Annotated in this window: 92 protein-coding genes and 5 pseudogenes (2 of these 97 running past the window's edge); 31 read left to right on the forward strand and 66 right to left on the reverse strand. The window is 58.1% G+C overall.

Going from position 1 to position 115,343, the window contains the following annotated elements; all coding sequences use genetic code 11:
- The 5 genes from ACIPHM_RS00685 to ACIPHM_RS00705 all read right to left on the reverse strand — a co-directional run.
- On the reverse strand, positions 1 to 899 hold the 5' portion of the coding sequence (locus ACIPHM_RS00685; protein WP_400323317.1) for an efflux RND transporter permease subunit. 2,242 nt of this gene lie to the left of the window's left edge; only the first 899 of its 3,141 coding nucleotides appear in the window; the start codon lies at positions 897 to 899; its stop codon lies beyond the left edge, outside the window.
- A 43-nt stretch (positions 900 to 942) separates the two neighbouring features.
- The gene (locus tag ACIPHM_RS00690; protein WP_400323320.1) at positions 943 to 2,226 is read right to left on the reverse strand and encodes an efflux RND transporter periplasmic adaptor subunit; all 1,284 of its coding nucleotides are present in this window, start codon (positions 2,224 to 2,226) and stop codon (positions 943 to 945) included.
- A gap of 342 nt (positions 2,227 to 2,568) precedes the next feature.
- Complete coding sequence (locus tag ACIPHM_RS00695; RefSeq protein WP_400323323.1) at positions 2,569 to 3,573, reverse strand: sterol desaturase family protein; 1,005 nt, start codon at positions 3,571 to 3,573, stop codon at positions 2,569 to 2,571.
- A gap of 12 nt (positions 3,574 to 3,585) precedes the next feature.
- Positions 3,586 to 4,623 carry a beta-propeller fold lactonase family protein gene (locus ACIPHM_RS00700; RefSeq protein ID WP_400323326.1) on the reverse strand — a complete coding sequence of 346 codons (1,038 nt, stop codon included), beginning with the start codon at positions 4,621 to 4,623 and terminating at the stop codon, positions 3,586 to 3,588.
- 131 nt (positions 4,624 to 4,754) lie between these two features.
- Positions 4,755 to 5,324, reverse strand: a complete 570-nt coding sequence (locus tag ACIPHM_RS00705; protein ID WP_400323329.1) for a PadR family transcriptional regulator — start codon at positions 5,322 to 5,324, stop codon at positions 4,755 to 4,757.
- 162 nt (positions 5,325 to 5,486) lie between these two features.
- Between ACIPHM_RS00705 and ACIPHM_RS00710 the strand changes: the two genes are divergently transcribed.
- Both ACIPHM_RS00710 and ACIPHM_RS00715 read left to right on the forward strand, forming a co-directional pair.
- Positions 5,487 to 7,508, forward strand: coding sequence for an NADPH-dependent 2,4-dienoyl-CoA reductase (locus ACIPHM_RS00710; RefSeq protein WP_400323332.1), 2,022 nt, complete (start codon positions 5,487 to 5,489; stop codon positions 7,506 to 7,508).
- 306 nt (positions 7,509 to 7,814) lie between these two features.
- Positions 7,815 to 9,473: a diguanylate cyclase domain-containing protein gene (locus tag ACIPHM_RS00715; RefSeq protein ID WP_400323335.1), complete on the forward strand. Its 1,659-nt coding sequence runs from the start codon at positions 7,815 to 7,817 to the stop codon at positions 9,471 to 9,473.
- Positions 9,474 to 9,556: 83 nt separating this feature from the next.
- Here the strand turns inward: ACIPHM_RS00715 and ACIPHM_RS00720 are convergent, their stop codons facing one another.
- The gene (locus ACIPHM_RS00720) at positions 9,557 to 10,945 is read right to left on the reverse strand and encodes a CoA transferase (protein ID WP_400324282.1); all 1,389 of its coding nucleotides are present in this window, start codon (positions 10,943 to 10,945) and stop codon (positions 9,557 to 9,559) included.
- A gap of 309 nt (positions 10,946 to 11,254) precedes the next feature.
- On the opposite strand from ACIPHM_RS00720, the gene ACIPHM_RS00725 reads away from it, so the two are divergent.
- The 4 genes from ACIPHM_RS00725 to ACIPHM_RS00740 all read left to right on the forward strand — a co-directional run bounded on the left by ACIPHM_RS00725 (position 11,255) and on the right by ACIPHM_RS00740 (position 17,425).
- Positions 11,255 to 11,560 (forward strand): hypothetical protein, encoded by a 306-nt coding sequence (locus tag ACIPHM_RS00725; RefSeq protein ID WP_400323338.1) that lies wholly within the window; start codon positions 11,255 to 11,257, stop codon positions 11,558 to 11,560.
- 967 nt (positions 11,561 to 12,527) lie between these two features.
- A complete protein-coding gene (locus ACIPHM_RS00730; protein ID WP_400323341.1) occupies positions 12,528 to 13,799 on the forward strand; it encodes an HlyD family secretion protein in 1,272 nt (423 codons plus the stop codon).
- 15 nt (positions 13,800 to 13,814) lie between these two features.
- Positions 13,815 to 15,983, forward strand: a complete 2,169-nt coding sequence (locus tag ACIPHM_RS00735) for a peptidase domain-containing ABC transporter (RefSeq protein ID WP_400323344.1) — start codon at positions 13,815 to 13,817, stop codon at positions 15,981 to 15,983.
- On the forward strand, positions 15,980 to 17,425 hold the full coding sequence (locus ACIPHM_RS00740; RefSeq protein WP_400323347.1) for a TolC family protein: 1,446 nt from the start codon (positions 15,980 to 15,982) through the stop codon (positions 17,423 to 17,425). The genes ACIPHM_RS00735 and ACIPHM_RS00740 overlap by 4 nt, the downstream gene beginning before the upstream one ends.
- A 53-nt stretch (positions 17,426 to 17,478) precedes the next feature.
- Here ACIPHM_RS00740 and ACIPHM_RS00745 read toward each other — a convergent pair whose 3' ends face one another.
- The 3 genes from ACIPHM_RS00745 to ACIPHM_RS00755 form a co-directional block, all read right to left on the reverse strand.
- Complete coding sequence (locus ACIPHM_RS00745; RefSeq protein ID WP_400323350.1) at positions 17,479 to 19,038, reverse strand: PepSY-associated TM helix domain-containing protein; 1,560 nt, start codon at positions 19,036 to 19,038, stop codon at positions 17,479 to 17,481.
- A 140-nt stretch (positions 19,039 to 19,178) separates the two neighbouring features.
- Complete coding sequence (locus ACIPHM_RS00750; RefSeq protein WP_400323353.1) at positions 19,179 to 19,613, reverse strand: DUF2946 domain-containing protein; 435 nt, start codon at positions 19,611 to 19,613, stop codon at positions 19,179 to 19,181.
- 169 nt (positions 19,614 to 19,782) lie between these two features.
- The gene (locus tag ACIPHM_RS00755; protein WP_400323356.1) at positions 19,783 to 20,256 is read right to left on the reverse strand and encodes a LuxR C-terminal-related transcriptional regulator; all 474 of its coding nucleotides are present in this window, start codon (positions 20,254 to 20,256) and stop codon (positions 19,783 to 19,785) included.
- On the opposite strand from ACIPHM_RS00755, the pseudogene ACIPHM_RS00760 reads away from it, so the two are divergent.
- Both ACIPHM_RS00760 and ACIPHM_RS00765 read left to right on the forward strand, forming a co-directional pair.
- Positions 20,252 to 20,491, forward strand: a pseudogene (locus ACIPHM_RS00760) (alpha/beta fold hydrolase); the annotation flags it as partial. The gene ACIPHM_RS00755 and the pseudogene ACIPHM_RS00760 sit on opposite strands and share 5 nt — an antisense overlap.
- A 176-nt stretch (positions 20,492 to 20,667) precedes the next feature.
- A pseudogene (locus ACIPHM_RS00765) lies at positions 20,668 to 21,106 on the forward strand (alpha/beta hydrolase); the annotation flags it as partial.
- A gap of 96 nt (positions 21,107 to 21,202) precedes the next feature.
- Here the strand turns inward: ACIPHM_RS00765 and ACIPHM_RS00770 are convergent.
- From ACIPHM_RS00770 to ACIPHM_RS00780, 3 genes are read right to left on the reverse strand one after another with little or no spacing between them, the layout of a single operon-like run.
- A complete protein-coding gene (locus tag ACIPHM_RS00770; RefSeq protein WP_400323359.1) occupies positions 21,203 to 22,183 on the reverse strand; it encodes an ABC transporter substrate-binding protein in 981 nt (326 codons plus the stop codon).
- Positions 22,183 to 22,512: a 4Fe-4S binding protein gene (locus tag ACIPHM_RS00775; RefSeq protein ID WP_400323362.1), complete on the reverse strand. Its 330-nt coding sequence runs from the start codon at positions 22,510 to 22,512 to the stop codon at positions 22,183 to 22,185. The genes ACIPHM_RS00770 and ACIPHM_RS00775 overlap by 1 nt, the downstream gene beginning before the upstream one ends.
- Positions 22,509 to 24,242, reverse strand: a complete 1,734-nt coding sequence (locus tag ACIPHM_RS00780; RefSeq protein ID WP_400323365.1) for an FAD-binding protein — start codon at positions 24,240 to 24,242, stop codon at positions 22,509 to 22,511. The genes ACIPHM_RS00775 and ACIPHM_RS00780 overlap by 4 nt, the downstream gene beginning before the upstream one ends.
- 149 nt (positions 24,243 to 24,391) lie before the next feature.
- Between ACIPHM_RS00780 and ACIPHM_RS00785 the strand changes: the two genes are divergently transcribed.
- The 3 genes from ACIPHM_RS00785 to ACIPHM_RS00795 all read left to right on the forward strand — a co-directional run bounded on the left by ACIPHM_RS00785 (position 24,392) and on the right by ACIPHM_RS00795 (position 30,697).
- On the forward strand, positions 24,392 to 25,210 hold the full coding sequence (locus tag ACIPHM_RS00785) for a Crp/Fnr family transcriptional regulator (RefSeq protein WP_400323368.1): 819 nt from the start codon (positions 24,392 to 24,394) through the stop codon (positions 25,208 to 25,210).
- Positions 25,211 to 25,511: 301 nt separating this feature from the next.
- Complete coding sequence (locus ACIPHM_RS00790; RefSeq protein ID WP_400323371.1) at positions 25,512 to 27,188, forward strand: amidohydrolase family protein; 1,677 nt, start codon at positions 25,512 to 25,514, stop codon at positions 27,186 to 27,188.
- Between the two features lie 95 nt (positions 27,189 to 27,283).
- Complete coding sequence (locus ACIPHM_RS00795) at positions 27,284 to 30,697, forward strand: hypothetical protein (RefSeq protein ID WP_400323373.1); 3,414 nt, start codon at positions 27,284 to 27,286, stop codon at positions 30,695 to 30,697.
- Between the two features lie 64 nt (positions 30,698 to 30,761).
- On the opposite strand, the gene ACIPHM_RS00800 is transcribed toward ACIPHM_RS00795, so the two are convergent.
- The 9 genes and pseudogenes from ACIPHM_RS00800 to ACIPHM_RS00840 all read right to left on the reverse strand — a co-directional run bounded on the left by ACIPHM_RS00800 (position 30,762) and on the right by ACIPHM_RS00840 (position 38,116).
- Positions 30,762 to 31,706, reverse strand: coding sequence for a transporter (locus ACIPHM_RS00800; protein ID WP_400323376.1), 945 nt, complete (start codon positions 31,704 to 31,706; stop codon positions 30,762 to 30,764).
- A gap of 725 nt (positions 31,707 to 32,431) precedes the next feature.
- Positions 32,432 to 32,710, reverse strand: a complete 279-nt coding sequence (locus ACIPHM_RS00805; protein WP_400323379.1) for a hypothetical protein — start codon at positions 32,708 to 32,710, stop codon at positions 32,432 to 32,434.
- 57 nt (positions 32,711 to 32,767) lie between these two features.
- Positions 32,768 to 33,979: a class I SAM-dependent methyltransferase gene (locus ACIPHM_RS00810; protein WP_400324284.1), complete on the reverse strand. Its 1,212-nt coding sequence runs from the start codon at positions 33,977 to 33,979 to the stop codon at positions 32,768 to 32,770.
- Positions 33,976 to 34,770: a DUF1365 domain-containing protein gene (locus ACIPHM_RS00815; protein ID WP_400324286.1), complete on the reverse strand. Its 795-nt coding sequence runs from the start codon at positions 34,768 to 34,770 to the stop codon at positions 33,976 to 33,978. Before ACIPHM_RS00815 ends, ACIPHM_RS00810 begins: the two co-directional genes overlap by 4 nt.
- A pseudogene (locus tag ACIPHM_RS00820) lies at positions 34,712 to 35,080 on the reverse strand (FAD-dependent oxidoreductase); the annotation flags it as partial. The pseudogene ACIPHM_RS00820 and the gene ACIPHM_RS00815, both read right to left, overlap by 59 nt.
- Positions 35,081 to 35,285: 205 nt before the next feature.
- Positions 35,286 to 35,462, reverse strand: a pseudogene (locus ACIPHM_RS00825) (hypothetical protein); the annotation flags it as partial.
- 235 nt (positions 35,463 to 35,697) lie between these two features.
- The gene (locus ACIPHM_RS00830) at positions 35,698 to 36,432 is read right to left on the reverse strand and encodes an anti-sigma factor domain-containing protein (protein WP_400323382.1); all 735 of its coding nucleotides are present in this window, start codon (positions 36,430 to 36,432) and stop codon (positions 35,698 to 35,700) included.
- Positions 36,429 to 37,055 (reverse strand): sigma-70 family RNA polymerase sigma factor, encoded by a 627-nt coding sequence (locus tag ACIPHM_RS00835; protein ID WP_400323385.1) that lies wholly within the window; start codon positions 37,053 to 37,055, stop codon positions 36,429 to 36,431. Before ACIPHM_RS00835 ends, ACIPHM_RS00830 begins: the two co-directional genes overlap by 4 nt.
- Before the next feature lie 218 nt (positions 37,056 to 37,273).
- Positions 37,274 to 38,116, reverse strand: coding sequence for a class I SAM-dependent methyltransferase (locus ACIPHM_RS00840; RefSeq protein ID WP_400323388.1), 843 nt, complete (start codon positions 38,114 to 38,116; stop codon positions 37,274 to 37,276).
- 213 nt (positions 38,117 to 38,329) lie between these two features.
- Here ACIPHM_RS00840 and ACIPHM_RS00845 point away from each other — a divergent pair, with 213 nt between their 5' ends.
- From ACIPHM_RS00845 to ACIPHM_RS00895, 11 genes are all read left to right on the forward strand, one after another.
- Positions 38,330 to 39,118 carry a hypothetical protein gene (locus tag ACIPHM_RS00845; protein WP_400323391.1) on the forward strand — a complete coding sequence of 263 codons (789 nt, stop codon included), beginning with the start codon at positions 38,330 to 38,332 and terminating at the stop codon, positions 39,116 to 39,118.
- 412 nt (positions 39,119 to 39,530) lie between these two features.
- A complete protein-coding gene (locus ACIPHM_RS00850) occupies positions 39,531 to 40,343 on the forward strand; it encodes a YopT-type cysteine protease domain-containing protein (protein ID WP_400323394.1) in 813 nt (270 codons plus the stop codon).
- 251 nt (positions 40,344 to 40,594) lie between these two features.
- A complete protein-coding gene (locus tag ACIPHM_RS00855; RefSeq protein WP_400323397.1) occupies positions 40,595 to 41,905 on the forward strand; it encodes an MFS transporter in 1,311 nt (436 codons plus the stop codon).
- A gap of 194 nt (positions 41,906 to 42,099) precedes the next feature.
- Entirely contained in the window at positions 42,100 to 42,480 is a 381-nt protein-coding gene (locus ACIPHM_RS00860; protein ID WP_400323400.1) for a DUF2946 domain-containing protein, read from the forward strand.
- 86 nt (positions 42,481 to 42,566) lie between these two features.
- A complete protein-coding gene (locus ACIPHM_RS00865; protein ID WP_400323406.1) occupies positions 42,567 to 43,622 on the forward strand; it encodes a transporter in 1,056 nt (351 codons plus the stop codon).
- On the forward strand, positions 43,612 to 44,184 hold the full coding sequence (locus ACIPHM_RS00870) for a TlpA family protein disulfide reductase (RefSeq protein ID WP_400323410.1): 573 nt from the start codon (positions 43,612 to 43,614) through the stop codon (positions 44,182 to 44,184). The genes ACIPHM_RS00865 and ACIPHM_RS00870 overlap by 11 nt, the downstream gene beginning before the upstream one ends.
- Before the next feature lie 495 nt (positions 44,185 to 44,679).
- Positions 44,680 to 44,952 carry a hypothetical protein gene (locus tag ACIPHM_RS00875; protein WP_400323413.1) on the forward strand — a complete coding sequence of 91 codons (273 nt, stop codon included), beginning with the start codon at positions 44,680 to 44,682 and terminating at the stop codon, positions 44,950 to 44,952.
- Positions 44,953 to 45,026: 74 nt separating this feature from the next.
- Positions 45,027 to 47,426, forward strand: coding sequence for a TerB N-terminal domain-containing protein (locus tag ACIPHM_RS00880; RefSeq protein ID WP_400323416.1), 2,400 nt, complete (start codon positions 45,027 to 45,029; stop codon positions 47,424 to 47,426).
- Positions 47,423 to 48,721 carry an ATP-binding protein gene (locus tag ACIPHM_RS00885; RefSeq protein ID WP_400323419.1) on the forward strand — a complete coding sequence of 433 codons (1,299 nt, stop codon included), beginning with the start codon at positions 47,423 to 47,425 and terminating at the stop codon, positions 48,719 to 48,721. The genes ACIPHM_RS00880 and ACIPHM_RS00885 overlap by 4 nt, the downstream gene beginning before the upstream one ends.
- On the forward strand, positions 48,693 to 50,930 hold the full coding sequence (locus tag ACIPHM_RS00890; RefSeq protein ID WP_400324288.1) for a DEAD/DEAH box helicase: 2,238 nt from the start codon (positions 48,693 to 48,695) through the stop codon (positions 50,928 to 50,930). Before ACIPHM_RS00885 ends, ACIPHM_RS00890 begins: the two co-directional genes overlap by 29 nt.
- Positions 50,931 to 51,567: 637 nt before the next feature.
- A complete protein-coding gene (locus ACIPHM_RS00895) occupies positions 51,568 to 52,119 on the forward strand; it encodes a hypothetical protein (RefSeq protein ID WP_400323422.1) in 552 nt (183 codons plus the stop codon).
- Between the two features lie 12 nt (positions 52,120 to 52,131).
- Here ACIPHM_RS00895 and ACIPHM_RS00900 read toward each other — a convergent pair whose 3' ends face one another.
- The 7 genes from ACIPHM_RS00900 to ACIPHM_RS00930 all read right to left on the reverse strand — a co-directional run bounded on the left by ACIPHM_RS00900 (position 52,132) and on the right by ACIPHM_RS00930 (position 63,359).
- Positions 52,132 to 53,574 (reverse strand): ISNCY family transposase, encoded by a 1,443-nt coding sequence (locus tag ACIPHM_RS00900; protein ID WP_400323425.1) that lies wholly within the window; start codon positions 53,572 to 53,574, stop codon positions 52,132 to 52,134.
- A gap of 458 nt (positions 53,575 to 54,032) precedes the next feature.
- Positions 54,033 to 55,574: a hypothetical protein gene (locus tag ACIPHM_RS00905; RefSeq protein ID WP_400323428.1), complete on the reverse strand. Its 1,542-nt coding sequence runs from the start codon at positions 55,572 to 55,574 to the stop codon at positions 54,033 to 54,035.
- A gap of 1,151 nt (positions 55,575 to 56,725) precedes the next feature.
- Positions 56,726 to 57,742: an ATP-binding protein gene (locus ACIPHM_RS00910; RefSeq protein WP_400323430.1), complete on the reverse strand. Its 1,017-nt coding sequence runs from the start codon at positions 57,740 to 57,742 to the stop codon at positions 56,726 to 56,728.
- 10 nt (positions 57,743 to 57,752) lie between these two features.
- Positions 57,753 to 59,570: a hypothetical protein gene (locus tag ACIPHM_RS00915; RefSeq protein ID WP_400323433.1), complete on the reverse strand. Its 1,818-nt coding sequence runs from the start codon at positions 59,568 to 59,570 to the stop codon at positions 57,753 to 57,755.
- 110 nt (positions 59,571 to 59,680) lie between these two features.
- Positions 59,681 to 60,379 carry a hypothetical protein gene (locus tag ACIPHM_RS00920; RefSeq protein ID WP_400323436.1) on the reverse strand — a complete coding sequence of 233 codons (699 nt, stop codon included), beginning with the start codon at positions 60,377 to 60,379 and terminating at the stop codon, positions 59,681 to 59,683.
- A gap of 338 nt (positions 60,380 to 60,717) precedes the next feature.
- A complete protein-coding gene (locus ACIPHM_RS00925; protein ID WP_400323439.1) occupies positions 60,718 to 62,697 on the reverse strand; it encodes a tyrosine-type recombinase/integrase in 1,980 nt (659 codons plus the stop codon).
- Between the two features lie 329 nt (positions 62,698 to 63,026).
- Positions 63,027 to 63,359 (reverse strand): helix-turn-helix domain-containing protein, encoded by a 333-nt coding sequence (locus ACIPHM_RS00930; protein WP_400323442.1) that lies wholly within the window; start codon positions 63,357 to 63,359, stop codon positions 63,027 to 63,029.
- 210 nt (positions 63,360 to 63,569) lie between these two features.
- On the opposite strand from ACIPHM_RS00930, the gene ACIPHM_RS00935 reads away from it, so the two are divergent.
- The 3 genes from ACIPHM_RS00935 (at position 63,570) to ACIPHM_RS00945 (ending at position 65,015) form a co-directional block, all read left to right on the forward strand.
- Entirely contained in the window at positions 63,570 to 63,932 is a 363-nt protein-coding gene (locus ACIPHM_RS00935; protein ID WP_400323445.1) for a helix-turn-helix transcriptional regulator, read from the forward strand.
- Positions 63,932 to 64,423: an ImmA/IrrE family metallo-endopeptidase gene (locus ACIPHM_RS00940; RefSeq protein ID WP_400323447.1), complete on the forward strand. Its 492-nt coding sequence runs from the start codon at positions 63,932 to 63,934 to the stop codon at positions 64,421 to 64,423. The genes ACIPHM_RS00935 and ACIPHM_RS00940 overlap by 1 nt, the downstream gene beginning before the upstream one ends.
- A gap of 388 nt (positions 64,424 to 64,811) precedes the next feature.
- Positions 64,812 to 65,015, forward strand: a complete 204-nt coding sequence (locus tag ACIPHM_RS00945) for a DUF2188 domain-containing protein (RefSeq protein ID WP_400323450.1) — start codon at positions 64,812 to 64,814, stop codon at positions 65,013 to 65,015.
- Between the two features lie 98 nt (positions 65,016 to 65,113).
- Here ACIPHM_RS00945 and ACIPHM_RS00950 read toward each other — a convergent pair whose 3' ends face one another.
- From ACIPHM_RS00950 to ACIPHM_RS01060, 23 genes are all read right to left on the reverse strand, one after another.
- Complete coding sequence (locus ACIPHM_RS00950) at positions 65,114 to 65,605, reverse strand: hypothetical protein (protein WP_400323453.1); 492 nt, start codon at positions 65,603 to 65,605, stop codon at positions 65,114 to 65,116.
- Positions 65,606 to 65,766: 161 nt separating this feature from the next.
- Entirely contained in the window at positions 65,767 to 65,967 is a 201-nt protein-coding gene (locus ACIPHM_RS00955) for an SAVED domain-containing protein (protein ID WP_400323456.1), read from the reverse strand.
- Between the two features lie 29 nt (positions 65,968 to 65,996).
- Complete coding sequence (locus ACIPHM_RS00960) at positions 65,997 to 66,674, reverse strand: hypothetical protein (protein WP_400323459.1); 678 nt, start codon at positions 66,672 to 66,674, stop codon at positions 65,997 to 65,999.
- 38 nt (positions 66,675 to 66,712) lie between these two features.
- Positions 66,713 to 67,351 (reverse strand): serine protease, encoded by a 639-nt coding sequence (locus ACIPHM_RS00965; protein WP_400323462.1) that lies wholly within the window; start codon positions 67,349 to 67,351, stop codon positions 66,713 to 66,715.
- Positions 67,352 to 67,894: 543 nt separating this feature from the next.
- Positions 67,895 to 68,173, reverse strand: coding sequence for a hypothetical protein (locus ACIPHM_RS00970; protein ID WP_400323465.1), 279 nt, complete (start codon positions 68,171 to 68,173; stop codon positions 67,895 to 67,897).
- Positions 68,174 to 68,193: 20 nt separating this feature from the next.
- Positions 68,194 to 69,126 (reverse strand): HNH endonuclease, encoded by a 933-nt coding sequence (locus tag ACIPHM_RS00975; protein ID WP_400323469.1) that lies wholly within the window; start codon positions 69,124 to 69,126, stop codon positions 68,194 to 68,196.
- Positions 69,127 to 69,606: 480 nt separating this feature from the next.
- A complete protein-coding gene (locus ACIPHM_RS00980; protein WP_400323472.1) occupies positions 69,607 to 70,263 on the reverse strand; it encodes a hypothetical protein in 657 nt (218 codons plus the stop codon).
- A 50-nt stretch (positions 70,264 to 70,313) separates the two neighbouring features.
- Positions 70,314 to 70,823 carry a hypothetical protein gene (locus tag ACIPHM_RS00985; RefSeq protein ID WP_400323475.1) on the reverse strand — a complete coding sequence of 170 codons (510 nt, stop codon included), beginning with the start codon at positions 70,821 to 70,823 and terminating at the stop codon, positions 70,314 to 70,316.
- A gap of 475 nt (positions 70,824 to 71,298) precedes the next feature.
- Complete coding sequence (locus ACIPHM_RS00990) at positions 71,299 to 71,742, reverse strand: hypothetical protein (RefSeq protein WP_289665584.1); 444 nt, start codon at positions 71,740 to 71,742, stop codon at positions 71,299 to 71,301.
- 18 nt (positions 71,743 to 71,760) lie between these two features.
- Positions 71,761 to 72,009: a hypothetical protein gene (locus ACIPHM_RS00995; RefSeq protein ID WP_400323477.1), complete on the reverse strand. Its 249-nt coding sequence runs from the start codon at positions 72,007 to 72,009 to the stop codon at positions 71,761 to 71,763.
- A 21-nt stretch (positions 72,010 to 72,030) separates the two neighbouring features.
- The gene (locus ACIPHM_RS01000; RefSeq protein WP_400323480.1) at positions 72,031 to 72,225 is read right to left on the reverse strand and encodes a hypothetical protein; all 195 of its coding nucleotides are present in this window, start codon (positions 72,223 to 72,225) and stop codon (positions 72,031 to 72,033) included.
- A gap of 282 nt (positions 72,226 to 72,507) precedes the next feature.
- Entirely contained in the window at positions 72,508 to 72,792 is a 285-nt protein-coding gene (locus tag ACIPHM_RS01005) for a hypothetical protein (RefSeq protein WP_400323483.1), read from the reverse strand.
- A gap of 9 nt (positions 72,793 to 72,801) precedes the next feature.
- Entirely contained in the window at positions 72,802 to 73,017 is a 216-nt protein-coding gene (locus tag ACIPHM_RS01010) for a hypothetical protein (protein WP_400323485.1), read from the reverse strand.
- An 11-nt stretch (positions 73,018 to 73,028) separates the two neighbouring features.
- Positions 73,029 to 73,304: a hypothetical protein gene (locus tag ACIPHM_RS01015; RefSeq protein ID WP_400323488.1), complete on the reverse strand. Its 276-nt coding sequence runs from the start codon at positions 73,302 to 73,304 to the stop codon at positions 73,029 to 73,031.
- A 12-nt stretch (positions 73,305 to 73,316) separates the two neighbouring features.
- Complete coding sequence (locus ACIPHM_RS01020; RefSeq protein WP_400323490.1) at positions 73,317 to 74,240, reverse strand: hypothetical protein; 924 nt, start codon at positions 74,238 to 74,240, stop codon at positions 73,317 to 73,319.
- 19 nt (positions 74,241 to 74,259) lie between these two features.
- Entirely contained in the window at positions 74,260 to 74,478 is a 219-nt protein-coding gene (locus ACIPHM_RS01025; protein ID WP_400323493.1) for a hypothetical protein, read from the reverse strand.
- Between the two features lie 26 nt (positions 74,479 to 74,504).
- Entirely contained in the window at positions 74,505 to 75,098 is a 594-nt protein-coding gene (locus ACIPHM_RS01030; protein ID WP_400323496.1) for a hypothetical protein, read from the reverse strand.
- Positions 75,099 to 75,125: 27 nt separating this feature from the next.
- Positions 75,126 to 75,317 (reverse strand): hypothetical protein, encoded by a 192-nt coding sequence (locus ACIPHM_RS01035; protein WP_400323499.1) that lies wholly within the window; start codon positions 75,315 to 75,317, stop codon positions 75,126 to 75,128.
- Between the two features lie 66 nt (positions 75,318 to 75,383).
- Positions 75,384 to 76,136 carry a hypothetical protein gene (locus ACIPHM_RS01040; protein WP_400323502.1) on the reverse strand — a complete coding sequence of 251 codons (753 nt, stop codon included), beginning with the start codon at positions 76,134 to 76,136 and terminating at the stop codon, positions 75,384 to 75,386.
- A gap of 9 nt (positions 76,137 to 76,145) precedes the next feature.
- Complete coding sequence (locus ACIPHM_RS01045; protein ID WP_400323504.1) at positions 76,146 to 76,541, reverse strand: hypothetical protein; 396 nt, start codon at positions 76,539 to 76,541, stop codon at positions 76,146 to 76,148.
- Positions 76,542 to 76,729: 188 nt separating this feature from the next.
- Entirely contained in the window at positions 76,730 to 77,098 is a 369-nt protein-coding gene (locus ACIPHM_RS01050) for a hypothetical protein (RefSeq protein ID WP_400323507.1), read from the reverse strand.
- Between the two features lie 70 nt (positions 77,099 to 77,168).
- Complete coding sequence (locus ACIPHM_RS01055; RefSeq protein ID WP_400323510.1) at positions 77,169 to 77,393, reverse strand: transcriptional regulator; 225 nt, start codon at positions 77,391 to 77,393, stop codon at positions 77,169 to 77,171.
- Complete coding sequence (locus ACIPHM_RS01060; RefSeq protein ID WP_400323513.1) at positions 77,393 to 78,052, reverse strand: tyrosine-type recombinase/integrase; 660 nt, start codon at positions 78,050 to 78,052, stop codon at positions 77,393 to 77,395. Before ACIPHM_RS01060 ends, ACIPHM_RS01055 begins: the two co-directional genes overlap by 1 nt.
- A gap of 686 nt (positions 78,053 to 78,738) precedes the next feature.
- On the opposite strand from ACIPHM_RS01060, the gene ACIPHM_RS01065 reads away from it, so the two are divergent.
- Positions 78,739 to 79,260, forward strand: coding sequence for a hypothetical protein (locus tag ACIPHM_RS01065; RefSeq protein ID WP_400323516.1), 522 nt, complete (start codon positions 78,739 to 78,741; stop codon positions 79,258 to 79,260).
- Between the two features lie 200 nt (positions 79,261 to 79,460).
- On the opposite strand, the gene ACIPHM_RS01070 is transcribed toward ACIPHM_RS01065, so the two are convergent.
- The 5 genes from ACIPHM_RS01070 to ACIPHM_RS01090 form a co-directional block, all read right to left on the reverse strand.
- On the reverse strand, positions 79,461 to 79,967 hold the full coding sequence (locus ACIPHM_RS01070; protein WP_400323519.1) for a hypothetical protein: 507 nt from the start codon (positions 79,965 to 79,967) through the stop codon (positions 79,461 to 79,463).
- 258 nt (positions 79,968 to 80,225) lie between these two features.
- Positions 80,226 to 86,084 carry an ATP-binding protein gene (locus tag ACIPHM_RS01075; RefSeq protein WP_400323521.1) on the reverse strand — a complete coding sequence of 1,953 codons (5,859 nt, stop codon included), beginning with the start codon at positions 86,082 to 86,084 and terminating at the stop codon, positions 80,226 to 80,228.
- A 264-nt stretch (positions 86,085 to 86,348) separates the two neighbouring features.
- Complete coding sequence (locus ACIPHM_RS01080) at positions 86,349 to 88,148, reverse strand: hypothetical protein (RefSeq protein ID WP_400323523.1); 1,800 nt, start codon at positions 88,146 to 88,148, stop codon at positions 86,349 to 86,351.
- Between the two features lie 53 nt (positions 88,149 to 88,201).
- Positions 88,202 to 88,717 carry an ABC-three component system middle component 2 gene (locus ACIPHM_RS01085; RefSeq protein ID WP_400323525.1) on the reverse strand — a complete coding sequence of 172 codons (516 nt, stop codon included), beginning with the start codon at positions 88,715 to 88,717 and terminating at the stop codon, positions 88,202 to 88,204.
- Entirely contained in the window at positions 88,714 to 89,841 is a 1,128-nt protein-coding gene (locus tag ACIPHM_RS01090) for an ABC-three component system protein (RefSeq protein ID WP_400323528.1), read from the reverse strand. The genes ACIPHM_RS01085 and ACIPHM_RS01090 overlap by 4 nt, the downstream gene beginning before the upstream one ends.
- 1,008 nt (positions 89,842 to 90,849) lie before the next feature.
- On the opposite strand from ACIPHM_RS01090, the gene ACIPHM_RS01095 reads away from it, so the two are divergent.
- Together ACIPHM_RS01095 and ACIPHM_RS01100 are read left to right on the forward strand one after the other, a co-directional pair.
- Positions 90,850 to 92,019: a PIN domain-containing protein gene (locus ACIPHM_RS01095; protein ID WP_400323530.1), complete on the forward strand. Its 1,170-nt coding sequence runs from the start codon at positions 90,850 to 90,852 to the stop codon at positions 92,017 to 92,019.
- Between the two features lie 673 nt (positions 92,020 to 92,692).
- Complete coding sequence (locus ACIPHM_RS01100; protein WP_400323532.1) at positions 92,693 to 94,870, forward strand: hypothetical protein; 2,178 nt, start codon at positions 92,693 to 92,695, stop codon at positions 94,868 to 94,870.
- A 969-nt stretch (positions 94,871 to 95,839) separates the two neighbouring features.
- Here ACIPHM_RS01100 and ACIPHM_RS01105 read toward each other — a convergent pair.
- From ACIPHM_RS01105 to ACIPHM_RS01125, 5 genes are all read right to left on the reverse strand, one after another.
- Positions 95,840 to 96,550: a pentapeptide repeat-containing protein gene (locus ACIPHM_RS01105; protein ID WP_400323535.1), complete on the reverse strand. Its 711-nt coding sequence runs from the start codon at positions 96,548 to 96,550 to the stop codon at positions 95,840 to 95,842.
- Between the two features lie 557 nt (positions 96,551 to 97,107).
- On the reverse strand, positions 97,108 to 97,884 hold the full coding sequence (locus tag ACIPHM_RS01110; RefSeq protein WP_400323537.1) for a thioesterase II family protein: 777 nt from the start codon (positions 97,882 to 97,884) through the stop codon (positions 97,108 to 97,110).
- Positions 97,881 to 99,125: an ACP S-malonyltransferase gene (locus tag ACIPHM_RS01115; RefSeq protein WP_400323540.1), complete on the reverse strand. Its 1,245-nt coding sequence runs from the start codon at positions 99,123 to 99,125 to the stop codon at positions 97,881 to 97,883. Before ACIPHM_RS01115 ends, ACIPHM_RS01110 begins: the two co-directional genes overlap by 4 nt.
- Positions 99,126 to 99,174: 49 nt before the next feature.
- Positions 99,175 to 101,220, reverse strand: a complete 2,046-nt coding sequence (locus ACIPHM_RS01120) for a beta-ketoacyl synthase N-terminal-like domain-containing protein (RefSeq protein ID WP_400323542.1) — start codon at positions 101,218 to 101,220, stop codon at positions 99,175 to 99,177.
- On the reverse strand, positions 101,213 to 108,040 hold the full coding sequence (locus ACIPHM_RS01125; RefSeq protein ID WP_400323544.1) for an amino acid adenylation domain-containing protein: 6,828 nt from the start codon (positions 108,038 to 108,040) through the stop codon (positions 101,213 to 101,215). The genes ACIPHM_RS01120 and ACIPHM_RS01125 overlap by 8 nt, the downstream gene beginning before the upstream one ends.
- 174 nt (positions 108,041 to 108,214) lie before the next feature.
- Here ACIPHM_RS01125 and ACIPHM_RS01130 point away from each other — a divergent pair.
- Positions 108,215 to 108,343, forward strand: a pseudogene (locus ACIPHM_RS01130) (transposase); the annotation flags it as partial.
- A gap of 18 nt (positions 108,344 to 108,361) precedes the next feature.
- Here the strand turns inward: ACIPHM_RS01130 and ACIPHM_RS01135 are convergent.
- From ACIPHM_RS01135 to ACIPHM_RS01155, 5 genes are all read right to left on the reverse strand, one after another.
- Complete coding sequence (locus ACIPHM_RS01135; protein WP_400323546.1) at positions 108,362 to 109,075, reverse strand: ABC transporter ATP-binding protein; 714 nt, start codon at positions 109,073 to 109,075, stop codon at positions 108,362 to 108,364.
- Entirely contained in the window at positions 109,072 to 109,821 is a 750-nt protein-coding gene (locus ACIPHM_RS01140; protein ID WP_400323548.1) for an ABC transporter ATP-binding protein, read from the reverse strand. The genes ACIPHM_RS01135 and ACIPHM_RS01140 overlap by 4 nt, the downstream gene beginning before the upstream one ends.
- Positions 109,818 to 110,711 carry a branched-chain amino acid ABC transporter permease gene (locus ACIPHM_RS01145; RefSeq protein ID WP_400324290.1) on the reverse strand — a complete coding sequence of 298 codons (894 nt, stop codon included), beginning with the start codon at positions 110,709 to 110,711 and terminating at the stop codon, positions 109,818 to 109,820. The genes ACIPHM_RS01140 and ACIPHM_RS01145 overlap by 4 nt, the downstream gene beginning before the upstream one ends.
- 53 nt (positions 110,712 to 110,764) lie before the next feature.
- Positions 110,765 to 111,634: a branched-chain amino acid ABC transporter permease gene (locus tag ACIPHM_RS01150; RefSeq protein WP_400323550.1), complete on the reverse strand. Its 870-nt coding sequence runs from the start codon at positions 111,632 to 111,634 to the stop codon at positions 110,765 to 110,767.
- Between the two features lie 88 nt (positions 111,635 to 111,722).
- Complete coding sequence (locus ACIPHM_RS01155) at positions 111,723 to 112,979, reverse strand: ABC transporter substrate-binding protein (RefSeq protein WP_400323553.1); 1,257 nt, start codon at positions 112,977 to 112,979, stop codon at positions 111,723 to 111,725.
- A gap of 415 nt (positions 112,980 to 113,394) precedes the next feature.
- Between ACIPHM_RS01155 and ACIPHM_RS01160 the strand changes: the two genes are divergently transcribed.
- The gene (locus ACIPHM_RS01160; protein WP_400323556.1) at positions 113,395 to 114,594 is read left to right on the forward strand and encodes an acyl-CoA dehydrogenase family protein; all 1,200 of its coding nucleotides are present in this window, start codon (positions 113,395 to 113,397) and stop codon (positions 114,592 to 114,594) included.
- Between the two features lie 104 nt (positions 114,595 to 114,698).
- Positions 114,699 to 115,343, forward strand: partial view of an ABC transporter substrate-binding protein gene (locus ACIPHM_RS01165; RefSeq protein ID WP_400323559.1) — the 5' portion only. It continues 357 nt past the right edge of the window; the window shows 645 of its 1,002 coding nt (coding positions 1-645); it begins with the start codon at positions 114,699 to 114,701; its stop codon lies off the right edge, out of view.

Raw genomic sequence — 115,343 nt, forward strand, 5'->3', positions numbered from 1 at the left:
ATCTGATCGACCGTGGCGATGACGTTTGCACCGGGCTGGCGTTGCACGTTCAGCACGATGGCCGGCGTCTTGTTCAACCACGCGCCGCGCTCGACATCCTGCGCGGCCTTCGTCACGTGGGCGACGTCGCGCAGATACACCGGATTGCCGTTCTGATAGGCGATCACGGTGTCCAGATAGTCTTGGGGATCGGTGATCTGGTCGTTGGCGTCGAGGGTGTAATCGAGTTCGGGCCCGTCGAAGTTGCCCTTCGGCTGGCTCACGTTCACGTTGGCGAGCAGCGTGCGCAGGTCGTCCAGATTCAGGCCGTAGGCCGCGAGCTTCTGCGGATCGGCCTCGACACGCACCGCCGGCACATTGCCGCCCGCAAGCGTCACCACGCCAACCCCCGCCACCTGCGAGATCTTGGCGGCGAGCCGGTTGTTGGCGGCGTCCTGCAACTGGGTGAGGGAGAGCGACGACGACGTGACCGCCAGCGTCATGATCGGCTGGTCGGCGGGATTGACCTTGGCGTACGTCGGCGGGGCGGGCAGCCCGCTCGGCAGCAAGCTGTTCGCCGCGTTGATCGCCTGTTGCACGTTTTGCTGGGCGACGTCGAGATTGAGCGCCAGATCGAATTGCAGCGTGACGATGGACGAGCCTTCCGCGCTGTACGAGATCATCTGCTGCAAGCCCGGAATCTGCCCGAGTTGCACTTCCAGCGGCGCGGTGACGGTGGTCGCCATCACCGACGGGCTCGCACCCGGATAGAACGTCTGTACCTGAATGGTCGGGTAGTCGACGCTCGGCAACGACGACACCGGCAGCACACGCACGGCCACGAGGCCGACGAGCACGAGCGCAATCATCAGCAGCCAGGTCGCCACCGGACGCAGGATGAAGATTCGCGAGAAATTCATGAGCGCTCGCCCGTCGACAGGGTTTCAGACCGCAGGGGGCGCGTCATTGGGCGGCGGCTCCGGAAGCGCCAGAGGCACCGGACGCCGTCGGTGCGCTCGCCGCGCGATGTCCGCCGTGCCGCCCACTGTGCGTTTCGCCCGTGCCTGCGGCAGTGGCACTGCTCGCCGCACTGGGCAGGGCGATATGCGCGCCGTCGCTCAGACGATCCATGCCGTCGGTCACGACCGTTTCGCCGACCTTGAGGCCCGCCGTGATGACGGTGTGTTTGCCGTCGCTCGGACCGATCGTGACTTTGCGCAGCGAGGCCGTGTTCTGCGGCGTGGCGACGTAGACGAAGTCGCCGGGCGCGCCGCTCTGCACCGCGGGTGTGGGCACCACGATCGCGTGTTGGAGCGTGTCGACGAGCAGCTTCACGTTCACGAATTCCTGCGGGAAAAGCACTTCGTCGTCGTTGGCGAAGCGCGCGCGCAGGGTCACCGTGCCGGTGGCCGTCGCCATCTGATTGCTCACGGCGTAGAGCGTGCCGGTGGCCAGTTGCTGCTTGTTATCGCTGGAGTAGGCCGTGACCACCAGCGGGTCGCCGGTGCGATATCGCTTCATGACATCGGGCAGTGCGTTCTGCGCGACGGTGAATTCGACGGTCGTGGGCTTGATGCTGGTAATGACCGCAATGCCGGTGCTACTCGTCGCGGTGACGTAGTTGCCGGGGTCCACGAGGCGCAGGCCGACGCGTCCCGCGACGGGGGCGGTGATGCGGCAGTACGTGAGGTCGAGTTCGAACTGCTTGATATTGGCCAGATCGGCCTGCACCGCCGCCTGGTCCTGTGCGACGGTGAATTGCTGGTCGGCGAACGTCTGCTCGGCAATCGACTTCTGCTCATGGAGTTGGGTATAGCGCGCGAGATCGGCCTTGGCCTGCGCCAGCGCGGCGCGATCCTTGGCGAGCTGGGCCTCGGCCTGCTCCTTGCTGATCTCGTACTGACGCGGATCGATCTGGGCGAGGAACTGCCCCTGTTTGACGTCTTGCCCCTCCTGATAGCCGACCTGCGTGAGGTAGCCGCTCAATTGCGGCAGCACCGTCACGGTGGCTTCGGGGGTAACGGTGCCGAGCGACGTGATCGTGACCGGCATGTCGCCGTATGCGACCTGTGCGACGGACACGATTTGTGCTTGCGCGCCGCGCCGGGCGGCGGGGCGATGCATCAGATGCCATGCGACCCATGCGACCAGCACGAGGACCACGAGCCCGATCCAAAGTAACGTGCGACGCCGCTTGGGCGGTTTGGGTTGCTGGGGTGCCGCCGTAGTGTTCGACGTGTTTTCCATCTCTGTCTCTCCCCCCGGCAAAGGTGCCGGGAAGTCCCCCGGAACGGCCCGGGAGGCTACGTTTAGCAGTCTAGCGATGGGGATGCCGGTTTTGGCGGGGCGAACCGGAGCCTGAGGTTACGGCGTGTTACCTGCGGCCGGTAGGCGCAAGCATGTCGCTTAGGACAGCATATCCCCGTCAATGCCTGTTGGGGCAAGGGAATGAGCGAGACGGATGGGGGACTTGCGGGGGCTTGGCGGGCAGGGGAACGGTGGTCGTTCCCCTGTTACATCGTGTTACTGCGGGGCCTGACGGTAAGGGACGGCAAGCCTTTGCATGCCGGGAAAACCCGGCATGGCGGCTCAGACTGCCTGGCGGCTGTCCGTGCGGCTCGGGACGAGACGCTTGGCAATACGACCGAAAGCGCGGACCTGTTGTGCGATCACGCCGATTCCGTAGCGGCGCGAACGGCCTGCCGGTGCCGGAAGCTGGTCGCGAATGCCGGTGGGCTCGACGGTACGTTCCCACGAGGCGGTGCGGAACAGCATGTCCCACCACGGGAAAAGCACGCCAAAGTTGCAGCCGTAGCGCGTGCCTTCGTGTCCGTAGCCGATCGCGTGATGGCGGCGGTGGAATGTCGGGCTCACGATCAGGCGCTCCAGTACCGGGCCGAACGGCAGACGGGCGTTGACGTGCTGAACGCTCTGCAGGAAGTTGCCCACGGCCACCAGCACCACATATTGCGCGGGTTGCACCCCGATGAAGAGCGCGATGGCTGCGAAGAACCCGGCCTGCAAGATGTCGTCGAGGAAGTGATTTCGGTCGTCGGACCACAGCGACATCTGCTGCTGGCTGTGATGCACCGCGTGCAGTTCCCACCACACGCCGAAGCGATGCTGCCAGCGGTGATACCAGTAGCCGGCGAAGTCGAGCACCGTCAGATAGAGCAGGAACGACACGATCGGCTGATCCGTCACGCCGGGGTACAAACCGTCGAGATCGATGCTGGGGAGGCCGTGAATGACCATCTGGCTCTGCAACTCGTTGAAGACCGGTTGCAACACCACGAAGAACAGCAGATTCAGAATGCCGAGCTTGGCGATCCAGGTATAAATCACGTCCGCACGCACCTGCTTGCGATCCTGCCATTGCTCGATCGGGCGCAGCGCCTCGAGCGGACGCAGCAGAACGTACGTCAGACCGATCTGCAACACACCGATGAGCACCCAGTACAGGGCATCGTAGATGTCGTCGTCATAGCCCATCAGGTTGAAGTGGAACAGCAGCGGCTGTACCACGTCCACATAGACGAGGGTCTGCGCGGCGGAAATGCCGCTATCGACGAAGTTGATGGCTTCCTGAATCATCTGGCGGCCTTGTCAGTCCGGATTCGGCGAGAGTACGGGGGCACGATCGGCAAAATAGATGCCGTGCGGCGACCGGTTCACGGCAATGGTATCGACCAGTTTGCGCGTCGTCAGGTCAATCACGCCAACGTGGCGTGCAAACCGGAAGGTTACCCAAAGATAACGTTTATCGGCGGACAATTCCATGTCGTCCGGTCCCGGCATCAGGCCTGTGATGTCGGCCACTTTGGTGAGCGACTCGTAATCGAGAATGCTGATGGTGCTTGCCACCCGGTTACTCACGGCGATGTGACGGCCGTCGGAGAGCGAGCGGAAGTTGTGGGCGCCACGGCCGGTCTGAATGCGCTTGATGACCTTCTGGGTGCGCCAGTCGACCACGGCGACATCGTCTTCACCGGTCATGCCGACGAGCAGATACTTGTCGCCCGGCGTCATCCACAGGCCTGCCGGGGTCTTGCCGACCGGCATGCGCCATTTCACGGTCTGCGTCGGGAGGTCGATCGCGACCAGCTCATCCGAGTCCTGCAACGTGACGAACACCGTCTTGCTGTCGGACGAGAAGGTCATGTGGCTCGGGGTCTTGGCCAGCGGAATGCGCTTGGCGACCGTCACGTTTTCGCCGTCATAGCGATAAACGTCGACGCGGTCCAGGCGGAGTGCCGCCGTCACGAACCATTTACGGTCGGGCGAGAAGCCGAGCTGGTACGGATCGTCGATATCGGCCACCTGGCGTTGGAACTTGCCGGTCGCCGGATCCAGGAACATCAGGCTGTTCGAGACCGAATTGGCCACGATCAGCGAGCGCTTGTCGGGCGTGATCATCAGGTGATGCGGCTCTTTGCCCGTGGGCATCGTGCCAACGACCTTATGTGACGCCTGATCGATGAGGGAGAGCTGCGCCGCGCCCGAATCGAGCACGATAACCGTGCCGGCATGCGCAGGCGAGAAGGTCAGCGGGAGAGCGCTGGCAACCAGCAGGGAGAGTTTCGCGACGGCGCGCGCACGGCTGGCCAGTCGGGAGAGCTTGAAGGGCTTGGAAGAAAACACCATGAATGCCTAAGGTGGGGCGAAAAACGGTGACGTTGGCCGGTAAGCGTAACGTCGATTCTCACGTTAAACGCGCCAGACACCTCGTCCGTTGACAAGAAAATGGGACGAATCGTAACCGCTGCCGTATGGCATCAGGCAGCCTGATCGCCGCCAGTCGCGACACCGTCCCATTGCGCCAGCAGGGTCAGGGCTTCGCGGGTCCATTCGAGCCAGCCTTCTTCGTAACGCACCCCCAGCCGAAGGATGTGGCGTTGCAGCGCGGCTTCGCGAGAGGGCGTTTCGCCTGCCGGAAAGTCGCGCGTTTCAATGGCCTGGTAAGCCGCGAGCCTCTGCGCGTGGAGCGCGGCGCGGCGTTGCAGTTCGGGGCGAAGACCGAGCGGTCCGATGGCGGCGTCGGCCCGCAGCCGGACCATAAGATCGTCGCGCAGTTCGGACGGCTCGGTCGGCGTGGCGGCCCAGGCGAGCAGTTCGTCGCGCCCCGCGTCCAGCACCCGATAGACGCGCTTGCGCGTGCGTCCGCCGTCGGGGGCGGCCATCGAGTCGATCCATCCGGTCGTCTCCATGCGCGCCAGTTCGCGGTAGATCTGTTGATGGGTGGCGTGCCAGAAGAATCCGATCGATTTGTCGAAACGGCGGGCAAGGTCGTATCCCGAGGAGGATTTCTCCAGGAGCGAGGTCATCAGAGCGTGGGCGAGTGGCATGCCCGCTAGTCTAGGCACTCTAAAGGCACTATGCAACTCGTTGCATAGTCGCGCGGGCACGAATAAAATCGTCGTCAAACTATGCAACCGGTTGCATAGCCGGAAAAACCTGAACGCCCCCAAAACCCACGGCCTCCCCGCCGGACGATGAGAGAGACAACGATGAGCGGCTATCCCCACCTGATGCAGCCCCTGGATCTGGGCTTTACGACCTTGCGCAACCGCGTGTTGATGGGCTCGATGCACGTCGGACTGGAAGAAGCGCGCAACGGCTTTGCCCGCATGGCCGAGTTTTACGCGGAGCGCGCCCGGGGCGGTGTGGCATTGATGGTGACGGGTGGGATCGCGCCGAACGACGCCGGACGCCCGTACGCTGGCGGCGCGAAGCTCAGCACCGGGGAGGAAGCGGACAAGCATCGCGTGGTGACGCAGGCCGTGCACGCCGCCGGCGGCAAGATCGCCATGCAGATCCTGCACTTCGGGCGCTATGCCTACCATCCGGATCTGGTCGCGCCCAGCGCATTGCAGGCGCCCATCACGCCCGCCAAACCGCGCGAACTGACGAGCGACGAGGTCGAGGCAACCATCGACGACTTCGTGAACTGTGCGGCCCTCGCGCAACACGCTGGTTACGACGGCGTCGAAATCATGGGCTCCGAGGGGTACCTGATCAACGAATTCATCGCCGCACGCACCAACCATCGCACCGATGCCTGGGGCGGCAGTTATGCAAACCGCATGCGCTTTGCGGTGGAAATCGTGCGCCGCGTGCGCGAACGGGTAGGGCGCGAGTTCATCATCATCTACCGTCTGTCGATGCTCGATCTGGTCGACGGCGGTTCCACCTTCGACGAAGTGGCGCAACTCGCCCGCGCGATCGAAGCCGCCGGGGCGACGCTGATCAACACCGGCATCGGCTGGCACGAAGCCCGCATTCCGACGATTGCCACGAGCGTGCCGCGCGCCGCCTTCGCGTGGGTCACGGGCAAGCTCAAGGGGCATGTGGGCATTCCGCTCATCACGACGAACCGCATCAACATGCCCGATGTTGCCGAGCGGATTCTCGCGCAAGGCGAGGCCGACATGGTGTCGATGGCGCGCCCGCTGCTGGCCGATCCCGAATTCGTGAACAAGGCGGCGGCCGATCGCGCCGAGGCCATCAACACCTGTATCGGGTGCAATCAGGCGTGTCTCGATCACACGTTCAGCGGCAAGATCACGTCGTGTCTGGTCAACCCGCGCGCTTGTCATGAGACGGAACTGCGTATCGAGCCGGCGGGACGCAAGCGCCGTGTCGCGGTCGTCGGTGCAGGCCCCGCAGGGCTGGCCGCGGCCACGGTCGCCGCGCGGCGGGGGCACGATGTCACGCTCATCGAAGCGGACGTCGAGATCGGCGGCCAGTTCAATATGGCCAAACGGATTCCGGGCAAAGAAGAGTTCTTCGAGACGTTGCGCTACTTCCGTCACGAACTCGAAGCGAGCGGTGTCGACGTGCGTTTGAACACGCGCGCCACGGTGGACTCCCTCGTGGGTGGCGGCTACGACGACGTGGTGCTCGCGACCGGCGTCGTGCCGCGCACCCCGGCCATCGAAGGCATCGATCACCCGAAGGTGCTCAGCTATATCGATGTGCTACGCGGCGGTGCCACGGTCGGCAAGTCCGTTGCGGTGATCGGCGCGGGCGGCATCGGCTTCGATGTGGCCGAGTTCCTCACGCAGTCCGGCGAGAGCGCCACGCTGGTGCCCGAGAAGTTCTACGCGGAGTGGGGCATCGATCCGTCGTATGCCCACCCGGGCGGTCTGTGTCCCGCGGCGGCCCAGACGTCCCCGCGCAAAATCTACCTGATGCAACGCAAGACATCGAAGGTCGGCGACGGCTTGGGCAAGACCACGGGATGGATTCATCGCACGTCGCTCAAACATCGCGGCGTCGAGATGATTCCCGGTGTGACCTATCGGCGTATCGACGACGAAGGGCTGCATGTCACCATCGACGACACGCCTCACGTGCTATCCGTTGATAACGTTGTTTTGTGCGCCGGACAGGAGCCGTTGCGGGCGTTAGCGGAAGGATTGCGAGCGGCTGGCGCGAGGGTGCATATCATCGGCGGGGCCGATGTGGCGGCCGAACTCGACGCAAAGCGCGCCATCAAGCAAGGCACGGAGACGGCGATCGATCTGTAAGAAAGTTTTGGGATCCACGCGAGCCGCGGTTGTCGTTGTGCGACAATGGCGCCTCGCGATCGTCGGGGTTCGATAGGACGTGTCGCAATGCCAAAGCGTGTGTGCCAAGTGCCAGGCATGCCGCGGATTGCCGTCGTTACGGGGTCACCCGTCGCGGCCTCAATGGGAATCCGTACCGTGTGGCCGACGGTGTCATCGTCAATGATGCGCAAGTTATTTCCGGCTCTCTCACTCTCTGGTCGCCTCCGGCTACAGAATCTTGCCGTTGTCTGCATTGTCGCCGCGCTTAGCGGCGGCCTGCTGACGTTGGCTTGGGGAACGTACCGGCGGGCTAGCGAGGCTGAGTTCGCGCTCGACGCGTTGCGCGCCACGCTGATCGCGATGGAGAAGGCGTCTGCCGAGCGCGGCCCTGCCAATGCGGTGCTCGGCGCTGACCTCCCACTCCCGGTCGATTCCGTCGCCGCGTTGCACAACGCCCGCGAAACGACCAATGCGCGTCTTCAGGAACTGCTCGCGGCGCTCTCGCCAGACCGATGCGATCAATGCGGTTTTAGTCTGCGCGCCGTCGAACGGGCGCGACTCGATCTCGCGGCGGCGAGTGCGAACGTCGATTTGCTGGTGCAGAGCCCACGCGAAATGCGCAGTGACGCGGCGGTGCGCGAGGCCGTCGAGCGCATGGTCCGCGTCATTGCCGACTTCACGCCCGTGGTGACGTCACGCATCGATATCGTGTCTCGCGGTGCCCCCGGCGCGCTCCCTTACCTCATCCTCGCCCGCTTTGCTGCCGATCTGCGCGAGTACGCCGGGCAACTCGGCTCGAACTTCACGGCAGCCCTTGCCACCCGGCAGAGGCTCACCGAAGCCGACCAACGCACCATCGAGCGCACGCTCGGGCGTATCGACCAACTGCACGACATGATGACGTCGCGGGTGATCGAGCCGCATGAGCTTGGCCCCGATACGCTTAACGCACTGAATTCCCAGTACTTTGCCGCCGGGCTGCATTACGTGGCGACAGTGCGCACGCTGGCCTCCCAGCCTCGGGCGACATCGCTGACGACGGCGGAGTTCGCCAGTCACTATGTGCCGACGATGCGCGCCATCACCGATTTCCGCGACCGCATGCTGACGCTGGCGCAACACGAAGTGGATTCGCAACGCTCGCGCGCGCTCCACCTCATGATCTTCACGGCAGTGGCCGAGTGCATTCTGGTGCTGGTGCTCTTTGTGGTGCTGCGCAATTTCCGGCGCACCGTCGTGCAACCGTTCGAGGCCGCTACGCGTTTCGTCAACGCGCTGGCGCAGGGCAATCTCGACGCCACGGTGCCGGGCGAGGGCTTGCCGATGCGTCGGCCGCAAGTGAGCGCCGTGTTCGATGCCTTGCGCGTGTTGCGGCAGAACACCGTCGAGTTGGTGCAACTGCGGCGCGAGCGCGCGCGGCTGTTGGGCGAGCTGGAGATGACGGCAGACACGGACCCGCTCACGCATTTGATGAACTGGCACACTTTCGAGCGTCAGGCGCAGGCCTTGTGTGCGATGGCGACGCCCGGGCAGGTCGCGCTGATCAAGTTCGATATCGATAATTTCACGCAGATCAACGCCAACTGGGGTCACAGTGTGGGCGACGACGTTCTTCGTCGCGTGGGCGCAGTGTGCCTGAACACGTGCCAGCCGGGCGACCTCGTTGCCCGACTGGGGGCGGATGGTTTTGTGATGCTCGCGCGCGTGCTCGACGCCTCGCGCGCACGACAGTTCGCGGAACTGCTGCGCGGACGCATCGAAGCCACGGCGCTGACGCTGACGAATGGTGAGGTGCTGCCGCTCTCCGCGAGCTTCGGCATCGCGTTGTCCGATCCCGCGATGTTCGAGGCGAACCGTGTCCCCACCAATATCTCGGTGCTGTTGAGTCAGGCGGAGCGTCAGTTGAATGTGGCTCGGCAGGCGCGGCGTCGCGCCATGGAATAGGGCGCCACAGTTCCGCGCGCCCCAAGACGATCCACGGAAGATTCGCCGCGGATCGTGTCCCGATGACGGCTGCCTGAGCCCGATCAAGCCCACATCGGCGTTGCCGTGCCCAGCGCCATCGCAGGCAGCGCCCAGTCGACGGGCGTCCCCGTCATCGACATCGGTGTGGCGACACGGCGCACCGGGCCCCACGACGTATCCTCGATTCGCGACGAAAGATCGTCAGGCGTCTCCTCCGCCAAGGGCGAGGGCGGGTTTTCCGGCGTGCGATGCGTCACGAGCAAGCGCGCGGTGCGAGCTAGCGAGGCGCGCACGGTGGCCCCGACCCCCTGCGTCTGACGAAGCGCCAGCGCATGGACTGCCGCGGCTGCCATCAGGTACCCCGTTGCGTAATCGATGCCTTGCCCGGGGAGCGGCACCGGGCGTTGCGCCCCCGCGGCGCGCATCCCCGCGTCGGCGATACCGGCGCTCATCTGCACCAGACTGTCGAAGCCGCGTCGTGTGTGCCACGGCCCTTGCCAGCCATAGGCGTCGAGCGAAACGTCGATCAACGAGGGATTGAGTTCGCGACGACGCGCCGCGCCCAGGCCGAGATGCTCAAGTGCGTCGGGACGATAGCCATGGACGACGATGTCCGCGTCGCGCAGCAACCCTTCGAGCGTAGCCCGTCCTTGCGGCTGTTTCAGATCGAGCCGCGCGCAGCGCTTGCCAAGCACTACCTCCGGCACCGTGCCCGGCTCGTCCCAGTTTGGCGGATCGATGCGCAGCACCTGCGCGCCGAATCCCGCGAGAAAGCGTGTCGCCGTAGGCCCCGCGAGAATACGGGTCAAGTCCAGCACACGAATGCCGCTGAGCGGACGCTCCCGTAACGGCGTCCACGTGCCGGTGTTGCGACGCGTGTCTGGCGCAGATCCCGCATCGAACGTCTCCCAATGCAGCAGCGGTTCCGTTGCCACGGCGCCCCCCTGCGGATGGGCATCCCACTGCGCAAGGGAGCGCATCGCGGCCGCACATCCGCCTTGGGCGACGACGGCCGTCTCCAGAGCATCGGCCTGCCATGTGGCGACAACGCGCGCGACGGCTTCGCGCTGCGCCTCGACCCCGAGCACGGCCAGCGCAGCGGCACGGTGATGCGGTGCGTTCGTATGCAGACGAATCCAGCCGTCGGCCGTCGGGTAGTCGCCCGCAATCGGATCCCACAGCGGCGGCGACGACCATCCTTGTGGGCGTAGTGACGTCTGAAACCAGAACGACGCCAACCGTCGGTCGACATTCACTTGCGGACACGCGGCGTTTGCCCCTAAACCGTAATCGCCGGCGGCACCGGTCGTCAGCCCGGCAACGGCGAGCGTTGCGGTGGCAATGGCGGACGTCGCGAAATCGGTATAGGGAAAGACGCAAGGCAACGCGCCACTGCCGCTGATCGTGAGATTGGGATTGGCTGGCGCCTGTGCGTCAACGGCCTGGCGCATCTCACGCAAATAGGGGGCGACGAAGCCGGTGTCCTCATCGAGCGTTACCTCGGGCTGGGAAATGCCTGAAACAGCGAAATGCATGGAAAGTCCTCGAACGATTCGATACGTGGTGCCGCAATGTGCCGCGACGCAAGGCTGCCGACGCATTGAAGCTTAATCCGATAGGCCTTGTTGTCAATGTTGATGGACTGCCCGGTCTGGATCGCCCGCCTCGTGCTACGAACGATTTTTCATTTCACGTAACATGCATTTGGGTACTCGAAAGCGACATTCATCAATCTGTAAAATTTTTAGGAGTTCTACATAGTGAGAGATCTTGCCGAGAATGAGATTGCCGTGGTTTCAGGTGCAGGACTCACGGGAACTGTGATGGGTGGACTCGCGGGGCGCGTGGCGGGGCAGGCATATGGCGCAAAACTTGGCGTATCCATCGGCGCAGCTCTCGGATCGGCATTCCCCGGCATTGGAACGCTTACGGGAGCGATAGCAGGTGGCGCTGCCGGTTATATCTACGGGGGACTTGCCGGTACGCTGGCCGGCTCCTATCTATTGAACGGCGTTCAGGATCAGGGGATATCGTTTCTTATCCCGGAGGCGTTCCTGAACGTGTGAGATGGCAGTGCGGTGATCGCTATGCATCGTGGGCAAAGATTGCCGGCGATTTGGGTTGTGGGCAGCATGAAATCAGCAGCTGATGTCGAAACCGTTAAATTGACAATTTATCGGGGGTAAATGCGATGAGAGATATCGCCAGCCATGAACTTCATGAGATTTCAGGCGCAACGAATAACGGCATAGTGATATGCAAATGGGACGCCCGTTGGAGAATATGGGTTTGTGAACCAGCGGCTCCTGAATTTGAATGTCCTGGTTACGTATGTACCGAACCATCCTTGAATTCATTCATCGATAGTGATCTGCAATAGCGAAATCTCCGCGCGTTACATTGTGCTTCGCCTACGGTATCTGACATACCTCAGACTTTCATCGAGCGGTATCGTGGCAAGGGAAATGACTCAAACAGTGAATTGTTTCGGCAATCCGGGAACGACTCGGGCATCTGCATCGCAATGCGCTGCAGCGACAAGGTTGCCAATGCATTGAAGCTCAATTTCATGGATTTTTTGGAAATATTTTGATGAATTTCCGGGGGTGAATTCTCCGGTTCGTATGACTGACGATTTTGCATTATGTGTAGTATCAATTTGCCCCCCGGTCTGTAAGACGTTCATCGTGTTTATTACTTAGGGGTTGAATGCCATGAGAGAGATGGATCAGCAGGAAATTTCTGCGGTTGCGGGGGCAAATCAATGTGGCGCTGTCGTGTGCAAACGTACGAGGCAAGAGACGGAGACCAGGTGGGTTTGTACGCCGAAGTACCCTCAATGTCCGAATTCTGAATGCCAGGATACTTTCCGAAACATATTTCATGACAGCGATAAAGTGAACTGAAATCGCTGGGGTTGCCGGGGCAGGAAATACTGCCCCGTAGCCACCAGACTCTCTGTGCATATGGCGTCGCAGGCATTCGGCGATTGCCGAATCGTATTCGGCTGCTTGGGCGGCCGCTCCGGATTTCATGCGTCTCAATTCCCCTTTGTTTCGAGCCGAAGCCGAACAGGCACATCGCACGTCGACGCTTGGCAAAATCGTTCTTCTGCGTCCGGTGTCGTTTACGGTCCTGACGGTTGCGGCGGCTTGTATGGCAACTGCCGTCGCGTTGCTGTTTGTGTTTGGCAGCTACACGCGCCGGACCACCGTCGAAGGCGTGGTGGTACCCGACGCAGGCCTTGTCAAGGTCTACGCTCAACAACCCGGCATCGTGCTGCGCAAAGTCGTGACCGAGGGACACCGCGTGGCGCGCGGGGCGGTGCTCTATATCGTGTCTACCGAGCTGCACAGTTCAGCGCAGGGTCGCACTCAGGCTGCGCTCATCGAGCAGGCCCGCCAGCGCAGAATTTCGCTTCTTCAGGAGATCGACAAGACTCGCGCGTTGCAGCGGGACGAACGCGACACGCTGCAGGCGAAACTCGCCAGTCTGCGCGCCGAGTCGGCGCGTCTTGACGATCAGCTTGCCAGTCAAAGCGAGCGCGCATCGATTGCCGCCGACGGGGTTGCGCGCTACCGTCGCTTGCTCGCGCAGGACTACATTTCCACCGATCAGCTTCAGCAGCGACAGGCAGATCTGCTCGACCAGCAGTCGAGGCTGCTCGGCCTGCGTCGCGAGCGCGCCAATGTGAATCAGTCACTCAAGGAGACCGTGAATACGCTCGCCGGTCTCGCGCTCAGACATCAGAACCAGTTATCCCAGGCAACACGAAGCGTGATCGATGTCGATCAGACAATGATCGAGAGCGAGGCCCGTCGCGAGCTTGTCGTGACCGCCCCCGAAGCCGGTCTTGTGACTGCCGCAATTGCCGAGCCGGGGCAGATGGTCGATACCGCACACCCCGCCGCAAGCATCGTTCCAGACGGCGCGCGTTGGCACGTTCACTTGTTCTTGCCAAGTGAGGCCGTCGGTTTCGTGCGCGTCGGCGACCGGGTGCGGGTTCGCTATCAGGCCTTTCCGTACCAGAAATTCGGCCAGTACCACGCGCGAGTGACCTCGATTGCGCGCACGGCCCTGTCTGCCGTCGAACTGTCGACCGGCGGCATGCTCTCCAACGACCCGCGCGGCGGCCACGCTTTTTACCGGGTGAGCGCAACCCTCGATTCGCAAAACGTCACCGCTTACGGCAAGCCGCAGCCGCTCCAGGCTGGCATGGCGCTTCAAGCCGATATTCTTCGCGAGCGCCGGCGCCTGTATGAGTGGGTGCTTGAGCCGCTATATAGCCTGACGGGCAAACTCTAATCCTTCTGCTCCCGCATGCCCTTTCTCGATCGCCTCTCGTTCGGCGTGGCTCGCAAGCTCCCCATACTCCTGCAGACTGAAGCCACGGAATGCGGGCTCGCATGCCTCGCGATGATCACGGGCTATCACGGCCACCACGTGGATCTCGCGGCGCTGCGCGGTCGTTTTCCCGTTTCGCTCAAAGGGGCCGACCTCGCCCGCGTCATCGAGATCGCCCAACAACTCGATCTCGGCACCCGTGCGCTGACGCTCGATCTCGATCAACTCGGTCAATTGCGCGTGCCGTGCATTCTGCACTGGAATTTCAACCATTTCGTGGTGTTGAAGGAGGTCGGCAGCAAAGGTGCGTTGATCTACGATCCCGCGCAGGGGATCCGCAAAGTGCCACTCGACGAGCTGTCGCGTTCGTTTACCGGCGTCGCACTGGAACTGTGGCCGACGAACCGTTTCGCGCCGCGCGACGAGGCGCCGCCGGTCAGGCTGCGCCAGTTGCTGGGCCCCGTGTCGGGGGTGTCACGCTCACTCGGTCAAGTGCTGATCCTTGCGCTGGCGCTTGAGGTGTTCGCTCTGGTGCAACCGTTCTTCATGCAGTGGGTGATCGACGAGGCGATCGTCAGTGCCGACCGGGATCTGCTCACGGTGCTCGCACTCGGCTTTGGCTTGTTGCTGTTGATGCAGCAGGCGACAAGCGCCATCCGCACGTGGGTGCTGATGTATTTCGGGACGACGCTCAACGTGCAGTGGCGCGCCAATGTCTTCACCCATCTGCTTAGTCTTCCCGTGGGGTACTTCGAGCGGCGCCATCTTGGCGACGTTGTGTCGCGTTTCGGCTCGATTGACGGAATCCAGCAGACGCTCACCACATCGTTCCTGAGCGCGGTGATCGACGGCTTGATGACCATCGTCACGCTCGCCATGATGTTCGTCTACAGCCGCATGCTCGGTTGCGTGGCGCTCGCGACGATGGCGCTGTACGCGCTGCTGCGCTGGCTGTGGTATCGCCCGCTTCGGCACGCGACGCAGGAGCAGATCGTGCGTGCGGCCAAGCAGCAAAGCCATTTCCTCGAAACCGTACGCGGTGTCAAGGCAATCAAGCTGTTCAACCGGCAGAACCAGCGCCGTGCGAGCTGGTTGTCGCTGCTCGTCGAGGAGATCAATGCCGGCTTGCACATGCAAAAGCTGCATCTGCTCTATCAGCAAGTCAATGGACTGCTGTTCGGCGCCGCGGGCATTCTAGTTATCTGGCTCGGCGCGCGGATGGTGATGGACGGACAGTTCACGGTCGGCGTACTCATGGCGTTTACTGCCTACAAGGGGCAATTCGACAGCCGGGTGGGCAGCCTCATCGACAAATGCTTCGAGATCAGAATGTTGCAGTTGCAAGGTGAGCGGCTGGCCGACATCGTATTCACGCCACCGGAATCCGACACGAGCCTGCGCCACGTGCCGGGCGAGGCCGAAGCGCTGACGGCGAGCATCGAGTTCGACGCGATCGGCTTTCGCTATGCAGACGGTGAGCCCTGGGTGCTCGACGGCGTGTCGCTCTCGATAGCGGAGGGCGAATCGGTCGCGCTGGTGGGGCCGTCAGGCTGCGGCAAGACGACGCTCGTCAACGTGTTGCTCGGCGCACTCGAACCCACTGCGGGCATCGTGCGGATCGGCGGCATCGACGCCGGCAGGCTGGGCCTGGACAGGCTTCGAACGCTCGTCGGCACCGTGTTGCAGGACGACGTGCTGTTCGCCGGCTCGATTGCCGACAACGTCAGCTTCTTCGATCCGGATGCCGATCACCGGTGGATTGCCGAATGCGCGAGGCTTGCCGCGGTGCATGAGGACATTGTGGCGATGCCGATGGGCTACAACACGCTGGTCGGCGACATGGGAACGGTGCTGTCCGGTGGCCAGAAACAGCGGGTACTGCTGGCCCGTGCGCTATACAAGCGGCCAAGGATACTGGTGCTCGACGAGGCGACAAGCCATCTCGACCTCGCGCGCGAAAGGCAGGTCAATGCGGCGGTCGGCGCGCTGTGCATGACGCGCGTGATTGTCGCGCATCGGCCGGAGACGATCGCGTCGGCTGACCGTGTGGTGTTGCTCGACGGTGGACGAATCGCCTTCGACCGCACGCGTGCCGCGTCGGAAACGGTGGTGCCCGACGGGCAGAGAGGGCCGAGCGGTCAATGAAACGTCAGGTTCTTTTTGCACTGTCAGCTGTCGCATTGGTGGCGGTTCCCGAGGCTCAGGCACAGCGCCTCGACGTGTTCCTCACGCGTGACGATGTGTCGGAGACCCCGGCCGCGCGGCTTCTCGGTGGCGTTCCGTGCCCCCGGCTGTCCGATGCGCGCCCTCTTGAGCTCGACGACGCGATCCTGCTGGCCGTCTGCACCCATCCGCAGGCGCGTCGGGCCTGGGCTGAAGCGCGGGCACAAGCCGCCGCGCTCGGCCTGGCGACGGCTGCGTACTTGCCGACGTTGAATGCAACCGTCGGGACGCAACGCAATACGTTGTCCACCACCTACGACCACAGCACATTCGGCGCGGGCTCGATCCGCCGGTCGCAGAACACGTCGAGCAGGTATGGCGCGTTGGACTTCAGTTGGGTGCTGTTCGACTTCGGCAAGCGCGACGCCGCACGGCGTCAGGCCCGCGCGCTGCTCGCGGCGGCCAACGCGACTCAGGACGGCACGCTTCAGACGGTGTTCTTCAATACGGCACAGGCGTTCTACACGCTTCGCGACGCGCAAGCGTCGCTCGACGCCGCGCAGCGCACGGAAGCCATCGCCCGTGAGAGCCTTGCCGAAACCGGCGCCAGACACGAAGCAGGCGCAGGAACGCTTGCCGATCAGCTACAGGCCCGCACCAGCTACCGGCGCGCGGTGCTTGATCGCGTCAGCGCAGAGGGGAACGCACGCGCGGCAACGGGCGCACTTGCCGTCGCCATCGGGCGAGACGTGAATGTCCCCCTGCAAATCGTGCCCCGGGAATTCGACGCCGAGGTGGCTGATGAGATCGGTGACGGCATCGACCAGTTGATCGACGAAGCGAAGCGGCGGCAGCCGAATCTCATCGCCGCGAGGGCGAAGCTCGATGCCGCGCATGCCAGCGTCGACGCGGCCCGCGTGCAGGATCGGCCGACCCTCTCGCTCGTCGGCAGTCTTAGGCAGAACGATCCGTCGTACAAGCAGCAACCGCAGTCCGTGCCGATGACGCGCAGCCGGGGCAGCATGATCGGCGTGCAGTTGACGATTCCCCTGTTCGAGGGGTTTGGATCCGGCTACCGGGTCGCGCAGGCGAGGGCGCAGGTGGACGCGCAAGCGGCCGCGCTGCACGACACCGAGTTGCAGGTATCGCTGGACGTGTGGCGCAGCTATCACGCCGTGCAAACCGACTCGGCCAACCTCGCCAACTCCCGCGACCTTCTCGACGACGCGCAACGAGCGCTAGACATGGCAAGGGGGCGCTACAAGGAAGGGGTTGGTACTTTTGCCGAACTACTCAATGCCCAGACGTCGCTCGCGGACGCGCGCAAACAGCGTGTGCTGGCGGTATCCAAATGGCAGATCGCACGCCTGAAGCTCGCGGCCAGCCTCGGCAATCTGAGGTTGTGGAACGCCAACCCGGAATGAGTTTTCGTTCGCTGGTGCGATCTCACGATCTCGCCATCTGGCTACCTGCCTCGCTAGCGTTGCCTGAACACCGCACGATCGCCCGCCCAGACCAGCGCCATCGTCGCGCCCATCAATGGGAAGACGCAGCCGAGCGCGATCATGCCGACCGTCCAGCCGCGCATGGGCGGGCGCGATTGCGCGCGCGACGGTGCGCCGAGCGAACGTGCCGGGCGGCGCATCCACCACATCACGGCACCGGTCACGGCCATCGCGAACAGTCCCATCGAAATCAACGCGCATAACCACTGGTTGGCCAAGCCGAAATAGCGGCCCATGTGCAGCGCGGTCCCATAGGAGACGGCCTGCGCGACGGCACCGTAGGCGTTGTAATCGATGTCGCGTAGCACCTTGCCGCTGTACTGATCGAGGTGAATGGTGCGCTCCGCTTTCGGATCGGCCGGGAAGTAAGAGACGGTATAGACGCCGTCCGGCTTTGACGGCACCACCAGGCTGTAACCGCTCTGAACGCCGAGCCGCGACGCGATGGTCATCACGTCGTCGATCGGCAGTGCGCCTTGGGCGCGCAAGCTGGCGGGCGTGAGACCGCTGCCGCCGGCGCTTTCGTGTCCGGCATGCCCCGCGTGTTCGCCACCGTCTCCCTGTGACGCCTGGCTCATGCCTTGCATCGACGCCATGTTCGCCATGCCGGGCATGGCCGCCATGGTGTCGGCGCCGGCATTCGCGGTGGTGTTCGTGGTGGTGGCCGGTGGCATCGATTCGGGAACGGTCGTATTGCCGACGGCCCATGGAATTTGCGCAATGGGCAAATCGTCCATCTTCATCGGCTTGACGGGGATTTGCGAGCGCACCGGCGCTTCGCCCCAGACCCCGGGCGGCGACCCCATGCCGACCTTGGACGTCAGCACCTTGAACTGCGCGCCCCATGAACCGGACCACGGCAACCCGGACAGCACGAACGCCAGTCCGCCCGCCGCCAGCCACAGACCCGCGACCCCATGCAAATTGCGCAGCAACGCACGCCCCCGCAACTGCAACCGCGGACGCAGCGTGTTCGCCCAAGTCGCGCCCGCGCGCGGCCACCAGAGCGCGAGGCCGGTGGCGAGCATGACCAGCGTCCAGCAACCGGCCAGTTCCATTAGCAATTCGCCCGGCTTGCCCAGCATGAGCGAGCGATGCAGCGCCCGGGCTTGCGCCATCAGCCGATGCTCGACACTCAGCGTGCCCAGCACCGCCCCGGTATACGGATTCAGATAGACACTCTCACGCTCGCCACCGGGCAGCCGGAAGATGAATTCCGCGCTGCGCTCGGGGTTCCGGTTCACTTCGACGGTGCTGATTTGCGAGCCGTCGGGCAGCGCCTTCGCGGCGCGTTCCATCAACGTCTGTTCGCTGAGTCGCGGGGCGGTGGAGGCCGCCACGATCAGGCGGTCGTGATACAGCCACGACTCGATCTGGGGCTGGAAGACATAGATCGTGCCGGTAATGGCCAGCACCATGAGCCACGGCATGACGAACAGGCCTGCGTAGAAATGCCAGCGCCAGAGGGTTCGGTATTGCCCGGCGGCGGTCGCCGGTTGCGCTTCACGCGCCTGGGAATAGGGGATCTGCATGTTGCAACGATTCCGTCTCGTTCGCCACTGCACGGCAATGGCACGCGCATGCCGCTGGCGTGAACGTCAGTCGGACATGAGGCGCGAATGATGAACGACGCCGTCACCGAACGTGGCGAGGCATCGGACTACGTGCGAGATCAGGAAACGGCAGGCGGCGCGCGCGCAGGCGGCGTGTAGGCGAGTGGATGACTGACGGGAGCGGTGTGTGCGACCGGGCCGGCGCGGGCAATCCACGCGAACGATACGGCACCCGTGAGCGCCGGCATCACCAGCGGCGGATGATTGGCGAGCAGCGAACAATAGCCGCAAACATCGCCCTGACGCTCATGCGCCGTGTGGGACATGGATGCGCCATGCATGGCATCGCTGTCGTGCGCATGGGCCGATGCCACCATCGCCACCGGCAGGGTGCGCGGTGCGCCATCGACCGAGCAGAACGCCACGTCCAACAGACGCGCCTGCTCCGTCCGGTGCGCAGCGAGCACCTGACTGACGACCGGCATGCACACGGCAAGCCACATGGCGGCGAGGCCGAGCCATGCAGTCAGGCGTTTGCGGGAGGTCAGGGACATGCGAAGCAGCGGATTGTGTGCGAAGAAGCCGGAATGCTATCACGCGGGACATGCCCGAATGTGGCCGAATACGGATATCGATATGCGGCGTTGCATATCGGGTGCTGCGCGCCGCTGCCGTTTTGCGAGGGCACTGCGGCATTTTGCCGCCATCGGCAAGTCCCCGACGTCAGAGCATGCCTGCCGTCAGTGCCTTGAGCGTGGCGGCGGCGCGCGTCGAGCACTCCAGTTTTCGGAAGATGCTTTCGACGTGCGTGCGCACCGTACTCGGACTGAGCGCTAGTGCCCGCGCGGCCTCCTTGTTACTGAGTCCGGCGCTGATCTGACGCAGCACATCGAGCTCGCGCGGCGACAGGAGCGAACTGCCGTCGGACGCCGCCGTGCGCGGGCGCACCGTCTGTCCCTGGGCCGTCGCGACGATAGCGCTCACGATCTCCGGATCGAATTTCCCGGCGCTGGCGTCGCGCACGAGTATGCCGGGAGCGTCGTCGAACGAATGCGCCGGCCGCCACGGACGCTCGGCCAGCAACGCCTCGAACGCCACGACAGCGGCAAGAATGCGATGCGGCACACTCAACGCCGGACCGGCGACGCCACGGAAATACCCGCTGCCATCGAGCCGCTCATACGCATAAGACGCCATCGACAATCAGCCGGGCAAGGTCGTGCTCGTCGGCCACTCGTGGGGTGGCGCGGTCATTACCGAAGCGGGCAAGGACGACAAGGTCGCTAGCCTCGTGTATGTCTCGGCTTTCGCGCCGGACGCCGGCCAATCGGTCGATACGCTCTCGAAAGACCTGCCCAAGGCCCCCGGCACCGATCATATCGTGGCCGACGCCAGCGGCTGGTTGAGCCTTCCGCCCGCCGACGTCGCCAAGGTCATTCTGGACGCGGTGGCCAGCGTCAGGTAAGACCGCATCAGGACGGCAGAGCCGCTGGCCGGCCGCCCGTCCGTCACCAGGGAAACAACGATAGCGGGGCGATAGCCGGGATTTTTGAATCCGTTTGTGTCGCCTATCCGGACCGATACATTCGGACATCAACGACGACGCAGTGGTGGTATCAGTTCTACTTCGCGACGGGGCGTGGTGCGAAGGGCTACGCCGCGAACACCGACGCGTTCAACAAGCTGATCTGGCAACTGGCCTCGCCGAAATGGCCGTTCGACGATGCGACTTACGCGCGTTCGGCCGCGGCTTTCCATAACCCGGATCACGTCGACATCGTGATTCACAACTACCGCTGGCGTCTGGGCTTGGCGCAAGGCGAGTCGCGCTTCGATGCACTGGAGAAGCGTCTGGCAACCGGGCCGACGATTGCCGTGCCGACGATCACGATGGAGGGCGACGCGAACGGCGCGCCGCATCCGGCCCCGGCAGCGTATCACCGGGAAGTACCAGCATCGCGACATCGGCGGCGGCGTCGGGCACAACCTGCCGCAGGAAGCCCCGAAAGCGTTTGCCGATGCGATTCTGGAAGTCGTCACGCTTTAAGCCGGTCATTAGCTCGTCAAGGCAGCGCCCGCCCGCGCAGAGCGGGCTGCCTTCATCAACCGATACCCGCCCGACCCGCCTGACTCGCCTGATCCCTCAGATCTGCCACTGTTGCAACGCGAAGTCGTTGCGAATCAGGCGGCTGCCGAGCAGAAAGCGTTTCACGCCGTCGAGGAGTTGAATGCCCGGCGGCGGAAGCACTTCGGCGGGATAGTTGGCGATGGGATGCGAGATCTTGATGGTCTCGATCGGAATCCCGCTCGTGCGCTGATGGAAGTCGAAGTAGGCGAGCGGGTCGCGGTCGATGTCCGCCAGGGCGGCGCGCCTCGCCCGGTTCCATGCGCCGGGCAGATCCGGCGCCTGTCCCAGTATGTTTGTCGACGCCACGATGACCGACGATCCCAGCAGTTCGGGATGTTGCGTGGCTTTATCGATGACGGGATAGCCCAGGGCAGCGAGCGTCGGCCCGAGGTCCGATGGCGCGGCGTAGGCGCCGATGGACCCGTGTTCGAGCGCGGCACCTGCGTCGCGCCCGAGCATGTGCACGACGCGCACGCGTCCCGTGAGCCCCGCACCGTCGAGTACACCGAGCAGATAGCGATGGATGTACGAGCCGAGCGGCACGCCTACCGTCTTGCCGTCGAGCGCCTTCACGCTGCGTACGCCACCGCGCGGTGTCAGCAACCAACCGGCCAGACCAATCTCTTCGAAACCGATCAGCCGCCCCTTGAGCCCTTGCGAGCGCGCCACCACGGCGGGAGTGTCGCCGTAGATGCCGACGTCGAGCGTTCCGGAGAAGAAGGCCTCGTTCAGATCGGGGCCGTTCGAGAACATGTCGAAGCGCACGTCCTTGAAGCCGAGAGGGGCCAACTCGCGCAGCAGATAGCCGCGCTCAAGGGCATAGCCAGTGGGCGCTGCCGGGGCGCGCGCCGGGCCGATCACGCCGAAGCGCAATGTCTTGCCGTTGCCGGTTGCGGCGCGCACGCCGCTGCCTGCGAGCAGCAGTCCGCTAGCCGCTGCGCCCTTGAGCAATGCGCGGCGGGTGCGGGAAACGTCGAATCGTGTGTCTTTCGTCATCAATGAGCCTTCGTTAACAAAACATAACTGGCGTCGAGCGCCGCAGTGGAGTGCCGGCCGGGGCCCCAGCCGAGGGCGTCGCGATAACTGCCCCAGGTCGCATCGCGCAGCACTTGCGCATCTTCGGCATTCGCGGGACGGTCCGCCTGCGGGGCCACGAAGAGCGCGTCCTCGGGGCAATAGAGCTCGCACATGAAGCAGGTCTGGCAATCGTCCTGCCGTGCTATGCGGGGAATGCCTCCCGCGACCGCTTCGAATACATTGGTCGGGCATGCGCGCACGCAGATGTTGCAACCCGTGCAGCGCGCTTCGTTGACGATCTCGATCATGCGAGGGCTCCGGTCAAGGCGGGACGTCCGGCAGGCGACGCGCTGTCGTGGGGCTGACCCGGCGGGCGAGCCGGGCTGATCGACGGTGTCGAATGCGTCGAATGAACGGAACCGAGCTCCCGAACGCTCACCGGATGCTTGCGAACCCAGACATCGTCGAGCCCGCCGCTGAGCAGCCGGTGATGTTGGGCGTCGTCGGTGGTGGTGAACTCAACGCGACGGTGCATGCCGCGTGTCTCGGTGCGGTGCTGCGCGCTGCGGTACATCCAGCGTGCCGTGGCAAGCATGGCGGCCGCCTCACGGGCGCGCACGGCGTCTTGCGCATGACGTGCCGGGGCACGCGTGCGCAGGTGTAGCCATAGGGCGTCGAGCCGTCCGAGCGAATCCGCCAGCAAGTCGGCGCTGCGCCACCAGTTGCGCTCGAACGGGAAGACCTCGTCCTGAACCGCACGAACGACCTGTGCGCTGTCGATGCCTTCGTGCGCTGCCGTGTCCTGCAATGCCACGCCCCCCGTGTGGTAAAGCGACGCGCTCGCGGCACGACGATTGCCTCGGGCAAAAGTCGCCGCGCCGGCACCCGCCCAGAATCCCGACGACATGGCCCACGCGGCGTTGTGGCTGCCACCGCCTGTGAAACCGCCGCAGATCAACTCGCGCGTGGCGGCGTCTCCTGCGGCATAGAGGCCGGCGACGGACGTCGTGCAATCGCGCCCGGTGACGTTCAACCCGCCGGTGCCGCGCACCGTGCCTTCCAGGCGCAGGGTGACGGGGAAATGCTGCGTAAAGGGGTCGATTCCGAGCCGGTCGAACGGCAGGAAGAAGTTCGGCTGCGCTGTACGCATCCACGCGCGCACCTGCTCGTCGGCTTGATCGAGGCAGCCGAACACCTTGCGGGTGGCCAGCTCGCGAGCGATCACACCGCGTCCGCGCGCCGAACCGGCGCCCTCGATCTTCTGGCCGTCTTCGTCATAGAAGGTCGCCCATTTGTAGAACATCGACTTGGTGACGGAGGCGAACGCGGGGCCTAGGCCGTAGGCGTTCGAGAACTCCATGCCCGACAGTTCGGCACCCGCTTCGGCCGCCATCAACTGGCCGTCCCCTGTGAGGACATTGCAGCCGAGTGCGCGGCTCAGAAAGGCGCAGCCTCCGGTGGCGATCACCACGGCGCCTGCACGCACCAGCCAGGTCTCTCCCGTCTGACGGTTGACGCCCGTGGCGCCTGCCACCGCACCGTCGTCGTCAACGAGCAGCTCCAGCGCGGGGCTGTGGTCGAGAATGCGCGCGCCGCTTTCCTTCACGCGTTTGCGCATGAGCCGCATGTAATCCGGCCCTTGCACGGAAGTGCGTTGCGACTGTCCGAGCTCGTCCACCGGGAAGGGGTAGCCCCAGTCGGCCAACTGCTGGACGTTGTCCCACGTTTGGGCGAGCACCCGGTCCATCCACTCGTGCTCGGCCAGGCGACCTCCCATCTCGAAGCGGCTCGCCTTGGCACGCTCGCGCGCCTCGCCGTCGTCCGGCACATACCAGACAGCGGTGCCCGAGGGCGCCGTCGCACCGGACGTGCCGCAATATCCCTTGTCGGCCAGCACCACTTTCGCGCCGTTGGCGGCCGCACTGATGGCGGCCCACGTGCCGGCGGGGCCGCCGCCGATCACGAGAACATCCACCTCGTGACGCTTGCTGACGAAGGCGTCGGTCACTTTGCGCTGTCGCGCGTCTGCCTGAGTCATTTCCTTACGCTCCTGAGTCGAATTTCGATATGCCGATTCATCATTAGGGACGACGCCAAAACGCGGTACGGTGGCCGATCCCCCCGGCGATACGACGCGCTTGTCATCGGCACGTTGTCCCGCCCATCCCCTACAAAATATCTGGCGTCATGCAGCAACCTTCCGCACTTCCTGCCGGCTATGGCAATGCCGGCCAAGACATTGCCGTGCAGGCGGCGTCCCATTTGCCGTTGCGCTCCAACGGGCGCGATCTCACGGCCCGGCAGCGCGAAATTGTCTGGACCGCGTTTCGCAACAACGCAGGCCTGCGTACGTGGTCCGACGACGTGCTTGGTGCCCTGATCGAAGCGGGCCATTTGCAGACGTACCCCGACGGCACGCTGATCTACGCGGCCGGCGATCCGTGCACCGACATCCACGTCATCCTCTCGGGCGTTCTCGAGTGGCAGTGGACGACCCCGGAGGGCGGGCGCGCCGTCGAAGACTTCATTCCCCCCGGCGAGGTCGCGAATTTCATTGCCGTGCTCACGGGCGAGACCTCGGTTCACCATCAGCGCGCCCGGGGGCTCACCCGTCTGTTTCATATTCCTGCTCAGGCGCTGCAACGCCAGTTCGAGCGCGATCCGACGCTCAGCGCGTCGCTGCTGCGTCTGATCGCCGGGCGCGCACGCGGTCTGCACGACCGGCTCGGCCGTCACAGCCTCATGCCGTTCCGGGCCCGGCTCGCCTATCAGTTGCTGGCGCTCGCCCAGCGCTACGGCGTGCCCGATGGCGATGGCATCACCCTGAGCCTGAGACTCTCGCAGGAAGACCTGGCAGCCTTGCTGATGGCGTCGCGGCAGTATCTGAACCGGGAATTCCGCTGGTTCCTCGACCGGCACCTCGTGCGCGTGCGCTACGGGCGCATCACGCTGCTCGACAGCGAAACGTTGCGGGACATCAGCGAGGGCAGGCAGGTGCAGCCCTGACTGACTCGAGAGGATCATTGTGGAAGTGAGGTGGCTGCGCGATCTGTCACCAACCGGACAATGTTTCGCGAGATTTCTTCTACCTAAATTCTTCGGCGCAAAGCGCGGGCTCCGCGATGCGGCACGCATTCGGTGCGAGGGTGTCGCTCGAATCGGTGCATGTCGCATCGATTGCGCCCCAATTTCGTTCATCTTCGCGTAGCGCGCAAACGCTTCGGATTGCGGTGCTGTCCCGACTTGAGAATCGATACATTGGTTGCACGCACGTGAAAACCACAAGACTCTGAAGACGAGACATTCCATGAAGAAAAGTGCTATCGGCCCTCGCGACACCCATCTGACGACCCACGGCCAAGACCCGGCATCAACGTCGGCAGCCCCGCAAAACACCCCGTCCGGAACGCCCGCCGGGCGAGCGAAGGACGGTAGGTTCGCGGGACTGAAAAAGCGCCCGACGGGGGGATCGTCGACGGCATCGAAAGACGCCGGCCCGCGCCAGAGGGTGCTCAACCAGAAGACATTTGCCGACAAGAGCGTCCGTCCGGACAAGCTCGTTGCGACCGAGCTGGCGCATTCCGGCATCACGCTGGCCGACGGAACGCCTGTGCGTGGCAATCACTTCGGTACGCCGAAGTTCGTCATGCCGAACGCGATGGGCAACGAGCCCCATACCGACAGTCACATGCACCCGACCAACTACGTCCAGCAGGGCCTCACGCCCAAGCAGGTGCTCAGGATGATGGATGAGATCGGGATCCGGGCGTCGACCATGATGCCGATTCCGACGTCGCTGCAAATTCTGGAAAACAACCGGCAAGCCATCAACCCGGCGGCCTTCGCACGCGAGACGCAGGCGGGCGCTGTGGTGGGGCATGACCACGGCCACGAGGCGTTGCACGACTGTGGGCTGGAGTCCTACTACGTGCCCAAGGACATTCAGGAGCGGGAGATGAAGCGCAACGGCGGCATGCCGCTGTCCATCGAAGATTTCAAGAAGAATCCGGGGCTGATCGACGAAATCGTCCAGCGTGGCGAACTCTATCTCGACACCGCAGTGAACAGCCATCTGGCAAGTCAGCTCAACAAGGCCAATCTGAGCCAGGCCGAGCGCAGCCGTCTGGACCCGATGATCACGGGTTTGAACCTCGGCGATCTGCGCAGCGGCGTGAAACTCCTGGTGGAGCTTTTTCACAACAAGGGCACCTTCACCGGTATCGGCGAAATCACGGTTCACAAGGAACTCGTCGAAAACATGTACGCTGGGCAACGCGGTCAGTCGAACACCCAGAATCGCGGCAACGGCCTCAACGGCCTGAAGAACACGCTTGAGATGGCGGGCGTGGTGGGCATGCCGGTTGTCCTGCACTGCGACATCGACAATCTTCGCGCCCAGATCGAAGACGCCCGTCACGGCGACAACGCACCGGCGCGCGATCCGGCCAACTTCGCGGGCCTGCGCGAGATGTTCACGGATCCGCGCATCAAGGACACCACGATCATCTGGGCACACGGCGGCGGGCTTGGCCGATTCGTGCAGCAAGGCAAGGGTCACCTCGACCGTCTGACGCAACTGCTCAAGGACTGCCCGAACCTGTATCTCGATATCTCGTGGAGCGAAGTCGCCAAGCAGGTCAACAATCCGGCGACGAAGCAGGCCTGGGTCGAATTCCTCGAGAAGAACAGCACCCGCATCTGCTTCGGATCGGACACGCTCGCCCCGGTCAGCACAGCGAAGTGGAACGAGACCAAAAAGATGTACACGGAGGTGATGAGCCAGTTGTCGCCCCAGGCGAAGGAGAACATCCTGAATCACACCTACGAGAACGTCATTTCGGGCGCGCGAGACAAGGTTCGCGACTTCGAAAACAACGTCCTCACGCCCGCGTTCTACGAGAAGCACCTCATCAATCCGAACGCAGAGCAACCCCTCAGTGCCGCCACGGTGCGCGCCGAAATGGAGGCCGCACGCGCCGCCTGAGCGTACCGCTTCGCCGCCTCACCGTTGCAGCATTCCCCGAAATCTCCGCGACGCCCGCATAGCGTCGCGGAGCGCGATTCCATACGGAGGCAATCGTGAGTCTTGAACTGAGGAAGTTGGGCGCTCGCCTGATGGACACGCCCACCGAGCCTGACGTCGACCCAGCGCGTTCCCAGTCGGGGCCCGTCGCGCAACGACATTCCCGCGAGAGCGTTCCATCGCTCTCGGGCCTGAGCGGTCGCCGGCAAGCGGCGCAGGCGGCCGCGTCAGCCCCGCAAAAGGGCAAGAGCAGCATGCGTGCTCAATTGAGCCGCATCAAGGCGCAGTTGCAAACGGCGTCTTACAAACATGGTTTCGGTATTTCGCAAACGACCGTGTCGCTGACGCCATTCCATACGATCACGTCGTCGGCGAAACCCAAGAAACAGAGCGTGGTGCGCAACGAAGGGCAAGACGCGCCCACGGTGCCCGAAACGCTTACCGCATCAGGCGTCTCGGCAGCATCGGAACGTGCCACGGCCAAGCCGAGCAGTGCGCTGACGAAGCTGGATACCCCAGCAGAATTGAGGCGTGTGCTGGACAAGCATTTCAAGGGGACGCCTGCAGAGAAGCAGCGCTTGAGCGCGACACTTTCCGGTCTTCGTGAAACCGCGGATCTCAGTCACGCGCAGACGGCATTGCTTGCCAAGTCGCTCGCACTGGCGTTCCCCTCGGCGGATAAGGCCATCGACGCCGTGCGCGGACTGCGCGATCTGCGCATCATCGACGACATCCTCCACCCGTCGCCCGATCACAAGCAGGCGACGCCCCAGAGCAAGATGGGCTGGCAGTTCGCGGCACAGCTCGAATCCATGGAGGGCGGCATCGGCCTGGCGCTTCTGGATAAGGTCACGTCTCGCCCCAATGCCGGTGGTGACAGGCAACGCCTGCCCATGACCGAGGCACAGACCGGCATGGTCCGCGCCTATTTGCGTGCCGCGTCGGAGGTAGCGCGTGTCACGGGCGGCGACCGTGTCGACCCGGCAGCCATCTACGGGCAGGGGGCCATTGCCACGGCCATCGACGCAGCGCGTGGCGCCGGCGATGCACACGCGTGGCCGGGCCGCGCAGGCGCCGCAACGCCGCCGGGCGTCTCGCTCACGTTGGCAGAAAAGGCGCTGCTGGCATTGCACGACGAACTCGATCCCGCCGTCACGCGGCGCCACGGCTGCGCGTTCGCCGTACAGATGTTGCGCGGCGACATGGTGACCGATGCACGCCGCAACGCGGATGGCAGCCCCAGCGAGTTCCAGCGGGTCGAGTCCCGCGCCGCCAAGAGTTGCGGCAAGCACGTCGATCGCGCATTGCGCAGCGACACGAGCAATGTCCTGAAGTCCTTGCTGAGACGATTCGGGTTGCATCAGGGAAAGAGTCCGTACCACGCATACAACGCAGTCATCGCGCCGGACGGCCGTGACGTCGGCTTTGGCCTCTCGCACACGGGCGGCATCCATGAAGGCCGCGCCGTCAAGGACATGATCGACGTGCTCGAACGAGCAATGAAACAAGGCGGCGGGCCAGGAGGGCTGCCATTGCTGGACGCCCATGGCAAGGCGTCCACGTCATCGCCGGACGATGCAATGCTGCGCAGCCTCGTCCGGCTCGCCGTGTTGCAGTCCGTGCAAGCGAATACGGTCCTCCTGCCGCGATACGCACGGGGTGACGAGCCGACCGCGCAGATGCGCGCCGCTGCGCGTGAAGGCGTTCTGGGGATGATTCGTCACCCGGCTAGCGGGAGTGCCGGGCGCACCGACTCGCTGACACGTCGGATCGACGAGTTGCTCGACGAGGAGGGCGGCCGCCTCACCCCTGCGGCCTTGCTGCGCTGGGCGGCCGATGCCGGTGGCCCGGCAGACGAAGCCGCGCTGAAGCACCTCACGGGCAAGACACCCGCCGGCGCTCAGCCCGATTGGGCGCTATTTGCCCAGGGCTTCGCCCGCGCGGCACTGGACCAAGCCCCCGCCGTGGAAACGCCGTCCATCAAAGGCGCCACGCGGGAGGCGGCCAGCAAGGTGCTGGCCGACATGGTGCGAGGCGAAGAACTCGGCTCGGGTTTTTCGATGACCCATGGTGGCTTCACGCAAGGCACGACGCGCGGCATCTCCGAGATCATCTCCGGCATTCTGAGCGCGGGCACCAGTTCGCTGCGCCTCGATCTGGGCGGCGGTCGCAAGCGGTATGTCACGTTCGAGTCCGGGGTCGGCACCGACCGCAGCTATCTACGCATGGGCGTGGCCACGGTCAAGCAGGCGCAAGGCGGGGCGGGCGCCTCGATCGGCCCTCGTCTGGCCGTCTCGGAAGAGTACAAAGTCTCGGCGTCCGCCGGGGCGGATCTTCAGCAGGCTTATGAGGACCTGCATTATGAAGGCGCTGTGTTCGGCTTCCCGCGACATCTGTCCGGCGGTGTCGGCGGCGACCGCGACCTCGCCGCGAAGAAGGCGCAGCTCGTGGCGTTGTTGCTCGACGTTGCGGGCGGCGGTCATGGCGACGGGGCATTGCAGCGGCCCGGCAACAAGGAAGATCAGGGGTCGCTGGTCAAGTCGGCGTATCAGGCGTTCGGCGACCAGATCTCGGTGGGACGTTTCGAGATCACCGGACCCAGCCACATCACGACCGGCAGCGTGAACGGTGGCGTCGGCGTGACGGCCGGACACTTCAGCGTGGGCCCCAATGTGCGGATCTCCGGTCAGATGAAGATCAGCGCAACCGACTATCAGGATCTCTCCGGCACGCTGAAGACGATCAAGACCGCCGATGCCCACACGTTCAAAGCCAGTGTCGACGGTACGCTCGCCACCTTCAGCGGACTCGTGACCGACCAGTTGGCGAGCACCGCCGCAGGCGCCGCGTCGCACGCCGTCGGCGACCATATCTCGACATTCACTCAACTGGTTGCGGGTCGCGTCGGTGCAGGGTCGGCAGACGTATTCAAGTGCGGCGAAACGCGCTCGACCAGCCGGATTCTGGTGGACGGCAAACAACTGCCGACAAGTTGCGCCATCACGACCTACGACGACCCGGCGTCCTTCGTGGGGGCGTTATCCAGCGACTTCGATCGCTTCGCGCAAGACAAATCGAAGAAATTCTTCGGTGCGCGCCACGGGAGCGCGCCAGAGGTGTCCGTGGACATCGAAAAGCGCGTGCTTGGCGAATTCACGGGTCAGTTGCTGGCGCAGCATGACCTCACCGCAGCGCCGCAGCTTTATTGGGAATGGGGCAATCACGTCGATACGGTCAATCTGCTGGCGGCCGACGCGGGCCTCTCGCGCAAGCTCAACGACATGCCGCGTGCGGCCGAGGCCGAGACGGACATGAGACGTATTCACCATGATCCCGCGTATCGGGAGGGGCGTTTCGTGATCAGCGCCAACATCCAGTCAGCGAGCGCCACGAAGGGGCTCAACGGTCTGGTGGGCATGACGCACAACATGGAGAGTCGCGTCACCGAACAGTCGCTGCGCTTTAGTTGACACGTCGCCGGGCCGCGCCACGCACGGGCGACACCCGTGTTTGCAGCGGTCCGGTGGCATTCGCTCAGAAGATCAACGTCGCCGTTGCCATGAACGTTTTCGTGCTCTTCAGACGATTCGTGGCGGCGACGGTCGGCACCCAGCGCGCGGAGAACGATAACGGATGTTTGCCGTCCAGCTTGGTGTCGTAGGTCACGATCGGGCCCATCGCAAAGTCATGGCCGCGAAATCCGTTGAGACGATCCGCGCTCGGGCCGCTGTCGTTGCCGAGTTGTTGCGTCGTGCCTATCACCAGACCGATGCCCAGGCCGTTCGAAAACTTCTTCAGACCCATGACGTCCAGCGTGAAGAGCGGGGCGTTCTGGTAGTCGGTGGCGGTATTGCGCGTGTAGAACTGCACTCCGGCAATGACGTCGAACTCGAGGTCGTAGGACGGCACGAACTTCGTGTAAGCGACCTGCGGGATGAACGTCCAGTTGTTCAGACTGGGGTTGGCCAGTGAATTCGGGTCGTAACGCCCGGTCGGCGCCCAGATCGCCACCGAGAACGACATGTGATCGGTCTTCGAGAAGTGATAACCCGCGATGATCGGCGTGAAGGTAATGTCGAACAGATTCGATGCGTTCTGCGACGTCGTGGCCGAGCGCTCGCCCACGCCGAGTGTCGCGCTCGCCTTGGTCCACAAATAGGGCAGCGTGAAGCTAGACGCGAAATTCCACGCGCCGGTGCCCGTGTCCCACGTTTTCATCAGCGTGGCGAGCGTGAACGACAGTTCCCCCTCCAGCCCCAATGACGTCTTGCCCGCAATCGGCGCCTGACGACTGCCGCCCATGTTGCCGTCGAAATAAATTTCCGCCACGTTGACGGCCCAGATCGGCTCCGGGGAGACGACGCCCGCGTTCGGCTGCACGCCCGTGCCGCTGAGCGGTCGCCCTAGCGCGCCTTCCGTCGCGTTGGCTAAGGGCGTAACGACGGCGAGCGCCAGCAGCGTAGCACTCAGTGTTTGCACCGCACGCGCTCGCCGGCGCACGGTAGATCGGGGATTCGTGAATGACGAAACAGACGTGGGGCACAGATGCGACATGTTGGTGGCCTCGGACATCATTGGCGGGGATTGCGTGAACTGCCGGGATTGCCGGGACTGCCGTTATTGCTATTACGCTCGCCGGCAAACCAGCGGAAATACGGGTTGGCGCCGTCGAGCTGCATGGCTGTGCCAAGTTGACGAGCCCACGTGTTGCGATCGCCGTCGAGCGCGAAGGCTTGACGTCCGACCCACGGGGCGTATTCGATGTCGACTTCCCTGAGCGCTTGTGCTACGCCCGGCTGCGCGAAACGCTGACGAATCGATGCCGCATCGAGCTCTTGATATCGCGCACGCCGGTCTCGAAATTGGATTCAAGGCTATTATCTAATCCAAACAAACTCAATTGAAATTTTTGACGTCTATATAAATTATTCTTTGACTTGATTCGTTTGTTTGCTTAATGTGCTTATGGCATTTGAATTGGCAAAGGAGTGCCGAGTTATTTTTAAGATAATTTAAATTACCGGCATTATGAGGCGGTCGTCGGGCAAAGGGCGGTGGTCCGGCAGATTCTGATCGCCTTGCTTGCAGACGGTCATGTGCTCCTGGGGAGCCGGCCGCGCGCAGTAAGCCTCCAAGGATGACGACGATGCGCTCGTCGCGTTCTCGCAAATCTTCTCTCAGCAAAAGCACGATACAGCCGCGTTCTATATGGGCAACTCGCCGGGGGCGGGATCAAAGCCTATGGCATCGCGCTCAAGCTGCACCCCGGATGGGCCAAAGCGTCCGCCAATATGGCGTTGACGCAGGACTTGATAAAAGCGCAGGAGCAATCCGACGACACGCAGCAGCAGCCGGCTTCGGGCGAAGAGAAGCGTCGCCGGATGGCGTTCGGGATGGCGGCTTCGATGGCTAGGCGCAGCGATTGTCGTTGCCGCCGGGATATTCGCCTGCAATGTGCGCGCCGACGAGCCGCCGAAGACCATAATTATCGTATCGAACGCAATAACCCCCTGGAAAATCAGGGGCTTCTGCCAGCCGCTTCAGCGATCGCGTTTCACAACGAAGTGCTTCACACCGATGCGTTGCTCGGCAAAGGCCGCCTGGCAGTATTGGAGATAGAGCTGCCATGTGCGGATGAATGTGTCGTCGAAGCCTTGCGCGCGCACCGCATCGAGCTGCGCTTCGAAGGCCGCGTTCCAGTGTTGCAGGGTTCTGGCGTAGTCGAGCCCGAAACTCAGCGTCTCGGTCACGCTCAGGCCGCAATCGCGGGCCGTACTCACGAATCGTTCTGCACTCGGCAGCATGCCGCCGGGAAAGATGAACTCGCGGATGAAGTCGCTCGAGACGCGATACGCGGCAAAGGCGTTGTCGTCGATGGTGATCGACTGAATGAGTGCGCGACCGCCGGGCAGTAGACGGGTCTTGAGCGTGTCGAAGAAGGTCGGCCAGTACGCTTCGCCCACCGCTTCGAACATCTCGATGGAGACGATGGCGGTGAATTGCCCCTGCACGTCGCGGTAATCGGTGAGCGAAATCTGGGCGAGGTGCCCCAATCCTGCCGCGTCGATGCGCGCTTTGGCGAGTGTGTATTGCGCTCGCGAGATGGTGACGCCATGCACCGCGATTCCAAGCCGCGCCGCGTGCAGGGCAAATCCGCCCCAGCCGCAGCCGATCTCGAGCACACGGTCGCCGGGGCCTAGCGCCAGCGTATCGACGATCCGCTGGTACTTGGCGTGTTGGGCCGCGGCGAGCGAACGATTCTCGTCGCCCTCGAACATGCGGCTCGAGTAAGTCCACGTCGAGTCGAGCCAGAGGCCATAGAAGTCGTTGCCGAGATCGTAATGCGCGTGAATATTGCGACGGCTGCCCGCGTGCGTATTGCCGCGCAGACGATGCCGCAGGCGATACCAGACGTTGGCAAGCCGCGAGCCCCTCACTGTCTCGGAGATCGACGAGAGATTGCGAATCGCGAGCCGCAGCAGCGTGACCATATCGGGTGAGCTGACCCATCCCGCGCGGTACGCCTCTGCGAAGCCGACGTCGCCTGCGCGCAGAATACGGCGGCACGCGCGCCAGTCATGTACCAGCAACGTGGCGCCCGGTTGGCTGTGGGGGCTGCCTAAAACGTGGCGGGTGCCATCGGGACAGATGAGCGTCAGATGCCCGGTCCGGATGCGGCGCAACAGTGCGAGGAACCATCGGGCCGAGATCGGCGCGACGGGGTAGGGCGAGAGCAAACGAAGCGGAATCATGACCGTATCTCCCGATCGGACGGCGCGGTATTTCCCGGTGGCGTTGCGGAGAGCGCAGGGGGTGTCCGGCCGTGAAAGGGCACGCGCTTGAGCCAAAGCAGGAGCGCTTGCCAATGAATTCTTACGACAATATTGATCGCGTTCAGAGGGTGCGCGAGCGCCGTTCCCAAGACGCCCCGCGCAGTGAACGGCTCGGCACGCATGGCAAGCGCCGTGCGCAGGCGTAATTCGTCCCCCACGTAGTAATCGATGGCGACCGACCATGACCGTCCCTCGCGCCGCACATGGAATTCGTACCGACCCTCGACGTCGCAGAACGGCGAGACGTGAAAGACCTTGCGGCAGACGAGCCGGGTGCCGGTGTGAATGGCAGCATGGGCAGTGGCGCTGAGCAAATAGCCGTGATGTTGGCCGAAGGTGTTGCGCACGTCGGCGTAAAGTGCGCGCAGATTCCCCTCGCGGTCGTGGCAATACCAGAAGCTCACGGGGTTGAAGGCGTAGCCCGCCATGCGCGGAACCGTCTGCAACCAGATCACGCCGTCGGCCGGAATGCCCGCGTCCGCGAGGCGCGCTCGCATCCATGGCACCAGCGCGCTGCCGTCGTGCGGGCCGTAGTCGCTCGACTTCAGGCTGAGCACGCGCCATCGGTCCCAGGCGAACCAAGAGCGGCACACCGCCCCGGAACGTTCCAGATCGCAGGCGAGTTGGAACATCGGATAGGAGAACGCATGCCTGACCGGGTGCAACCGTGCGTGGGTCACGTGGCCGCGCAGCAACCAGACGGCGGGCAGCGGGGAGGCGTTCCGATACCGAGAACGACATGTGGCTTGCGAGGGCTCGCACGCCGAGTTCGTCGAAAAGCGCGATCAGGTTGGGATACGTGCGGTCGTTGAACACGAGAAAGCCGGTGTCGACCGGGGCGCTGACGCCGTCTAGCGTCACGTCGACGGTGTTCGTGTGCCCGCCAACGTAGCCGCCGGCTTCGAACAGCGTCACGCGATGCTTGCGGGCAAGAAAATAGGCGCTGGCGAGCCCGGCAATGCCTGCGCCGACGACGGCGACACGTTGGCCGGGCGGCTGCGTGACAGTCGGTGGGTTCATCGATATCTCCCGTCAGAAGGGGGATTTGCCGGACATGCCGGGCGCCAGATGCTTTTCGAATAAGTAATGGCCAACACCCCATTCGCGCCCTCGCGCGTAATCGAAGAGCTCGGCGACGGCCATGTAGAACATGCGCCACCGTTGATCCGGCTTGGCAGACCTCGCCCTGATGGCGGGGATCGGCGGTAAAACGTCGCAATTGACGGTCGGCGGAGGCCTCCCCGGCCACGGCGGCGAGCCAGATCAGCGAGGCGACGACGATGGTGGCCACAGACGGTGTCTTCGGGTTGAACGCAGGCACGAAGAACGCCGTCGCCAACAGCATCGCGATCACGCCCGGTCGACCATGCCCGCGTTCTGCGTGCGCCATTGGTAGAGCCATGCGGCAATCAGCGCGAGGCTCATTCCGGCAAATGCGATGACGAAGGCGGTGGCGACGGCAACTGGCATGCGGGCTCCGACAGCGAATTCGGGGTGCGATATTGCGCTGTACGGATGCCACGCGCCGGCGGATGCACGACCCGCAGAAATATTTCAGGGCAGCGGACGGAAAAAGGGCTGTCCCGAATGCGGACAGCCCTGTCAGATAAGGCGGAGAGCCATGGCGAGTAATGCCGTCAGGCGGGACGAATGGTCCCTGTGGCGACCACCGGACCGGTCGGCTGACCGGTCGGCGAGCCACCCGGCGGTTCGATCGACACGGCGAGCACGGCGTTGCTGCCGACCTTCGCGAGGATCTCGGGCGAGAGCGCCATCGACGCGGGTTGGTCGGCGGCAAAAACGCCGAGCGGAATCGGCTTGGCATTGTGCGGAATCAGCCAAAGCTCCGTGGTCCGGCCGGGCTCGATGGTGGGTTTGTCGGCCGGCACGACGACCATGTTGGCGCGGTGCATGTCGAGCGTTGCTGTCCAGTGGGCAACGCCGTCCTGCCGCGCGATCGTCGCCACCATGTACGCGCTGGTGGCGACCGGCGCAGGCCCGCGTGGTTGCGTGAGCGTGCCGACGTTGACGGCCAGCAGAGCGAGCGTCGCCACGCTCGCACCGATCGCCAGCCAGCGCCAGAGTCCCAGGTTGTCCCACAGGGAGGTCATGGCAGCGGGCTTCGGCTGGGCGGCGGTTACTGTCAGACCAAGGTCGTGCTGAATGCGCTGCCAGACGCGTGGCGGCGGTTCGACCGGCGCGACATCTTCCGTCAGTGGTGCAACACGCTGCTGCCACTGGTCGAGGCTTTCCCGGACGAGTGGGTCGACGCTAGCGGACTGCTCCAGCTCGCGTCGTTCCGTGGCGTCCAGTACGCCGAGTGCATATTCGGCGCAGCGCAGGTCGTCGTCTTGGTTGGCGGGCGTATTCATTGATCGAGGCACACCTTCAGTTGCATCAGGCTGCGCCGGATCCAGCTTTTCATTGTCCCGAGCGGCACGCTCAGGCGGGTGGCAAGTTCGCTATACGAGGCGCCGCTAAAGAACGCTTCCCGCACGACGCCGCGCTGCTGTGGTTCCAATCGCTGCATGCAATCTTCGAGGCGCTGGCGCGCTTCGGTGGCTTCTGCCAGGGCTGCGGGCGTCGGATCTTCGGAGGGGATGGCAAGGGCGTCCAGCTCATCCAGCGCGGCCTCGCGGTGTTCGCGCAGACGGTCGATGGTGCGGTTTCGTACCAGTGCGATGAGCCACGTCATGGCGTTGCCTCGGGCGGGGTCGAAAGCCTCTGCACGTCGCCAGATGTTGACGAAGACGTCTTGAAGCAGGTCTTCAGCCTCGGCACGCTCGCGCACCATGCGCAGGATCACGCCGAACAGCCGTGAGGACGTCGCCCGGTAGAGCTCGGCAAACGCCTCGCGATCTTCTTGCCCGACTGCGACGAGGGTGCGGTTTAACGTGTCGTGCCATGTGGCGTCGGCACGGCTTTCGCCCGAGCGGGAGAGGCTCGACGGACTCGATGGACGTACTCGGTTGGCGCTTTCGGGCGTGTCGCTCATACGGACGAGGCCGTGGCATGGGCCATAGCGTTGACGTTGCGAGCAATATAGCACCTTCGATGTGACGTGGCGCATCGTGTCCGGCGGAAGCAGACTGGCGCTAGGCATAGCGGTGCCTCGAAGAAAGTCCATGCCGACGAATACGGGCGACATAGGCGTTCGGATGCATCGGATTTGCCGGGGCGCATCCGTTCCGGCGCCCCGGATATCGGAACGCTTCAGGCCTGTGCGACGGGGGCGGTGAAGAAGCGTTCGCGCATCTCTTCCAGCCCCAGCGATTCCAGCACGCTCTGTAGGCGCTCTGCGGGACGGCGGCGCGGCAGATTCTTGTACTGCGCGACGATCAGCTCGTTCTTCATCGAGTGCTCCCAGCCCACAAGTTCAGTCACGTTGACCTGATAGCCATGGGCTTCGAGTTGCAGGCAGCGGAGTACGTTGGTGACCTGACTGCCGAATTCGCGCGTGTGCAGCGGATGACGCCAGATTTCCGTGAGCGCATTGCCCGCCAGTTGCTGGCCCTTGTGCTTGCGCAACACGGCAGCCACTTCGGCCTGACAGCATGGCACCAGCACGATGTGGCGCGCCTGTTTGGCCAATGCGAAGCGGATGGCGTCGTCGGTCGCGGTATTGCATGCGTGCAGCGCAGTGACAACGTCGACCGTCTCGGGCAGCGCCGACGACGTGATCGAATCGGCCACCGAAAGATTCAGGAACGACATCCCCGGAAAGCCGAGGCGTTGTGCCAAGGCTTGCGAGGTCTTGACGAGGGCTTCGCGGGTTTCGATGCCGAAGATGTGTGAATCGTCCGCCAGCGCTTTGAAGAACAGATCGTAGAGAATGAAGCCCAGATAAGACTTGCCTGCGCCGTGATCGACGAGCGTCACACGGCCGTTTTCGGTCTTGACTTCCTGAAGCAACGGCTCGATGAACTGAAACAGGTGATAGACCTGCTTGAGCTTGCGCCGGCTGTCCTGATTCATCTTGCCGTCGCGCGTCAGGATATGGAGTTCCTTGAGCAGTTCGACGGACTGGCCGGGGCGGATTTCGTGGGTGTTCGACATGGGGAAACCGAGTAAGCAACGGGAGGGAGTGCCTCCCGGAAACCGCTAGTTTACCGAAAAGAGCGGCGGCTAGCGCTGACGACCGGAATTCGTCGTGACTGACGTCAAATGAGATGGGTTCGTTTTTCCGCATCTCCGGTTCGCGTCGCGTCGCGTGGTCGAGTGGGTTGTGCTGTAGAACCGATCTGCACGCAATCCTGAAGGACCATTCCGATGCAACCTACGCGCATTCACTCAGGCCGCTCATCGCAGACGAGCGACACCTCGGCCCATGACGCCAGCCGACAAGGGCAGGGCGGTGCGACACCCGCCACGGGCAACAATCACGACGCGGCCGCAATGTCGATGCCGCTTCAGCAATTGAACGCAATGCGTCCGGCTCGACGCACCTTGCCGGCCCCACCGCAAGGTTCGACGGCGGCGAGCGCATCTCATTCGGGGACGAATCCGGCGCGAGCGGGCCGACGTCCGTTACCCGCGAATCCGGGCATGATGCCGGGGCAGTATGGTGCTTCGGTCGCGGGTCCGGTGGCCCATGCGCCGCGCGCGATGTCGAACACCGCGCATGTGGCCCCTCGTGCGTTACCTGCCCTGCCTGCTGCGGCGCCGATCCAGAGTCGCCCGGTCGCGCAAGCTTCCATGACGACGGCCGGCCCGCGCAGCCATCGTGCGTTACCACCGACACCCGCGATCTCCGCACAAAGCGCGCCGGTCGACCCGACCATCCCAAGAACGGTCGGCGGACGTCGCGAACTCGCCCAGGGGCTTCTGTCTCATGGTGCGGATGTTCGAGGCGCGGCGCTGGCCTCGGGGATAACGGAACCGCGGGAACTGGCGTACTTGAGCGCCTGGCACAGCGTGTACACGGGCACCGCCACAGCCTCTCAGGCCGCGCGGACAATCCAGAATCCGTCACGGGAGATGATCGACCAGTTGGCGTCACTGGAAGCCGACGCTGCCGGCGGGTCGAACTACCATTCGTTGCCGCCGTATCCGGGGTGATCGTCAAAACACCAATGGCCGCGCCCCGGAACGGATCGCGCGGGGCGGTGATCTGAGTTCGACGAATTCCCTCGGGACTTCGTCGATCGCTACCCCGCTTCGCTTGTGGGCCGCGCAGACTTTGTCGGCACCCTAGAGTCTGCTGTAACGACAGTCTCGATTGCCGATGCTGATCGGTTTGGCAAACTTCTTACGGCAACCTGCGATGCCCACCAACGTCCCTCGACAGACCCCGACCTCCCAGACTTACACGGGAGACCCCAATTACCGGCAGCATCCTTCCGGTACGCCCCATGCGACGACGCCGGCCACGTCCGGAAATTCGTCCGCATTCCCGAGTGCGTCGGGTCCGCTTCCGCCCACGAGGCGTTCGCAACGTAGCAGCGACACGTCGCCGGCGCCGCGCCGCAGCTTGTCCAGTCAGCCATCGCTGCACGGCGTCCACTATCCTCCGCAGTCACAAGGTAGGCAGACGAGGGAGACCACCTCGTCGAGCGCATGGCTCAGCCGTCTGTGCTGCCTGTCCGACCCGGCACAGGACACCGACCGGCTGGCGCAAGCGCAGCGGCCAGACTTGTCGAATATCCTGCGCATCGACAGGGCGCTGGCGCAACAACGCACCCGCGACGCGCTGCTGCCGTTCCTCGGCAACCGCTACAACATGAATCAGGTGGCGGACGCCATCGGGCAGCAGATCGGCGATGGGGTGTGCTACGGCCTGAGTATGGAGTGGCTCGCCCACCGCCGTTCGGGCGGTGCCGGGCAGCAACCCGACAGTCTGGCGGCATTGCGATCGCCCGCCGCCCTGACGCGGGCGCAGGCGGTGCAAAACCGTTATGTCGGCTACCAGCAGAGCATTCAGGCGGTATCGCACGATCCTTCGGTGAGAACCGACATGGCCATGATGGAGATGTTCCGCCAACATCGGGTCCAGGCCGGCCGGGAGGCGGGGCCGTTCAGTGGGGCGTCTGTGGGGACATTGACCCGAAAGCCGGGCGACTACGTGATTGCACTGGCGGGTTACGGGACGGGACATGCCATCACGCTTCATCGTCCGACGCGGCACGAGCCAGACCAGCGACTCACGGTTTTCGACTCGAACATGGGCGAGTTCAAGGTGTCACGCCGGAACGAGAAATACTTCTTCGACGCGATGCGCGCGCGTTACGACGTGATCGGCTCGAGATTCACGAGCGCCACGGCGTATTCGATTTCGATGGAATAAAGCCGTTGGCTTCGACGTTTTCGAAGGCATAGATAGCACACATTATCTTGCCGCCCGGGTTTCTGCTTCCATTGGGCCGCGGCCACGAGCCGCTGCACCGAAGCCAGGGCTATTCAGGGGCCGGACCCAGGCCTATCGAGCGCTCGCGTACCGCTGTGACGCGAGCGCTCGACAAATCCAGACACATTCCTGGCGTTCTTACGTCGACTTGGCCGGTGCCTTCGCGCGCGGCCGAACCTCTTTTCCGACACATGTCTTCTATCTCACGTTCCGTCAGTACGGCATCGAACGGCGCCGGTGCGCTCAGCCGGGGTCGACTCCTGTTCGCGAGCTTCATCGGCACCGCGATCGAGTTTTACGATTTTTACGTTTATGCCACCGCCGCCGCGCTTGTGATCGGTCCGGTGTTCTTCCCGCACGGCTCGTCAACCGCGCAGGCACTGTCGGCGTTCGTCACCTTCGGGATCGCGTTCATCGCGCGTCCGATTGGTGCTTTCCTGTTCGGCCATTTCGGCGACCGCTTCGGACGCAAGTCGACGTTGGTCGCATCGCTGCTGGTGATGGGCGTTTCGACCACCGCAATCGGCTTTGTCCCCGGTTATGACGCGATCGGCACGCTCGCGCCTGTGCTGCTGTGCGTGTTGCGATTCGGCCAGGGTATCGGGCTGGGAGGAGAGTGGGGCGGTGCGGCGCTGTTGGTTACGGAACACGCGCCTGCCGGCAAACGCGGCTGGTTCGGCATGTTCCCGCAGCTCGGCCCGTCGATCGGATTTCTGATGTCGAACGGTCTGTTTTTCGCGCTCGCGATCGGCCTGACCGACGAGCAGTTCCGGAGTTGGGGCTGGCGCGTGCCGTTCCTGATCAGCGCTGTGCTCGTGGCGGTGGGGCTTTACGTGCGTTTGACGATCACCGAGACGCCGGCGTTTCAGGCGGCAATCGAGCGCAATGAGCGCGTGCGTGTGCCGGTGGCCGTGCTAATTACCCAGCACTGGGCGCCGACGCTGCTCGGTGCGTTGTCGATGGTCGTGTGCTACACGCTGTTCTACATCTCGACGGTGTTTTCGCTTTCCTACGGCGTTGGCACGTTGCATATTGCACGGCCGAGCTTCCTCGGGTTGCTCTGCATGGCGATTGTGTTCATGGCGATCGCCACGCCGATATCGGCCTGGGCGTCTGATCGCTACGGCCGCAAACCGGTGTTGATCGTCGGCGGATTGCTGGCGTTGCTGTCGGGTTTCACGATGGAGCCGCTGTTGGGTAGCGGTTCGATGCCGTTTGTCGCGCTTTACCTGAGCATCGAGCTTTTCCTGATGGGCGTGACGTTCGCCCCGATGGGTGCGCTGCTGCCGGAACTATTCCCGACGAATGTGCGCTACACGGGCGCCAGCGTCGCATACAACCTCGGCGGCATCCTCGGCGCCTCGATCGCGCCGTACATCGCGCAACTGCTGGCCGAGCGTGGTGGCCTGTCATGGGTCGGCGCGTATGTGTCGGTCGCTGCGGTGGTTAGCCTGATCGGCGTTTTGCTAATGAAAGAGACACGTCATGCGAAGTTGATGTAAGCGGCTGCCGAAGCCGCCGTGTGAGGGCTGCGCGGCGGCTGGATTGCTGGTTTTCGCGGGTATCTTTTACTCGCAAAATGGGTATTTCTTTCGCGTATCGCGTTGTAGCGTCGAGTAATAAATCGCGTTGGTAACAGCGCGCGGAAGCCCTATATGGGCGTCGTCGCCGGTGCTAGACTTCCCGCGCTAACCCATTGACCATAACAAAGCGTAATCAAAAGCGACTCGCAGTTTGGCTTGGCCTCGTTGCCATGTGGCTGGTTGTCGTCGCGCCTTTGGTCAGTAGCTCGCTGATGACGCAGAGGTGGGACACCCCGCACGGCACGCTGTGCTCAGCGGCATCCCAATTTGAAAGCCATGATACCGCCGAGCATCGGCAGCATGTGGCCCACGGCGACGCATGCTGCTATTGTCATTTCCTTGAGCACCACGCGGTGGTGCTTGGCATGCCGCTTCCCGGAATCTACCTCGCGTGCATCGTGGTCGTTCTTGCCGTTACCACGTTTGCCCTGCGATTCATACCTATCGGTGCGTTCCCGTCGGGGCGCCCCCGAGCCCCTCCCTTCGCATTCTGAGCGTGACAACAGGAAATCCCGTGGCACACCACGTCACGGGGGCCCCGTCATGGGGGCGTCCATTCAGAACACACACGAGGAAAATCATGTCTAGCGCATCGAAGCGTTTAGCGGGGGCTGCAGTTGTCTGCACGGCCGGTCTGCTCGTATCTAATTTGGCGCAAGCGTGCGCCACCTGCGGCTGCTCGTTGAGCACAGACGCCGCCATGGGGTATTCGGCGTTGCCGGGATGGCGCATCAGCTTCGACTACAGTTTCATCAACCAAAGTCAGTTGCGCAGCGGGACAGGCGCCGTATCGCCGTCGCAAGCCGCCGCAGTCAACGACGCGGGGGGGAGTCAGGAAGTCGAAAAGCAGACAATCAATCGGTACTACAACCTGGGCCTGAGCTATAGTCCGAACAGCAGTTGGAATTTCAGCGCTATCGTGCCGTTCATCGACCGTAGCCACACGACCTACGGAAACGCCGGTGCAGGGCAGCTCACCCCCGATAATGTCAGCGGTGCCACGAGTAGCGGACTGGGCGATGTCAAACTGATTGCCAACTTTCAAGGCTTTTTGCCGACGCACAACCTCGGTGTGCAGCTCGGCGTGAAACTCCCCACTGGCGCCTACGGCGGCCAGAATGTCGTGACCGGCGCGACTGTCGGTCATCCTGTGTTCTTCTCAACGGGGCCGAATGTCGCGGGTGGCCAAGCGCTCGACACGAGCCTGCAACCCGGCACAGGCAGTACGGATATCATCCTCGGGGCTTACTATTACCAGCCCGTGAGCCAGGATTTCGATGCGTTCGTGAACATGCAGTTTCAATCCGCAGTGATGGAAAAGCTCAATCAGGTCAACGCGGATTATCGCCCCGGCAACCTCACCACGGTGAGTGCGGGGCTTCGTTACGAAGCCAATCCTACGATCGTGCCGCAGCTTCAGATCAACTTCACGCGCAAGAGCGCGGATCAGGGCGCCTTGGCCGATACCACCGATACCGGGGGGACTGTGGTCTATCTGAGTCCCGGTGTCACCATTGCGGTGACACATAGCTTGCATGTCTACGGCTTTGTTCAGAAGGCGCTCTACAGCAAGCTGGACGGCTATCAACTGTTCCCCCGCTGGACCGGGAACGTTGGGGTTTCTTATGCCTTTTAAGCGATTTAGCCCGAACTCCAGTCCCTCGTTGTCGCGGCGTCGCTGGTTGCAGGCGGCCGGCGGCATTGTTGTGGGCACGGGGTTATCCGGATGGGGAACGCCGGGACACGCAAACAGCCTGACAGTGGGGGCGCCAGCTCCACCGCTGGTGCTGCAAACGCTGGACGGTCGTGAGATCGCCACGCAAGCGCTGCGTGGCCAGGTCGTCGTTCTCACGTTCTGGGCGACATGGTGCGATCCGTGCCATGAAGAATTGCCGCTGTTGTCTGCTTACGCAGAGCGGCACGCCCGCGACGGGCTTCAGATGCTGGGCTTCAGCCTGGATACGCCGGAAAACCTGCCTATGGTGCGAAAAATTGCTGCGAGCCTGAGCTTTCCGGTGGGTTTCCTGGGCAGCGCATACGCCGGTGGCTATGGGCGTATCTGGCGTCTTCCGGTGAACTTTGCGATTGATCGTGCGGGCCGCTTGGCGCACAACGGTTGGGACGATCCGGCACCGCCGGCATGGACCACAGAACGTCTGGAGAGGTTCGTCACGCCGCTATTGCGGGCTTCGCGATAGCGGCGTGCGGGGGACAGTCGCAGAATGATTTCACCTTCGATCCGCCGCCTGCAGCACTGCTAATGCGCCGTCAGAACGAAAATGCCGCGGTGACCGTCACCGTTCCGGCGTTGATGGGGTAAGAGGTGCCGACCAAGCTGTAAGAACACGCTAGGGTTGCTAACCTAATATCATAAAAATCAACGACTTACGTGGTATTAAGCGACGCTGCCCTCCATTTCGCCCCCGTGAATTGGGTGGCTGCCCAACTTAATTTCGCTAACTTGCGAATTTCGCCAGCAGCCGTGAGAGTCTTCGCGCGCTGTCGGCATATCAAATGCCGACTACGGTAGCCAAATTTGGACAACGTACAGGGGGCAGAGATACGTTGTACTCAGTCACCGCTGGGAGGTGCATTCGGTCTAGGGAGTGGCCGTACAGCGTCGCGCTAGAGCCAATGTCAGAGCCCGTTGGTGTCGCAACGTACAAATAGATGTCGACAGGAACGGCCACTTCATGCACATCTATTTGCACGGACAGTATCTGCGCCTTCAGCGCGGCAAAGAACTGACAACCGGCCTCGTTGAGATTGGGCAAGCTCAGAAAGCTTATCTCGCTATCCCCCTTATCTGGCATCAACCCATGTGCCGCGTCATTGGGTTTGGTACCGCAATGGTGTCAAGCTTCGGTAACTTGCTCGTTAAAATTTTCCTAACGACGATTCGCCAAATCTCGCAATTCGTTCGTAATTCGGAGGTTCGCAGTCCTGCTCAACCGGTGATTGGGTAAAATGATGCAAAAGTCACCGCACCCGTAAGTTAATTCAGGCGCGGAAGTTAAAAAATGCTCGAGAGGCTAAGTCGATGAGCCAGAAGAAGCGAATATCGGGGATATGGCACGCGTTGCTCGCGGTGGGGATTGTGTTCGTTTTCGTAGCAGCACCGAATGGCGGGTGGAAAGCGTTCCTTTTAGTTGCGCTACTTTGGGTTACGATTTCTGCGCTCAGGGCCGAAAAATCAAATAAATTCCACACTTCGGCCCAATCTGAAGTCCGGCCGAGAAACGACGCCTACCAACGGTCGACGGAAATGCCAACGAAAAGCCTTCATACCTCAGATGAGGAAAATTTCGTTACGGTGCGACTCGCTGAACGTGGGTCGGAGACCCAATTCCAAATTGCGCCTCCCCCAGTGGGCCTGGCGCAAAAAGTTCGATGGGTACCAAAAGGTGAAAGTGTGGTCGTGGGCGGGACAGCAATCGATGGCGGGTTGTTCTATCTCGGGACCGTTCCTGGGGGTGACAAATACTACGGACTCGATGCGTGTGTGGTGAACTCGAACCTCAAGGTCGCTACCGCCGGAGATTCTGCCTCGACCGACGGTGTCGATTATTGGCAAGGATATGGTGGGATGTCACCCGCGCAACGTCGAAACGTTATTGATTGGCTCGCGTCTAGTAGGTCGGATACTAATGCGCACCGAAGTTGCGTGAATTTCTACATCAGTGGGCTTGAGCGACGGGTTCTGGTAGACGGCTTCGAAGGGCGGGTCGACAAGAGCGAATTGAGTGCCATTGGCGATGAATTGCGGCGACTAAAGGCAACGTTTCCCAATCAGGTTGCGATGGGAGCCCTCGACATGTTGTTGGACGCAGTGTTCATACAATCTGTGCATCCCGGCCGGACTTATGAACATCCCCCGGAACCCTCGGAGAATTACTTCGAAGTGCCATTGGCCATCCGGGTTGCGTTTGGTCAGGCGGCAGTGGACAAAACGCCTGTGCCTGTCGCATGGGCATTGGCGTGGGTGTTGGCTGATGGCGCTGTTGTAAAGCGCACGCCCGCTCACCGTTGTGAGCGTGAATTTAAGCTCCTGTTCCGCAGGAGATACGCGGAGCAGTTCCGTGAGGGCATAAAGCTTACCGAGAACAAAACCAAACTTCAGGTGCGCAGCCGGACGCTCTTGCCGGCGCTTTATAACGTGACGTATCCGGACTACATCACGTCACTCCCTGACCAGGCTGCTCTGACCGGGCCGCGAAAGAAGCTTCAGCAACTTACTTTCGAGTGCACCGACATGCTTGACGCTTACAGTCGTTTTCTCGGCCGTAACCCTGACTCGGCTGGTTCGTTAGAGGGCATGCTTCTTTTGCCTAGAGACCTTTGGTCCGAGTCCGCGAATCAAGAGATTGACAGGCTAAAAGCGGCCGTGATTAGTGGGGCATTCGTCGCGACGTTCGACGCGCTTTTTAAGCAGTTCAATGCAACGTCAGGCGTCACTCGTGACAAGCTCGCCGAACTCGCGTCTGTGCTGGACAAGGTGGGGATAGGCATGGAGCCGGATGTGCGTATTTCCGGCCGTACACCGAAGTCCACAGACTTCGTCGCACTGTACTCGTGTCCCGTCTCTGGCAAAGGTGACCTCGTTGACGGAGCATTTCTTACGCAGGCCCTGATGGTCGACATGGCGGCGTCCGTCGCGATGGCAGACGGTAGCGTCTCAGACCAAGAGTTGCAGCTAATCTATCGCCAGATTGATTCTTGGCCACAAACATACCTTGGCCAGCGTGAACGGCTCAAGGCGCGGGTTCAGGTGCAGATTGCGCAACCGCCAACGCAGGCGAGCCTGAAGAAGCGCTTGGAACCGTTGCCACCCGAGGCCAGAAGTGCTGTGGCCCACGTTGTGGTGGGAACGGCCAATGCGGATGGCGTAGTCACCCCTGCGGAAGTAAAGCTTCTGGAAAAGCTTTATCAACTGCTCGGGCTGGACCCCAAGCGATTGTACAGCGACCTGCATGGGGCGACAGTTGGAAGTTCGTTTGACTTACCGAATCTCGCCACAAGCTCGGAACAGCGTTTGGCCGGATATCGTACTGTAGAGTTCGCGTTAGACACCGCTCGGATTGAAGCACTTCAAAAAGAAACTGCCAAAGTGTCTGAGATGCTGGCGAAAGTATTTGCTGAGGACGAATCCATAGTGGAAAAGCCGACTGAGGGCGAGGCTGCCTATGAGGCGGGTGCGGTCAGCGGAACGGGTCTTCTCGGGCTTGACGAATCGCACTCCACACTTCTTCGGCTTCTTCTCTCAAGGTCAAGTTGGACTCGTGCGGAGCTTAGTGATGCTACGTCGGGCTTGGATTTGATGCTTGATGGTGCTATAGAGCAGGTCAATGAAGCTTCTTTGGACTACTGGGATGAGCCGCTCATCGACGGTGACGACCCTTTCGAAATTAATCAAGAACTCGCTCAACGGTTAGTTACATGAATCCCATCCGCCCTAAGGACCGCGACGCGGTGCTGCAATCTCTTCGCGCAGGCGTCGTGCCCAGAAATGGTCAACATTTAATTCAGGTCGGCCGACAAAAGGAACTCGATGCGCTACTCCAGGATATTGAGCGTGTCGCTGACGGCGGGGCGAGTTTCCGCGTTGTCATTGGTGAGTATGGCGCCGGCAAGACGTTTTTTCTGAATCTCGTCCGAGCGATTGCTCTGGAAAAAAAGCTCGTCACTGTCCAGGCTGACTTGAATCCGGACCGGCGCCTTCATGCCTCCGGTGGGCAGGCGCGGTCTCTGTACAGCGAACTGGTGAAGAACATCTCGACGCGTACGAAACCAGACGGCGGAGCCATGGCGGGAATCGTTGAGAAGTTTATTGGGCAAGTCAGAACGGAGGCAAAAGCGGCTAACCGGTCAGCCGAAGACGTGATTCGCCAGAAACTCGACGTTTTAACAGAGATGGTCAATGGGTACGATTTCGCCGACGTCATTGCGGCGTATTGCAGAGGTTTTGACCAAGGGGATGAAGAGCTGAAAGGTAACGCGATTCGTTGGCTCCGGGGAGAGTTCACGACAAAGACCGATGCCCGCGCTGCCTTGGGCGTGAGAACCATCATCGATGACGCTTCCGTATACGACCAGTTGAAACTATTGGGGCGTTTTGTGCGGCTCGCTGGCTACAGCGGGCTGTTCGTTTGCCTGGATGAGCTAGTCAACCTTTACAAGCTTGCAAATGTGCAGGCTCGGAACTCCAACTATGAGCAGATTCTCCGAATCTTGAATGACTCCCTTCAGGGGTCAGCGGAGGGACTCGGGTTCGTGCTCGGAGGTACGCCTGAGTTCCTGCTCGACACGAAGCGTGGCTTGTACAGCTATACGGCACTTCAGTCGCGGCTGGCCGAGAATACCTTTGCCACCGGCGGACTCGTAGACTACACAGGCCCAGTAATTCGCTTGGCAAGCCTGACGCCCGAAGACTTCTATGTGCTGTTGGACAAGCTTCGGCAAGTGCATGCATTTGGCGACGAGGCTAACGCACGCATACCTAAGGATGGTATTGCGTCATTTATGGCCCACTGCGCTACGCGTCTCGGCGACCAGTACTTTCGGACACCCCGAACCACCATCACAGCGTTTATTAACCTCCTTTCCGTTTTGGAACAAAATCGCGACGCTGATTGGCGCCAGCTTGTTGGCGCCGTCGAGGTAGAGAGCGACACCGGGGGGCTGGATGACGTTGCTGTAGAGGCGGATGATGACCTTGCAAGCTTCCGCATCAACTGACTCTGCGAGCTTTAGTCTGCTCCATGAGCAAATTAAGCGATGGATTTGGATTCAGCAATGGACAGAGTTGCGAGACGCTCAGGAGCGTGCTATTCCGGCGCTTCTGGGGGGCAACCGAGACGTCATCATTGCTGCGGCAACCGCTGCCGGAAAGACCGAAGCAGCTTTTTTTCCCATTCTTTCGAATTTGCTAAGTGATGGAGCATGCGCCGGTTCGGTTCTTTACGTGAGCCCTTTAAAAGCGCTCATCAATGACCAATGGTCTCGCTTGGACCGAATGTGTGAGGAGCTTGAAATTCCTGTGGCCGGTTGGCACGGAGATGTTTCGGCCAGCCGAAAGCAGAAATTTTTCAAGAATCCGACTGGCGTTTTGCTCATCACTCCGGAATCGCTTGAAGCGATGTTCGTCAACCGGGGGGCAAGGGTTCCGGACACGTTTTCGTTGCTCCGTTACATCGTAGTCGATGAACTACACGCGTTCATTGGTTCGGAGCGAGGCAAGCAACTCCAATCGCTGATGCACCGTGTGGAAAAGGCTTGCGGACGAAAGTTGGCCCGAGTTGGGCTATCTGCGACATTGGGTGACATGCGTCTTGCGGCCGATTTTCTGCGCCCTGGCTCGGGCGATGACGTAGACGTTATTGAGTCGAATGGAGGTGCGCCTGATTTGAAAGCCCAACTAAAGGGCTTTGTGTTCAAACCGGCTCGAGTTGAGCTGGATCCTGATTTGGAGAATCCAGCTTTTGAGGATTCGGTGCCGGGAAGCGTCTTAGACGTCGCGAATCACATTTATACGACCCTCAGGTCGTCAAACAATCTCATCTTTCCCAACAGCCGGCAGCAGGTGGAAATGTATTCGGACCTTCTGCGGCGTGCTTGTGAACGGGACGGTAACCCAAACGAATTCTGGCCGCATCACGGAAGCTTGTCTAAGGAGCTTCGAGAGGATGCGGAGCGGGCTCTGAAGGACGGGGCCCGGCCAGCAAGCGCCGTCTGTACGACAACGCTCGAGCTCGGCATCGACATCGGCTCGGTCCGAAGCATCGCTCAAATTGGGCCACCACCATCGGTCGCGAGTCTCCGTCAACGCCTTGGTCGCTCGGGACGACGGAAGGGTGAATCGTCGGTATTTCGTGGGTACTGCATCGAGTCCGAACTCACACAAAAATCGGATTTCTCTGACCGAATCAGAGAAGGATTGGTCCAGTCGATGGCGATGGTCTATCTGCTGATACGACGCTGGTTTGAGCCTCCCCGTGCCAACGGCATGCATGCATCAACGTTGGTGCAGCAGATACTCTCGATGATTGCCGAGCGGGGCGGCTGCTCCGCCGCATATCTGTGGGGTGAGCTCGTCACCAGCGGGACTTTTGGTGCGGTCAGTAAAGACACTTTCCTATCGGTACTCTGGCAACTCGGGAAGCTTGACCTCATCATCCAGTCGCCGGATGGAACCTTGCTGCACGGAAAAAAAGGAGAGCAACTCGTCAGCCACTATGAATTCTATGCATCGTTCGCTACCGATGATGAGATGCGCCTAGTTGCGAACGGGCGTCAGTTGGGTAGTGTTCCCATCGGGCACGCTCTATCGGTGGGGCAAGGCATCATTTTTGGCGGTCGACGGTGGCGAGTTCAAGAGGTGGACCAAGCGACAAAGACGGTTTACGTGCTTCCCGATAAAGGTGGTGCGCCGCCAACGTTCGATGGGAACGGGGCGATGGTCCATGACGAGGTGCGACAAGAGATGCGCCGCATACTCGCTGGGAGCGAAGAGGTCCCACTTTTGGATAGGCAGGGTAGGGCTCTCCTCGCTGAGGCCCGACGTTACTACGCGGATGCGGCGTTGGCTTCTGAGGTGTTTGTACCAGAAGGTTCAAAACTGCACCTTGCTACTTGGCACGGGGATTGGCTGAACGACGCCCTTGTGCAACTACTTCGCACGAGAAGGGTCGACGCCTTTAATAATGGTCCGGTTGTCTCAGTCATGAACTGCGACCTCGACAGGTTGAAGGACGCATTGGAGGAAATTGGAAGCCTCAACGCAGATGCCGCAGTCGAGTCACTAGTTGGCATCGAAAATCTAGAGCACGAGAAGTGGGACTGGGCATTGCCAGACGACGTGAAGCTGAAGTCATTTGCGTCGACTCGGCTTGATATCGACGGGGCGCTTCGGTTTGCGTCCAAAATTGTTACCAACCAGTCGACCTAGGAAAGCCAACGCAGCCATATAAGTCCTTTAGGATGTGTTTAGTGCTCCCGTGGCCACTCTCGGCTTCTTGCGGCCCGGGCACTCGACGCGCTCACCGCTCTGCGAACGCCCTCGCTGCGATAACGACGGTCCTTACCACGCCAGAGCGCAGAGCGTCCAACGGCGTGGCATTTACTAGAGATGCCTTCGGGGTGACAAAGAATTGGAGCTTGCTCCATGCAGGTATTTGCCCGAGTTCCCGCGTTACGCGCATCAGCGTTTGCACGCTGCCGGACCCGCTGTAGAAGGCAGGGCAGATTTGTGCGCCGCTCGGTCTCGGTACGCGATTTGTCGCCCATATGGGAACTGGCTAGTGGACGCATCGAGCCTGGGGTTGGGGCGGTCGAGGCGGCTGCTTTGGTTCTGGACGCCGTGTTTGATGTGTCGCGTGCTTCTGTTGGGCTTGATGACGATGCAGCTCGTAGAGTTAGCGTTGAATTTGCCGAACTTCAAAGTGACTCGATTGAGGCTCGCGTCCTTGCACCACGGACAGATGCAGGCGCCCAATGTTCGGAGCAGCGGTTTTCGTCTTCGGTTTCTCACTAACTCCGACCATTGGAAGGTTGGTGAATTTCGTTGGTCGGTTAGGGAGGCAAGCGTGTTCTTACACAAGCGGGATACACCAGGTTATTTGGTGCGGATTGTCAAGGCTATGCTCAGATGTCCGCTTCCCGGCTATGTTGAAATGTCCGTTTTGGTAGACTTCGCAAGAAACAGTATTGCCAAAAAAGGACGAAAAATGAGAAAAGCCGTCAGGGGATTTGCGACCGCACTACTTGTTGTCATGACTGTAGCCGCTTCCGGGTGCGCGACAGTCGACTACCAAGCCTACGAGGGACGAAATAATCGCTATCACGGCGATGGCGGCACCAAGGTCAGCGTCGACGGCGTAGACTTTTGGGCTAATGGGGCACCCCCACGACCCTTCACTGTTCTGGGCATTGCGACGAGTGAAATTGGGAGTGGGGTCGGAGACGAAGCAATGATCCGATCTGCGGTTGCAGGGCAAGTAAAAGCACAAGGCGGTAACGCGGCAATTGAAATATCAAACTCCGAGAAGTTTGCTGGAATGCTGCAACTCAGCTCAACTCTTTACGCCACCGCGAACACGAAGCGCATGCGGTTCGCTGTGGTGAGGTATGTGGACTAACCGGCCAGAAATCTAGCCACGAGACGAACTGCGCAGAACACTGAGATCCTGCTGCGCTGCCTCATCGAGCGGCCACGACCGTTTCTGCAATCGCAGCAGTGCCTCCAGCATGTCGTCCTGCCCGAGCGAGCGCTGTGACTTCTTGCCGGGCGGTCGGCCGCGTTTGCGAGGAGCCTCGTCTGCAACCGTTGACGGCAGAGACTGGGACCGCCGGTTGTCTCGCTTCTCCTGAACGTACTGCGCGAGCTGGAGTACGTGCCCAAGACGCTTGTTGTCCACAATCGCTCCCTGATCGACCTCCGACAAGCGATCGTAGATGGTGTAGGGAAGGGCAGCACCATTCGCCCGGGGCTCGATCCTGCCATCAGGGTACTGGTAGACGTCGATGTACTGGCTGGCCAGCTTGCGGGTCTCTGCCGTTTCGGTCAGGAGATACAGCTTCTTGTCGTATTGGAGCGTGAGACTCTTCGATACGCAACGCGGCTCGCGCCAGGTAAAAATCAGATCCAGGTTCTCATCGGCACGAAGTTGACGGTGAACATTGTGTTCATTGCGTGGCGGTTTGCCGAACCGGGCGTTGTAGTCCGCGACGAAGGTCGGCATAAAGGCATTGGCCGCGTCCATCGTGCTGATGCCAAGCAAGCGCAACTCCTTGACCAACCGATCCTGCAAGGTCAAGTGCGTCCGTTCGACGCGCCCTTTGGCTTGGCTGCTGTTCGCGCAGATTCCTTCAATGTTGAGCTCGAACAGCGCTCGCGCGAATTGGGTGTGCCCATCGCCGCCTGCGGCCGCCTTGCTGTTCACACGGAAGACCGCTGCCTTGTCGCTATAGAACGCCACCGGCTTCCCGTGACGCTCAAGATACGCGCGGGTCGCCTCAAAGTAGCTGAACGTGGATTCGGACGGCACGAAGCGCATCTCCATGATTCGACTGGTGGCGTCGTCGACGTAGACCAATGCTGTACACGCCGGCGCCCGATCCTCAAACCAGCGATGATCGCTGCCATCGATTTGAATCAGTTCCCCGAGGCAGGCACGACGGTTCCGGGGCTGGTAGACCTTCGGTGGTCGTTGAGCACGTGGCGTCCACAGTCCGCCAGCGATCATCAGCTTCCGCACGGTCTCTTTGGCGAAGGACAATCCATGAATCTCATGAAGCTTCTCACAGGCCAACGTCGGCCCGAAGTCCGAATACAGCTCACGGATAATCGTCAATGCCAGGGCCTCGCGCGAGGCCGGGAGCCGATTGTTGCTCGGGCGACCGTACCGACGGGAAACCAGTCCAGCCGGCCCGTGTTGCCGATATCGCTCAAGTAGCCGGCGAATCTGCCGGTCTGTCACGTTTAGACGCTGCGCGGCAGCTACCGATTTGAGACGCCCCTCGACGACAGCCTGAATGGTCTTGAGGCGATCCAGCTCCTGCATGCTCACTGTAATGACTCCGGTTCGCGCCATCGATTCGTTGCCTCGCGTTCATGATCGGGGCATCTGAATACCACACGAACGGCTCGAACACGGACATTTGAACTTGGCTAGAACCGGACATTACAACTTAGCCACTACACGGATATTTCGCATAATGTACATTATGTTAAATAATAAGCGAGTTGATGCAATCGATCCCGAAATGCCGTGTGCCCGAACGGTCAACAAGAGCAGCAGTCGGCGGACGCAATTTAGGGTAATGCCCCCGGTTTTTTCGGACACAAATGTGCAACTTCATTGAATTTGCACATTTGTAGCGGTTTTCTGTCGCAGAAATGATCACTCGCAGAATCGTAGTGAAATTGTGTCCATCGCGGTTTGACGGGCGTCTATAGCTTTCCCGTGGCGTGGATGATTGGCAGTATCTGTTCTAGCCTCCTCCGCCGGCTGGGGTTACGTGCCATCCTCTCTCACTTGTTCGGATTACCCTAACGCTGGCGCCACAGGTGTGAAATTCTGTCTAGATTCGCAGACAGATTTTTAGGCGACAGTTTGCCCCGAGGGCCCAGATATGCAAGCGTCGACGATGGAATGTTGTAGGCTCTCCCAAAGAGCCTCCAGTTGTCTCCCCCGGCATCTTCCACCTGTTGTAAAAATGTGTTCGCTAATCGTCGGGCCCCGGCATTCAATAGTAGTTCTGCTGTGTGAGCGTCAGAGGCAATGGTGGCCAGTGACGCTGCGTCGCGAAACACGTGTCGTGCAATCTGTTGAATTCCGGCGAGCCCCATACCGAGAAGAGGCTCTGATGTGGGTTCACGCGTGGGATCGGCAGTCGTCCACAAGTCATCCGATGCAGTTTTAACTCCCGTGCGATCGATCCATTGCCTCAGTAGCTCGCCTAACGGCGGCACCACGTACACGATTTGACATCCGGGCTTTCTGTGCTGAGCTTTAAGGACGGTCTCATGTTGCCGAATAGCGATGTCCTTGCCCGACAATGCATGAACTTCAGGAAGGCTGAGCGTACCGTAGTAGCACAGTGAAATCATTAGCTGGCGGCGCAATCCTTCACGCGTGTCGTCGTTTTCAATCGCACGCCAGAGATAGCTCATTGCCGAGCTGCTTATTGGCTCGCTGTGAATTTTGCGATTCGTGCCAGCAGTCATCGGATTGGCGTCGGCCAACGGTCCTATTCGACACGGACGGATCTCGAAGCGGTTCGTTGCGTAACGTATGTTGCTTAACCACTCATAGAGCAGGCGAATCGCGATCATCGTCGAGCGAATACTTGCCGGTGCGAGGGGACCACGAAATGGCGCCCACTCTCCGCCGGGGCCGCTGCCCATAATCCATAAGGTCCGTGGACTGGGACTCAGTAGGAATGACTCAAACGCATCGAAATCACCTCTGTCGAGCGAGCTCATCGCCTTGCCTCGCTGCACGTACGCCCAATTCACGATTTTTTCGAGCGCGCGCCGGTAACTGCTTGCCGCTGCAGGTTGATCTCGAAAGGTGTCTAGCCACGCGTTGATCGCTTGCAGATCGCTTTGCAACGGTATCGACGGACCTTCCGGCGCGCGAAACACGCCGTCATGACCATCGAGTTCCGGCCCCGGGTGCAGATCCGTTAGGTGCTGCGGGCGATTCAGCCTAGTTGTGGCGGTGGTATTGCCGTTGCCTTCATTGGTCTGCCCCGAGACGGCCTCGTAGTTGACACTCTCATGCCGTTTGGACAAACGTGAAGCTACGCTTGGAATCGCGGCAAGAATCCGTGATGCCTGATGAATCCACTCGTTATAGCCCTCTCCTGCGCAAACGAAGATCCAGACCTGCGGCGTGACGGTGCTGGGAGTCGCCGATTGATAGGCATAGCTCAAGTGACATGGCCATGGCGGATTCGACGAATTGAGTTTTGAGCGAAACTCATTGACCAGCTCCATCCAACGTGGGTTGCCCGGCCCTGTTGAATCCAGTGTCGTTAACCGTTTTTGCCATTGCACGCACACGGCGTAATCTGCCAGAAAACTCATGGCACAAAACCTGACCCAAGTGTCCAAGCTAGCGATAACGTCGACAGGCCAAGTAGCCATTCGACTGCGTAAGACCGTCGGTGAGTCAGACGAGAGTGCGCCTAGTGTGTCTTCAAATCGTTGGCGCCAGAGCATAAAAGCACTGATTTCAGGGGGCTCATCACCAGGGGGGATGAGCATCGCACCGTCTTCGTGTTCCTCCAGCCAACGGGTGACGTAGCTTCGTTTCGACGAGTCGGCACCGAACCCTAGCGTACGCCACAGCCATCGGCGCAACGCACGATATAGCGCCATCTGATGTTGGTGACGGATCAGGCTCCGCTCAAAGTTCAACGGCTGTGATCTTAGCAACGCACCGAGAATGCATATCTGGTGTGATGGGGCCAGAATAGCTGCGGACACCTGTGTTTCACTTACTAGGCATAGCGCGTGAAATGTCGACTTCCGACGCTCTCGCTCAACGTTGGAGGCTGAACAGGACCAAGTGGACTGATTGGGCCACGTGAGGCTCAGCGCAGAGAGTCCGGTTAGCCACGTCGCTAACGATTCGTATGTGCCACCGGAAACGATGTCGGAAAGTGGGTTTTCCTTCGACGTTGGTTTCCAGGGAGCGCCATACCAATTCCAGCATGAGGGGCAGCGGAACGGTGCATCAAATGTCGCACGTGTCAGTGCATATCGGGGTGTGGGAGCGCCACAGTGAGCACACTTTGAGCGTAGCACGTCCCCGTGGATCGGGCACTTTTCGAGTCCTTCAATTTGGCAAGCCGCGTGATGAAACCCAAGGCTTAGGCAGGTTGGACAAAATCTGAGTGCCTCGTCGCTGGCCAGCCAACTTGCCCAGCGGCCAGGTTCCGGCAGTAGTACCCCTTCGCGGATTTGTTGGATCAAGGCATCTTCAGATTTGTGTTGTGTCATCCACTCTCCCCAAAGCAGGTCACGTGGATGCCTCCGGGAATAGTCGTTGGGGGCCAGTGGCCTGCCGAATACACTGGCGCACAGCTCCGACGCGCTCATGGCATTCGCAATTGCAAGCTTCCCCAGGCACGTGTAAGCGCTTTCACCGACGACGAACCATGCCGCTGCCCAGACCAACCCGCCGCGGAGAGCGCCGTGTGCAGCTCCGCTGCTGAGTGAGGTCGTCAAGGGATTCATAGACCCGCCAAATCTTGCGCAAGCGTCGCTTCAAAACCACTGCGTTGTACCGCCTGAATCCATGCGTCTCGTGATGCCTGGAAATCTCTGCGATCCTCGTCCATGTGGGTGCACAGGAAGTCACGAATGGCTCCTCCGACCCATTTCATGCCGATTTCGCCGCTTTGGCCTGTGCGGTGGTTGCGGAAGGTGGCGAAAGCGTCCCAACACGCCCGCGCCTCACGCTGGATACGCCAGCCTGCATCGTAGGCGCGCGGCATGAAGAATGAGGAGATACAGACACGGCTGTGCGATGGAAACTCGAAAATGTCTGGGTCGTCATAGCACTGCAGCGTAGCAAGAAGGTCCTGCTCTGAACGGATGCCATGAAATGCATAGAGCGTGAGAAGGAACCTGCCAATTAAATCAGTTCGTTTCGCGGTGCGCAGGTCGGTTCGAAGTGTGTTGAGCTGATGGTGACCGAACAGCACCACAACGAGGGAGATGCCCTGGCGCGTCAAGTCGTTGGACAAATCACGCATGTGAGTGAAATCCGCCTCTTTCCAATTCTGCGCTTCGTCAACAAACAGCAAGATACGGTCGCTCGCGTTCGCCTGCGCTGCTGTGAGCATCAACGAGTACACACGGATGCGACGTGCGATCGCGGTTCCAGTGTTCGGGCTACCATGACCGAGATCCAGCAGGAGATCGGTATAAAGGCCGCGCTCTGTTGGGTGGTCGTGCTCTTTGGCGTTCACACGCAATCGTGGAACATCTGCGAAGTGTTGCGTGACTGTCGCCTCAATCAGGTTAATAGCGAACGTCTTGCCGAAGCGTGACTCTGCGATAAAGCAAACGCCCGACTCGTAGTGAAGCAATGCGTCTTCCACGATTTCGAAGGCTTCTTTGATTGCCGGCGTCGGAGCGATTACCTGGTCTTTGATTAGGGGGTGAGTGTTCAGCTTTTCGTCGCGCAGCTGTAGAAGCTCAGTTAACGCCATTGGCTGGTCTGCGGGCGATGATCTCGCATCCATATCCTCTCTCCTAACGCCCTTTCCACACGACTGCTTTGAGTCGATTCGTCAAGGGGCGAATGTGCGGTTCTTGGGTAGATCGTTTCGGGGCGGCTGTCGTGGCAACGGTGACGCCGCTCTCGCGCTCCAGGTCGGCAAGAAAGGTTGCATCATGAGAAATCTTGTTGGGTCGCTTGCGAGAGCGTTTTTCGACACGAGTGGCCAGTGTGCGCGAAAATCCCTGGATGGGATCGTCATCGAGTACTTTGACGTCATCACTGGCTTGGATTTTCCTTCGCATCTCCAGCGTGTGTGCATATCTCCCCCACCCTGAGTGCAGTATCGTCAATTCACCAAGAGCAAAGCCATTGCTTAGATACGCGTCGCAGGTGCGTGCATCGCGCGGCACATGTACCACAATCCGCTTGCCGATGAGATGCCACGCGCTTTGCAGGTAGGCGTTGCTGTATCGTGCGCCACCAAATTCGACATAGGGACGCCGGCCCAGCCGTATCGAGCCATGTACGACGGGCGTGACAATTTCTACACCCAGTGCGGGTGAATTCCACGATGGTGCGGGCAAGGCGGGCAGCAAGGGACCATCGAATTTGCGTTGAGCGAAGGCACGAAGTACATCTAGCGGTGATTGCCCTCCGAGCGCCCGATGAGGAGTGGCGTTGTAATTGGCACACAATACGTCCGCGAGATAGAGCAATTGCTGGTAAGTGATCCCCAGTCGGCTCGCGGTACGCGCCGGATCACGTGCACGGGGGTCGCCCGGATGCGATCCGGTGGTTGACGGCAGGCGCTGGAAGCCTCGCGTTTCCAACGTTTTGAACCAGCGCTCAAGCAACGCGTTGTGCCCCCAATCGGCCAGTCCCCCATACGCGATGATGCAGCCGAGCCGACGACGCAGATGCTCCGCGATAACGTGGCTGTAGTGCTGCATAGCATTGTCTAGATTAAGCACACAGGGGCTGCACTGGGCCAACTCAGGGATGAGGCCCGAGGGAAATCCAGCACCTTGGGCATACTTTATGCCCAATATGGATGCTTCCATCGGCTGCCATGGAACGTTAGCCGCCACAAATGCCGCTTCTATCGTTTGGGCGGACGGCTGCGTGGTAATGCCCACTGAGTAGCCCAACACGCATCGTGAGTAGCTGTCCAGATACGCGATGAGCCACAGCCGTTCGATGGGCACAAACTGGGGTCCTACCGGGCCCGTAATCTCTAGCGTGCCGATGCAATCAATCTTGTGCGCATCACACTGTCCGATGTCAAAGGGCGCCATCGCACAAATCGGTGAGCGACGGGCGGTACCAAAGCGCAGTTTGTAAGCGGCATTCTCGCCAAAGCGGGTGTCGACTGCGCCGTGCGGCGAGCGCTGGACAAGCTCAGCGATGTAGCGTGCCACAGATCTGCGCCCTTGGCTTTTCGTGTTCAACGGGTAGCTCTGCTGGTCGACGCCAGCGTCGAAACACCAACTGCAGAGTCTTGACCAGGCTGTTTTTGCAGATACCCTAGCCTCGGCGACTTCCCCAGAAATACGACGCCCAAGAATGAGCGCATCGAGCTTGTCCTGAATCTCAGGATGCTCAGTGAGAAACTGTGTGAATGCGCCGGCGTGCCCGTTCCTGTCATTGCGATTCGGCGGCGATTTTTTTCGTCGATAGTCGCATGTTCGCATCCCGTGAAGTAATCCTGCCCAGCCATACAGCCGCCCGTCATCTGCGAGCGTTACGCATCGATTGAGTTGCCTTATCAATACGCTGCGAGACACCTGAGCAATTTTTGCCGCACGAGTAAGGTGACCAGTTTCCACATACACCGCGATGCCGGCTGACAAACGCTCGAAGCGCTCTCGCACAGGCTCAGCGAGTTGACTGGCGTCCACACGTCGCCAGTCTTCGACGTTGCGCCACTCCCATGGGAGGGTCCGAGCAGTTAGTGGCCGGCTCACGACGGCTCTCCCGCTCGCAAAATTTCGGTGCGCAGCGAAAGCGGCTTGTTGGCCAATGCGATCGCGATGCATCCGGTCTGAACGAGTCGAAACGCCGCGGCGATATAGGCGTCACCTTTGCCAATCGGGTCCAACCGTGCGATATCCATTAGCGAGGTGCCCTGCCCTGCGTCGAGGAGCGCCCCTACGGCCATAGATTCCTGCGTCAACGGCATGCCGCGGTATAGCGCAAGCCAGTGAATAATGCGTAACCAGTTCTGAAGATGTGCGCTGTTGGCATGCAAGTCGTGCTCACTCAGGCGACAGTGCTCGGCCTCACATGCTTGGGCAAGTCGTACGCAGGCTTGCTCCCTTGCCGGGTCGGTAACATCCCCCAGGCAACGCCACTCCCAGGTCCCATCGCGTCGGAGCACTTCCGCGCACCAAGTGAATGATGAACTGTGCACGTCAGCCGGCAATTGACGTGGCGCTGGCGCGTAGTTCACTGCAACGATGTCCGGTGTCGACTCAGCGACTACAAAGTGGGCCAATTCCAGTTTTCCACTGAGGACCCAGTCGCGATCCGATTTTGGACTGTAGGCGTAGAAGAGGTTGGCTTTACGATGCCCGCGCTTGTCGTACGCGTCGGCTAGTGCCGCGCGCATGCGAGTCCCTGGGCGTGCGTTGGATGCGGGACGTGAGGAAATGCTGGTCATGGCGAGTCTCCCACGCTCAGTGGAAAGACGCACGCCTCATGAAGGCAGTACCACAGCGCTTCCTAAGTGAAGAAAGCGAGACGCACCAGTCCAGCCTTGACATGGCTGCTTACGCGACCTATGTTCAAAGCGAGTGCCCCACCGATCAAGGGGGTGTGCTAGTGGTAATCAGCGGGTTCTGTCGCGCCTACGGCAGAGCCCGTTTGTATTTTCATGTTGGCGCTCGTATACGTCTCCTTCCGGATCGTTATGATCCGCCTCCTATATCGATAGGTCGTAACTCGCGCAAGGTCAAGTCCGGCGCGCGGTTGTGCCGTCCAGCAAGCCGCGAATGTGGGCTACAGGTGTTCGCCAAACGCCTTGTCCATGTCCTCGGCCCGCTTGCGCCTCTCGGGGTGTAAGTATTGTGAAGTGGTGGCCAGGCTCGCGTGCCCCATTTGATCTTTCACCACGTCGAGCGCAGCACCCCGCGCTACGGCGTGTGTGCCAAAGGTGTGCCGCAACCAGTGGGGGGTGGCCTGGCGGATTTGGTGGGCTGCCCCGGGATTGTCCGTTTCATAAACGCTTGCCGCCTCAGCGAGCGTTTGGCGAAGCATATGGGCGAGTCCATTGGGCGACAGGGGCTGATGCGGATGGCGCTGCGCATCCACGCCCAAGCGGCCGATGAGCGGGACATCCGGATCGATGTGGTCTACCACGTCCCCCATACCACGCTGCGCAAGATAGCGTTGCAGCATCTGCACCAGAGTCGTGGCCAACTCGACCACCCGCGTATGCTCGCCCTTGCCCGTGACAACCAGACGCCATCGCATACCTAGCCCGTCGAGGTTCTCGCATGACAAGTCCCCTACTCTTGCACTGGCAAGTTCAGACAACCGCAGGCCCGTGGCGTAGGCAAAGCGCAGCACGAATTGACGGCGTTGCGCTATCGGGTCGACGGGGTTCAGGCGATCTAGGTAGTCTTTGAGCAAACCCCAATCGCCCTGCGAGAGACTGCGGCCGCGATTAGCGCCACGATGCGGGTGTCCCGGTTTCGGTTTGGCGATGAGCAGCCAGGGGTTGTAGCGCAGATACTGCACCGCCATAAGCCAGTTGAAGAGGCGCTGCAACACCGTCATCGACAGGCGGATGCTCGCCGGCGCGAGTGCCCGCGCGAAGGGGCGCCAAGTGGCGCTATAGCGAGGCAGGTGTCGTGATGCAATCCAGTGTGGCGCGGGCGAGGCGAGAAACTCCCGGTAGGCCGCGCCATCCTGCACGTCCACATCGGACAGTGCTTTGCCCCGCTCGAACCAAGCCCAGTTCAAAAAGCGTTCGGCGTGACTGCGATAAGAGCGCCATGTATTGCCGCCGATCGGGTGCAGCGTGGCGAGCCAGGCCTGCACGGCGCCGAGATCGTGTGCGACCATGAGCCGACAAGTGCTGCCTATCAAGCGATTGTGGCCATCTTGTCCGTCCAACCCCATCGGGACGCTCAGGAACTCAAGTGGCGCGATACCGCCCAGTTGCGGTCGTAACAAACGCTGCACGTCAAGCCCCGCAGCGCGGCGCGGCACCAAGGCATGAGCAGGTACGCCCTGTCCTAGCGAGCCCTCATGCGCGTCTAACCATCGCTGCAGGCGAGTGGCTGCGACCGGTCCCAATCGGTGTACGCGGGCATGCCAACTCGGTCCGTGAGTACGGATAAAGGCAATCAGATCCAGCAACGTGAGGATGCCAACGGTCTCAAGCCGACCGGCAATGGCCTGATGGAACCAGCCGCGCACGTGATGATGCACTTGCGGCTTGACGGCCAGCAACTGCTGCAGCCGGGCCAAGGCCCGCAACTGTCGAGCCCGAATCCGATCGTTGCGCACTTGCCGCCGATCGGAGCGCGCCTCTGGGTGCGCTTCTTGAAAGAGCGCAAGCAGCTCCTTTTGAGTAAAGCACTCATACGGATCGTAGGCTTCGGCAAAGGCTTCCAACGTGGGTATGCTGCTCGCGGATGCCGCGTCACCGGACATCAAAGACGAGCCGATGAGCACTTCTGGTGCGATGCCGAGCACCCATGCTCCCGTGTAGTCCCGTTCGCGGCGTGCGGCGGTGACCAATTGCTCACGTATCCAACGCAGCGTCGTTCGGGCCCGGCGCAGATCGAGGCCGGTCTCCAGGTACTGGTCGGCCAGACGCTCGAGCGGCAATCTTTCCAGATAGCCCCGGAACAACGCGAAGTGCTCGAGGCCGAGGTGCTCTCGGGCGGCCGGGGATGGGCCGGGGCGCCCCTCGGTGCTGATGAAGGCGACGTCCGTCACGTCGGATGAGCGGGGTTTGACGTGCTGCATGGTCTTGCGCGGGTTACCTGTCTTGCGAGGATGCTTCCCCCCAACTCGTGCTGGATTCAATGGATCGTCGCACGTGGACGCCCTACCCGGCTAACCAAGGGGGCCGCGCAGAACGCCGCTAGGGCATTGATTTGCAAAAGGATAGCGTTTGGACCTTGCGTTGGTGTCAGATATATTGAGCAAAATCGGCACTGATGCTTATGGCACTAATCATCAATGCAATTTCAGCTTCGGGGCGCTAGTGTTCCCCTGAAAGTGCGGTCTGATGACGAACCGCCCTGTTGCGCTGTCGATGACAAGGTGCGGGCTTCCCGCATTTTCGACGCCACCTACTCTCGGATTTCTGTCGCCAGGTTAGTGCCGTTCATCTTGAGGCGTTCGATCAAGCTGGGGGCGGATGCGGGTTTAGGATGCGGGAACAGCGTGAAGAAACCACGCGCATGGTCAAGTGCCATCATTATCCGGACCAGCGTGTCGATGCTTCCCGTTCCGCTCAGTTCGAAGCGCTTGTAGGTTCTCAGGGAAATGCCGGCCTTTTCTGCGAAGGCCGCTTGAGACCGCCCGCTTCGGCTCCGCTCGCCGCGCACTCGCATCGCTAGAAATTTCGCAATCTCTTCGTTGCTCGCGGCCTGCAAGAATTCCAGTTGTTGATTAGGAGTCATGTAGAGGTGCCATATTTGGCACCATATTCGATGCCATCTGTGGATAACCTGTGCATAGTACTACCGACTCAGGCACAATTGGTCATCGAACACCTACGGATGTGGCAAAAATATTCAACCCATTTGGTTTATTTTTTCTCGAAATCGATTGCTGTATTGCTTTGATCTTTGCTAGACTGAAGCAAGATTATTTTGGCATCGGGGGAAAAAATGGCACTCACCGCATTTGGCAAGGCTGTGCGGAAGGCGCGGGTCGATATTGGGCAGACGCTGCTGTCGATGGCGGCAGATCTGGGGACTACGGCGTCCTTTCTTAGCGCTATGGAGACGGGGCGCAAGAAGGTGAACGCGCAGTGGGTCGAGAAAATTGGATTGTTTTTCGAGCAGAAAGGACACCCGATCGCCGATTTGGACGAGCTTGCCGTGGTGTCGAATGAGGCAGTTCCGGTGGACGGCCTTCCCCTTCAGCAGCAAATGCTGGTGGCGGGCTTTGCGAAGTCGAGTTTTACGGCCGAGGAGCTGAAGCAGATTGCCCAGTTGCTCGATAAGATCAACAAGCGGAAAAAAGAATAATGACGCAGGGCGCTGAGAAACGACCTTATGTGATGCGAGGTAACCGAGTGGTACACCGATCTGCGGTCGAGATCGTTGACAGTGCGAAGACGTTCTGCCGACTGTTCCATGTCAGCGGCAAGACACGGCTTCGCTTCGCTGAGTTCATCGAGTCGTTAGCGCTGCGTTCAATTTGCGTCGATCCGATCGCGGACAGCGAGTGGTTGCTGTTCACGGATGCAATTTGCGAGCCGGGGACATTTACGATCCTTCTTCCCGAGAGCACGTACATCAAGGCATGCCGCGGCGACGAGGCGGCGATCAGCACTATTTGTCATGAGATCGGGCATTTGATGCTTGGGCACAAGGCGGTGCTGCACAACGAGAAAAGTGCGGCACCTTCCCAAGGGGAGGATGCGGAATGGCAGGCGGACGCTTTCGCGGACTACCTGCTTTCGAAAATGGGATTCCCGTCCATCAGGCAACTGACGCTGGATTTCGACGGCGAATAAAAAAGGCCCTGAGCGTTAGTGCGCTGAAGGCCTCGAAGCAAAACGATATTCGAAAACATACCACTCAACGATCTCATGAGTGGCGCGTCTTGATGTAAAAACTGTGTGAGAGCAGCGATGGTATGTCTATTAGGCAGCACTGTCAACATCAAGTTCCATGCTGAGATCGCTGATTTGGGAGCCACATATGGCGACTAGCAACAGCGAAGAACAGGTCATCTATCGGATGACCATCACGGTCAAAGGACGCGTTATCAGACGCGCTAATGGCCAACCGTTTCGCATTGTGCTGCGTAATGCGCAACCGAAGTAACGGTGTGAAAACAGCGTAGAACCGCCTGGAGGGGGATTTCCTCCTCCAGCTTGATCGATTGACATGGAGCTGAGTATGACAAAAAAAATCTTCGTCGAGCGTCGTCCCGAGGGGGACTATGCTGTGCGCCGTCCAAACTCGCAGCGCGCCAGCGACGTTTTGCCGACGCAGCGCGAAGCGATTGAGCGTGCTACAGAGTTAAATCAGGGGACGCCACCGCTTGTCGAACGCGTACGCCACACGAGCAAAGGTGGCCCAGACAAGTGGCGCAAACCGTAGGCTGACGTGAAGATCAGGAGTTTTGGGCGGCGTCGTATGCCGCCCTCTTTCCCTTCGGCCGACGAGATTACGCCTTGCGCGCAGTTCCTGTTTGGAAACTAGGTGAAGGCAAAAGCATTCGCCCGGGCATCCTGAAGTGCGTGGTGCTCGCCGCCATGTGCAAAAATGTACTGAGTGAAACGTTCAGGATCAATTTTGAGAAACACGTTCTGGTGCCGCCATCCGCGCGGCAAGGATTTTCCGAGCAGGCCAACCAATAACTGGTAGTCGCAATCGGAATCATAACTGAGCACGGGCTGCGGCCGTAGCGGCGTCTCTTGCAGCCACGCAATAAGTTCCTCGCGCAACCTTGCGGAAGGCATTGATCGACCAGGGATGCGCCCGAGTTGAGGGAGCACGATTTCGTTCACAAAGTTCGTACAAAGGGATCTGTCAAAGTCCATGCATTCGCCATAAAACTCGCGCCCGTCTTCACCCACAATGGCAATGCTGATTAGCTGACGGCTTTCAAGACTGAAATCGGTGAATTCGGTATCAATAAAGTAGCGAGTCTTCCACGGACTGCGTGGTCTTCTAGGGGGTGAATCCATCTGCGGTGCTCCTCATCGGCCGCCTTAGTCTGCAAGAAAATACCAATTAATTTACCTTGCCCGACATCTTCAAAACCGCGCTCAAATATTAAGGCTCCGGCGTGTTTGCCACTAACGCACTTAGGGGCGGGCGACTCGCTTCTATAAGTAGTATCTAGGCCTCAGACGGGAAGCGAAAGGGATGTCTTGTAACCGCCACCATGTGCACCTTCGAAATCGAATTCGTACAGGGTCGTCTTGCCAAGACTTGGTTGTCGTTGTCCCAATAAAAACGTGAATGCGTTCGGTGCTGCGATGAAGAGATGCAGCGGTGCTCTGCTCAGATTACGGCTCTGATTTATCTGCAAGGCCAACGCTTGCATCGTGTTTCCCGATGGTTGGTGGCGTGCTATCAGTTGAACGTTGCGGGACGTCGGTTATCGGCATCGGGATGCACTGCCCAACTAACTTTGTTCAGCAGATTTTCGTAACGCGGGGAGCCGCCAGTCGTGTGCTTCTTGAAGGCTATCGCTACCAGCTCATCGGCCAACCACGTCTTGATAACTTGCGCGAAAATCTTCTTCGTCGCGAGATGCAACTCTTCTGCATCTTCAGCAAATCCAGCCTTCCACTCGGCGATCTTCCCAGCGGCCTCTTCCTGTGATGAGTACTTAACTTCAGCCTCTTTGATCTTATTGTAAACGTCCGCTAAATATCGCCACTGAGCGGAAAATCTTGCGTATAGGGCGGTATACACTGAACCAAAAACGACAGCCACGAGCGTCATGCGGTTGGTTACGAACTCAACCAAATGAGGCCAATCAAACGACCAGCCTCTCGTTTGATCCAACATGTCCTTCAAACCACAGCTCAAAGGGATTATCAGGAACAATACCCACGCGGCAACGAACAGGGCTCGAAGAATGATGACGCTACCTCCGTTGGACAACCCAGCCCAACTAAGCAGCCATTCGCCAGATATAACGTTCACGACAGCGTCGATAGCGTGTGACACCTTGCGAGTTCTTCTGATACCAGCTGGCATGGTCTGTTGGTTCGCATAGACTGTATTCGCAATTCCGCCCGTCATACTTGATCCCCTCCAAGATTTTCTAATTTTCCGATTTTCTAAGTGCGAGATTCTTCCATGATCGTGCGGCCCAAAATTTGGGGTGCCCAGTCACGGAAGGCCTCCTCTCGAACACCGTATGGGATCTCGCGCGTGATAAGGACACCGCCAACGTGGACTTCAGTGCACCGCTCAACGGAATAGATCCCTACAAGTGCCCATTTGCTAACGGGGCCACGCGACATACGTTTTGTTTTATGAACGATCGGGGCACCTGAACAACCAGAGCCAGCTACTTCGCTAATCTCGAAGAATTGACTGCCTTTCACTGTAGGGATGGCGTACGAATAGTGTCGTCGAACATATCCAGTGGTGTAGACAAGATCCGGCCTCTGATGCGCTCCGGGGTCGAATCGTGCATCGTCAGGGTACCCCCAGCAATCGTAGTGCATCGACGCGCCTTGCCAAGATCCGTCGCACTCAAAAATGCTCATCCATCGACCTTCGATTTTCATCACCGCTACGTCCGCAGTAGGGCAAAGTTCTCGCTCTCTGACAATTTGGCCGCTCCATTCGTTGTTTGCATCCACATAAAGGACCATGATGGTTTCTTTGTCGCGACCTTCAATGACGTGCCGAGCGGTTAGCAATGCTCCGCCGGAGCCGACGTTGAACGCCGTCCCTAGGAATGCATCCATGCGGAATCCGTCTCCGTCAGGTATAGCTGATATGACGGGGACCACAAAATCGCGGATATTGTCACGCTGGAATGGATGAGCCATTGTTTTCGTTTTCCCGATCTATAAGAGGTTGACCGACACGCCAGCAGCTTCCACGTCAGTCAGCGTGGCGAAGTGAGTTGCTTCGTGGCAAACGAAGCCTCCGGCATCGATGACGTCAACACCGGTGTACCCAGATCGCGTAACCACGTTACATGTAAGCCCTTCACCCGGCGATTCCACACGGCGGGTGTCGCCGTTCCAATCGACAAAAAAACCTGTTGTAGTCGGCATGTTTTCCGCTAGGTTTGCTCGAGCACGAAGGCTTGGTGAGTCCCGTACTCGGCAAGGACAGCACTGGCGTGTTTAAGCACTTCGGAGCGCAGGGCCAAATCAGGGGTTCCAACGTCTGGTGCGTTGATCAGAGTGTCAAGTACCTCGGCTAAAGCGTTTCTCGCGTCCAGAAGCCGTTTGAAGTCTCGCTCGCTGATTTGTATCATTCTCGCCTATCCTGTCTACTAGTCAGTCGCGCCAGTCGTGGTAGCAATACCACCCTTCCCGCGGCACCGATGCGGACTGGAGCCGATACTCGTAGAGTGCTCTGCTGTGGCGCACCTCCTCGCCAACGGCCCAAGTGAGTGTCACAGTCGCAGTCAGCTTGCCGCGTGCCCCCTCTTTCATATCCTCCGATACATGAACATAAGAGCAGCGCTCGCGCGCATTCTTCAGGTCATCCGCGAATCGCTCGTTGAAGTGAGCGAGAAGCTCCTTACGACGGAGTTCTCGTATGTAGGCGTTCATAGTACTGGTCCTTTTCCGGTCTATTTGTTGGCGGTCGCTTTCAGTTGTAATGGCACGCCATGCAACCTAGCGTAGTCACCGATCCGCGCTGCCGCGTCGAGCATAAACCGATCGCCCTCGATTCGAGCGATGCCAGCGTCAAGCATTCGATGCAAATCGGCGCGCAGTAGGATTCCGTCAGAAATCCGGCTGTCGAACCGCCAGTTCCTTCCGGGTAAGTGCGCTGCTTCAAGTGCGGCCCTAACCGTAATCCCCGACACCGCGCAGCGCCAGCCGAAGTAGCTTCCGAGTCGTTGCCTAAACGCGGCTTGCCGCATGCGTCGCTCTATTTCGGTCGTCATCTTCTTTGACGCAGGACCAGCATCGGCATCCTTCTCCACAGGCTCTTCGCCTGCAGCACTGAATGGAGCAGCGAGTGCAGAAAGACTGATCTCTACTTCACTTACCGCTTGCACGCAGTCGGCCCCCTCGACGGTGCGTTCGTCCTCAAACCATAGCGTGGCAGACTTCGTATTGCGGGCTCGCTGCGGCCATCCCGCCATCTGCTGATGATATGCAACAGACACGTCATCGATCTTGAGTGCGACCCAGTTCCGTATCAACTCGCCGGCCATATGGATGAAGAGCGCGTGCGTGGCGCCCCGAACTTTCACACGGGCAACGCGTGTATCCACATATTGCAAGAAACGCTCATCGGGGATGTCCTCGTCGTCCTCGCCGACGAAAAGGCCGAATTGGACAGCAGAGTATTTCTGCTCGCCGGTCCAGCCTTGCTTTAGCCAAAAACATACTGCCCCGCCTGTGGCCGTGATTGCGTCAACCAGCTTAACTTGGCCACGCTTGCGAATGATCACGGACGTGAACCCGCACGCGGACAGCACCGCCGGCACTAGCGCGAGTGCCATTTCCTCGTTTTCGTACGATTCGGGCGACCGCGCCTGCTTCTTGGACATCGTGGCTTCCTGTGAACAAAGAAAGTGTTTTCCTATTCATCGCAATCGAGCCCACAAGACGCTGGGAGCCGTCGAATCACCCCGTCTCTCTCCAAAGCGTCTGCAAATCCGGGCGCGTCACCTGTGAGATGAGACGTGTCCTGTCGGACGATGCCGTCATGCTGCCGCATCGTGACGTCGTGACCACACTCGATCACGAACTCGATTATTTTTCGCCCAATCCCACACCTCTTGAAGCTGGGCACATCCTCTAGGTGACAGTACGTCACCAGCAATGAGGCAGGTTGGGTAAGGCCCTCATCGAGAGGGATGAATTCAAACATACCTAAAAGTGCACTGTCATGCCACGCGGTGCATTTAAGAGCGTCCTCGTTCCACCTAAGCTCTATCTGACGGCCGCACTTGTCCGTAATCATCATCTTTTCACACATCGCGTTTTTCCGTTGTTCCTACTGCCTAAATAGCGCGTGTTCTTCCCGCTCATTCGGCCGACTTCGTCGTAAACGGTCCGATGTCTCCATCGCCACTAAGGCCGAGACCAAGAGCCACCAACATTGGCTTCACTACTTGATTCAAAACCGCCCTAGCCACGGCTTGTGCGTAGAGTGCTTCCGTCCGCCCACTCGTCTCTCCGTGGTGAACCAAGACATTTCGCCTGTCTTGTAGCTCATTACACTTCTTTATCAAGTTTGCGTCGGTGTTACCGACTGCCAGCTTCTTCAATTCAACGCCGAGCAGTTGAGCATAGATGTGTCCCAACAGCGTCGTGTACTTCGTGAAGCCCGTATTGCCGTCAAGCACGCTCTTGCTTACGGCGTCCGCGAGACGCTCATGGTGGATCAAACCATACACAACCGGCCGAAGTAAGGTAAACCGAAAGAACAACTCCATCGAACTCGCAAAGAAGATCGTCGCGGCCTCATAGTGCTGGTTGGAGACCAGCTGCATCCCTTGCTGGAAGCGGTACCACGCTGGCCGCATGAGACGGGGATTCTGGACGTAATACGATCTCAATCGGTCTGAAGAAAATTCGCCTATCGCATCTTCCCGAATCTCATTCGAGATCGCGTCATACATCTCGTCGTACATTGCGTCGTACATCGCATCGCGCCGCGCGTCAGCCTCGTCGTAACTCATGTCATGCTTCTCTTCATATCAATCGATTTTTCCGTGACGTTGCGATTCATTCATTGATAGTCGCCGAAGCGTACCGTGAACGAGTGATACCCGACGATTGGGGCGATAGCTTGATGCAACCTCACTGCAAATGGTTCGACAATTGCCCACGACGGAAATTGTTTGGCCCCAGTCTTGATGTACCTCAGACCGTGGTCGCGATTGAGCTCGACAAGCATGGTTAGAGCCAACGTATCGCGTTCGTCCTCCGTGAAGTGGTCTAGAAGGCGGAGTTCCTTTGCCTTCCGGTAGCACGCATGCAAATCATGTCCAAACCGCCTGGAAAGGTCCCGAACACCTATGCCGGAATATCGAAGATACGCTTTGAGCGTGAGCTCGATGCCATGCGCCGCAAGGAAGTACGCAGGTGTTGGCGAGACAAATTCGAATCCGGGCTTCTGGCCAAGGTGGGTGTCAACGAGTCGCGCCGCTTCGATGTACTCGTGGGCATAGCGCGCCAATCCGGTTGCAGTAGTGCGCTCGTCATCGTCCCGCTGCGAGGCATTCTCCACTGAGGTCATATTCGTTTTCCGGCGTTGCGAAGGTCATTGGTTCGGCTGCTTCGGCGGTAGCCGAGTGATGGATCCGACGTGATTTTCGGGAGTATTTAACAACCTCGGGGCATCTGGATCACCCGGCAGGTTTGCCCACATATCTCGCTTTACCCCATCGAGACAATGCATACGAGACTCGTCCGTCACGTCAGTAATCCACGGCGGCGTGTGAGCTGTGTCGCCTAAGCCAGGTGTAATCAAGTACGCCTGCGGGTCACGAATCACAGACTGTCGAAAGCTAGAAATCTCGGCCGGATCGCCCCGACGCTCCACCACCAGAGCTTGCTGCATAATCGCGGCGTAGCGATCGCAAAACGCTCTGTCTATAGCCGTGGGACTCCGACCGTAGGAAGAACTTGTGGCGAACGACATAAGGCCGACCATTGCCGCACGGACGAGCAGATTTTTGCAAGCGTGGATAGTCATTGTGCGTGTCTTTTTCCTAGGCGTTCGTCGCGATAGCATGCTGCGCGAAAATCTGCTCAAGTCGTGCGATCACTGATTTCGCAAGTTCGACGACGTCCAATTCTGTGCCGTCGTCCCAGCGCACCCACCGTCCTCCCGAAGCGTTCAGCGCAACACTGTTGAGTGCCGAGCCTCCAATTGCCCCCGATATTTCGTAGGTCGACGGATCCGGTCTGCCACGCGTAAGTGTCATGTGCTTCGCCTTGTTGCACACGTCGGCACAGTGCTTAATCACAGCGTCATTCAGCACCGCTCGATGGTCTGCATCGGACAATACCGGCTTGAGGTAATCGGTTACGTGGTAAGCCGTGGTGAAGAGGTTATAAACGTGGTCAATCGATTCCTCCGCCTCAAGTCTTTCGAGTTCCCGTTTCGCCTTCGCCAGCATCGCACCCGCAGTACTCAGTTCGAAGAAGCTCATCAGCAGTTTCCCTTGGCGTCATGGATTCCAGGACTCGCGGATGACGGTGTTCCCAGCAGCGTCGGTCTGGAGAACGCTGATGGTTCGCCTAAAGCCCTTGATCGCCGTGTGATCGGTGACTTCCACCTTCCCCGTCACCTCGTTTCTCTCATTGACAATTTCATACAGCTCGACATCCGTTTCCTGTAACGGTCCCTTCATGTAGGACCGCTCAAGCTTCAATGATTCACCAGGAATCAACTTCACTTTTTGTTTCCATTCCGGCATCGTCTTACCCCCTTTTTCCTGTTAGTTCGTGGCGGTCACAGCGATGTCCGCTGCGAGGGTCATGATGCTGTGAGCCAATTGCCGCACATGCAGAGGATCAGTCGCTCGGCGCAGCTCCTGCGCAAGTTCCTCTATCCTTTCCGCGACCTCGCTCGTCGGGCGATCAACTATCCGCTCACCGACGACGCGGATAGAACGCTGGTTCTTCGATGCCATCGTGTTTCCTAGTCGTTAGACGGTTGCCACGGCAGGAGAACTCGTGCTCGCTGTTCCCCGTCGTCTTGCCGGATAACGAGGACTGCACCGCCGGCGGGAACCCGCGCCCAAGTGTCAGTCCCGATCATGCCCAGGTTGCGGAGTGTGCTCACGCAGACACGCAGCTTGTCGCCCTCGAAGTCGGACGGGCTCATCGCGGCGTAGCGCAACGCTGCCGCTTCGAGCTCCTGATGCAAATCGACCGGGACCATTACGAGGTGCTGAGTCATTCTCTGATTTTTCCTACCTCAGCTTCTCGATGTCGAAGTTATAGAGGTCGCAGGCTAGTTTGCGACCACGCTCCTTTTCACCTGCATCAAACGCACCAATCATCTCGCGCAGCATGCGGTCAACATACTCTGCCCTTTCTAGGTCACGCTTGAGCTTTGGGCGAATTTCGGCCCATAGGTCATAGAGATCCTCTCGATGGGCCTCGTAGGACCTCCATTCCGGATACTCGTCGTGCGCATAAACCATAGCGCTTGCGACTGCCCCGGATAGGTCACTCAGACGTTCCTTTAACGACATCGCTTTTTCCTATGCTTGATGAACTTCGAAATGCACAGCGGCATACGTCGGGTTGCAAGACCAAACCTCTTTGCCTCCCTTGTAGAACCGCGCCCATCCGTTCGCAACGATCAGATCGGCCATCGGGAAGACATGCGAGTGACCGGCCGCTACAGCGGCCAGCATCGTCGCCTGCTTGCACCTGGCCGTGTACTTGCCGTCCCTGAGCGGTTTGACGTCCTTCATCGCGCTTTTTCCTACTGTTTTGGAGACGGTACTGCGAAGGTGTAGTGGTATGCAACGACGCCGGCAAACACCAAAAGAATGATGGCTGCGACCGCCAACCACTGCCGACGTGTCGATGGTAAGTCCGCCAATCCCGTTCCGCCAGATAGGACGACGACGACAACCGCCGCGACGATCATCGTGCCTTTGGCTAGCCATCCAAAGCCAACCTCAGCGATTCTCGCTGCACTGAGGCGACGGCGGAAGATACGCCGCGACGACGGGATTGACTTATCGAAATCGGTCATCGGCCTTTTTTCCTATGAGAGGGGGATACCGAGGTAGCTCGCGATGGCCTTTGCAATTCCACTTGCCGCCGCGTCCACGGCAACACCGGCGCCGCTTGACATCACCTTGCCAACGAGGCCTCCAACCCAAGTACCCAACTTAGTTTTGAGGGTTGCTGGATCTTGTCCCACATGTGCGTCCAAGTCCTCCTTCAGGGCTATTGTTTCAGTATTGCTAATGCCAAGAGATTCCAAATATGTCTTCAAACTCGTCCAGTCACCCGCCTGCCCGACAACCGTGGCAGATTGCTCGACGGTAGTGTTGGCGTTTGCGACATTGCCGACATTTCCGGCTATATTCGTATTGAAGATCTGCGTCACACGTTCCTCCGATATCAGCTTTGGCCCGCCAACGGGAGAATCTCCTGCGTTTGGGGCCTCCCGTTGAATGTCAATCGCGAATCCCAGTATGGCCGTCTTAACCTCACTCACGAGTCGATGAATCGCTCCCAGAGGGATCTCAATCCATGCCTCAACGCACTGCATGTTGGGTGTCAATTTGGACGCACAATGAATAGCCAGCTCTGTTGGCCAGGCAATCCTCGCTGAGCCTCCAGAGTCACCTCCTAAAAGGTTCTGATAGGTGCTGATCGCCTGGTCAAGACGGGCAGTGCGGTAAGACTCTTTCAGCTGTTCCGGCAACACTGAGACGGGGATTTGAAGTCCATTGGCTTTCATCCCAAAAGGCCCTACAAAATGCCCGTAAGAGCGCACGCCGACAACTCGATACGAGGGGAGAGCTGCGCCTTCCGGGTATCCGCTGAGTTCACGATCTACCCAAGAGGCGAATTCTCGATTGTCTAGGCGAGCAGCCAGCAACTTACATTTTCTAAGCAATGCAGAGACGTCACCGGCCTCCGAAATTGCACTCGCTTGAATGTCTTCGATCAGCGACATTTGCCCTTTTCCGTTGGTCTTAGTGCTGCTTTACGCTGACAAACGTGAGCGACGGTGCAGGCTTCGAGAAGTCCGCGACGTTGATCCGGTCGGATGCCTTGCTTATTGCCTGCTGCCGGTCAAACGCGAGAACATCGACCGCGAACGTCTCGCCGGTCCAGTTGTCCTTAAACTCAACCGTCCAGTTTGGATTCGCAGCGCCGCGCGTCATCGCGGCTTCTTCGTGAAAGGTGCTCATGGCTTCCTTTTCCCTTTCCTGTTCGGTTAGATGTCTTCAAAGGTGCCGAGCCATCCATTCACACAAATCACCTCATGGGCATTGCGGTCGAACGCCTCAAACTCACGGTCAAGCTCGACATGGGGCTGGATCAGCAGGTGTAAGTCGCTGCCCAATGAGGTAGCGATAATTTCGCGCGTGAATCCGCTCGCCCGTGCCTGTGCTTCGGTAACCACCCGGTCGATGGTGGGATACTCCGTCAGTTTCGCCCAATCAAAGTGTTTTCGCGCTTCCGCAATCGGTGCACCAAACTTTCGGATTAGCGCTTGGGCATCTTCATCCCGGGTCACGACTGGGTACGCGTGGAATCCCAGCTTGGCAAGTGCGGCCGTCCGGTGGCGTCCTTGCTGGAAGAAAATAGGATCGCCGTCTTGGACCCACGGCAACGAAAAATCGAGAGTATCGGGAATCTGTAAGACGTCGCAAAGTCTTTCTGGGTTCGGCTTGAAGTCCTGTTCGATCGCTTCGAATACGCGCCTTGGATCCAAGATGACGATCACCGGCTTCTGTTTCCGCTCGCGGTACTCAAGCTCCCACGCGCCGTCATCCTTCAGTTCCCGTGTTCTTCTGCATACAATCATTCCGTAACCCCGATTTTCCCCTCACTTCTACAGCAGCCCAAAATGGCGCCGGAGTGCTCTCACCAATGCGTCTTCTTTTCTCTCCGGGTAGTCATTGCCCATGCCGAACCACTTCCTCGCGTACGTCTGCGCTTTCTCGCGATCAACACTGTGCTCAGCTGCAAAGCTTGCAGCTACCTGCTCCGCTTCCTGCTCGTTCAAAATGTCCGTGCCGCTCATTGCTGGCTCTCCGATTTTCTAGTTTTCCGTCGTGTTAATGCGCCATCGCGCGAAGCTCGCGAGCGGCTACCGGGCTTTCATTGCTTCAATCAATCGCGATACGTCCGGTGCTGTTGCGACCGCTTGGCCGATTGAGAGCAGCTCGAAGCTCAGTCCGCCGCGAATGTCCGCCTGAACGTGCTTGTCAAGCTCGGCCAGACGCGCCTGGTCGAAACTAGGCACTCGATTCGGGGACGGGTCCGAAGATTCGTAATGTGCTCCTCCGGCAAAGTTGCGAAAGTACTCCAGAACCTGCTTCCGAGAAAACTTCGTCCCCCTCCGTACGGCGCCTACGGCACCGACGTATTGCGACATTGATACCTCGCGTCGGCCCAGTCCATCGATGGGAGGTAGTAGCGATAAGTCGGTGCTCGGTGAAAGGGCCAATATGCTGGACGTCTCGACTGCAAAGCCCTCTTCGGCATCTGCCTTAATTCCCGTAGAAGGATTATCGATCCGGAACGCTCCCATGAAAGAGAGCAGCATCTCGCGTTGCCGGCCTCCGCCTGCGATACAGCTTGGTGCCAAGTCAAGACGCAGTTCCCTAGAAGTCGCAATCGCTTCAATGTCCGGCGCGATGATTTTGGGTTCTTTTTGGAAACCGTATTCACGCCATGCCTTGCCCAAAGAACCTTGAACCAGCAGTAGATGCAGCGTCGTGCTGCCGCGGCGCAGATCCCCCGCAGACAACTGATCAGGACTCCCATGCCACCAATCCTTCAGAAGCCACTCAAGGTCTTCGAGGACTGCCTCGTATTTTCTATTTTTCACCGCTTCCATTTATTCCGATCATTTTTTGAGAGCACTTACTGCGTCGAGATACTGCTGCCATACATCGGACTCCACGTCAGAACGTGCGGTATTTGCAAGTTCCTTCAGAGGGTCCAAATTGGCCGCCATGCCCGCTTCAATTTGATCAATCTTGGTGATGGAGTAAACGTAGCCGTTAAGCGGCTTCCCTGTGGCATCGGTCGCCCGAATTATGAAGCGTTCGCCATCGTCGTAAAGGCGGATCTGGACAGTTGCGCCTTTATGCTCAAAGGTTTCAAGAATCATCATTTTTCCTTCGATTAATTGAATCGCAGTCGACGCCGCTGGGCAGATGCCGTCCGGCGACGGGTGGTCTATTTCGTCAGGTGTCGAAGCCTGATCGCGTCGGGTAATTGGAGGAACTGCCGGATACACGCGTCAACCGTGCTTCCGAGCGGCCAGCTCCCCTTGGCTGCTTCGAGTGCAGATTCAGCAGCTACAAAGTAGACCAAGCCAAGCCTGCTGCGGGCGTCCAATGCCTCGATTTGCGCAGCGAGTTCGACTTGCTTTCGCCGAACCTCCTCGATCTCGGGAATCGTCATCTTCGTTCTTCCGTTGTTCGTTTATGACGCTGTACGAGTTCGAACATCCGCGAGTGCGCACGCGTACAGTTGCTGATTTGACGGTGTCCAGGTGCCCGACTTCGTCGGGTGCACCACGTAGCTACCGCCTCGCTTCTTGTACTCCACATACGCGGCGTGAAAGATGGCGCGCTCACGCACCTTAAAGCGATCGAGCGCCTCTCTGAGTTCCGTTTCAACCCCAAAGGCCTTCGAGGGGGAAAGAACGCAAGTCGTGCCGAAGTGCTTAACTTCGTCTGTTTCTGCGTCGTGGACCCATACCACTCGCTTCAAACCCTTCTTTCCGCAGCACTCACAAAAATCACGTTCATCGTTCACGCCCACAACACTGAAACGGTTTCCGATTTCCATGACGATGATCCTTTTGTCCGGCATTGAGGACTTGCTCTATGCATTCACCATATACCCCCATTGGGGTATATCAAGGTGTTTTTGCACTCCAAAGCAAGATCTCTCGGACGTATGCCCAAACCACGTCCGGCATGGCTCGGTAGTCGCTCGTATTGGCAGGTGCGAGCCACTTATCGAGCGTTTTGTCCGGCACGCTGATACGCTTTGCGAACGCAGCTCGCGTCATCCCCAGCTTGCCCATTGCGTCTCGAAGGAACTCCTGCTGAGATTGAGCGCCTGCTTGTTTAACTTCCATCAAATCACTCCACTTACGATTGTGGCCAGGCGCACCGGATCGCTCTCGACCATCTTTTTAACGGCCGTCAGGCTCGAAACTCCAATCAGCTCCTGTATCAGCTTGAGGCTCCGGCCCTGCCGATGCAGCCGCACGGCGAAGGTGCGGCGTGCCGCGCTTGCGTTGCCGTTTGGGATGCCTGCCTGGTGATGCAGGCGCCTGTAAATCTCCGTCAGCGATTCACACGAATAGCTAGCAACTCCATTGGGGCTGACACGCTTGGTAAAGGAAAACGGCGCACCGTCTGCGGCAAGAAACAGAGGGCTTTGAGGGTCGAGCCCGCGATACGCGGCGCGCTGATTCGTCACGCCTTGGCGTGTCGCTGCACGGAGTGAGAGATACGAGTCGATGGCCTCGCAAACCTTCGCACTTGTGAAGAACAGCGGCCTCGCCTTGCCATTAAAGGCGATCTCGGCTCTGACCACCGAATCGGCCTTGATCTCGCCGTTCACCTGGAGGTAGTCGGCCACGGTCAGCTTGGCGATTTCGTTGGGTGCCAAGCCTGTGCCGTAAGCGATAAGCAGTAGCGCAACGTCGCGCTCTTTGGATTGGCCGGTGATGGCAGCGACCTTCCTCGCGTGACGAATCTGATGGTCCTCTATGACGGGCGCTTTTGCCATCCTGTATTGAACTCCCCTTGCGTTGTATTACGAGGGAGTATCTGGTGTGGGCACCAAAAACGCAAGGCACGCGCCCGTGATTCCAACGGTCCTCGGAAAATCCGCTCCAAACTAGTCACGAAAATTTTGAGTCAAGGAGACCGCGTCAGAATCGGTGCACAGCACACGGATTACATGACTCGGTTCGCAGAATTGAACCCATATTCTGTCCACGGCAGAGTCCGCAACCGTTTTGCACCTATTTTCTGTCGCGTCACAGAAGTGCACTTAAATTGTGTCCACATTGATGGACGAAAATTAGGGTGTCGATGCCGCTCTTCAATTGGTAAGTTATTGATTTTATTGATTATGCTGGATGACTGCGAGTGCCCTACTTTGTGTCCGCCAACTCTAGATTTAGCGTAATTTTGTACCTGCGCGTTTTTGTCATGCACAAGCCACTCCTCACGATGGCTCAGATCAATGCGTGACTGAAGCAATCGACGTGCGACAGATGACTCCTGCAGATCGTCTGCTGTGTGCGATAAGTGACGTTCATCTGGACTCCGACTCTTGGTTCGCCTGCGACCGATTTGCCTATGGGTGCGAGTCAACCCATCATCACGATGAGGCCGCACCGCTCGTCAACCACGTCGGTGGCCTTGTCCGATTTCTCAAAACCATCAAAGCGAAGATCCAATCCAGTCATGACTACCCAGAAGATCTCCAAACGCGGCGAGTTCAACCCTAACTGGCCAGTGCCCGATGAATACCTGCTCGAACTAGGCCGTATGGTGAGCCTGTGGGGCTCTCTCGAATCGACGACTGCCGTCGCGATCTCGAAACTGGGCGGCTATGAATCGCCAACCGACATTCGCGCGTTGGCGATGGTGGCGCACAGCAACTTCCAGCAGCGGATAGACATCGTAAGTTCGTTGTGCGGACAACTTGTGGATCAGGTGCCGCACCTCAAGGACTACGAGAGCGTTATTAGGAAAGTCAGGGCGGCGCAGGCGGGGCGCAACAAGTACGCACACAATGCGCTTTCGCTAGACGAAAACGGCGTTGTTCTCCTTGCGTACATGTCGGCCCGGGGCACCTTCAAAACTAACGTTGAAATTGTGCGTATTGCCGACATCAAAGAGGTCACCGCCAAGATCCACGAGGCTGCGGTGGCCTTGCACGGAATGATCACCAACACCGTGATCAAACCCATGTGGGAGCGCTGAGTGTTTTAGTGTACGTCCATGAGCGCCGCGACTCTTCTCCGGGGGCAGGTCAGTTTCCGCGATTGTCAATTAGCCTGACCGCGTTAGTAAGGCGGGTCTGAGTCGGCGGTATTGATCGGAAACAGATCCCTCCTGGGCCGCAGAGAGAATTCCAACGCTTAGGCAGGCTCCGACAGCTGAGATTAACGCCGTTAAGCACTTCAATGTCTGATCGCGATCGCTCGACTTACACGTGCCGCGTCGAACAATCTCTCGTCCGAGATTTTCAGAGACTGTTTACTTTCGAAGGAGTCGCCGTACAGTGACTCGTATCGGAGCGTTAATCTTACATCGTGGTTCGTAAGAAAATCCACGATAGACATGAAACACAGATTATTGGTGTCTTCCCGCACCGTAATCAGTGGCGTCTCATTACCTGCCCGGATGACCGAGTCAGCAGCCGGCCAAGCAGATCGGAAGCAGTTCACATTGACGTAGCGCAGATCCTCGAGCACTTTTGGCCATACAGTATCGCCAAGCCCTCGATACTCTTTACCGTCCACATTCAATATGGCTTCCTTGAGGATCGCTGGCCCTGTGCCTTCGTTTGAGAGGTAGGCCCCCATGTGCTTGCCTTCGTTATCCAGATGGGGGGTAACGATGGCATAGGGTCGGGCAAGTCCCTTCGAGATGTGAAGGGCTTGAAAGGCAAACACCGCTGAAATCACGGCAGCTATAGCGCTCGCGACAGCTGCGGCTGCGGAGGCCGAGAACTTGACTCTGCACATTATTTTCGCTGAGGTTGAACATCACGCTTACTTGATCTCCGTGCACTATCGCATCATATGAGCCGTTGATGCATTGATATCGCTCGCGCACATTTCAAATCCATCGCCCTTTCACGGATAAGCAATTGATGGGTTGCATTGATGTTGGAAAAATCATTCACACACGTCACTCGCCCGCTTCCGAATATTCGGGGTTGGCTAGATAAACGTGACGCCTGTGCGGACCGTTTGGCTAAACGCTTCAAATGTCCCGGTCCTATGTAGCGTTCTAACCTGCCATACATAGAACGAACGCAATGCCATACTCGTATCGACGGGCCGGTTACGGTAGCGCGTTCCTCGAGAAACAAGAGCGGTCCCACAGTTGCCGCTCAACTGTACCGGCCGCGCTGGTCCCCAGCCGGCATTCCAATAACAAAGGTCTGCGACAACCTGTTCATTCAACTCAACCTCCAATTGCCCACCCTTCGGAATGACTTCGGCAAATTTAGCGCCAGGGAGCGTTGGGAGAAGGATCCGTTTCGGATATAGGTCGTGTTGGAGATATCCTAAGCGATTAAATCCGAGCGGGGCAGCGAGCGGCCAAGCTTTGCATTCCGTATCCATTAGTTGGTCGAGATCGGGCAAAACCAAGGCGGTTGCAGTGCTCAGTGGCTCGAGGAATCTGCTGGCGAGCATTGCCGTGCCCGCTGCCAAATGTGTTGCTAGGTCCGCGTCGGCGACCTTGCTGCCGTCTGCTTGCGCCCACCGAACGATCGAGACTTCCATGCACCGCTCCATCGACATCACAATTGGCGAGGCGAAAGCTATCAACTCGTCGCCCGGTCGCGCCGTTTGTACGCGGCCAAGTAGGTTTCTCAAAGATGCTTCGAAGGTTGCGGCATCCCCGTCGAAATCCGTGCTCTCCGGAAACCAAGTCGGACGCATAGAGCGGAGCGACGCTAACGTCGGGTGGACGGGCAGCGCCAGGAGCGCTTTGGTGTCAGATAGATCGCGCGGCATGCCCCAGAACGTCTCCGCGACCGCCAGTGTGCGGAGGTAGGCAGAGATGGATCGAAGGGCAGTTCGCGACGACAGCTGCCCAGAAAATCCGTCGCCAAAGGGGCGCAAAAAGTGTGCGGGGTTTCCTTGGTACGGTGCATCTGGGTAAGCCGAGTGATTCGCAGCCCACTCGAAGGCCATTTGGCGGGCAAACGGAAGTCCGGTGCCGTGCTCGAGCTCGTTCATTGATGTCCGGAAAATCCGTGGGAGGTCTGAGCCCTGTACCCCATCAAAATCTTCGGGAATAGCGAATTCGTCGGGCACCTCCTCCATCACTTCATGGGCATCGTCGTCCCAAAGATCAAGACTTCCCAGTAGCGTCTGAGAAAGGACCGATGGCTTCAAAACACATCTGGCAAGATCGGATGTGGGCGTGTAGCCATCGGTCTGCGCAGCCATCCAGAAGATGCACAGGATCTCAACCGCTTCGGCCTCTAGTTTGCACTTGGCCATCCGCTTGAGCAGTGCCGACTCAGTTTCGGCTTTCACCTCCTGCTTCCCTAGTCGAGTCGCCAGTTCTTGCATCGTCCACCATCTCGCCGAGGTGGACGGCCAACCGAGCCTGGCCGTGAGGATGCAAATCTCATTGCTCAAACTGCTGTCCTCGTGCGCGACTATTTCCGCGCCCCAACGCGGCATCTCTAGCGGCAGGGTGCGCGTGTCCTCAATAATGCAGTCAACCATCGCCTCCGCAAATTTCACAGCCTCAGCGATTCGATTCTGTCGCAAATAGAAGTAGACCATCAGCTCCGTGGGAGCCAGGCGCGGAGGATCGCGATCGTCAAACATGCCATAGGTCGTTGCGGTCACGAATTCGTCGCAACGTTTCGGATAGTGCTGGGCGACCAGATCGAGCCTGGCGCAGGTCTTTTCGCCGCTCTCCATAAAACCGATCCAAGCGCCTCGGCGAATCTGTGCCTGAACAAGATACTTCCATGCCGCGTTCAAGCCACTTAGTTTGCGCCTTGTCTGAAATGCGAGGTCAGACAGCACTAGGGCGCCCTTGCTCCAAGCATCACCTGACACAAGCTGGCCGTCGAGTGCCGCTAGGAGTTGCTTGCCCTGCCCGGCTTTATCCCAGTACTTGTACCATTCTCGGAGAACCCTAGTCTGCTCATCGTAGCCGCCTGCCAGGCTTCCCAGCAGCTTATCAAGTTGCTCGGGTGCAAAATCCGAGACGTTGCCCGTGAATGGACTGCCTTCTTTCTCACGATCGCCGTCAGCGGACCCCGAGCGCTGGAGCACTCCCACGTCCCATCCAGAATGCTCTCGCAAAACGCGAAGGCGATCCGCTGCACTTGAGCTACCCTCCTGTGCAAGTTGCCTAAGCAACTCCTGAATCTCCAGATGCAAACCGGTTCGCATCAGTGCATCTAGGGGCCACGCGTCCTTGACCCCCTGTCGGACGTAGGCGTGCAGACTGTCTTCCGCTTTCGACCAATCGCCAGCGGAAGTGTGCTCATCGAATTTGATGACCAACGCTGAGGGCTTCAATTTCGCGAGCAGCCGATCGGCCGCTGCAAGAACATGCCACGTACCCTTTCCGTCGGTGTAGTCAAGGATGTGATGAATCTGCGGTGCTATAAGGCTCAGTAGGCGGCGCGCGTCGTCCGGTGCAGCTTCCGCTAAGTAGCCGATGGCGTCTACCGTGTTGTTCAGCGTAGGATCCTTGCGATGCGAGTATCCGGTCGTCAGTTCCCAAGTTTGCTTACACAGTTCGCGGGCACTGGTGTGCAATTCATGGGCCAGCGCGATGGCACAGAGTTGGAGTGGCGTCTGAAGATGGACGCTCGTTTCCTGGCGAATCTCGGCGTCAAGTTGGTTGCGCTGGGAGTGGATAAAGGTGGCGGCTGCTTCGTCGCTCATCTTTGCCAGCAATCCAGACGCGTATTGCGCGCGAAACGACGCGTCGTCAAACCAAGTGCACCGGCCGGCCGCCTCCATTGTGTCTTCGCTCAATACAACCGTGCCTGAGTGACCCAGCAGGACGCTTCCCCGCCAGATGTCGCAGGCGATGCAATGCAACGCGCGTCTAAAGTCGTCCGCCGCGGAACTCGCATCGTAGCCTTCCCTGAAACGCCTGAACTCGACTATCCGCAGTAGCTCAAACAGCTCGTGGAAGTCCACGAATTCTCCGCGCCACCAACAATGTGCAACGTGCACTGCTGCCGATGACAATGCATTGAGAAAGTCGGTGATGTTTGCCCTGTCCTCGTAGGTTGGAGCGCGGACAAGGTTGAACTCAGTCTGACCTTCGGCTGCCATACACAGGTTCAGATGGACTCCACTAAAGAACCAGTGATGGGCGAGAGTCGCCAAATCTTCTGCGCGGTCGTAATAGTTGCCTTTGAGCCATTCAACGGGGATTGGCTCGGTCAACGGTTTGGAATCTTTCGACAACGCCGCTTCCACCGCGGCGACAAGCGGCGTTCGCGCAATCTCGCTGAAGTCATCCCGCTCGACGATTCTCACGCCAGCGATTGCCGCCGCGCGTACGCACGCGTCACTGATGACATTCTTTTTCTCTCCGGGAGCGAGTGAGGCTGCCGCGGCCATTAAGTCGTCCAGGTTGCCTTCCTCAATGAGCATACGCACTCTGGGGAGCCAAACGACCGGCGCATTGCCGGAGATCAGTTTGTTAAGTGCGGTCGAGTTTGTGCCCAAGACGCCGAGTCGCGCAAAAGTGCTCACCAAAAACTCGAATTCATCCGCTCCCGTGTTTGACGTGTACCTGCTGGAGAAGCGGCTAAGGCCTCTGAATCGGCGAAACGCTTCTTCACCGCACGTTTCAGCCAAGACCGTGTCGCCGCGAGAATGCAACGCCATTCCGATCGCAGCAACCCGAAGGATATCCGCCTCGTGCCGTGACGCCACGGCCTCGTTGACGACGCCCATATCGGAGGTCAGCGTCAACGTGAACGAGACGAGCCTAGCCATATCGCCGTCTTGCATCTGGAACTTGCTGCCGCCGACCATTCGTTCCCTAAGGTGGGCGAGTCGGTAGGCATCGGCGAACGCCTTGGTGTCCAGCGCGGCAACCAGGGCATCGGAAAGTAGCAAGTCAAAGAGCGACTCCGGATACCCCTCCTCCAACCGGAGCATGATCCAATCGCGGGTGAGTCCAGTAATGAGGTTTTCTGGAGCACCTAGTCGCGCTTGAACTGTCCAGAGCCAGTTCACACGGAGTGCGGTTGGCGCAGAGCTCTCCAGCCAATAGGCTACAGCGGGCGTCAGCTCATTGACACGGTCAGCATAGCCAGCGGTTGCTCGCACGAAAACTGCAAGGCTTTCGTGGAAAACCTTCAGTCCAGCCGCGGAAGAATGAAGTAGATGCTCCACTTTCGCGACGTCAGGCTCTGCGTCTCTGACTTTAGCCGCGATTTCATTGAATGCGGTTCTTGGCCAGAAGAACGAGAACGCGCAGACCAGCCGTAGTGTGTCCTTGAGGCTAGGTGGAAGGCGCTCCCATAGCGATGCGTAGTAAAACTTTGCGTCTTTGCTCAAATCTCCTCTTAGCCGCCCAATATCCCATTCTGAAAGGGTGCCGCCTGCATGCTCAAGCTCGGACGTGGCATAAATGACGTGTAGTGGATGGCCGTTGGTCTTCGTGCGAAGAGCGGTTGCAGCGTCTTGCAGGCGTCTTTCTGCCTCGTCGCAACCGGCAAGGCCAGTGCTAAGCCTGCCCTCGTGAACTGCCTTGCGCAGGTACGACAGCACTGCATTTTCGGACATTGCAGGCAGCGTTCGCCATTCAGACTTTGGGGCGATCGCAAGTAAGTCTGCTGGGAGCTGAGCGTCGTCGACAGGCTGCGTTCCGACGAGCAGCACCATGTTGTCTGGGCATGGAATCACTTGGGAGAACACGTCCTCTAGAGGCCGTTTGTCAGCTGCGTTAATCCGCCAGACGTGGTCCAATCCATCCAGTACGAGTACGAACGGCTTGCCTTGTGCCTTGTAGTGCAGTGCACAGGCTTCAAGGAGCATACGTAGACTCCCCGATGGGGCCGAAACCTCCGGATGACGCCGCTTGACTTGTGCCTCGATTGACTGTTCGACTGCGTAGCTGTTGACTCGATCGAGCCCCCGCTCAGTTGTCGAGAGGAAGTAATGGTGGCGTACCGTTGGAACATCGCTTTCGGCGAGTGCGTCACACAATGCACTTAGGTAGGTACTTTTTCCGCGGCCGGGCGGCCCTGTCAGCACAATCACGCCACCGACAGTAGCTACGGTATCCCGGATGAACTCCCGATGGAATGTCTCATCTGGCGCCTCATAGCCTAGAGGGACAGCGAAGTCTTCAGGTAGAGGTGCGGGCGGCGTCGATCGTAGGATTGCTCGAACCTGTTCTAGGGCGATCCAACCGTCCGGCGGCGGAGAGTCTTTCTGTGTCGCCCAGTTCAAGGCTACTGATTTAAGGATGGCAATTCCCTCGGGGGTACCGTGTTTTCGCAGCCGCGCATCGATCTCCCGTTCCAGCGTCTCAAACCCCTTGTCGCTGTGAAGAATATGCAGTTGACTGAAAAACGCTTCACAGTCTTGCTCACTGCCCAGTTCAGCGATGACCTCAAAACGCTTTGCGTCTGGGAGCTTGGCGAAGCAGATATTGTCGCCGTCCAGGCAGGCCTCGATATCGGCATCCGGGAGGCGATTGGTTGTCAGTGTTAGCTTGCCGATACGAGCCGGGTCTAATGCCTTGAACGCGTCAAACCACTTGCGCAACATCGACCGGGATCGTTCCGTCTTGCCGGTCTTCGAGAGGATCCAATCCCAACAAAGTGGGTGCCTGTCTGGGGACGGCGTGAATTTGATCTGGTGCAGCTCGACCCGCTGGTCTGAACGCTCGACGACAATGTCATCCAGCCCCATCGGTGCGACGGCCTCATCGTCGCACTCAAATTTCACCTTAGTGTATCGAGCGGGCGCATCCAGCCAGTCACAAAGTACCCGGAGGCCTTGTCGGTTCTGATAGATGTATCCAGCTGCAGTGATTGCGGTGTTCTTGATGTTGTCGGACATAGGTGAGTTCGCCTCCCACCGCTAAGGACACCTACTATTAAACACGAGGCGTTGAGTGGCTATTAAATTGCACGGGATGATGTAGGTCCTGTCGACGTCGGCAAGGTTCGCGCAGCGACGGGACATCAACTCCGTCGGACCGCTCTACCAAGGTGGCCACAAGTACCTCGGTATCACACAGCGCCTAGTTTCCCAACGATCGGCCTGCTTGCGCGCTTGGGGCGCGCCCAGCGTATGCTGAGCGAATTCTCATGTATCAGTTTTCTACTGAGATTTCGGCGGAAAAAATCCGGCGCGGTCATCACCTTTCGCGTTCTCGCCTGCAAACCATTGATAATGAACTTCCTCGGCGATTTCGCTCGGAGGCTCTTTGTTCTCAATCACAATGACCTGTACGTCTTTCGTTGTTTTGGCAAGCGAATCCCAGAAAGCCGCTTCAATGCCGGCGTCAATCTGCCCACTCTCCCCTTTTACCGATTCGCTCCTTTTACTCTTGTAGCTTGTCAGCGGTGAGTCGATGATGACTACTCCGGGATGCGGCACGTTATTTTTCGCACAGTATCGCAGTAATCCAATTGCAAAGGCTGCGTAGAGAACTGCCCGGACGCCTTTGCCAGATGACTGACGCGGCTTACCATCCACAACGATGTCGTATGATTTTTCGTCGAACTGGACTCGTGGAGTACCTTTCCAAGACCATTCGACCAAGACGTCTTGAATCTCTGCGCACAACCTCCCGAGCTCTTCCGGCGGAAGGCCCGCCCAGGTTTTCTTGGGCGTACCGCTTTCGGCGAGGGCTGCACTAATGTCGTTCTGGCGTTTAACCAATTCTTGCCAACGTTCTCGTTCAACTCGTGTAGCGTCACGTTCGGAATGTTGAATCATGAGTTTCTCGAGCTGCTCAGCCGTTACCTCCAAACGTGGGGCCAAAGTGCTAGTCAACTCAGCATTCGAATTGTTGAGGTCGAAATCGAAGACCTTTCTGTCAAATTCGACCAAACCTTGACGACCCTTAACGTCGCTAATTGCCGCAGCCAAGTCAGTTCGATGCGCGTGGATTTTCTTAGCTTCGGCCACTGCCGACTCTCGGATTGGGGGAGCGGCGGAATCCGGGGGATGCGAGTGACCTGGTGCCATTATCTGGTCGCAGACTGGACAGGGAACGTCCTGAAGCGCTTCGAAATAGAAAGAGCTTTCGGAAATGAAGTCGAGTCGGTCCAAGTCAGAGGCGTACCGTTCGTCCAGCAGTTGATACCTCGAAAGAAGTTCTCGAAAGCCGAGCAGCTGCGAATCGGCTTTCAGTATTTTCCAAGTTGCCTCTTGCGACTTTTCGAGCGCTTTTTCCCGAGAGGCAACGAGACTCGTAAGCTCGCCTTTCAGGCGCTGAATCAAGTTGTCTAACTCTGTATCGTCTGTCGATGCATTCAATCCACCCGGTATTGCGAAGCGCTCGTTCAATGGCTCCAACATCTCGTTGACAAGTTCGAGCTTTGCCTTCAATCGCGCCTTCACGATTTCGTTCTTTTCTCCGGCCGCTAGGCCTTCATCGTCAACTCCAGTGAGGACGTACGAAAGAGCACGTTTGCGGGCAGTATCACCGAATCCGGGCTTCCCTGTTACGGGGGAGTGTTGATCGATGACAGAGACTTCGTCGATAAGGAACAGCGGTTCAATAGTGCGGATAGTGAAGCGTTGAGTTTCGCCACCGACGTTCTTGCGAAGGCGAGCTTCGTTGATGTCCGCGAACGGCAACAAGATTGACGTAACGTCCGGGCCTTTGCTCAAGCCTTTTCTAGTCGGGGCTATCGGCTCGCCTGCTCCGGAAATATCGTCGATGGGTACTCGATACACCATCAGACCGCCGCCGTCTGTTGGGCGCTCCAATGTGATGACTTCATCATCCGAGTTCACGAATTCGACGGCGAGGTGAGTGTATCCCGCCGCTTCTTCGACATGCTTAAGATTCTCAGCTCCGAGGATGAAGTTGATGCATTCCAGAAGAAAGCTTTTCCCGGTGTCGGACTCGCCCGCGAGCACGTTGGCGCCGCTGTAGAACTGAACCATGGCATCTGCCAGACCAGGTCCTCGGAGCCGAATCTTTCTAATTTGAAGCATTGTCACAGTTCCAGTAAATCAACAGCGGTGAGGCTTTCGAACTCTGAGCCCCATCGTCCCAAGTTTTGCACCATGAAAGTTTCGAGCTCCTCGTCCGTGTGCTCACGAAACCGGCCGACTGTCCATTCAGCTCTAGCGACCAACTCCTGCGCGTAGGCAGATTTCAGTAACTTGATGAACGCGTCGGTCATATCGGTGGCTCGGTACAAGAAGCCCTGTGGAGCAAAGACGAGTTCAATCAATTCCTTCCCGAGCATCTGGGTTAAACCAGCGTGGATGACTTTTCGCTTCACGAGTAGCTCGGTGCCTCGATGAGGCATCGCCGGATGTAAGCTAGCTGGGCCAGCATCCACGTCACCCGAGTGGACGAGCAGGTAGTCGTAGGAAACGAGCCGCTGGAGGTCTATTGCATCACCTTGCGCCGCGTTGAGGATGAACAGAGTCCGGAACCCGTACTCAAGAGCTGAATTGAACGGGCGAATCTGAGGCGTTCGGATTGGCTTGTCCGCGCTATTCATGGATTACACCAATCGAGGATGTCTTCGTTCGCCATCTGGTGGCACATGCCTTCACGGTCCTTGCCTGTCACATGGGGAGCCAGCGGGTGTGCACCAAGTTGAATCGCTTGGGCGGCGGCAACTGTGGCCTTTAGGCGCGCCATTGGACTTCCATTGGAGTCGGTGTAATGGTGGTACAGCCCGTCGCTGAATTCGGTGAGCAGCGAATCGAAATAGGCTTGGTCCGCCATCTGGTCGCGAGCCAGCTCTTTGAGCCCCTCTGCGCTGTAGAACACCAATCGAGAGCGCTCGAACAAACGTGCGTGAGGTGGGCTATGTTTGAAATCTGCTGCGTCAACGACCTTCGTGCCAAGAGCATCACCGATTACGCTGTACAACTGTCCGATGTATTTCGTCTCGTTTGCTGCGACCGTCGATGGCGGCGGAGGCGGCGGCGGCCTGTCCAGCAATGGTGCGCCGAACACCGTCATGTGATATTTAGTTTGAGCGTGCTCCGCGATTAGGTCGTGAGGCTGCTTCGCAGAAAAGATGCTGAAATCGAAGCTGAGGATGTGCTGCTTGAGCTCAAGAGTTAGTGCGATGGTCTGCTTCGAAGTTATGGACTTCGAGTAGTTGTCCCAAGAATCAATCATCGCTTTCTGAAGGTCGGCCGGCACGTCAAGCAAGTCCTGAAACGTCGAAGTGACGCCCTTGTGCGTCACAAAAGAGTAGAGTTCGGGCGCCGCGTAGTCGCCGATATGCGTGTAGTGCAGCACCTTCGCTATCTCGATACCCGCTTTGGGCAAACCGAGCTTCGCATCATAGTGCTTGCATTGGTATAGCTGCCAGCGACGCGGGGTTACGCTCGATGCGTCGAGCCAGACGACAACGTCTCGACCTTTATCCCCAGCGCCCCCCCGGACTTGCACCTCGACCACATTGATTTGCTTTGCAAGGAATTCGCTCGCCCACTCGAGCGTAAATCGCTCGAAGTCGTCGGCGCTGAATTGTGCTAAGCGGTCCAGTGGGGCGACGGGAAGACCAACTCCCAGTCCTAGCAGTCGAGCATTGGCACCGGGCCAAGGTGTTGGCAGTGGCAACGCTGTAAGCGCAGTGCTTGTGCCTACTTTGGCAGTTTTGGCCACAGTCCCCTCAGATTAGATGTCTTTTAATCAATTGTAACAAAGAGACATCACGGCGCATCTCAATCGGCGCTGCGATTTACGTGGCCTGACGGATATTCTTGTATCACTGGCGCCTAGAGAATCACGGCCCCGTTGGTTGTGGGCAGGCCAGAGTCTCATAGACACCCACGCCATGGTTCATTGGTTAACGATTTGGACAGGAATTGCGATCGCTTTATTCGCGTCACTGTTTCCGACAGTTACACCCAACCTTGGATCGAGGGCAATTTAGGATCGGTCTTTGCAGTCCTTTCCGCATACTCGCACACAAGAAAGTCGGCGCTCGGCCGACGCCTAGCGAGCTATCACCATTTTCCTCCAGAATTCAGCAGAATTGTTATTGGATTTGTCGTTATGCTAACAAAATATTATAACTTTCGGCGAAGAATGATTTGTAACTCCTTGGGTTTTTTTATGTCACGCTATGGAAAGCACGATGGCGTTGGATAGACATATTTGGTAGACGACGAAGGACTCATCAACGCTCACCTGATCAAACACATCCTTACTTCCAATCGCTCCGATAATTCATCCCCAACCGGTGCCGAAGGTCGCGGCATCCTCTCTCGCCCCCAGCGTCACTTCCAAGTACGCGGATATATGATCCGGGTGGATTTTATAAGTGCCCGACATCGCAAACAACGGGCAGAATGCCGCTGTCCGCACGATCAAAGGTACACGGGTATCCGACCCTAAATAATGCCCTCTGCTGCGGTATACAGCCAGCCGGCGTATTCAACTTCATTTTTCGGAAACGCGAACCAATTTTCTCGGAGCGAAGAATGAGAGGCGACGGGCCGCTGACAGCCAAACGCATCCGGCAGTACCAGTTGGTCATTCGCGGCACGTACGTAAAGGTGTTTGGACGTCGTATGCTATTCGAAGTTGCTCCTGCGATCATCAAAACACGGGAAATATGACTCGCGTCGTGCGAGAATCAGACCGTTATTGCCAACTGCACCAACGTTCATGGACGAGAACATCAACAATCAAATCCTCGCCGGTGAGATCACCGCGCTGACCATTGACACGTCGATCTTTGAAAAGAACAGTCTCGCGCTGGAGAGCGGGTTGCTCGCTCAGCTCGAGCAGTTTCGCGAAGGCGAGTTTGCACTCGTCATAGCTAACACGGTGGCTAACGAGGTCAAGCGACATCTCGCGAAAAATGCAACGGACGCGACGAAGGCGTTACGCACTGCACTGGCGCATACCGCCAAGCATCGAGCGTTGAGCTCGGCGCATCAGGAGGAACTGACCGCGCTGAGCAATGTGGCGGCATCGGATGATGATGCGCGCGCCCGGAAGCGGTTCGACGACTGGGCACAGCGTGTGGGGGCGGAAATCCTTCATGAGAACGAATTTGCCTCGATCGGTGAAGTCATGCGCCGCTACGAGGCTGGTGAACCACCGTTCGCGGAAACCGGCGAGAAAAAACAAGAATTTCCCGACGCAGTGGCACTGTCCACCCTCGAAGGCTGGGCCGCGGCCCGCGACACGCGAATTCTGGCCGTCGCACATGACAAAGATTGGCAACGTTATGGTGCGCAGTCAGAGCGCCTCGTTGTGGTCGACGATCTCGCTGATGCACTGTCTACCATTCAGGGGCTGGGAGCGGCTCGCGAGCCAGCAGTACGCCTCGCTACGCAGTTTTTAGCCGGAGATGCTGTGGGACTTCATGCCGCAATACTCGAAGCCGCCCGACACCAGGTGGACAAGTTCGAGTTTCGTGTTGAGGCCGACTCCCAGTTCTCGGTGGAGGAAGAAGGCGTCGAAGCAACAGTGGACGATATCAGCCTCGACATTCCCGACGCGACCGGCGCCACGCTAGACACGATATCGCACGATGACGGACAGGCGGTGATCAAGGTTAGTGGAACCGCTTCTTTGCAAATCGACGTGCACTTCAGCTTTGAAAAATTTGACAGCATTGATCGCGATTATGTTGGCATGGGTAGCGCCACAATTCCCGACGACGTCGAAATTAAGTTCGAGGCGCTGGTGACGGTTCAGATCGATGCAGACGGGTTGACACTAGACGGTGTCGAATTGTTGCCGGCAACGCACGACATGTATTTCAACGACATCGAACCAGACTGGATGAGCGACCCTGACAACTACGGCGCTGACGACCAGGGGTAAGGTAAGCGCGCGCTTTCCGCCGGTCGAGACTGCGTTGCCTTGCGGCCTCGTTCCCGTGCTTGTATCGGTGACGGGCCTCGTCGCCACATGCTGGCCGAGCATCAGCCGCGCTTGGTTGCTCGACCGCGCGCTCTGCGGTTTGTCAACTCACGAATACCAGCAGGCCGATCGGCCGGCACAATAAAACTGAATGAGAGTTGCGATGTAGCGCGCTGTCTGTTCTGGGGCAATCATGCTCCTACCGATGATAGACGCGCCGTCGGCAGGCAAGGTGCTAGGGGAGACTGCCGCGTAGTTGGCATCGCCTGACCTGAACGCCGGCGAACGCCGATAACTTGCCGACAAACATGGCCGCCAAAAAGACCGTTGTAGCTTCAAAACCGCCTTTGAGTTCACTTGGGACCGAACGACTGTTGTGGGTCGGGTTGCGACGATCGCGTTTGTCTCGATGCGGCCAGTTGCGGTCATCGGCCTTCGCGACTGACCGGTCATTTGAGCGTCTGCTTCGCTTTGATCGCGGTTGGCCGCGCCTGCAATCACGTCCGATAGAAATGCTATTAGCGCCACAATTCGGCGCGATAACACTGCGTAATCGTGGTCCATTACCCACCAACCTGACGGTCCTGTCTGGAATGGCATATGGACCGCGCCCGGCTACTAGTCAGAGAAGAAAATGAACTTTAAAGACTTATTCTCTCAACTTCATCGTGTAGAAGCCCCTTTAGAAGCCTTCAAGAAGTTGTCTCCTACAGCCTGCCGACCCAAGCCGAAAGCCTCGGATGTTGACGAGGCGTTGAGGGCCCTCTCCTATAACGTCTCGCGTAACAAGACCGGAACGGCGCTTTCTGTGGCAAGAGCGTTGTTGATACTGTTGGGGCCGGAGAAAGCGATATCGCGAATTCAACGAGATGGAGTCTTCCGAGCCTCCCACTACTCCTTTAACAGTCCAGCTGTGCAAGCCGTTGTTGCCGATTGGGCAGATAATGCCGTGCTCTACGGTCTCAGCGAAACAGACGCCGACTATCTTCGCTCAGTCAAAGCATTGTGGTCACTGGCTCCCTGTCTACAATGGGCGCGCCGGTCACTCGTTGATCGGATGAGATCAAGGCAATCTGTCGCAATCAAGACGTTGCTGGCTCACGTCGATTTAGCCTTCGCTTATGGCATGCCCGGCAATACGGAGTTGTCCACCGAATCTGCGGATGCCTACTCAAGCGAAGCTATGGCTGAGGCATTCTCATATCTCCTGCGTCTGTTCCACTTGGAGTTGGGAATAACGGCGCAGCATTTTCGGATGGTCGACGACTCCGCCGTTTCAAACACGTTCTATCAAGACATGCTTGTGGACGCAGCGAAGATTTGTGAATATCTTGAGGCCGAGGTGCTGGTTGACGCATTTCCCTACTCTGCAACGGCAAGTGGCAGCGAGATCCGGATTAGCGCAGACGACCCCATGCTGGAGAAGTCGATCCGCGCAGGATACATTCAGTCTGATATGCAAAAAGCGATTCGCCTCCGCGCGCTGATGGAGCATGGCAAGGCCCAAGATCAGGAAATCCTCTCCGTCACCAACTTGGCACAGATCTACTACGAGAAACTCGGCGAACAGGTCATCCACTTCGTTTCCAAACCAGTCCCGCGATATGTTTCGATGTTGCCGCTCGTGGACGAATTACTTCGACCGTTTTCCGGGAACGGCCTGTTTTTGGAAGACCTGTTTAGCATCGAAATGCTGGGCACCGAGGACTATGTCGCTCCATCCGAAATTATCGATTCACCCGTTGTCGGAAACATCTCGGTAATCGACATCTTGAAGGTGCAGCGCTTTTTCTACTTCATGCAGCTTGGATTCCGGCGCGCTATCGACCGTCATTCGCCAGTTACCGACCGACCTAATGTTTATCTGACCTCCTGCCTGCCGGTCTTCGAGCACCAGAAGCTAATGGTCATTCTGGGAAAACTCTTGGGTGACGAGAAGGCCGCGGAAATGCTTCAGTTCCTAACGTGCGATCTGTCGTCCGACTATATCGACCTGCAATACACGCCGATCATATCAAGCGGCGGGTGGTACATGCTTTCGTTAGTGGTTCTCTCTGGCTCAAACCTTGTCCGTAACCTGCTGTGCCACCACGCCAAACGGCTTACCATGCGAGAGAAGATAGACCAAGATCCAATGCAGGCAGCGCTGAAAAGCGCTTTGCAAGAGGCTGGATTCCTGGTCGAAATGGAAGTAGACACCGGGACGAAGAACAACAAGCTAGAAGTTGACGTTCTGGCTTATCGAGACGGGCATCTTTTCCTGTTTGAGTGTAAAAACTCGTTCCACCCCTGTAACGTTTATGAAATGCGTACGAGTTTTGACCACGTGGCGCATGCTGCTAACCAGCTGACGCAGCGCAAGACGTGGCTATCGAAATCGGAGAACCAACGTCGAGTGTTTGATACGCTTTCTTGGACGGTCGCGCCTGCAGCCAATGTGCATACCTGCATTGCCATTGGCAACCGCGTTTTCACCGGTTATGAATGCGAGGGCCATCCAGTCAGGCAAGTGCACGAGATGTTGAATCTCCTCCGGCGTGGGTACATCGTGATTCAGGACGTCTCGCGTCGACTTTGGCAGAGCGACCATTTCTCTGTCGATGACTTGTGTGCGCACTTGGCAGGAACAACGACCGTCGCCGACTTCATGACGGCTATGCAACCCTTAGACAGGACGCTTTCGTTCGGCACATCGAGACTAACGTTCTCAACGTACATGCTTGATGGGCGAGATCTATCGACTATCGCCGAAGCGCGCTACCCGTGCATCGAATTTACAACGGGGGCCGCGACTCAATCCATCGAGGATTAAATGCAGAAATCAAGGGGTCGTCTAGCAATCGTTTGGCCGCCGCAGTGGCCCGCTGCTGCGAAGAGTGGCGACCGTGGAATACTACTACTTCGAATGTCTTACGACGGCTCGATAGCTGCCGGTCACGGCGGCGAGACGGCTGACCGAAGCGGGTCGAACTGCGATGGCCAACCCCGCTGTGAAGTCGTGTTTCCGATTTCCTCGACTCTTGCATTGCAACATGCAACGAGGGCATCAACCAGCAAATGCGGATGTCCTTGTTGGTAGGACGCTACTCCCGTCACCCTAGACTAGCGAGAAATTTGTAACAGTTACCAACATTACATTTTCCTCGGAAAATCTGTTCGGAGCCAGTCACGAAAGTTTTGACTCAAGGAGGCTGGATCGGCATGAATGCACACTAGGCATCATTACCTGATTCGGTTCGCAGAATTGAACCGATATTCCGTCCACGGCAGAGTACGCGACCGTTTTGCACCTATTTTCTGTCGCGCCACAGAAACGCACTTAAATTGTGTCCGCATTGATGGACAAAAATTAGGGTTTCGATGCCGTTATTTTCTTACTAAGTGATTGATTTTATTGATTTGTATGGATAAAGGTGAACGCCCTGCTTTGTGTCCGCCAACTGCAGCCCGCATACCCACAGAGTTCGCGCCCACGTAATCACATGCGCGCGAATCACCGACCATTCAAGGGTTCGATTGAGCATCGGTGAGCTGAGAATCGCGGAATCCACATCCACGCGACCGACGACGCTCCGACACGAGCGCTGGACATCTTTTCGCACGCCAAGATCGGTCCAGCCTATCTTGCCGGCGTCCCGCCAATCGCTAATTGTTTGATTTTCCGGAACAATGATTTGGCTGTGAGTGCCATACTTTCCGTCCGTCCACTGCGGTCGCTCGTCCTCGTATCATGCGCCTGCATGGGCACTGGATGGGCTGCGGAACATGTTGACGACAGGCGTCAGACCACCCGCAACCCCAGTTCGGTAACAAGCTCTGCTGCTTGTTCGTACGAGATGGTTGCCCCTCGAAACAATCCGGCGTCAATCAGGCGTACACCATGTAAATCCACGCCGCGAAGATCTGCTCCCTCAAATAGGGTATCCCTGAGATGTGCATTCCTGAGACTGCCACCCTCGAACACCGCATCACGAAAGTCTGCCCCTGCAAGATCCGCATCTGAAAAATCGAGATTTCGCAGGGTTGTCTTGCGAAACGACACTCGGCGCAGATGTGCGCCGACCAGCAACGTCTCATCAAATTCGAGTCCAAGCGTCGCGCAGTCTTCGAAATTTGCCCCTGTCAGCTTGCAACCGCGGAAATGAACCGCCCCAAGTTTTGCACGCCGCCAATTCGTGTTGTTGAGGTCGCTCGACCGAAATACTGCATCGACCAGATCTGCAGAACGGAAATCCGCTTGACGTGCCCGGCATTTGATCCAATGGGTATGAACGAGTGCAGCACCCAAAAAAGATGCCTGTGCAATCGCGCATCGTTCAAACGTCGCCCCCCGCAAATTCAGCCGTGAGAGGTCCGCATCGTCGAAATCACAATCCTCGAAATGTAGCGGTCCCCTCGCCTCCTCGATCAATTGCTCGATGTCCGCACGACCGAGTGTCCGGTTCAATACCGTTACACCTCCGGCTGTCGGCGCAGTGTGATCAAGTGTCATACATCAAGGCTCCAATCTAATTCGGCGAAGATCATTCGGCGTGTAGTGTACTGGACAATAGTGCGTTTCCGGGTCAAGTCTTGAGAGACACGATCGCTCGTCACCCGATGCGCAGAAGTCTCGATCAGTGCTTTTTGCGCCAGCACTAATTGCTCAAACCATATGCTGTCTTGATAACGCGGCCGAATGACTGAGCCGCTGGTGTCTGGGATTGACGCTTCACCCGAATGAAGTCGATTCCCATGGGTGGCGCCCCATCGGTGATGGAACGGGGCTCGATTCGATGTCCACTGGCGTCCCGGGGCGAAACACGAGATCGGAGGGAATCGTAACGCCAAGGCCGACGAGCGTTCCGACGACCTCCATCCTGCCGGGGCGACCTGACTACGTGTCCACCATGATGGAGGTCGTCTTTGACAGATTGAAAGTCACGGCAACGGCCACATCGATTTCGCCTCGCCCCACTACCCGCCTCAAGCTGTGGCCGTGGCCGCTCGACAAGCCTGACTTCTATCGAAGATAACGGCGAACTGAAAAATTAACAAAACTGACACCCGTCAAATCCTGTTTTTTATTAATAATATTAGATCCGATAAGATCAGATCTAATATTTTCTTTGAAACTAATGAGCTCTGTGTTTGAGTGTAAAAATGATCGCCCGGAAAAATGACTTGGTTTTTTTCTCCAGAAAACGCCTCCATCCAGCCCGCCATGCTCTGCGGGCTCACCGCCTGATCGTCCTGTCCGGAAAAAATCGATAATGGAACAGAAAGAGGCTCGTGATTGTGGGGGTCAAAGCGATAATCATTCAGGCTCCAAAGTTCCGCTCGGATAGTGGGCATTATTGGCATAAAAGCATCTTTGTAGGATAGAAGTTGCTCTGGCACCCCTCCCATTTTTACCAATTGATCGAAAAGTTCAGAGTCACTTTGCGTTCGAAGCCAACAGGCCTCTCGAAGGGTATTTGGCGATGGTGGCGCAGCTGCAGACAAAATTATTCGATTGGGGAGTTTGAATTTATTTCGTCGCAGTGCCAGAAGACACTCAAATGCAACAATAGCCCCAAAACTATGGCCAAAAAACAAGCAAGGCCTTTCCGTGACGACGGAAAGATGGGGCAGCAAATGGTCAACATGAGATTTTATTTCATAAAACGGATTCTCCCGGATTCGGGTTGCTCTCCCTGGGGGCTGGTAGGTCAAGACCCGTACATCGGTAGGTAAGATATCCGTCCAGGTATTATAGTGATAGGCATTTCCACCCATATGGGGAAAGCAGATCAAAGTAACCTCGAATTTCTCTGATCGGGAGCCAGGAATCAGAATTTCATTCATAAGATCGCATAGGGATCATTCCAGGAAAGTTCGCGATAGCGTAAGTCCTGCTCCGCTTTGGTAATGCCCTTTTTTTCGAAAATATATTTCAACATGCGTACGGACAATCTACAAAGATTTTCATTATCTTCATGTGATTGATATCTCGCCTGATGATAGCATTTCGATACCTCTGAATATAGACTTCCACATTCTTCGTCAAAGTACCTACCCTCACCCGATGGGCTTTTATTGTGGTTTCTTGTGGCCGCAGCATACGATAGCGATCGAGCAACAAACGCCAATGCGTTTCCTGCTCGAGAATTTTTAGAAATAAATCCCAACTCCATCTCCATATCTCCGATTGAGCATACGGACCGTGTTTCGAGGAAAGGAATGATAGATCGATTAAGCTGACTTAGAATACTGGCTGGGCCGATTTCCACGACCTTTCTCACACCATGGAGGTATAAGAAGCGGATCGTCTTAAGCCAATTCACGGGGCGATGCAACTGCTGTGAGAGAAGGTCTATCCATTCAGAGTGGTCGTCCGGATACGGATAGCCAGAAACATTTGAAATTACTCCATTTTTCAATTTTCGCCACGAGACTTTTTTCAACTCCTCACGAAACTCCCGTGCCGATTCCTGCATCCATCTAGAGTGAAATGCACCACTCACCTTCAAGCGCTTTGTATGAACGTTAAATCCCGATAATAATTCCGTTGTTTTGCGAAGAAGTGCCAGATCTCCTGATAAAACATATTGCTCTGGAGCATTATTGCAGGCGATGTCTAAAGGCTGTCCAAACTGGTCAAGATCAATAAGTATCCTCTTCAAATTCTCAATGGAAATCCCGCTGACAGCCAGCATTCCGTGATCCACCTGGCAAGCGGCCTCCATCAATTGGCCCCGTTTGTTGATGAGTTGGAGTCCCTCTGAAAACGCGAGCCCACCGGCCGCTACCAGGGCACTGTATTCACCAAGACTATGGCCGGCGAAGAAAGCCGGGAAAATAGGTGCTTCGGCTCGAATAGCCTCAAGCATTGCAATCTCGACCACAAAGATAGCGACCTGTGCCGAATGCGTACTGGCAAAAGCGAGTTCGGACCCAGAGAAGCAGATTTTGGCAACGTCCCAACCTAACACGTCATTGGCTTCCTCGAAAACCAACCGTGCCGCGGTAGAGGACTCGAAGATGTCTTTGCCCATGTATGCTTTTTGAGCACCTTGACCAGGGAAAACTAAGGCGAGTAGGTTCATAGCACCTCCTATATGCCAGAAATCGAGATGGCGAATAGGATTTATTTAATTACGCTGGACGAATAACTTTCAAAAGTTCTGTAAGCGTTGGAGTTTTCCATAGCTGATCAAGATCAAAATTGCAGTCGAGAATATTGGATAATCTTGAAATAAAATACGTAGCCTTAAGTGAATCCCCTCCAGATCGAAAGAAATTTTCATCGTCCGACACGTAGGACGAGCCCAAGATGCTTTTCCAAAGCGCCCTGGTTATCTGCTCAGGATCGTATCCGACGTCATTCGGTAATTCTGTATTTGAAAACCAAAAATCACGGGTATCGAACACTGTTCCCGGGATCCGGGCGTAACTAAATTCAGAATACAAAGCAGACCAATCACCCGAAATTCCTTTCATGTAGTTTTTAGAAATTTCCGAGGAATTATTTGTTTCAATTTGCGACAAGTTCGGCCATAAATTCAAGGCCTTATCAAGAAGAATAATAGTTTGCTCGATTGAGTCAGATGAAAATGCGAATCTGCATTTGAAATGATGTCGCACTGCGAGTGATCGCAATAAACCGCCGAATTCAGGACAACGTTCTATTAGATATTTTCTGAGAACCCGAATATACCCCCGAAGGGAGTCAGGCGAATGCGCAGACAACAGCACTACGCCTTCTAGGCTGTTTTTTCTCCATGTGACCGGCGTCTTCTGAATTTGCTCACCTAAAGCCACGTGGCAATTCGTGCCATTCATGCTGAACGCGCTTACTCCGCAATAACGTTTGCCACCTATGGGCCAGCGAATTAGATGGTCGTTCACGTATAGCGCCGAAGAAAAATAGTCAATGCTCTCGTTCGGCTGAATGAAATGAAGGGATGGAAGAATCCATCCCCGGTTCACCATCAATGCTGCACGGACCAGTCCAGTGATTCCTGCCGCACTATCCAGATGCCCCAACAGACTCTTTACGGATCCGACCGCGCAGTGGTGACGCAAATCACTGGCCCATTTTTTAAATACCCGAGATAGCGCCTCAAATTCTATAGGGTCACCCAGCTGAGTACCCGTGCCATGTGCCTCCATACATCCGATTTTCAGGTAGAAATTTTCGGAAGCAAGGTCACTATTATTTCTTGCTTCGGCCCAGGCCTGCTCGATTACTGCCACCTGGGCTTCGACATTGGGTGTGGTGAGGCTTGACGTTGAACCATCTTGATTGCTCGCAGATCCCAGAATCGTCGCGTAAATTTCATCTCCATCCCGAAGTGCTTTACTCAGCGGTTTGAGCACCACGGCTGCCACACCCTCTCCAATTCCGGTTCCACTGGCCTCCCCCGAAAAAGTTCGCGTCATCCCATCTTTGGATTCGATTCCGATGCTTTCAAAAGATGCTGCAGGTAGCAGGTGTAATTTAACCCCTCCTACCAACGCCATTTCACAATCACCTTGGCGCATCGCCTGACAAGCCTGATGCACAGCAACCAGAGAAGAGGAACAAGCCGTATCAATTACCAGACTTGGGCCTCTCAGATCGAAAAGATGGCTAATACGTCCCGCAATCATGGGGGAGAGATTCCCCGTGATAGCCAAATTGAAGAGTTCCGGATTACGCTGGCGGATCAATTGCCCATACGTCAGATCATCCGAGCCGGCGCAATATCCCACGTAGACACCGACCGATCGCCCCTTCAACCTGGGAAGCGGACAATGCGCGTCTTCGAATGCGAGCCATGCTATGCTCAAAAACTGACGTTGCACCGGATCCATAAGCTCAGCTTCTCGAGGGCTGATCCCAAAAAACTCCGGATCAAAGTCTTCGATCTGATCCAAGTATGAGCCTACTTGCATCTCTGCGAGCTTTTCGGAATCCTTATCCACTCTATTTTGACGTGACGAAGGAAATGGTCGGACCTGTGGAATCGCTTCCATATTCAGTTTCCAGAATTCCGAAATGCTCCCTGCCCCAGGCCACTTCCCCGCCATCCCGATAATTGCAACTGGCTCCCGATGGAACTCGACTTCATCGAGGTATTTGAGAAGTTTCTTCGCCAACTCCAGGCTTATATTTTTATTTGAAACTTCTTTAAGAATTTCTAATTTTATTTCAGTCACGATATGCAGTTCGAATTTGTTCGAAGGCTTGCTCGACCGTAATTCCCTGGGTTTGAAGTTCGTCTAGAATCCTGTCTATATTGGAGTCTTTGTCACCATTACCGCCGACATCATTGACCTTCTCCGCTCCCGTGAAGGCAACATGCTTTGCCTGATCCGAGATCGTAGCGATGACAAACAGGTCAGGAATCGAAAAGGCGCCCGGCCAACGCTCATCGATCCCTCTATGCAACCTGACCAAAAGCAATGAATTCCCACCGGCTCGGTGAAAACTTAGATTCCTAGAAGTAACCTCGCGCCCTAAGATCTGGCACCACAGACATTCAATTTGCCTCTCCAACTCCTCAAGTTCGAGACTGTCAACTCGGCGCTCTTCCGCCGTCTCTTCGTTTTGCAGAGAAATGAGTTCCGAGACATTTGGAAGTCGTTTCAAATCAAACTTTCCATTTCTAGTAACCGGAAATTCGTCTAAGAACGAATACCATGCAGGAATCATATAGGCAGGCAACTTGGCTGCTAAGAAGTCAGACAATTCCTGAGAATTGATTTGTGAACGGGTCGTGACGTAGGCAACCAGTACTTTTTGTCCAGTCGGATCCAGTTGAGCAAGTGCAATCACCTCGCGGATCGCTGGATGCTGTTTCAGTGATAGCGCAATCTCACCCAGTTCTACGCGATATCCACGGATCTTTACCTGATGATCCGCTCTTCCCAGGAATATCATTGTTCCATCCTGACGCCAGGAGCCAAGATCTCCGGTGTCGTACATTATTCTTTGATGGTCGACCGGGCCGTTCAACTCATCTGTAGATCTGTCAAAAGGATCCGCTATAAATCGCTCCTCAGTGAGCTTTTCAATTCCCGTGTAACCTTCTGCGAGGCACTCGCCGCCGATAAAAATCTTTCCCGGAATTCCAATGGGGCACGGTTGATTGAGATCATCCAATACGTAGTAGCGCGCATTCTGAATGGGTTTTCCATATGGAATACTTACCCAATTAGAGGAGTCCTCTGTCACATCGAAATAATTTGACCAGACGGTGGCCTCAGTAGCGCCTCCCAACGCAACAACTCGAACCTCGGGAAAGAGTTTCCTCAACTCACCGGGAATAGACACAGGTACCCAGTCGCCGCTTAAAAACACCAACCGCAATGCATGAGAGGGAGTGTCGCTTACGGGGATAAATTGGAGTATTTGTTGCATTGCGCCAGGAGCTGAATCCCAGAACGTTATCTTCTCGTCCAGCACAATTTTAGCCAGACGCTGCGCGTCCAGTACTTCGCTCTTGTGCGCTACCCGGATTGTTCCACCCGCAGCCAATATGCCAAAAATATCGTATACCGAAAGATCAAAGCAAAGTGACGTAATGAATAGAAGCTTGTCGCCACCATTTACCTGGTAACGACCGTTCACCCATTCAATCAGATTTATTACTGGCCGATGAGCGACTTTCACGCCCTTGGGAGTTCCAGTTGATCCAGACGTAAATATTACATAAGCCAGATCTTCGCTGGTCGCCACAGGGGTTAAGCAATCTGCATTCTCATTCGTAAATTTCTTGTCCGACTCGACATAGACGATTTTTTTGAGTGCTTCAAACTTTGGATTATTGATTTTAAAATTTGAAAGAGATTCTTTGTCTGTAATAAAATGACTGATCTGAAGCTCCTCCAGGATCGACATCAATCGCTGCTCCGGAATATCAGTTTCAACTGGGACATAAAATCCGCCAGCCTTCAGTACAGCCAAGACCGAAATAATCATGCCCGCGGATCGATCCATCATTACTAGAACCGGAATTCCTTTATTAACTCCAATTCGCCGCAAAGAAGCAGCAAGTTGATTGGCAGAATTTTCCAGTTCAAGGTATGTATAAGAGGCACCCTCTTGCTCGACTGCAATCGAATTCGGTGAAATCACTACCTGGCGCTCGAAAAGCTGATGGATTAAGCATTTTCGATCATACGGAGTGGATGTGGCATTGAACCCATTCAACACATCCTCCCTTTCCATCTGCGACAATATTGAAATATTATCAATTGACTGATTCGAATTTATCAGGATATTTTTGAGAATATTTAGGTAATTACATGCAACTCTTTCGGCAGTACTTCGCTTGAAAATATCCGACGCAAATTCGATAGAGATTCTAGGGTTTTCGGGGTCATCAGTGACAAACAAACTCAGATCAAATTTTGCGCCCTGATAATTCCAATCTATTTTTTTCAAACTGACGCCAGAACCAAACGGGGGTACTGATCCAGAGGCAATCATTGAAAAAAATACATTGAAAAGCGGGTTTCTCCAGCTTTCGCGAGAGGAATTGAGCTCCGCAACCAATTCCTTGAATGAGAAGTCCTGGTGATCCAGACCATTAAGAATTTCTATTTTTAAAAATTCAAGCAATTTCACGAAAGTCCAATCCGGATTCAATTGAATGCGAATAGGGAGTGTTGTAGCCAACATGCCTACCAGCTGAGAAGCTTCTGGTTCCATGCGGCCGCTGGCAACAGTGCCCAAGTTGAAGTCACTTTGCCTGGAGTATCGGCGGAGAAGGATCACGAATGCCGTCAAATAGACCATATACGGCGTAGCATCATTTTTCAGCGCCACTTCATTCACGTCTGCCAGTATTTTTTCGCTCAAAGTTCGATGGAGTGTTTCGCCTTTGATTTGCGGGTGTGCGCTTCGGGAAAAATCATTGGGCAACTGAATTTCCGTTGTGCTTTGGCTTAGCCTGTTGCGCCAATAAATATTGGCCTTATCGGAATTTTCGTTTCTCTCTCGCCTTGCCCAAAACTGAAATGCTGAAGTTTCAATCGGGTCAAGAACTTCACCGCGATAAAGCGCAGAGAGATCCCTTGTAATGATGTCAATTGATGTTCCATCAACTGCAATGTGATGAAAAATAAATGCCAGATATACCGCACCGGGGCCGTTATCATCGACCGTCTCCACAACATCCAGCCTCGCGACGCCAGATTGCGTAAAGTTGTAGGAGCCTAGATGGGCCTCAAGCCACTCGGGTAGGTCCGCCTCATGAATTCCAGTGGAGGCTTTGAAATTGTTTGATGGTTCCTCACCAGATGACTCGACCCAAACAATCTGATCTGCGTCCATTTCAAATCGACTCTGCAGGAAGAGGTGGCGTTCCCTGAGCGCTGCCCAGGCTTCTCTAAGACGCTCTATACTTAGCTTTCCATTGAGCTTGAATAGAAGCGGAATCAGATATGGCGCGCGTCCCGCTGTCACTTGGTCCAGAATATAAATCCGCGTCTGTGCATCATTAGCTTTCACGCGTTTCTGTTTGGGCATTGGGGTAATAGCTCGTCCGACACCCGTGCTTGCGTTGTTTGCATTCGCCGCGACCTTACCTTGAGCATCAGCCTCAAAGTAATCTCGCTGTTTTCGGACCGTATTTAATGAATAGAGATTTACGATCGAAGGGCGCGCCCCATAAAGGCCTTCAAGCCGAGATGCCAGTGTGATCACTTTCAGCGAGTCACCACCAAGACTGAAGAACGACTCGTCAAGTCCAGGTACGCCCACTCCCAAAATCTCACTCCAGATCCGTTGAATTGCTGTTTCTGGGTCTTCGAGTTGCTGTGGGGGCCGCTCTGGGCGCGCGAGTGACCCCGTTAGCTGATTTTGCATTTGCATCGAACCGCCCACGGGCCATGGCCTCAAACCCTGCGGTAACTGGTTCTTTGCTATCTTTCCATTGATATTTAGAGGAAGCGCTTCTACTTGAAGGTACCGAGTAGGGACCATGTAGCCAGGAAGTGCATTCCGAAGCGTCGTGTGAAGAGACGCTAGAACCTCTTCTGGGACCGAACTTTCCAGAACCAGATATGCAGCGAGCGAGTCACCCCCCTGCTCTTCTTGGGTCAGGGTCACATAGGCGTCTTGAATTTCTGGTTGTCGTAAGAGGTGGCTTCGAACTTCCTCAAGTTCCACTCGAAACCCTCTCGTCTTGACTTGGGAATCGATTCGTCCGAGGAGATGAATTAGGCCATCCTGGTCCCAGTAGGCCAGATCGCCCGTACGATACAAGTATTTTTTTTTTCCATTTGGCCAACGGTGGTTGACAAATTTTTCGGCCGTCAGCGAGATGTCGTCGTTAATATACCCCTCTGAAACACCATCACCTCCAACGTACAGCTCCCCCAGTGCATTTGGCGGTAAAATATTACCGCCTTTGTCCATTACATAAGCTGTTGATCCAAGTAATGGCCGCCCAATCGAGATTGCACTCTGATTAATTCCTCTCGGGATGACGTAAAAGGTTGAAAACGTAGTATTCTCGGTAGGTCCATACCCATTCACCACGGTCAATCCGGGGGACGATTCTTGGGCCATTGCGACTGCGTCAGGAGAGACGACATCTCCTCCCACGATCAGATAATCTACAGCTTCAAACAAATCTGGTTTTTCCCTGATCATCCGAAAAAAAAGTGGTGCCGTCATCCACATTGTGTTCGGAGTAAATCGGTCAATTGAATGGCTCAATTTTCGGGAATCCAGAAGCGTCATCTTATCAATGAATGCCACTGAGCCGCCGTGCAATAGTGGCGCCCAAATTTCATAGGTTGTTGCATCAAAAGATGGAGATCCGGTCAACAAGACCTTCGTGTCTTCGCTCAATGGAATCGGGTTATTCGGCTGAACTAAACGAAGTATGTTTCGATGTGAAATTCCGACTCCCTTCGGCGTTCCCGTCGAGCCGGAGGTAAACATCACATACGCTCGAGTGTCAGCATCAACGCCAATTTCGTTTGAACGTTGAATCCCCACCTGAGAATCGGCTGCTGCGAGAACCTGAGCCCAATCCAGTATGGGGATCGCTAATGAGTTCGCATTGCCCCCGAGATCCAAGCACAAACAACATTGGGCTGTCTCGACCATCATTTGCAGACGAACGACGGGATAATCCTGATCCAGAGGAACGTACGCCACACCCGCCTTGAGAATCGCGAGGATTGCAACCACATAGTCGACATTACGTGTCGCCAAGACAGCAATGGAACTTCCTCTCGCTGGTCCCTCTTGCGATAATCGGGAGCGGAGAACTATTGCGATTCGATCGGTGAGTTCATCCAGAGTCCGGTAACTCAATTTTTCATCTAAAGATACAAGGGCTACCCGTTCCGGGAAAGCCGCAGCCATTTCCTTGAATCTCGAAATAACCGTTCCATTGTTTTCACTTCCATCAATCCCGCCAGGATTGAATCGTGCGACCAGATCAAGACTTACATCGTCCGGCAAGAGTGATAGGGAATTTATGCTTTTGCTACCGTGGGAAGCAACGATCTGATCGCACAAATTAACGAAACTTTTGGCATAAATGTTAATTGTCTTGTCGTCAAATTGCTCCGAATCGTACTCAACCGACAATTCAAATTGTCTCGCCCCACGCTCCAAATACTCAATGACACTGAAAAGTAACGGAAAGTGGCAGAAAGGATAATTAATTCGCAAAATCCTTCCAGCATTCCCCAGGTCGAAGTTGAATTGTTGTGTTGTGTAGGCGACGCTGTAATTAAAAGATGAATGCTCCACCTCAAAGGGAATTTCGCCTTGCAATGGATATAATTCGTAATCCATTCTCTTTAGGCAATGCGCATTTACCTCTTTTACAAAATCAGAGAATCTGTCAGTGGTTTTTATTTGATGTCGGCTCGGGAGAGTTCGAGCAAATAACCCCACTACGCCCTCGGTCTCGCGAGTTGCCCGACCGTTCGAGGGAACTCCGATCAGGACCTCATCCTCGTGGGTTATCTTGGAAATTAAATTGTTCAGAACAGCCAAGAAAAATGAGTGTAGAGTTGCCTCGTGCGACCGGCAAAATTCTTCCACCCCCTTCACCAAATCTTCCTCCAGATTAACCCGGAGGGATTTACCTCGACCACCTGCCTTTCCCGAGACCTTCACGGTTTTCCCGGGAAATTTTGGGCTTCTCAGTGGTTTCTTTAAAAAATCACTCCAATAATTCTGCGCAAGCTTCCAGCGCGGATCGATTTTATTCAGAGAGTTCAGCGAGGCGGCAGCGACTTTATAGTCAAATGGGGCATTGCATTCCTCCCCTTTCAAGTACGCTAGAAAGTCAGAAAGAAATACCTCCAGTGATAATCCGTCCATCACGAGATGGTGAAAATCAATCAATAGATGATGATGCTTTCCTCCATCATCAAATAAGCAAGCTCGTACCAGCGGCCCTTTGTCAAGAGAGAACGGTTGAGCAAATTCGAAAATTTCCTTTTGAAGGCTTTCTTTCGAAATGTGAGATATAACGAATGGAATTTTCGAGACCACATCAAATTTCTGAAAAAGCTCACCACCTTCAACAACGAATCCGGATGTCAGCGCCGGATGACGCAAACAAGATGACTGGAACGACGCTCTAATATTTCCGACAGATATTTTTTTTGATAGTTGAAGAAGAACCGGAACATTGTAGGCCCTGGCTTCGACATGGGACATCGTGGCGAAGTATAGTAATTTTTGAGCTTCATTCGCAGGGATTTTTGTTTTTGTGTCGCCGGAAATTACCTCACATTTCACCGTCCCAGAGCGTCCGCCTTTCGGTAGATTGCCTATAAATTCGGCAAGCTCCTCCGGAGAATTGTGCATCATGACGTCCGAAAAATTAAGCTCGACATTAAAGTATGATTCGAGCTGATTCTTTAGAGCCATAACTTTAATAGAATGGCCGCCGGCATCGAGGAATGACTGATTCCGTTTTACACTTTTTACTTTTAAGATAAGAGCCATTATTTGGCAAATTTTGTCGCAAATTTTCAGCTCTTTGTCATGATGCATGAGTCGTCTCCTACTCGTAATCGCTCCATCAACTCCGGTTCCATAGTGTTATTTTTCTTGTTAAGTTGTCTTATCAAAACGAAAAGATCAAGGAAGTCCGGAGATTTTGGGTGAATGACGTGCCATGAAGACGAGCGAGTTCACGAAGTGCAGATCGCATTGGCCTTGAAATAGTTGGAGTTGGCCACGAAGGTCGAATCGGTTTGTCGTCAGGCGGGTATTCGCGAGGCGACTGTCTATAGCTGGAAGACGAAATACGGTGGCGTCGGCCCGTCGGAGCTGCGCGGAACGCGCCAGTTGGAAACACGCGGGTCAGCTTGGTCATCGCCACTGGGCTGCCGATGCGCCCGCCAACTCACGCACGTGGATCTCGTCACCGGCGAACGTGCGGGCGTCACCAACGAAGACCACTCGCCCGTCGTCGAGCACGCAGGCAGTATCCGCAATCGATAAGGCCGCACGCACGTTTTGCTCGACCAGCAAGACGGCAATGCCTTCGTCACGCATCGCCACGACGACATCGAAAACGTCTTGTACGAGTCGCGGGGCCAAACCCTGGGACGGCTCATCGAGCAGCAACAGTCTTGGATTGAGCATGAGAGCGCGTCCAATCGCAAGCATCTCCTGCTCCCCCCCGGATAACTGGCGGCCTTTGCTTGCGCGGCGCTCACCCAAACGGGGAAAGGTCTCGTAGACCCGCTCGACGCGCCATGTTCCGGCGCGCTCAAGCGGTACCTGTAAGTTCTCCTCCACGCTCAGGCCAGCAAACACCCGACGCCCCTCGGGGACGTAGCCCACGCCGAGCGACGCGATACGAAATGGCGGCCAGTCAGTAATGTCCTCGCCGAACATGCGAATGTTGCCCTCGCGTGGTGGCGTCAAGCCCATCAGACTGCGCAGCGTGGTGGTCTTGCCGGCGCCATTGCGTCCGAGTAGCGCCACGACCTCCCCTTCCTGCACCTCGATGGATACCCCGTGAAGGACATGACTCTTGCCGTAATACGTCTGCAACCCATTGGCTTCCAGCACTTTCATTTCGGGGCTCCCAAATAGGCGGCCTGCACCTGCTCGTTCGCTGCTATGTCCGTCGGTGTGCCCTCGGCTAACACCCGCCCTTCGGCGAGTACCGTGATGCGTTGCGCCAACTCGAAAATGACGCGCATGTCGTGCTCGATCAGGATCATCGATAGTCCCTGGTCGCGGTTGAGCGTACGGATGAGTTGCGTGATCTCGTAGGTTTCCTGGTCGGCCATCCCCGCCGTTGGCTCGTCGAGCAGCAACAGCGTTGGATTGAGCGCGAGCGACATCAGAATCTCAGTGGCGCGCTGGTCCCCCAGCGGCAACTCGCCCACACTTCGGTCGCAACGTTCAGACAAGGCGGCAAGCCCGATCAACGCGTCGGCACGCGCCTCGATCCTTCGGCGTTCGCCGGCGGGAAGCCACAAATCGAGGCGATGGTGGGCTGCGATCTCGACGGCAAAGCGCACATTCTCGCGCGCCGAGAGTTCCGGAAATATCTCTGTGATCTGGAAAGTTCGCGCCATTCCCATGGCGACGCGGCGATGCGGGGGCAGCGCCGTGACATCTTCGCCTTTGAAGAGAATGCGGCCCGAGGTCGGTGGAAATAAACCACTGATGAGATTGAAAAACGTCGTCTTGCCAGCACCGTTCGGGCCGATGACCGCGCGCAACTCGCCCGTGTCGATCGACATCGATACCCCATCCACGGCACGCAGGCTGCCGAACTGGTGCGAGACGTCCTCGACGACGAGCAGGCTCATGATCTGCCTCGTCGATCAAGCACGCCAAGGACACCTCGTGGAAAGAACACCACAACCAGGATGAACAGCAGGCCGATGAAGGACATCCAATTCTCGGTTCGGCTCGAAATGAAATCCTGGACCACCACGAAGATCGCAGCCCCGATCAGTGGGCCCCAGAATGACCGCATGCCGCCAAGCACCGCCATGATGACGAAGTCACCCGACTGATCCCATCGAAGGCCATGCGGGTCCGCAAAGTTATTCAGCAACGCAAAGAGTGTGCCGGCCAAGCTCACAAAGAAGCACGAGATGACAAACGACAACCAGATGTGCCACTCGATCGGAAGGCCCAGGAAACGCGCGCGCTTTTCATTCTCACGGATCGCCAGAAGTGTGTGGCCGAAAGGCGAGCGCAGTATGGCGGCCATGAGGGTTACGGAAATCGCGAAGCAGGCAAGCACGAAGTAGTAGAACAGGCGCTCGTCGGAAAAGATGTCGATGGTGTAGGCGCCGAGTCGGATCGGCATGCGATGCCAACCGGAGAGACCGTCGTCTCCGCCAGTGACCGAGTTCCACGTGAACGCGATGAAATAGAAGACCTGACCGAACGCGATGGTCGCCATCGCAAAGTACACGCCACGCAATCGAACGATCAGCGCCCCTATCACCGCCGCAGCCAATGTCCCGGCGACAACCCCAACCAGTATCCCGAGCAGCGTGTCGGGCGTCAGATAGCGAATTGTCATGCCCACACCGTAGGCGCCAAGGCCGAAATAAGCCGCGTGGCCGAACGAGAGCACGCCGGTGAATCCCAGCAGAAAATTCAACGCCATCGCGGCCAGCGCCATGACAAGCACCCGCGTGCCCAATGCCGGGTAGCCGCCAATCGCGCCGATCCAGAACGGCATCGTCAGGAGCGCCGCCGCGACCAGAAAATTGTGGAGATGCCGCAAAACCGGGCTCACTTGATTCTCCCGACTTCACCCAGCAGACCTCGGGGCCTGACCAGCAGTACGAGTGCCATCATCACGTAAATGACGGCTTCCGAAGCCGATGGCAAAAACACCGCAGTCACGCTTGCCGCCACCCCGATGAGCAATCCCCCTAACAACGTGCCGGGTAGACTGCCAAGACCACCGACGATGATCGACACGAAGCTGGGCATGATCAGCGAATCCCCGATGGTCGGCGAGAGCCCAAGCATGCCTGCGGCAAGGACACCAGCCAAACCTGCCAGATAGATACCCATGCCGAAGTTCAGGCTGCGCAGGATGCGCACATTCACGCCAAGGGCGGCGACAGTCTCGAGATCGGCAGTGCCGGCGCGAATGCGAATACCCAGTCGGGTTCTGTTGAGCACCAGAAACAGCCCGGTGACGACGGCGATGGCCAGCATCACCATGAACAATCGATACCCGGTGACAAAGAAGAACGTGGTGCTCAAAGGTACGTTCAGTATGTCGGGAATTTGGTACGGCAAGGTCTGGGGGCCCCAGAGGAAGCGTGTGCCGTCCTGAAGGATGAAGGCCAGCCCGAAGGTTAGCAATAAGCTGTAGAGCGGATCACGGCCATACAGACGTCGGATCAGAACCGCTTCAATCAGCAACCCAAGCACGGCGGTGAGCACCGGTGCCAGGAGGAGCGCGATCCAGAAGCCGGTGTACGGCATCATCGTGTACGCCAGGTACGCGCCCAACGCCAGAAAACCGCCATGGGCGAAGTTGATCACGCCACTCAGGTTCAGGATCAGCGACAACCCCAAGGCCATGAGCGCGTAAAACGCGCCGATGATTACCCCGTTGAACACGTTAAAGAGAATGAGTTGCGTCATACGGGCACCTTGCCTTTGGCAAACCGATCCGGCACACGCGTTGTGCGCCGGATCGGCCGTCGGATGTGCGTGCGTCGGGGACGACCGATTACGCCCAGGTGATATGACACCCGGTCTGTTCGACCGGTAAGGCTACGTCCTCACCCTTGATGACGGTATCCACGTGGAACAGGTCCTCCGGGGTGGGGCCCTTCTCCACTGCGTGCCCGACATAGAGCGAGGGCATGAGTTGGTGGTCGCCCGCACGATAGAAAGGCGTGTAGGGCATGAGCCCGATTTCCGGAGGTAGCTTGAAACCCTCGAGGGCGTGCGCGAGTTTGACGGCATCGAGCGTCTTCTCCTGATTCGCCACAAGTGCGGCTGTCCAGACGGACGCATAGCCGAACCAGTGCCTGGCCGTGGGCACCCGACCGGCTTTCCGGCGGATGTCTGCCACGAACTGCGCGACGTGAGGCACGTTCGGCTGATTCCAGTACCACTCGAACACCCATGTGCCGATACGGGCGTTGGGCGGCAGGCCTTCCAGCACTTCAAGTTCCTGCTGCGCGCCAGCCAGATGAAAACGCTTGTCGAGACCGAATTGCACGGCCTGTTTCAGCGAGTTCACGGCGTCGTCCCCGGCGGTGAGGAAAATGATGACGTCCGGGTTTGCGGCTTGTGCCTTGATCAGGTACGACGAATAGTCGGTGGCGCCAAGGGGTGTCAGGGACGCACCAACCTCAGTCCCTCCAAACTGCTTCAGACTCGCTTCAAAGCCTTGTTGCAGTGTGTGGCCGAATGCATAGTCGGGTGTGATGAAGTACCAGCGTTTTCCGTACTTATCGAAGAGCAGCTTCGAGACCGAGTTGGTTTCCATGCGCGTGGTGTTGCACACGCGAAATACATTCCAGTGGCAGTCGGTACCCGTTACGGCGTCGGTATGGCCGCCGGTCACGATATGTAGCGTACGCAACTCGTTCGACACTTGCCCGAGGGCCAGTGCCATGGCGGAGTTCACATTGCCAAGCAGGAAATTGACATGGTCTCGCTCGATCAGCTTGCGCGCTTTTTGCACCGCAGCACCGGTATCGGCGCTGGTCGAATCCTCGACCACCAGTGATACCGGTCGACCAAGAATCCCTCCCTTGGCATTGATCTGCTCGACCGCGAGCTCGCAACCGATTTGCTCGTTTTTGCCAAGTTGTGCGTAGGTGCCTGTGAGGGGATTGCAGAGGCCGAATTTGATTGGCGTCTCGCCGCGAGCCTTGATGATGAAAGGACTGGCCAATTGCCAAGCCCCGGTCGCCGCCACCAACTTGAGAAGGGTTCTGCGACTAGGTTTGTCGAGTTCCTGTTGAGTTTTCATTTTCACTCTCCTTCCAGGTCAACCAACCTCGAGGGGAGTATCAGAAACCTTCGGCGCGAAGCTGGCATGCGGGGCTTCAACTCGCGAACCCGACGCGCGGGCCAAAATGGCAGGAACAGGTCGCACCTCGGGGATTCTCTGCCGAATTGCCCAATCAAGGGGAAATCCGCTGAAACCCGCTAGATTGAATATAGTGCAAATCACACTTGTGATGCGTGTCGAATTGACCCGCCCTCGGTTGCGTTGACGATGCCCAGTTTCCGAACGTCGACGATCGGATATCGATCGTGTCCCGCGCTGCCTAACCATATTCTGAAATATTGGTTGGATTCACGAAAGGCGCTCCCTATAGTCGCTCGAACGCCGTCTTTGGCCTACAAGCGTCTTCATGGACGCAACAACGAGTCGTAGAAGTATGGATGAGCCTTTCATTGACGAATGGTTGCCATCGCACCATTTCGGGCAACATGCGCCAGCGGTGACACGTGTGGCCGAGGTCTTGAGGTCGTCGGCGGCGCAACGCGACCGGGAAGGCGGTACGGCATGGCACGAGCGTGAGGTGCTGCGCGACAGCGGCCTGCTCTCGTTGGCGGTGCCGCGCGAGTTCAATGGTCTGGATGCAGGGTGGAAATCGATTCTGCAAATCGTTCGCCGCCTCGCCGTAGAAGACAGCTCACTTGCCCATCTCTTCGGGTTTCAGCATCTTCAGGTGGCGTCCGTCCGCCTGTTCGGTTCCGTCGACCAACAGGCGCACTACCTCGGAAACACAGTGGGCCGCCGCTGGTTCTGGGGCAATGCTGTCAATGCTCGCGACACACGTCTTGCGATCGCGAGAACACAAACCGGTTTTGAACTCAACGGCGTCAAAAGTTTCTGCTCGGGTGCGCGAGGCGCCGACATGCTCATGGTCTCGGTGACGTTGGGCGACAAGCCCACCGACCGGCGCTTTCTCGCGATTCCGACCATGCGGCAAGGCATTACTGTCCATGACGACTGGGATAACGTCGGGCAACGCCAGACCGACAGCGGCACGATCACGTTCGAACGTGTGGCAGTGGACCACTCGGAGGTGCTAGGGCCGCCCGGCGTGGCAAGCAGTCCACGCGCCACGCTGCGCAACCTCATCGGTCAATTGATCCTCACCGAAATCTATCTGGGCAACGCGCTGGGGGCACTCAGAGATGCCATCGACTACGTGAAGCTAAAGGCGCGCCCGTGGTCCATGGCGGCCGTGGAGCACGCGCGCGACGACGGATTACTCCAATTGCGAATCGGTGGCATGTGGCCTCAACTGAAATCCGCCCTGTTGCTGGCCGACGACGCACTGAGTGCATTCGAGCACGCCTGGCGCCTCGGTCTGGACTTGAGCGCGCAAGCACGCGGCAAGGTCGCATTGCAGATCGCAGCGGCAAGGCTTCATGCCGGACGTACCGCGCTGGACATCACCTCCGGCATTTTCGAACTCATGGGAGCGAGCGCCACCACGCGCCGGGATGGTTTCGACCGGTATTGGCGCAACGTACGCGTTCACACGCTGCACGATCCGCTGGACTATCGGCAGAAAGCCATCGGTCAGTGGTTGTTGACCGATGCGCTTCCCGATCAATACACCTAGCCGCGCGCCCCGTTTCCAACACGATGTGAAGACGATCCGGCGAGGATCGCAAAGTCTGGCCAGGTTTACGTCAATGAAGTCTGATCTTGAATGAGAGGTTGAGCATGGATCGTCGGGGATTTGTGAGAACGCTGGGGGCACTTGGCATAGGTGCCAATCTCAATCTGATACCCACCGCGCATGCGGCGCAGAAGATTGTTGTAGCCGAGAGTCAGGGGTCCAGTTGGGCGATCCCGTATCTGGTCTCGAGCAAGGATTACTGGCGCCCGCAGGGCATTGAGGCGACGACGCTCGCCTTCACGTCCGGCCGGCTGGCGTTCGATGCGGTACAGGCCGGCAAAGCCCAGTTCGCGACCACCACCGACAGCGTGATCGGACTCGCGGGCGCGAATGGGGTCAATACGGTGATCGTGGCGGAGTTCACGCGCCTGTCGAGCGGTATGGTGGTCGCCGCCCGCACCGACCGGGGCATCGATACGCCGGCGCAGCTCAAGGGCAAACGTATCGCCACGCCGCTGGGTACCAGCGGCCATTACTTCCTCTCGCGTTATCTGTCGCTCTGGGGCCTTAGCCTCAAGGACGTAACGTTGGTCAACGTAGGCGGTGGCGATGTCGTCTCTGCCATCGGTAAAAACGGCGTGGATGCGTTTGCATGGGGATTCGACTCCGGGCAAAAGGCGGTCGGGGATTACCCGGGGCTCGTGCGTCTGCTGCCCGACACCGGTCTGGAGAAGGTCTTCGTCAGCCAT

The sequence above is a fragment of the Pandoraea sp. NPDC087047 genome, from assembly GCF_044745225.1.
GTDB lineage: Bacteria > Pseudomonadota > Gammaproteobacteria > Burkholderiales > Burkholderiaceae > Pandoraea.

Coding starts and splice junctions, on each gene's coding strand:
- ACIPHM_RS00690 (WP_400323320.1), bottom strand. CDS start 2,226: ATGGAAAACACGTCGAACACTACGGCGGCACCCCAGCAACCCAAACCG.
- ACIPHM_RS00695 (WP_400323323.1), bottom strand. CDS start 3,573: ATGATTCAGGAAGCCATCAACTTCGTCGATAGCGGCATTTCCGCCGCG.
- ACIPHM_RS00700 (WP_400323326.1), bottom strand. CDS start 4,623: ATGGTGTTTTCTTCCAAGCCCTTCAAGCTCTCCCGACTGGCCAGCCGT.
- ACIPHM_RS00705 (WP_400323329.1), bottom strand. CDS start 5,324: ATGCCACTCGCCCACGCTCTGATGACCTCGCTCCTGGAGAAATCCTCC.
- ACIPHM_RS00710 (WP_400323332.1), top strand. CDS start 5,487: ATGAGCGGCTATCCCCACCTGATGCAGCCCCTGGATCTGGGCTTTACG.
- ACIPHM_RS00720 (WP_400324282.1), bottom strand. CDS start 10,945: ATGCGCCAGGCCGTTGACGCACAGGCGCCAGCCAATCCCAATCTCACG.
- ACIPHM_RS00730 (WP_400323341.1), top strand. CDS start 12,528: ATGCGTCTCAATTCCCCTTTGTTTCGAGCCGAAGCCGAACAGGCACAT.
- ACIPHM_RS00735 (WP_400323344.1), top strand. CDS start 13,815: ATGCCCTTTCTCGATCGCCTCTCGTTCGGCGTGGCTCGCAAGCTCCCC.
- ACIPHM_RS00740 (WP_400323347.1), top strand. CDS start 15,980: ATGAAACGTCAGGTTCTTTTTGCACTGTCAGCTGTCGCATTGGTGGCG.
- ACIPHM_RS00745 (WP_400323350.1), bottom strand. CDS start 19,038: ATGCAGATCCCCTATTCCCAGGCGCGTGAAGCGCAACCGGCGACCGCC.
- ACIPHM_RS00750 (WP_400323353.1), bottom strand. CDS start 19,613: ATGTCCCTGACCTCCCGCAAACGCCTGACTGCATGGCTCGGCCTCGCC.
- ACIPHM_RS00755 (WP_400323356.1), bottom strand. CDS start 20,256: ATGGCGTCTTATGCGTATGAGCGGCTCGATGGCAGCGGGTATTTCCGT.
- ACIPHM_RS00770 (WP_400323359.1), bottom strand. CDS start 22,183: ATGACGAAAGACACACGATTCGACGTTTCCCGCACCCGCCGCGCATTG.
- ACIPHM_RS00775 (WP_400323362.1), bottom strand. CDS start 22,512: ATGATCGAGATCGTCAACGAAGCGCGCTGCACGGGTTGCAACATCTGC.
- ACIPHM_RS00780 (WP_400323365.1), bottom strand. CDS start 24,242: ATGACTCAGGCAGACGCGCGACAGCGCAAAGTGACCGACGCCTTCGTC.
- ACIPHM_RS00785 (WP_400323368.1), top strand. CDS start 24,392: ATGCAGCAACCTTCCGCACTTCCTGCCGGCTATGGCAATGCCGGCCAA.
- ACIPHM_RS00790 (WP_400323371.1), top strand. CDS start 25,512: ATGAAGAAAAGTGCTATCGGCCCTCGCGACACCCATCTGACGACCCAC.
- ACIPHM_RS00805 (WP_400323379.1), bottom strand. CDS start 32,710: ATGGTCTTCGGCGGCTCGTCGGCGCGCACATTGCAGGCGAATATCCCG.
- ACIPHM_RS00810 (WP_400324284.1), bottom strand. CDS start 33,979: ATGATTCCGCTTCGTTTGCTCTCGCCCTACCCCGTCGCGCCGATCTCG.
- ACIPHM_RS00830 (WP_400323382.1), bottom strand. CDS start 36,432: ATGAATACGCCCGCCAACCAAGACGACGACCTGCGCTGCGCCGAATAT.
- ACIPHM_RS00835 (WP_400323385.1), bottom strand. CDS start 37,055: ATGAGCGACACGCCCGAAAGCGCCAACCGAGTACGTCCATCGAGTCCG.
- ACIPHM_RS00840 (WP_400323388.1), bottom strand. CDS start 38,116: ATGTCGAACACCCACGAAATCCGCCCCGGCCAGTCCGTCGAACTGCTC.
- ACIPHM_RS00845 (WP_400323391.1), top strand. CDS start 38,330: ATGCAACCTACGCGCATTCACTCAGGCCGCTCATCGCAGACGAGCGAC.
- ACIPHM_RS00855 (WP_400323397.1), top strand. CDS start 40,595: ATGTCTTCTATCTCACGTTCCGTCAGTACGGCATCGAACGGCGCCGGT.
- ACIPHM_RS00865 (WP_400323406.1), top strand. CDS start 42,567: ATGTCTAGCGCATCGAAGCGTTTAGCGGGGGCTGCAGTTGTCTGCACG.
- ACIPHM_RS00870 (WP_400323410.1), top strand. CDS start 43,612: ATGCCTTTTAAGCGATTTAGCCCGAACTCCAGTCCCTCGTTGTCGCGG.
- ACIPHM_RS00875 (WP_400323413.1), top strand. CDS start 44,680: ATGCACATCTATTTGCACGGACAGTATCTGCGCCTTCAGCGCGGCAAA.
- ACIPHM_RS00880 (WP_400323416.1), top strand. CDS start 45,027: ATGAGCCAGAAGAAGCGAATATCGGGGATATGGCACGCGTTGCTCGCG.
- ACIPHM_RS00885 (WP_400323419.1), top strand. CDS start 47,423: ATGAATCCCATCCGCCCTAAGGACCGCGACGCGGTGCTGCAATCTCTT.
- ACIPHM_RS00890 (WP_400324288.1), top strand. CDS start 48,693: ATGACCTTGCAAGCTTCCGCATCAACTGACTCTGCGAGCTTTAGTCTG.
- ACIPHM_RS00900 (WP_400323425.1), bottom strand. CDS start 53,574: ATGGCGCGAACCGGAGTCATTACAGTGAGCATGCAGGAGCTGGATCGC.
- ACIPHM_RS00905 (WP_400323428.1), bottom strand. CDS start 55,574: ATGAGTTTTCTGGCAGATTACGCCGTGTGCGTGCAATGGCAAAAACGG.
- ACIPHM_RS00910 (WP_400323430.1), bottom strand. CDS start 57,742: ATGGATGCGAGATCATCGCCCGCAGACCAGCCAATGGCGTTAACTGAG.
- ACIPHM_RS00920 (WP_400323436.1), bottom strand. CDS start 60,379: ATGACCAGCATTTCCTCACGTCCCGCATCCAACGCACGCCCAGGGACT.
- ACIPHM_RS00925 (WP_400323439.1), bottom strand. CDS start 62,697: ATGCAGCACGTCAAACCCCGCTCATCCGACGTGACGGACGTCGCCTTC.
- ACIPHM_RS00930 (WP_400323442.1), bottom strand. CDS start 63,359: ATGACTCCTAATCAACAACTGGAATTCTTGCAGGCCGCGAGCAACGAA.
- ACIPHM_RS00935 (WP_400323445.1), top strand. CDS start 63,570: ATGGCACTCACCGCATTTGGCAAGGCTGTGCGGAAGGCGCGGGTCGAT.
- ACIPHM_RS00940 (WP_400323447.1), top strand. CDS start 63,932: ATGACGCAGGGCGCTGAGAAACGACCTTATGTGATGCGAGGTAACCGA.
- ACIPHM_RS00945 (WP_400323450.1), top strand. CDS start 64,812: ATGACAAAAAAAATCTTCGTCGAGCGTCGTCCCGAGGGGGACTATGCT.
- ACIPHM_RS00950 (WP_400323453.1), bottom strand. CDS start 65,605: ATGGATTCACCCCCTAGAAGACCACGCAGTCCGTGGAAGACTCGCTAC.
- ACIPHM_RS00955 (WP_400323456.1), bottom strand. CDS start 65,967: ATGCAAGCGTTGGCCTTGCAGATAAATCAGAGCCGTAATCTGAGCAGA.
- ACIPHM_RS00960 (WP_400323459.1), bottom strand. CDS start 66,674: ATGACGGGCGGAATTGCGAATACAGTCTATGCGAACCAACAGACCATG.
- ACIPHM_RS00965 (WP_400323462.1), bottom strand. CDS start 67,351: ATGGATGCATTCCTAGGGACGGCGTTCAACGTCGGCTCCGGCGGAGCA.
- ACIPHM_RS00970 (WP_400323465.1), bottom strand. CDS start 68,173: ATGAACGCCTACATACGAGAACTCCGTCGTAAGGAGCTTCTCGCTCAC.
- ACIPHM_RS00975 (WP_400323469.1), bottom strand. CDS start 69,126: ATGTCCAAGAAGCAGGCGCGGTCGCCCGAATCGTACGAAAACGAGGAA.
- ACIPHM_RS00980 (WP_400323472.1), bottom strand. CDS start 70,263: ATGAGTTACGACGAGGCTGACGCGCGGCGCGATGCGATGTACGACGCA.
- ACIPHM_RS00985 (WP_400323475.1), bottom strand. CDS start 70,823: ATGACCTCAGTGGAGAATGCCTCGCAGCGGGACGATGACGAGCGCACT.
- ACIPHM_RS00990 (WP_289665584.1), bottom strand. CDS start 71,742: ATGAGCTTCTTCGAACTGAGTACTGCGGGTGCGATGCTGGCGAAGGCG.
- ACIPHM_RS00995 (WP_400323477.1), bottom strand. CDS start 72,009: ATGCCGGAATGGAAACAAAAAGTGAAGTTGATTCCTGGTGAATCATTG.
- ACIPHM_RS01000 (WP_400323480.1), bottom strand. CDS start 72,225: ATGGCATCGAAGAACCAGCGTTCTATCCGCGTCGTCGGTGAGCGGATA.
- ACIPHM_RS01005 (WP_400323483.1), bottom strand. CDS start 72,792: ATGTCGTTAAAGGAACGTCTGAGTGACCTATCCGGGGCAGTCGCAAGC.
- ACIPHM_RS01010 (WP_400323485.1), bottom strand. CDS start 73,017: ATGAAGGACGTCAAACCGCTCAGGGACGGCAAGTACACGGCCAGGTGC.
- ACIPHM_RS01015 (WP_400323488.1), bottom strand. CDS start 73,304: ATGACCGATTTCGATAAGTCAATCCCGTCGTCGCGGCGTATCTTCCGC.
- ACIPHM_RS01020 (WP_400323490.1), bottom strand. CDS start 74,240: ATGTCGCTGATCGAAGACATTCAAGCGAGTGCAATTTCGGAGGCCGGT.
- ACIPHM_RS01025 (WP_400323493.1), bottom strand. CDS start 74,478: ATGAGCACCTTTCACGAAGAAGCCGCGATGACGCGCGGCGCTGCGAAT.
- ACIPHM_RS01030 (WP_400323496.1), bottom strand. CDS start 75,098: ATGATTGTATGCAGAAGAACACGGGAACTGAAGGATGACGGCGCGTGG.
- ACIPHM_RS01035 (WP_400323499.1), bottom strand. CDS start 75,317: ATGAGCGGCACGGACATTTTGAACGAGCAGGAAGCGGAGCAGGTAGCT.
- ACIPHM_RS01040 (WP_400323502.1), bottom strand. CDS start 76,136: ATGGAAGCGGTGAAAAATAGAAAATACGAGGCAGTCCTCGAAGACCTT.
- ACIPHM_RS01050 (WP_400323507.1), bottom strand. CDS start 77,098: ATGGAAATCGGAAACCGTTTCAGTGTTGTGGGCGTGAACGATGAACGT.
- ACIPHM_RS01055 (WP_400323510.1), bottom strand. CDS start 77,393: ATGGAAGTTAAACAAGCAGGCGCTCAATCTCAGCAGGAGTTCCTTCGA.
- ACIPHM_RS01060 (WP_400323513.1), bottom strand. CDS start 78,052: ATGGCAAAAGCGCCCGTCATAGAGGACCATCAGATTCGTCACGCGAGG.
- ACIPHM_RS01065 (WP_400323516.1), top strand. CDS start 78,739: ATGACTACCCAGAAGATCTCCAAACGCGGCGAGTTCAACCCTAACTGG.
- ACIPHM_RS01075 (WP_400323521.1), bottom strand. CDS start 86,084: ATGTCCGACAACATCAAGAACACCGCAATCACTGCAGCTGGATACATC.
- ACIPHM_RS01080 (WP_400323523.1), bottom strand. CDS start 88,148: ATGGTTCAGTTCTACAGCGGCGCCAACGTGCTCGCGGGCGAGTCCGAC.
- ACIPHM_RS01085 (WP_400323525.1), bottom strand. CDS start 88,717: ATGAATAGCGCGGACAAGCCAATCCGAACGCCTCAGATTCGCCCGTTC.
- ACIPHM_RS01095 (WP_400323530.1), top strand. CDS start 90,850: ATGGACGAGAACATCAACAATCAAATCCTCGCCGGTGAGATCACCGCG.
- ACIPHM_RS01100 (WP_400323532.1), top strand. CDS start 92,693: ATGAACTTTAAAGACTTATTCTCTCAACTTCATCGTGTAGAAGCCCCT.
- ACIPHM_RS01105 (WP_400323535.1), bottom strand. CDS start 96,550: ATGACACTTGATCACACTGCGCCGACAGCCGGAGGTGTAACGGTATTG.
- ACIPHM_RS01110 (WP_400323537.1), bottom strand. CDS start 97,884: ATGAATGAAATTCTGATTCCTGGCTCCCGATCAGAGAAATTCGAGGTT.
- ACIPHM_RS01115 (WP_400323540.1), bottom strand. CDS start 99,125: ATGAACCTACTCGCCTTAGTTTTCCCTGGTCAAGGTGCTCAAAAAGCA.
- ACIPHM_RS01125 (WP_400323544.1), bottom strand. CDS start 108,040: ATGCATCATGACAAAGAGCTGAAAATTTGCGACAAAATTTGCCAAATA.
- ACIPHM_RS01135 (WP_400323546.1), bottom strand. CDS start 109,075: ATGAAAGTGCTGGAAGCCAATGGGTTGCAGACGTATTACGGCAAGAGT.
- ACIPHM_RS01140 (WP_400323548.1), bottom strand. CDS start 109,821: ATGAGCCTGCTCGTCGTCGAGGACGTCTCGCACCAGTTCGGCAGCCTG.
- ACIPHM_RS01145 (WP_400324290.1), bottom strand. CDS start 110,711: ATGCCGTTCTGGATCGGCGCGATTGGCGGCTACCCGGCATTGGGCACG.
- ACIPHM_RS01150 (WP_400323550.1), bottom strand. CDS start 111,634: ATGACGCAACTCATTCTCTTTAACGTGTTCAACGGGGTAATCATCGGC.
- ACIPHM_RS01155 (WP_400323553.1), bottom strand. CDS start 112,979: ATGAAAACTCAACAGGAACTCGACAAACCTAGTCGCAGAACCCTTCTC.
- ACIPHM_RS01160 (WP_400323556.1), top strand. CDS start 113,395: ATGGATGAGCCTTTCATTGACGAATGGTTGCCATCGCACCATTTCGGG.